Source organism: Rummeliibacillus sp. GQ308 (assembly GCF_059759115.1).
Window position 1 is genome coordinate 57355 of the sequence record NZ_JCAXDQ010000004.1, and the last position, 115343, is coordinate 172697.

Annotated in this window: 109 protein-coding genes, 1 pseudogene and 3 riboswitches (2 of these 113 only partly in view); of the genes and pseudogenes, 33 read left to right on the forward strand and 77 right to left on the reverse strand. The window is 37.0% G+C overall.

Features of this window, described 5'->3' with window-relative positions:
• The 10 genes from gltX to AC6CHJ_RS13825 all read right to left on the reverse strand — a co-directional run.
• On the reverse strand, positions 1-1074 hold the 5' portion of the coding sequence (gene gltX / locus AC6CHJ_RS13780) for a glutamate--tRNA ligase (RefSeq protein ID WP_147197428.1). Its footprint begins 384 nt before the window's first position; the window shows 1074 of its 1458 coding nt (coding positions 1-1074); the start codon lies at positions 1072-1074; the stop codon falls past the left edge of the window.
• A gap of 77 nt (positions 1075-1151) precedes the next feature.
• Positions 1152-1628 (reverse strand): 2-C-methyl-D-erythritol 2,4-cyclodiphosphate synthase, encoded by a 477-nt coding sequence (gene ispF, locus AC6CHJ_RS13785; RefSeq protein WP_066790974.1) that lies wholly within the window; start codon positions 1626-1628, stop codon positions 1152-1154.
• Position 1629: 1 nt separating this feature from the next.
• Positions 1630-2316 (reverse strand): 2-C-methyl-D-erythritol 4-phosphate cytidylyltransferase, encoded by a 687-nt coding sequence (gene ispD / locus AC6CHJ_RS13790; RefSeq protein ID WP_498289011.1) that lies wholly within the window; start codon positions 2314-2316, stop codon positions 1630-1632.
• Positions 2317-2390: 74 nt separating this feature from the next.
• The gene (locus tag AC6CHJ_RS13795) at positions 2391-3506 is read right to left on the reverse strand and encodes a PIN/TRAM domain-containing protein (protein WP_147197432.1); all 1116 of its coding nucleotides are present in this window, start codon (positions 3504-3506) and stop codon (positions 2391-2393) included.
• Between the two features lie 312 nt (positions 3507-3818).
• A complete protein-coding gene (radA, locus tag AC6CHJ_RS13800; RefSeq protein WP_498289013.1) occupies positions 3819-5195 on the reverse strand; it encodes a DNA repair protein RadA in 1377 nt (458 codons plus the stop codon).
• Positions 5196-5312: 117 nt separating this feature from the next.
• The gene (locus tag AC6CHJ_RS13805; protein ID WP_147197436.1) at positions 5313-7751 is read right to left on the reverse strand and encodes an ATP-dependent Clp protease ATP-binding subunit; all 2439 of its coding nucleotides are present in this window, start codon (positions 7749-7751) and stop codon (positions 5313-5315) included.
• Between the two features lie 27 nt (positions 7752-7778).
• Positions 7779-8849 (reverse strand): protein-arginine kinase McsB, encoded by a 1071-nt coding sequence (gene mcsB / locus AC6CHJ_RS13810; protein ID WP_147197438.1) that lies wholly within the window; start codon positions 8847-8849, stop codon positions 7779-7781.
• Positions 8839-9405 carry a UvrB/UvrC motif-containing protein gene (locus AC6CHJ_RS13815; RefSeq protein ID WP_066790986.1) on the reverse strand — a complete coding sequence of 189 codons (567 nt, stop codon included), beginning with the start codon at positions 9403-9405 and terminating at the stop codon, positions 8839-8841. Before AC6CHJ_RS13815 ends, mcsB begins: the two co-directional genes overlap by 11 nt.
• A complete protein-coding gene (locus AC6CHJ_RS13820; RefSeq protein ID WP_066790988.1) occupies positions 9395-9889 on the reverse strand; it encodes a CtsR family transcriptional regulator in 495 nt (164 codons plus the stop codon). Before AC6CHJ_RS13820 ends, AC6CHJ_RS13815 begins: the two co-directional genes overlap by 11 nt.
• A gap of 168 nt (positions 9890-10057) precedes the next feature.
• Positions 10058-10375: a magnetosome magnetite crystal formation protein family gene (locus AC6CHJ_RS13825; protein ID WP_249775055.1), complete on the reverse strand. Its 318-nt coding sequence runs from the start codon at positions 10373-10375 to the stop codon at positions 10058-10060.
• 174 nt (positions 10376-10549) lie between these two features.
• On the opposite strand from AC6CHJ_RS13825, the gene corA reads away from it, so the two are divergent.
• Positions 10550-11509 (forward strand): magnesium/cobalt transporter CorA, encoded by a 960-nt coding sequence (gene corA, locus AC6CHJ_RS13830; RefSeq protein WP_066790992.1) that lies wholly within the window; start codon positions 10550-10552, stop codon positions 11507-11509.
• 89 nt (positions 11510-11598) lie between these two features.
• Here corA and AC6CHJ_RS13835 read toward each other — a convergent pair whose 3' ends face one another.
• The 22 genes from AC6CHJ_RS13835 to ldmS form a co-directional block, all read right to left on the reverse strand.
• Positions 11599-11790, reverse strand: a complete 192-nt coding sequence (locus tag AC6CHJ_RS13835; RefSeq protein WP_066790995.1) for a hypothetical protein — start codon at positions 11788-11790, stop codon at positions 11599-11601.
• 135 nt (positions 11791-11925) lie between these two features.
• Positions 11926-12417 carry an acyl-CoA thioesterase gene (locus AC6CHJ_RS13840; protein WP_249775056.1) on the reverse strand — a complete coding sequence of 164 codons (492 nt, stop codon included), beginning with the start codon at positions 12415-12417 and terminating at the stop codon, positions 11926-11928.
• Between the two features lie 98 nt (positions 12418-12515).
• Positions 12516-13943 (reverse strand): aldehyde dehydrogenase family protein, encoded by a 1428-nt coding sequence (locus tag AC6CHJ_RS13845; protein ID WP_498289016.1) that lies wholly within the window; start codon positions 13941-13943, stop codon positions 12516-12518.
• Positions 13944-14106: 163 nt separating this feature from the next.
• The gene (locus AC6CHJ_RS13850; RefSeq protein WP_392997157.1) at positions 14107-14436 is read right to left on the reverse strand and encodes a DUF779 domain-containing protein; all 330 of its coding nucleotides are present in this window, start codon (positions 14434-14436) and stop codon (positions 14107-14109) included.
• 18 nt (positions 14437-14454) lie between these two features.
• Positions 14455-15972 (reverse strand): acetaldehyde dehydrogenase ExaC, encoded by a 1518-nt coding sequence (gene exaC, locus AC6CHJ_RS13855; protein ID WP_498289018.1) that lies wholly within the window; start codon positions 15970-15972, stop codon positions 14455-14457.
• A 228-nt stretch (positions 15973-16200) separates the two neighbouring features.
• Positions 16201-20511, reverse strand: a complete 4311-nt coding sequence (locus tag AC6CHJ_RS13860) for a metallophosphoesterase (protein WP_498289019.1) — start codon at positions 20509-20511, stop codon at positions 16201-16203.
• 200 nt (positions 20512-20711) lie between these two features.
• Positions 20712-21419 (reverse strand): ABC transporter ATP-binding protein, encoded by a 708-nt coding sequence (locus AC6CHJ_RS13865; protein WP_392997162.1) that lies wholly within the window; start codon positions 21417-21419, stop codon positions 20712-20714.
• Positions 21420-22196 (reverse strand): ABC transporter ATP-binding protein, encoded by a 777-nt coding sequence (locus tag AC6CHJ_RS13870; RefSeq protein ID WP_066791006.1) that lies wholly within the window; start codon positions 22194-22196, stop codon positions 21420-21422.
• The gene (locus tag AC6CHJ_RS13875) at positions 22189-23136 is read right to left on the reverse strand and encodes a branched-chain amino acid ABC transporter permease (protein ID WP_147197451.1); all 948 of its coding nucleotides are present in this window, start codon (positions 23134-23136) and stop codon (positions 22189-22191) included. Before AC6CHJ_RS13875 ends, AC6CHJ_RS13870 begins: the two co-directional genes overlap by 8 nt.
• Before the next feature lie 12 nt (positions 23137-23148).
• The gene (locus tag AC6CHJ_RS13880; RefSeq protein WP_249775061.1) at positions 23149-24024 is read right to left on the reverse strand and encodes a branched-chain amino acid ABC transporter permease; all 876 of its coding nucleotides are present in this window, start codon (positions 24022-24024) and stop codon (positions 23149-23151) included.
• A 75-nt stretch (positions 24025-24099) separates the two neighbouring features.
• A complete protein-coding gene (locus AC6CHJ_RS13885) occupies positions 24100-25305 on the reverse strand; it encodes an ABC transporter substrate-binding protein (RefSeq protein ID WP_498289021.1) in 1206 nt (401 codons plus the stop codon).
• Positions 25306-25613: 308 nt separating this feature from the next.
• Positions 25614-26369: an SDR family NAD(P)-dependent oxidoreductase gene (locus AC6CHJ_RS13890; RefSeq protein ID WP_147197457.1), complete on the reverse strand. Its 756-nt coding sequence runs from the start codon at positions 26367-26369 to the stop codon at positions 25614-25616.
• Positions 26370-26462: 93 nt separating this feature from the next.
• Positions 26463-27662, reverse strand: a complete 1200-nt coding sequence (locus AC6CHJ_RS13895) for an MFS transporter (RefSeq protein ID WP_147197459.1) — start codon at positions 27660-27662, stop codon at positions 26463-26465.
• On the reverse strand, positions 27659-28096 hold the full coding sequence (locus AC6CHJ_RS13900; protein ID WP_249775064.1) for a MarR family winged helix-turn-helix transcriptional regulator: 438 nt from the start codon (positions 28094-28096) through the stop codon (positions 27659-27661). The genes AC6CHJ_RS13895 and AC6CHJ_RS13900 overlap by 4 nt, the downstream gene beginning before the upstream one ends.
• Positions 28097-28278: 182 nt before the next feature.
• Positions 28279-29559, reverse strand: coding sequence for a cation:dicarboxylate symporter family transporter (locus tag AC6CHJ_RS13905; RefSeq protein WP_066791026.1), 1281 nt, complete (start codon positions 29557-29559; stop codon positions 28279-28281).
• A 151-nt stretch (positions 29560-29710) separates the two neighbouring features.
• Positions 29711-30616 carry a response regulator gene (locus tag AC6CHJ_RS13910; protein ID WP_066791028.1) on the reverse strand — a complete coding sequence of 302 codons (906 nt, stop codon included), beginning with the start codon at positions 30614-30616 and terminating at the stop codon, positions 29711-29713.
• Positions 30613-31839: an ATP-binding protein gene (locus AC6CHJ_RS13915; RefSeq protein WP_498289023.1), complete on the reverse strand. Its 1227-nt coding sequence runs from the start codon at positions 31837-31839 to the stop codon at positions 30613-30615. Before AC6CHJ_RS13915 ends, AC6CHJ_RS13910 begins: the two co-directional genes overlap by 4 nt.
• 254 nt (positions 31840-32093) lie before the next feature.
• Positions 32094-32822, reverse strand: a complete 729-nt coding sequence (locus tag AC6CHJ_RS13920; RefSeq protein WP_498289024.1) for an amino acid ABC transporter ATP-binding protein — start codon at positions 32820-32822, stop codon at positions 32094-32096.
• A gap of 20 nt (positions 32823-32842) precedes the next feature.
• On the reverse strand, positions 32843-33589 hold the full coding sequence (locus tag AC6CHJ_RS13925) for an amino acid ABC transporter permease (protein WP_498289025.1): 747 nt from the start codon (positions 33587-33589) through the stop codon (positions 32843-32845).
• 163 nt (positions 33590-33752) lie between these two features.
• The gene (locus AC6CHJ_RS13930) at positions 33753-34604 is read right to left on the reverse strand and encodes a transporter substrate-binding domain-containing protein (protein ID WP_498289027.1); all 852 of its coding nucleotides are present in this window, start codon (positions 34602-34604) and stop codon (positions 33753-33755) included.
• 103 nt (positions 34605-34707) lie between these two features.
• A riboswitch (Lysine riboswitch) is annotated at positions 34708-34894 on the reverse strand.
• A gap of 96 nt (positions 34895-34990) precedes the next feature.
• A complete protein-coding gene (locus AC6CHJ_RS13935) occupies positions 34991-36445 on the reverse strand; it encodes a hypothetical protein (RefSeq protein ID WP_147197468.1) in 1455 nt (484 codons plus the stop codon).
• 191 nt (positions 36446-36636) lie between these two features.
• Positions 36637-37830: an L-aspartate--L-methionine ligase LdmS gene (ldmS, locus tag AC6CHJ_RS13940; RefSeq protein ID WP_221298012.1), complete on the reverse strand. Its 1194-nt coding sequence runs from the start codon at positions 37828-37830 to the stop codon at positions 36637-36639.
• Positions 37831-38117: 287 nt separating this feature from the next.
• Here ldmS and guaC point away from each other — a divergent pair, with 287 nt between their 5' ends.
• The 5 genes from guaC to AC6CHJ_RS13965 all read left to right on the forward strand — a co-directional run bounded on the left by guaC (position 38118) and on the right by AC6CHJ_RS13965 (position 44939).
• A complete protein-coding gene (gene guaC, locus AC6CHJ_RS13945) occupies positions 38118-39101 on the forward strand; it encodes a GMP reductase (RefSeq protein WP_066791038.1) in 984 nt (327 codons plus the stop codon).
• A gap of 405 nt (positions 39102-39506) precedes the next feature.
• On the forward strand, positions 39507-41468 hold the full coding sequence (locus AC6CHJ_RS13950; protein WP_498289028.1) for a methyl-accepting chemotaxis protein: 1962 nt from the start codon (positions 39507-39509) through the stop codon (positions 41466-41468).
• Between the two features lie 109 nt (positions 41469-41577).
• The gene (locus AC6CHJ_RS13955) at positions 41578-42642 is read left to right on the forward strand and encodes a YybI family spore inner coat protein (protein ID WP_498289029.1); all 1065 of its coding nucleotides are present in this window, start codon (positions 41578-41580) and stop codon (positions 42640-42642) included.
• A 279-nt stretch (positions 42643-42921) separates the two neighbouring features.
• Positions 42922-43683, forward strand: coding sequence for a peptidoglycan editing factor PgeF (pgeF, locus tag AC6CHJ_RS13960; protein WP_249775073.1), 762 nt, complete (start codon positions 42922-42924; stop codon positions 43681-43683).
• A gap of 62 nt (positions 43684-43745) precedes the next feature.
• Positions 43746-44939, forward strand: coding sequence for a M14 family metallopeptidase (locus AC6CHJ_RS13965; protein WP_392996991.1), 1194 nt, complete (start codon positions 43746-43748; stop codon positions 44937-44939).
• A 49-nt stretch (positions 44940-44988) separates the two neighbouring features.
• On the opposite strand, the gene AC6CHJ_RS13970 is transcribed toward AC6CHJ_RS13965, so the two are convergent.
• Together AC6CHJ_RS13970 and AC6CHJ_RS13975 are read right to left on the reverse strand one after the other, a co-directional pair.
• The gene (locus tag AC6CHJ_RS13970; RefSeq protein WP_147197478.1) at positions 44989-46005 is read right to left on the reverse strand and encodes an aromatic ring-hydroxylating dioxygenase subunit alpha; all 1017 of its coding nucleotides are present in this window, start codon (positions 46003-46005) and stop codon (positions 44989-44991) included.
• Positions 46006-46019: 14 nt separating this feature from the next.
• Entirely contained in the window at positions 46020-47390 is a 1371-nt protein-coding gene (locus AC6CHJ_RS13975) for a nucleobase:cation symporter-2 family protein (protein ID WP_066791052.1), read from the reverse strand.
• A gap of 145 nt (positions 47391-47535) precedes the next feature.
• A riboswitch (purine riboswitch) is annotated at positions 47536-47637 on the reverse strand.
• A gap of 207 nt (positions 47638-47844) precedes the next feature.
• Here AC6CHJ_RS13975 and guaD point away from each other — a divergent pair.
• Positions 47845-49206, forward strand: a complete 1362-nt coding sequence (guaD, locus tag AC6CHJ_RS13980; protein WP_392996995.1) for a guanine deaminase — start codon at positions 47845-47847, stop codon at positions 49204-49206.
• A 46-nt stretch (positions 49207-49252) separates the two neighbouring features.
• Here guaD and AC6CHJ_RS13985 read toward each other — a convergent pair whose 3' ends face one another.
• The gene (locus AC6CHJ_RS13985) at positions 49253-50512 is read right to left on the reverse strand and encodes an MFS transporter (protein WP_249775076.1); all 1260 of its coding nucleotides are present in this window, start codon (positions 50510-50512) and stop codon (positions 49253-49255) included.
• A gap of 496 nt (positions 50513-51008) precedes the next feature.
• Here AC6CHJ_RS13985 and AC6CHJ_RS13990 point away from each other — a divergent pair, with 496 nt between their 5' ends.
• Entirely contained in the window at positions 51009-51398 is a 390-nt protein-coding gene (locus AC6CHJ_RS13990) for a thiol-disulfide oxidoreductase DCC family protein (protein WP_147197486.1), read from the forward strand.
• Between the two features lie 63 nt (positions 51399-51461).
• Here the strand turns inward: AC6CHJ_RS13990 and AC6CHJ_RS13995 are convergent, their stop codons facing one another.
• The gene (locus AC6CHJ_RS13995) at positions 51462-52799 is read right to left on the reverse strand and encodes a DUF3238 domain-containing protein (RefSeq protein WP_147197488.1); all 1338 of its coding nucleotides are present in this window, start codon (positions 52797-52799) and stop codon (positions 51462-51464) included.
• 217 nt (positions 52800-53016) lie between these two features.
• Here AC6CHJ_RS13995 and AC6CHJ_RS14000 point away from each other — a divergent pair, with 217 nt between their 5' ends.
• The 3 genes from AC6CHJ_RS14000 to AC6CHJ_RS14010 all read left to right on the forward strand — a co-directional run bounded on the left by AC6CHJ_RS14000 (position 53017) and on the right by AC6CHJ_RS14010 (position 56481).
• Positions 53017-54273, forward strand: coding sequence for an EF-hand domain-containing protein (locus AC6CHJ_RS14000; RefSeq protein WP_498289031.1), 1257 nt, complete (start codon positions 53017-53019; stop codon positions 54271-54273).
• A 149-nt stretch (positions 54274-54422) separates the two neighbouring features.
• The gene (locus AC6CHJ_RS14005; RefSeq protein ID WP_498289033.1) at positions 54423-55100 is read left to right on the forward strand and encodes a response regulator transcription factor; all 678 of its coding nucleotides are present in this window, start codon (positions 54423-54425) and stop codon (positions 55098-55100) included.
• The gene (locus AC6CHJ_RS14010) at positions 55087-56481 is read left to right on the forward strand and encodes a sensor histidine kinase (RefSeq protein ID WP_498289035.1); all 1395 of its coding nucleotides are present in this window, start codon (positions 55087-55089) and stop codon (positions 56479-56481) included. The genes AC6CHJ_RS14005 and AC6CHJ_RS14010 overlap by 14 nt, the downstream gene beginning before the upstream one ends.
• A 54-nt stretch (positions 56482-56535) precedes the next feature.
• Here the strand turns inward: AC6CHJ_RS14010 and AC6CHJ_RS14015 are convergent, their stop codons facing one another.
• Entirely contained in the window at positions 56536-57261 is a 726-nt protein-coding gene (locus AC6CHJ_RS14015; protein ID WP_147197500.1) for a 3-ketoacyl-ACP reductase, read from the reverse strand.
• 144 nt (positions 57262-57405) lie between these two features.
• On the opposite strand from AC6CHJ_RS14015, the gene AC6CHJ_RS14020 reads away from it, so the two are divergent.
• From AC6CHJ_RS14020 to AC6CHJ_RS14045, 6 genes are all read left to right on the forward strand, one after another.
• Entirely contained in the window at positions 57406-57984 is a 579-nt protein-coding gene (locus tag AC6CHJ_RS14020; protein ID WP_147197502.1) for a hypothetical protein, read from the forward strand.
• A 212-nt stretch (positions 57985-58196) separates the two neighbouring features.
• Complete coding sequence (locus AC6CHJ_RS14025; RefSeq protein ID WP_147197505.1) at positions 58197-58844, forward strand: GntR family transcriptional regulator; 648 nt, start codon at positions 58197-58199, stop codon at positions 58842-58844.
• 389 nt (positions 58845-59233) lie between these two features.
• A complete protein-coding gene (locus AC6CHJ_RS14030) occupies positions 59234-60352 on the forward strand; it encodes a M20 metallopeptidase family protein (protein WP_498289037.1) in 1119 nt (372 codons plus the stop codon).
• A 103-nt stretch (positions 60353-60455) separates the two neighbouring features.
• Positions 60456-60725, forward strand: a complete 270-nt coding sequence (locus tag AC6CHJ_RS14035; protein ID WP_498289038.1) for a hypothetical protein — start codon at positions 60456-60458, stop codon at positions 60723-60725.
• A 1-nt stretch (position 60726) separates the two neighbouring features.
• Complete coding sequence (locus tag AC6CHJ_RS14040; RefSeq protein WP_498289039.1) at positions 60727-61074, forward strand: M20/M25/M40 family metallo-hydrolase; 348 nt, start codon at positions 60727-60729, stop codon at positions 61072-61074.
• A 162-nt stretch (positions 61075-61236) separates the two neighbouring features.
• On the forward strand, positions 61237-61986 hold the full coding sequence (locus AC6CHJ_RS14045) for a hypothetical protein (protein ID WP_498289041.1): 750 nt from the start codon (positions 61237-61239) through the stop codon (positions 61984-61986).
• 28 nt (positions 61987-62014) lie between these two features.
• Here the strand turns inward: AC6CHJ_RS14045 and AC6CHJ_RS14050 are convergent, their stop codons facing one another.
• The 8 genes from AC6CHJ_RS14050 to AC6CHJ_RS14085 all read right to left on the reverse strand — a co-directional run bounded on the left by AC6CHJ_RS14050 (position 62015) and on the right by AC6CHJ_RS14085 (position 68919).
• Positions 62015-62554 (reverse strand): DUF2812 domain-containing protein, encoded by a 540-nt coding sequence (locus AC6CHJ_RS14050; protein ID WP_498289043.1) that lies wholly within the window; start codon positions 62552-62554, stop codon positions 62015-62017.
• On the reverse strand, positions 62551-62871 hold the full coding sequence (locus tag AC6CHJ_RS14055; protein WP_249775087.1) for a PadR family transcriptional regulator: 321 nt from the start codon (positions 62869-62871) through the stop codon (positions 62551-62553). Before AC6CHJ_RS14055 ends, AC6CHJ_RS14050 begins: the two co-directional genes overlap by 4 nt.
• A 136-nt stretch (positions 62872-63007) precedes the next feature.
• Positions 63008-63931 (reverse strand): AEC family transporter, encoded by a 924-nt coding sequence (locus tag AC6CHJ_RS14060; protein ID WP_147197519.1) that lies wholly within the window; start codon positions 63929-63931, stop codon positions 63008-63010.
• A gap of 111 nt (positions 63932-64042) precedes the next feature.
• Positions 64043-65335 carry a CitMHS family transporter gene (locus AC6CHJ_RS14065; RefSeq protein WP_498289045.1) on the reverse strand — a complete coding sequence of 431 codons (1293 nt, stop codon included), beginning with the start codon at positions 65333-65335 and terminating at the stop codon, positions 64043-64045.
• Positions 65336-65489: 154 nt separating this feature from the next.
• The gene (locus AC6CHJ_RS14070; protein WP_498289047.1) at positions 65490-66173 is read right to left on the reverse strand and encodes a response regulator; all 684 of its coding nucleotides are present in this window, start codon (positions 66171-66173) and stop codon (positions 65490-65492) included.
• Positions 66174-66185: 12 nt separating this feature from the next.
• Positions 66186-67778, reverse strand: a complete 1593-nt coding sequence (locus AC6CHJ_RS14075; RefSeq protein WP_498289048.1) for an ATP-binding protein — start codon at positions 67776-67778, stop codon at positions 66186-66188.
• 51 nt (positions 67779-67829) lie between these two features.
• Positions 67830-68285 carry an 8-oxo-dGTP diphosphatase gene (locus AC6CHJ_RS14080; RefSeq protein ID WP_498289050.1) on the reverse strand — a complete coding sequence of 152 codons (456 nt, stop codon included), beginning with the start codon at positions 68283-68285 and terminating at the stop codon, positions 67830-67832.
• Between the two features lie 181 nt (positions 68286-68466).
• The gene (locus AC6CHJ_RS14085) at positions 68467-68919 is read right to left on the reverse strand and encodes a MarR family winged helix-turn-helix transcriptional regulator (protein WP_498289051.1); all 453 of its coding nucleotides are present in this window, start codon (positions 68917-68919) and stop codon (positions 68467-68469) included.
• Between the two features lie 260 nt (positions 68920-69179).
• Between AC6CHJ_RS14085 and AC6CHJ_RS14090 the strand changes: the two genes are divergently transcribed.
• A complete protein-coding gene (locus AC6CHJ_RS14090) occupies positions 69180-69599 on the forward strand; it encodes an organic hydroperoxide resistance protein (protein WP_066791091.1) in 420 nt (139 codons plus the stop codon).
• A gap of 66 nt (positions 69600-69665) precedes the next feature.
• Here the strand turns inward: AC6CHJ_RS14090 and AC6CHJ_RS14095 are convergent, their stop codons facing one another.
• The 4 genes from AC6CHJ_RS14095 to AC6CHJ_RS14110 are packed head-to-tail and all read right to left on the reverse strand — an operon-like array spanning position 69666 to position 72423.
• Complete coding sequence (locus tag AC6CHJ_RS14095) at positions 69666-70163, reverse strand: methylated-DNA--[protein]-cysteine S-methyltransferase (RefSeq protein WP_498289052.1); 498 nt, start codon at positions 70161-70163, stop codon at positions 69666-69668.
• On the reverse strand, positions 70147-71067 hold the full coding sequence (locus AC6CHJ_RS14100; protein WP_498289053.1) for a DNA-3-methyladenine glycosylase family protein: 921 nt from the start codon (positions 71065-71067) through the stop codon (positions 70147-70149). The genes AC6CHJ_RS14095 and AC6CHJ_RS14100 overlap by 17 nt, the downstream gene beginning before the upstream one ends.
• A complete protein-coding gene (locus AC6CHJ_RS14105) occupies positions 71051-71626 on the reverse strand; it encodes a bifunctional transcriptional activator/DNA repair enzyme AdaA (protein WP_498289055.1) in 576 nt (191 codons plus the stop codon). The genes AC6CHJ_RS14100 and AC6CHJ_RS14105 overlap by 17 nt, the downstream gene beginning before the upstream one ends.
• Before the next feature lie 20 nt (positions 71627-71646).
• Positions 71647-72423, reverse strand: coding sequence for an isocitrate lyase/PEP mutase family protein (locus AC6CHJ_RS14110; RefSeq protein WP_498289056.1), 777 nt, complete (start codon positions 72421-72423; stop codon positions 71647-71649).
• A 286-nt stretch (positions 72424-72709) separates the two neighbouring features.
• Here AC6CHJ_RS14110 and AC6CHJ_RS14115 point away from each other — a divergent pair, with 286 nt between their 5' ends.
• The 6 genes from AC6CHJ_RS14115 (at position 72710) to AC6CHJ_RS14140 (ending at position 76671) form a co-directional block, all read left to right on the forward strand.
• Positions 72710-73180: a staygreen family protein gene (locus tag AC6CHJ_RS14115; protein ID WP_498289058.1), complete on the forward strand. Its 471-nt coding sequence runs from the start codon at positions 72710-72712 to the stop codon at positions 73178-73180.
• Positions 73181-73559: 379 nt separating this feature from the next.
• Entirely contained in the window at positions 73560-74099 is a 540-nt protein-coding gene (locus tag AC6CHJ_RS14120) for a PadR family transcriptional regulator (RefSeq protein ID WP_249775094.1), read from the forward strand.
• Positions 74100-74109: 10 nt separating this feature from the next.
• Positions 74110-74580: a DUF4188 domain-containing protein gene (locus tag AC6CHJ_RS14125; protein ID WP_498289059.1), complete on the forward strand. Its 471-nt coding sequence runs from the start codon at positions 74110-74112 to the stop codon at positions 74578-74580.
• Between the two features lie 242 nt (positions 74581-74822).
• Entirely contained in the window at positions 74823-75014 is a 192-nt protein-coding gene (locus tag AC6CHJ_RS14130; RefSeq protein ID WP_173668490.1) for a PLD nuclease N-terminal domain-containing protein, read from the forward strand.
• Positions 75011-75895: an ABC transporter ATP-binding protein gene (locus AC6CHJ_RS14135; protein WP_498289060.1), complete on the forward strand. Its 885-nt coding sequence runs from the start codon at positions 75011-75013 to the stop codon at positions 75893-75895. Before AC6CHJ_RS14130 ends, AC6CHJ_RS14135 begins: the two co-directional genes overlap by 4 nt.
• A complete protein-coding gene (locus AC6CHJ_RS14140; protein ID WP_498289061.1) occupies positions 75892-76671 on the forward strand; it encodes an ABC transporter permease in 780 nt (259 codons plus the stop codon). The genes AC6CHJ_RS14135 and AC6CHJ_RS14140 overlap by 4 nt, the downstream gene beginning before the upstream one ends.
• Positions 76672-76772: 101 nt before the next feature.
• Here AC6CHJ_RS14140 and AC6CHJ_RS14145 read toward each other — a convergent pair whose 3' ends face one another.
• From AC6CHJ_RS14145 to yeiL, 6 genes and pseudogenes are all read right to left on the reverse strand, one after another.
• On the reverse strand, positions 76773-77465 hold the full coding sequence (locus AC6CHJ_RS14145) for a response regulator transcription factor (RefSeq protein WP_147197540.1): 693 nt from the start codon (positions 77463-77465) through the stop codon (positions 76773-76775).
• Positions 77466-77483: 18 nt separating this feature from the next.
• The gene (locus AC6CHJ_RS14150) at positions 77484-78935 is read right to left on the reverse strand and encodes a sensor histidine kinase (protein ID WP_498289062.1); all 1452 of its coding nucleotides are present in this window, start codon (positions 78933-78935) and stop codon (positions 77484-77486) included.
• A gap of 63 nt (positions 78936-78998) precedes the next feature.
• A complete protein-coding gene (locus AC6CHJ_RS14155) occupies positions 78999-79964 on the reverse strand; it encodes a DUF4822 domain-containing protein (RefSeq protein ID WP_498289063.1) in 966 nt (321 codons plus the stop codon).
• A gap of 208 nt (positions 79965-80172) precedes the next feature.
• On the reverse strand, positions 80173-81153 hold the full coding sequence (locus AC6CHJ_RS14160; protein WP_498289064.1) for a sensor domain-containing diguanylate cyclase: 981 nt from the start codon (positions 81151-81153) through the stop codon (positions 80173-80175).
• A gap of 20 nt (positions 81154-81173) precedes the next feature.
• Positions 81174-81974 (reverse strand): annotated as a pseudogene (locus AC6CHJ_RS14165) (alpha/beta fold hydrolase).
• Positions 81975-82135: 161 nt separating this feature from the next.
• On the reverse strand, positions 82136-82807 hold the full coding sequence (yeiL, locus tag AC6CHJ_RS14170; RefSeq protein ID WP_498289066.1) for a transcriptional regulator YeiL: 672 nt from the start codon (positions 82805-82807) through the stop codon (positions 82136-82138).
• Between the two features lie 81 nt (positions 82808-82888).
• Here yeiL and AC6CHJ_RS14175 point away from each other — a divergent pair, with 81 nt between their 5' ends.
• A complete protein-coding gene (locus tag AC6CHJ_RS14175) occupies positions 82889-84055 on the forward strand; it encodes an MFS transporter (protein WP_498289067.1) in 1167 nt (388 codons plus the stop codon).
• 96 nt (positions 84056-84151) lie between these two features.
• On the opposite strand, the gene AC6CHJ_RS14180 is transcribed toward AC6CHJ_RS14175, so the two are convergent.
• The 3 genes from AC6CHJ_RS14180 to AC6CHJ_RS14190 all read right to left on the reverse strand — a co-directional run bounded on the left by AC6CHJ_RS14180 (position 84152) and on the right by AC6CHJ_RS14190 (position 86772).
• A complete protein-coding gene (locus tag AC6CHJ_RS14180) occupies positions 84152-84985 on the reverse strand; it encodes a hypothetical protein (protein WP_498289069.1) in 834 nt (277 codons plus the stop codon).
• Positions 84986-85183: 198 nt separating this feature from the next.
• A complete protein-coding gene (locus AC6CHJ_RS14185) occupies positions 85184-86350 on the reverse strand; it encodes an MFS transporter (RefSeq protein ID WP_498289071.1) in 1167 nt (388 codons plus the stop codon).
• Between the two features lie 110 nt (positions 86351-86460).
• Positions 86461-86772 (reverse strand): ArsR/SmtB family transcription factor, encoded by a 312-nt coding sequence (locus AC6CHJ_RS14190; protein ID WP_251648124.1) that lies wholly within the window; start codon positions 86770-86772, stop codon positions 86461-86463.
• A 242-nt stretch (positions 86773-87014) separates the two neighbouring features.
• On the opposite strand from AC6CHJ_RS14190, the gene AC6CHJ_RS14195 reads away from it, so the two are divergent.
• Positions 87015-89810: a bifunctional diguanylate cyclase/phosphodiesterase gene (locus AC6CHJ_RS14195; RefSeq protein WP_498289074.1), complete on the forward strand. Its 2796-nt coding sequence runs from the start codon at positions 87015-87017 to the stop codon at positions 89808-89810.
• An 18-nt stretch (positions 89811-89828) separates the two neighbouring features.
• The gene (locus AC6CHJ_RS14200) at positions 89829-91472 is read left to right on the forward strand and encodes a thiamine pyrophosphate-binding protein (protein WP_184117589.1); all 1644 of its coding nucleotides are present in this window, start codon (positions 89829-89831) and stop codon (positions 91470-91472) included.
• Positions 91473-91566: 94 nt separating this feature from the next.
• On the opposite strand, the gene AC6CHJ_RS14205 is transcribed toward AC6CHJ_RS14200, so the two are convergent.
• The 6 genes from AC6CHJ_RS14205 to AC6CHJ_RS14230 form a co-directional block, all read right to left on the reverse strand.
• Positions 91567-92172, reverse strand: coding sequence for a hypothetical protein (locus AC6CHJ_RS14205; RefSeq protein ID WP_498289075.1), 606 nt, complete (start codon positions 92170-92172; stop codon positions 91567-91569).
• Positions 92173-92303: 131 nt separating this feature from the next.
• Positions 92304-92759 (reverse strand): hypothetical protein, encoded by a 456-nt coding sequence (locus AC6CHJ_RS14210; protein WP_147197564.1) that lies wholly within the window; start codon positions 92757-92759, stop codon positions 92304-92306.
• Positions 92760-92882: 123 nt separating this feature from the next.
• Complete coding sequence (locus AC6CHJ_RS14215; protein WP_249775110.1) at positions 92883-93518, reverse strand: hypothetical protein; 636 nt, start codon at positions 93516-93518, stop codon at positions 92883-92885.
• Entirely contained in the window at positions 93518-94597 is a 1080-nt protein-coding gene (locus AC6CHJ_RS14220) for an ankyrin repeat domain-containing protein (protein WP_498289077.1), read from the reverse strand. Before AC6CHJ_RS14220 ends, AC6CHJ_RS14215 begins: the two co-directional genes overlap by 1 nt.
• Positions 94598-94832: 235 nt before the next feature.
• Positions 94833-95018, reverse strand: a complete 186-nt coding sequence (locus tag AC6CHJ_RS14225; protein WP_147197569.1) for a hypothetical protein — start codon at positions 95016-95018, stop codon at positions 94833-94835.
• Positions 95019-95140: 122 nt separating this feature from the next.
• Positions 95141-96709 (reverse strand): sensor domain-containing diguanylate cyclase, encoded by a 1569-nt coding sequence (locus AC6CHJ_RS14230; protein WP_498289079.1) that lies wholly within the window; start codon positions 96707-96709, stop codon positions 95141-95143.
• 204 nt (positions 96710-96913) lie between these two features.
• Positions 96914-97015: riboswitch (purine riboswitch) on the forward strand.
• 166 nt (positions 97016-97181) lie between these two features.
• On the opposite strand from AC6CHJ_RS14230, the gene AC6CHJ_RS14235 reads away from it, so the two are divergent.
• The 5 genes from AC6CHJ_RS14235 to rluF all read left to right on the forward strand — a co-directional run bounded on the left by AC6CHJ_RS14235 (position 97182) and on the right by rluF (position 101633).
• On the forward strand, positions 97182-98033 hold the full coding sequence (locus AC6CHJ_RS14235) for a DUF3100 domain-containing protein (protein ID WP_392997048.1): 852 nt from the start codon (positions 97182-97184) through the stop codon (positions 98031-98033).
• 1 nt (position 98034) lies between these two features.
• The gene (locus AC6CHJ_RS14240; protein ID WP_066791133.1) at positions 98035-98493 is read left to right on the forward strand and encodes a hypothetical protein; all 459 of its coding nucleotides are present in this window, start codon (positions 98035-98037) and stop codon (positions 98491-98493) included.
• Positions 98494-98556: 63 nt separating this feature from the next.
• Positions 98557-99906, forward strand: a complete 1350-nt coding sequence (locus AC6CHJ_RS14245; RefSeq protein WP_392997050.1) for an amidohydrolase family protein — start codon at positions 98557-98559, stop codon at positions 99904-99906.
• A gap of 43 nt (positions 99907-99949) precedes the next feature.
• Complete coding sequence (locus AC6CHJ_RS14250; RefSeq protein WP_147197577.1) at positions 99950-100723, forward strand: sulfite exporter TauE/SafE family protein; 774 nt, start codon at positions 99950-99952, stop codon at positions 100721-100723.
• A gap of 202 nt (positions 100724-100925) precedes the next feature.
• On the forward strand, positions 100926-101633 hold the full coding sequence (gene rluF / locus AC6CHJ_RS14255; RefSeq protein WP_066791138.1) for a 23S rRNA pseudouridine(2604) synthase RluF: 708 nt from the start codon (positions 100926-100928) through the stop codon (positions 101631-101633).
• A 157-nt stretch (positions 101634-101790) separates the two neighbouring features.
• Here rluF and AC6CHJ_RS14260 read toward each other — a convergent pair whose 3' ends face one another.
• From AC6CHJ_RS14260 to yycF, 10 genes are all read right to left on the reverse strand, one after another.
• Positions 101791-102180 carry a MerR family transcriptional regulator gene (locus tag AC6CHJ_RS14260; protein WP_498289081.1) on the reverse strand — a complete coding sequence of 130 codons (390 nt, stop codon included), beginning with the start codon at positions 102178-102180 and terminating at the stop codon, positions 101791-101793.
• A gap of 12 nt (positions 102181-102192) precedes the next feature.
• Positions 102193-102510 carry a hypothetical protein gene (locus AC6CHJ_RS14265; RefSeq protein WP_498289083.1) on the reverse strand — a complete coding sequence of 106 codons (318 nt, stop codon included), beginning with the start codon at positions 102508-102510 and terminating at the stop codon, positions 102193-102195.
• Positions 102511-102629: 119 nt separating this feature from the next.
• On the reverse strand, positions 102630-103109 hold the full coding sequence (gene rlmH / locus AC6CHJ_RS14270; RefSeq protein WP_147197588.1) for a 23S rRNA (pseudouridine(1915)-N(3))-methyltransferase RlmH: 480 nt from the start codon (positions 103107-103109) through the stop codon (positions 102630-102632).
• A gap of 90 nt (positions 103110-103199) precedes the next feature.
• The gene (locus tag AC6CHJ_RS14275) at positions 103200-103364 is read right to left on the reverse strand and encodes a CxxH/CxxC protein (protein WP_147197590.1); all 165 of its coding nucleotides are present in this window, start codon (positions 103362-103364) and stop codon (positions 103200-103202) included.
• Between the two features lie 172 nt (positions 103365-103536).
• Positions 103537-104811, reverse strand: a complete 1275-nt coding sequence (locus AC6CHJ_RS14280; RefSeq protein ID WP_066791147.1) for a S1C family serine protease — start codon at positions 104809-104811, stop codon at positions 103537-103539.
• A 219-nt stretch (positions 104812-105030) separates the two neighbouring features.
• The gene (locus AC6CHJ_RS14285) at positions 105031-105819 is read right to left on the reverse strand and encodes an MBL fold metallo-hydrolase (protein WP_147197592.1); all 789 of its coding nucleotides are present in this window, start codon (positions 105817-105819) and stop codon (positions 105031-105033) included.
• A gap of 12 nt (positions 105820-105831) precedes the next feature.
• Positions 105832-106662, reverse strand: coding sequence for a two-component system regulatory protein YycI (locus AC6CHJ_RS14290; protein WP_147197594.1), 831 nt, complete (start codon positions 106660-106662; stop codon positions 105832-105834).
• The gene (locus AC6CHJ_RS14295; protein ID WP_249775117.1) at positions 106649-107995 is read right to left on the reverse strand and encodes a YycH family regulatory protein; all 1347 of its coding nucleotides are present in this window, start codon (positions 107993-107995) and stop codon (positions 106649-106651) included. Before AC6CHJ_RS14295 ends, AC6CHJ_RS14290 begins: the two co-directional genes overlap by 14 nt.
• Positions 107986-109818, reverse strand: a complete 1833-nt coding sequence (gene walK, locus AC6CHJ_RS14300) for a cell wall metabolism sensor histidine kinase WalK (RefSeq protein WP_066791154.1) — start codon at positions 109816-109818, stop codon at positions 107986-107988. The genes AC6CHJ_RS14295 and walK overlap by 10 nt, the downstream gene beginning before the upstream one ends.
• Positions 109819-109824: 6 nt before the next feature.
• Positions 109825-110535, reverse strand: coding sequence for a response regulator YycF (gene yycF / locus AC6CHJ_RS14305; RefSeq protein WP_066791156.1), 711 nt, complete (start codon positions 110533-110535; stop codon positions 109825-109827).
• Positions 110536-111028: 493 nt separating this feature from the next.
• On the opposite strand from yycF, the gene AC6CHJ_RS14310 reads away from it, so the two are divergent.
• Positions 111029-111949 (forward strand): YitT family protein, encoded by a 921-nt coding sequence (locus AC6CHJ_RS14310; protein ID WP_147197605.1) that lies wholly within the window; start codon positions 111029-111031, stop codon positions 111947-111949.
• 61 nt (positions 111950-112010) lie between these two features.
• Here the strand turns inward: AC6CHJ_RS14310 and AC6CHJ_RS14315 are convergent, their stop codons facing one another.
• The 3 genes from AC6CHJ_RS14315 to rplI all read right to left on the reverse strand — a co-directional run.
• Positions 112011-113300, reverse strand: coding sequence for an adenylosuccinate synthase (locus tag AC6CHJ_RS14315; RefSeq protein WP_147197607.1), 1290 nt, complete (start codon positions 113298-113300; stop codon positions 112011-112013).
• A gap of 286 nt (positions 113301-113586) precedes the next feature.
• Positions 113587-114942: a replicative DNA helicase gene (gene dnaB, locus AC6CHJ_RS14320; protein ID WP_066791160.1), complete on the reverse strand. Its 1356-nt coding sequence runs from the start codon at positions 114940-114942 to the stop codon at positions 113587-113589.
• 12 nt (positions 114943-114954) lie between these two features.
• Positions 114955-115343 carry the 3' portion of a 50S ribosomal protein L9 gene (gene rplI / locus AC6CHJ_RS14325; RefSeq protein WP_066791164.1) on the reverse strand. Its footprint extends 61 nt past the window's final position, so the window shows 389 of its 450 coding nt (coding positions 62-450); the start codon falls outside the window, past its right edge; its stop codon occupies positions 114955-114957.

Sequence of the window (115343 nt, forward strand, 5' to 3'; positions counted from 1 at the left end):
CTCGGATAAGTTTTCAGGAAGAAGTCCTTCTTTTTGTAAGAATGGAAGGGTTAAAGCAACTACTTCTTCGCTATTCAACTTCTTCATGTATTGGTTATTCATCCATTTTAGTTTTTGTTTATCGAACATGGATGGTGATTTAGATAGACGTTTTTCATCGAACTTTTCGATAAGCTCTTCTTTTGTGAAGATCTCTTCTTCACCCTCTGGAGACCACCCTAAAAGAGCAAAGAAATTGAACATCGCTTCTGGCAGGTAGCCAAGATCTCTATATTGTTTCACAAACTGGATAATGGATTCATCACGCTTAGAAAGTTTTTTATGGTTTTCATTTACGATCAGCGTCATATGACCATAGTGAGGTGGTTCAAAACCAAATGCATTAAATATCATTAATTGCTTTGGTGTATTTGATAAATGCTCTTCCCCTCTAAATACATGTGTAATATCCATCATATGATCATCAAGAACTACTGCATAATTATATGTTGGGATGCCATTTGCTTTTACGATAACCCAATCGCCGATATCTTTTGATTCAAAAGAAATTTCTCCGCGAACTAAATCATCGAATTTATATACAACGTTTTCCGGCACTTTAAAACGGATTGTATAAGGTTCGCCCGCTTCTTCTTTTGCAGCTACTTCCTCTTTTGATAGATGTCTGCATTTTCCGTTATACATAGGAGCCGCAACGCCGCGCTCTTGCTGAGCTTCACGGTCTGCTTCTAATTCTTCTGAAGTACAGAAGCATTTATAAGCCATGCCCATATCAATTAGCTTATTTGCGTATTCTGTATAAATTTCTAAACGTTCCATTTGACGATATGGCGCATATGGACCACCAATATCAATTGATTCGTCGTACTCAATACCAAGCCATTTTAGGTTGTCTAATTGAGATGCTTCGCCACCCTCGATATTGCGGGCCACATCCGTATCTTCAATGCGGACAATAAAGTCTCCGTCGTGGTGTTTTGCATACAAAAAGTTAAATAAAGCTGTACGTGCGCCGCCAATATGTAAATGTCCAGTAGGGCTCGGTGCATAACGTACTCGAACTTTGTTAGTCATGTCTAAATCCTCCTATTAATCGTTCAAAAATTCAACTTTACCCATTTTACCACTGCTAGTATGAAAATTAAAGGAAGTCACTTTTTTATAAGCAAAATAGTTGCCATACTGGCAATTCCTTCTTCACGCCCTGTAAAGCCTAATTTTTCTGTTGTTGTAGCTTTGACATTTACTTGAGAAGGCTCTGCATGCAAAAGTTCCGCAATTCGATTTCTCATTTGCTCAATATAAGGCGCAAGTTTTGGCCGTTGCGCCATAATAGTGCAATCAACATTTCCTAAAGTATAACCCTTCGATTCTACAATCTCCCAAATGTATGAAAGCAATTTTGCAGAATCTGCATCCTTGAATGCTGGGTCAGTATCGGGGAAATGATGACCGATATCGCCTTCCCCAATCGCTCCTAATGCCGCATCCGTTACGGTATGCAATAATACATCCGCATCAGAGTGACCGATTAAGCCTTTACTATGAGGGATTGTAATACCGCCAATAATTAATGGGCGTCCTTCTTCAAATGCATGTACGTCAAAACCTTGTCCTATTCTAAACATGTTATCCTCCTATACGTTGACTTAAAATAGCTTCGCCAAATATTAAGTCCTCTTTAGTAGTTATTTTAACGTTTTCATAGCTACTTTCAACTATATATACAGATTGTCCTAAACGTTCAACGAGCATCGCTTCATCTGTTCCTAAAAAATTGTCTACTTCTGCTTGCTGTTCTGCCTGTTTTAAAAGTGTGAAATCGAAAGCTTGCGGTGTTTGAATCATCCATAAACTTGAACGATCAACAGTTCCTTTAATCTTTCCGTTCTCTACTACTTTCATTGTATCTTTTGCTCTTACGCCTGCAATGGCAGCACCTTTTTTCTCGGCCACTTCTACTAATTCATGGATAATAGGAGTGGTGATAAATGGTCTTGCCGCATCATGTACCAAAACAATCTGGCCTTCCTCTATCTGCTTCACGCAGGCTACAACACTATGTTGTCTTTCTTCCCCGCCATTCGGCATGGCCTTCACTTTTGTAATATGGTATTTTTCTAAAAGTGTTTGAATATAGAGTCTTTCATCAGGCTTTACTGCTAACCAAATTCCTCTGCATGCTTCATCCTGTTGGAAAACCTCTAGCGTATGGATCAAAATGGGCTTATTTCGCAGCTCCAAAAATAATTTGTTTTGTCCAGCAGCCATCCTTTTTCCGCTTCCAGCCGCTGGTAATATTACATCATACTGCATCACATTCACTCTTTCTTAATAGAAAAGGACAAGGTAAATTACCCTGCCTCTCTACATTTTATTACGAAAAGTGCCTAGCCTGCACTTTTGCCATTGTTTTTTGGCTTAGCAAAAATCATACGCCCTGCTGATGTTTGCAGCACGCTTGTCACGGTAACAACAATTGCTTGGCCGATATATGATTTTCCTTCTTCAACCACAATCATTGTCCCGTCATCTAAATATGCAACACCTTGATTATGCTCTTTACCGTCTTTAATCACCAGCACATTCATTTCTTCCCCAGGAATGACCACTGGTTTGACTGCATTTGCTAAATCATTAATATTTAACACTTTCACATTATGAAGATCGCACACTTTATTTAAATTAAAGTCATTCGTTAGTATCTGGCCGCCCATTTTTTTCGCCAAACGGACTAATTTTAAATCAACCTCTTGCACATCCTCAAAGTCCACCTCAGTGATTAAAACTTGTGTAGCTCTTTCATCTTGCAATTTTTTCAAGATATCAAGCCCACGACGCCCTCTCGTCCTTTTCAATGTGTCAGATGAGTCTGCTATATGTTGAAGCTCAGTTAATACGAATTGAGGTACAACGAATGTTCCCTCGATAAAGCCTGTTTCTGAGATATCAGCAATCCGGCCATCAATGATGACACTAGTATCTAAAAGCTTATACTTTGCATCGTCGAGTTCTACATCTTCTCCCATTGCCTTTTTCTTTGAAGCATTCGTTGATTGAGCTTTCCCTGCTGTAAATACATGAATCAGCTCATCTCTCTTTTTAAAACCGACCTGGAATCCGAGATAGCCGAGAACAATGGACAATAGGACAGATAAGATAGGCACAATCGTAGTGATTAAAGGAATTTTGATGTTATCAATAGAAAAGCCAATTAGGTAAGCAAGTATCAACCCAATAATTAAACCTAATGTCCCGAACAACAAATCTCCTACCGGTGCTTTTAATAATTTATCTTCCATCCACCGAATAAATTTTACAAAGTAATCTGAAACCCAAAATGAGAAAGCAAATAACAAGATGGCTCCTACAGCCACTGATGTATACGGATTATTCAACCACGGGTTATCTGATAGATGAATGATTTGGTATAATAGCGGTAAGACAAATAAACCCACAGTCCCTCCAATAAAAAGAAACGCAATTTGGATTATTCCCTTTAACATTCAGGCACCTCCTTTTTTTATTTTAATTATACATAGTTTACCTTTGATGCGTCTTGTGAAACCTCTTTCTTACACCCTATGACAAAGATGGACTAATCTTGACACAGAACATGAAAAAGCATTCATTTAGCAAGTGCAACGAGGTGAAGCGGAATAGCTGCGAAGGTTTTCTAACATGATGTGAAACTCTTAATATGCTGTTATTCAGGAGCTCACTTCTCAGCTAATTAACCTTTATAGTGCCTTCTATTCCGACTCCTTATAATTCCCCCGATAAATATATAAATAACCATGCATTACACAAAAAACATCTTATGCCTTATCAAAACTTAATTTTAGTGCTTGATTAACTGTATCTACCCCGACTACTTCAATGGTATCTGGATACTCAAAGCCACCCAAGTTGGATGCTGGGACAATCGCGCGTTTGAACCCTAGTTTGGCTGCTTCCTGGATTCTTTGTTCAATCCGTGACACTCTTCGCACTTCACCTGTTAATCCTACTTCTCCGATATAACAATCCATTGGTTTAGCAGCTGTATCTCTAAAGCTTGAAACAATGCTTACAAGAACCGCTAAATCAATAGCAGGCTCATCTAGCTTTACCCCGCCTGCTACCTTTATATAAGCATCTTGTGCCTGTAAAAGCATGCCCATCCTTTTTTCTAATACTGCCATCAATAAGGATATTCGGTTTTGGTCTACACCTGTTGCCATTCGCTTTGGATAATTAAAACTTGAAGGCGTCACGAGAGCTTGTACTTCGACTAAGATAGGGCGAGTCCCTTCCATAGAGGCCACAACAGTGGAGCCCGGGGCACCCTGTGAACGTTCTTGCAGAAACAATTCTGAAGGGTTTAATACTTCCTTCAAACCATTTTGGAGCATTTCAAAAATAGCAATTTCATTAGTAGAACCAAATCTATTTTTTTGGCTCCGTAGAATGCGATAAGTGTGGTGGCGTTCTCCTTCAAAGTAAAGGACCGAATCCACCATATGTTCAAGTATCCTTGGCCCTGCGATTTGGCCTTCCTTCGTCACATGTCCAACTAAGAAAATTGCAATGTTCTTCGTTTTCGCGATACGCATAAATTCAGCAGTACATTCTCTAACCTGTGAGACACTTCCCGGTGCGCTTGTTACATTCGGGTGGTACACTGTTTGAATGGAGTCCACAATAACAAACTTGGGGTTCACTTCTTCAATCGTTTGATTTAGAAATTCAAGATTCGTTTCTGAATAAATGTAAAGCTCTTCGGATTTTACGCCTAGTCTTTCAGCTCTTAGCTTCGTTTGGCGAATAGATTCTTCTCCGGAAATATAGAGGACACGATGCCCTTTATTCGAAAGAATCGCTGAAACTTGCAGCAAAAGCGTGGATTTCCCAATCCCCGGATCCCCGCCAATTAGGACAAGTGAGCCTGGGACAATTCCACCTCCTAGGACGCGATTCAATTCATTTAGTTCCGTTTCGATCCTTGGTGCATCTTCTGTTTCAACTGCAATTAATGGCGTAGCTTTTTGCGTTACAGACGAGGAATGCTGAAAAGCCCCTCTTGGCCCCTTGGATACTACTTCTACTTCTTCCACCATTGTATTCCAATCACCGCAACCAGGACATCTACCTAGCCATTTTGGCGATTCATATCCACATGCATTACAAAAAAACTTTGTCTTCTTTTTGGCCATTTTATATCTCCTGCCATTTTTAGTCTTACTCTTATTATAAAACAAGGCGTCCCAAATTTCGCATTTGGAACGCCTCACTGTTGCGTATTATTTTTCAATACGTTGACATAAAGTTCACTATTTTGTTGCTAATTCTTTGACATTCACGACAAATTCTCCATCTTTCACATCAAATTCAACGCGTTGTCCAGTTAAGACAGTGCCTTTTAAGATTTCTTCTGATAGGCGGTCTTCTATATTTTTTTGGATAGCTCTGCGCAATGGGCGGGCACCGTATTGCGGATCGTATCCTTCTTCTGCAATTTTGTCGATTGCTTCCGTTGTAAGATCGAGCGTAATATCTTGTTCATGCAGGCGTTTTGTTAATTGTTTTACCATTAGGTTTACAATTTTGCGCAAATCTTCTTTTTCTAATGAGTGGAAGACAATCATTTCGTCGATACGGTTTAAGAACTCTGGACGGAATGCTTTTTTCAATTCTTCCATCATGACACTTTTTGCATTTTCTTGGCTTTGTGATGCACTTTGAGCACCAAAACCAAGTGATTTGCGGTATTTTAATGCCTCTGCACCTACATTGGATGTCATAATAACCACCGTATTACGGAAGTCCACTACACGGCCTTTGGAATCCGTTAAACGGCCATCGTCCAACACTTGTAATAAGATATTGAAAACATCCGGGTGAGCTTTCTCAATTTCATCAAGCAAAATAACAGAATATGGTTTGCGGCGTACTTTCTCTGTCAGCTGACCACCTTCCTCAAAACCGACATATCCTGGAGGCGATCCAACAAGTCGAGAAGTCGAATGTTTTTCCATGTATTCGGACATATCCACACGGATCATGGCATCTTCATCACCGAACATTACTTCAGCTAAAGCCCGGGCAAGTTCTGTTTTACCAACACCTGTTGGGCCTAAGAAAATAAAGGAACCGATTGGACGTTTTGGATCTTTTAATCCTGCACGAGCACGGCGAATCGCTCTTGAAATAGCTTCAACTGCTTCGCTTTGGCCTACTACTCGTTTATGCAACTCATCCTCTAAGTTCAACAGCTTCTCTGATTCAGCTTGCGCCAGTTTAGAGACCGGGACACCCGTCCACATGGACACAACTTCCGCAATATCATTCACCGTTACCTTAGATTCTGATTTACCTTGCGCTTCTTTCCATTCTTTTTTCGTGCTGTTCAATTTATCTTTAAGCTTTTGTTCAGAATCACGTAAGGACGCAGCTTTTTCAAATTCTTGAGATTGGACTGCAGCCATTTTTTCAGAATGAAGTGAGTCTAGCTCTTGTTCTAATTCTTTTAAATCTGGTGGTGTTGTAAATGAACGCAACCTAACTTTAGATCCTGCTTCATCGATTAAGTCAATTGCTTTGTCAGGCAAGAAACGGTCTGAAATGTAACGGTCTGACATTTTAGCAGCCGCTTCAATAGCTTCATCTGTAATTTTGACACGGTGATGAGCTTCATAACGGTCGCGCAGCCCATTAATAATTTGAATAGCTTCCTCTACTGATGGTTCATCGACTTGTATTGGTTGGAAGCGACGTTCAAGTGCTGCATCTTTTTCAATGTACTTGCGGTATTCATCTAATGTTGTAGCACCAATACATTGTAATTCTCCTCGAGCAAGTGATGGTTTCAAGATATTTGAAGCATCAATTGCTCCTTCTGCTCCACCAGCACCGATCAATGTGTGCAACTCATCGATAAATAGGATCACGTTTCCTGCTTGGCGAATTTCATCCATTACCTTTTTCAAACGGTCTTCAAATTCACCACGATATTTTGTACCTGCTACGACTGTTCCCATATCAAGCGTCATAACACGTTTATCGCGCAATGTTTCAGGCACTTCATTGTTCACGATTTGTTGTGCAAGACCTTCTGCAATAGCTGTTTTACCGACACCTGGCTCCCCGATTAATACAGGGTTGTTTTTAGTACGGCGAGACAGCACTTCAATTACGCGTGTAATTTCTTTGCTGCGTCCAATCACAGGATCCAAGCTGCCTTCTCGTGCTATTTGAGTAAGGTCTCTTGCTAAGCCATCGAGCGTAGGTGTATTAGCTGTCGGCGCACTATTATTGCTTGCTTGTGGATGATCATTACTTCCAAGCAGTTGTAGTACTTGCTGACGGGCTTTGTTTAGACTGACACCCGCATTATTTAACACACGAGCTGCTACACCTTCGCCTTCTCGAATTAACGCAAGCAATAAATGTTCTGTACCAATGTATGAATGGCCCAGTTTGCGAGATTCATCGACTGATAATTCAATGACCTTTTTAGCACGTGGTGTATAGTGTACAATTGGGCCTACATTTTTAGTGCCGACACCAACCAATTCTTCAATACCTTCTTCAATCATTTCTGTACTCACGTTGATTGCTTCAAGCGCTTTTGCCGCTATGCCGCCTCCTTCACGTATGAGGCCAAGCAAAATATGTTCTGTGCCAATGGCTTCGTGTTTCATACGAATTGCCTCTTCCTGTGCTAATTGCAGAACTTTTTGAGCGCGCTGTGTAAATCGATTGTACATCATGAAGATCCTCTCCTTTTTACTGTTATATTATTTAACCGTCGTATTGTTTAATTTTTCTCGAATAATTGTTGCTCGAAATACATCTCTTTCGTTCGCCTGGAGCGTTGTACCAGCAAGCTGCTGCAAGAAACCAGGCTGCATAATCAACATACATTCATTCAAAACTCTATCCGGATATGTTGGAATTAATCCCAAATCTATACCCAACCGGACATTTGATAAACAATTAGCCGCTTCTTCACTAGATAAAATCCTTGCATATTTCAACACACCTAATGATCGATTTAAACGATCTGAAACAGCAATGGATGCGTGTTCTAGCAAAGCTCTACGGGCACCGATTTCTTTTTGAATAATTTGCTCGGCTACACTTTGTAGATCCAAAATAATATCTTCTTCTGGCTTGCCAAGGGTGATTTGGTTAGAAATTTGATAATAATTCCCGAGAGCTTCGGTACCTTCTCCGTATATTCCTCTTACAACCATCCCTAAACGAGCCATTGTATTCATCAGCGTTCCCATTTGGTTAGTCGCAGTGAGAGCAGGTAAATGCATCATCACTGATGCTCGAAGTCCTGTACCTGTGTTTGTTGGACAGCTTGTAAGGTAGCCAAATGAATCATCGAAAGCATATGATAGCTTTCTTTCTAAAAGCCGGTCCACTTCATCAGCCAACTGATAAGCTTTATCCAATTGCAGGCCTGGTTGTAAGCTTTGTATGCGGATATGGTCTTCTTCATTTACCATGATGCTAATTGTTTCATCATCCGACACTAAGATAGAGCCTGTTTTTGTTTTATTTGCTAATTGCGGGCTAATCAAATGCTTCTCTACCAAAACCTGACGCTTAAGAGAGGGCATATCATGGAGTGAGAAATAAGAGAATGGCATATCAAATTTCTGATCTCCATCAATCAATGCATTCGATACCATTTTGTCAATTTGCAATGCTTCATCTTCTGAGAATGCCCGAGGAAACCGAAATCCATTGATATTTCTTGCCAAGCGAATTCTTGTACTCATGACAATATCGCCGAATGTACTATCCCCTCTCATCCATATAGGAGGTTTACTTTGCAGAAAGTGGTCAATGTTCATCTCTTTTCTCACCTCCTCCATTCAATTTGTTTTCAAGCAATTTAACCTCATCACGAATTTCCGCGGCGTCTTCAAAACGTTCCTCTTCCACTGCTGTTTTCATATCTTGTCGCAGCGCTTCAATTTGGCGTTTTGTCTGATAGCTCTCATTAATGGATCCAGGAACCTTGCCTATATGTTCTGTAGCGCCATTATGAAGCCGTTTTAATACCTGTGGCAAAAAATCTTTAAACGTCTCATAACATGTTGGACAATTGAATTTCCCTTCTTCGAGAAATTGTCTATATGTCATGCCGCATTGTGGACAGCTTTCATTTTGCACTTTACTTTGTGGCTTCTTGATAGGCACATCCTGTACTGACCAGCTTGGCGTACCGAATAAATTTGAAAATAGTTTTTGCATGGCATTGGAACTATCACCAGGTTCAAGATTCACGTGAAAGTGATCTAGCTGCTTATTGCATACATCACAAAAGTGCCTTGTTATCTTATTGCCGTTTTTCATCTGTGTGACTGTAATTGTAGCAGGCCGCTGTTTACAATTTTCACATATCATCTTTAACACCTCTTTGCATTTGCTGGTCGTATTTCACCGCTAGTAACATCGCCCTCATAATGCGCGCTCGTAGTTCATCGCGTAAAGGTAAATGGAGGGACAATACTGAACGGTCTAGTGCCGCTATCATCATCCTTGCTTCTCTTTGCGTTATTACATCTTCATCAATTAACCGAAAAATAAAGTCCTGTGCAGACGACTGTGTGATAGAATCACCAATTTGATGCATAATCTCTTCAATCAACTCGGTCCCTGAGCTTGCTCTAACACGTAAAATCCGTATATAGCCACCCCCGCCTCGCTTACTTTCAACGATATACCCTCGCTCGGCTGTAAACCTTGTATTGATGACATAATTGATTTGGGAAGGTACACATTGAAATTTGTCTGCAATTTCACTTCGTTTGATTTCAATATGACCTTTACCACCTAATTCAATAATCTCTTTTAAATACCCTTCAATAATGTCTGAGATATTCCGCATTTTTATTCCACCTCACTCGCTTCACTGACTTTGACTAACTTTGACTTTATTATATGTGCCATCAAAAAATGATGCAAATATTTTGCTTAACCTGGAAAATCGTTATTCATTCTCCTAATATACACAAAAAACATACTGCTATATGCAGTATGTTCATAAGTTTTTGGATTAAATCCACTTTCTAACAATAGGATATTCCCAATGGCTTCCCTGAAGTGCTTTGACGATACCGATAATCGGGATAATAACGCCCATGATACCGACAATAACAATTAGAGGAATGCCAATAATCGCAAGGAATATCGTTAAGGTAAGGATGCCTCCAACTGTAACGAGCAGCCACATAACGAATTGGAACAGCAGCGCTTGGATTGATAAACGTTTTATTTCTTCATCTCTAATAAACACAAAAATAAGAATCGGGACTAAACATGGGGCAAAAAAGGCGCTCGCATGCAAAATAACTTTTAACCCTTTATTCTCCATCTTGTTATTCACTCACTTTCAATATCTATTTTTACTTAACTTAATTTACGTATTACATTAAATATAGTTTCACTTTTTTATACCTCCCTTATATGAGGAATTTCTCCTTTCTGGCATTGTTTACATATTTGTGAGAGGATAAATATACGAATATTGTTGAAATGAGGGTTTGAGATGATTCGGACGCTTGGTATCACTAATGATCAACAACTCTTAGCTGATTTTTCGCTCGAAGAGATTAAAACCGGCAAGTTTATATGGTATTGGGTCGATTTTGAATCGCCTACCACAGAAGAAAATAGATTACTTAGCAGCTTTTTTCATTTTCACCCCTTAGCCATCGAGGATTGTTTAATGAGACTACAACGGCCTAAACTGGATTATTACGAGGGGTACCATTTTCTTGTTGCTCATAAAATAAATAAAGAAACATTTGAAGGGGAAGAGGTCAATTTATTTGTAGCTCCAGACTTTATTGTCACCTATCATCACTCACCTGCCCCCGAGTTTGCCATCGTGAGAGAACGAATTGAAGAAATGCCAGCTTCCTGGGAGCGCGGATCCCTGTATATTGCCTATCAAGTACTTGATAAAATTGTTGATGGTTACTTTCCGTTAGTATATGACATCGAAGATCATTTAAATGAAATAGATGATGAAATCGGTTTTAAGAGTACGACAAAATCAATGAAATATGTATTTGATCTAAGGAGCGATTTGCTTCATATTCGTCGCATCGTTTTGCCAATGCGCGATTTACTTTATCGAATTTTAAATTCCTATCGCTTCCGCTTGAATGACCAGGAACGGGCTTACTTTATGGATATACACGACCATTTGATTAAGCTGACAGAAATGGTGGAATCGAATCGGGAACTGACAGCAGACATGCGAGATAGCCATATGTCGATAAACTCGAGCCGGATGAATGGCATTATGATGATTTTGACTATTATTTCTTCCATATTCATACCGCTGACATTTATTGCGGGTGTCTATGGAATGAATTTTAAAAATATGCCTGAGCTCAATTGGCATTATGGTTACTTTATTATCTTATTCATTATGTTTGGCATTGCCTTTTCGATGGCCATCTGGTTTAAGTTAAAGGGATGGTTTGACTATAGACCGTAAAAACGAAAATAGAATAGCTGCAAAGTTCTCTATACTTTGCAAGCTATTCCATTTAAAGTTGGTTTCTATTAATCTCATTAATATGGGAATTATTTAGGAGTATCTTTTAAACCAAAAAGGACAAAAGACAGGAGATAAGTGACGATGGTGGCACCGATTGTAATATAGATTCTGTGGCTCATTGGCACTTCTGTATAGTTAGCATTTAGAAGCATTAACGATGAGACCGCTACTACCATGGCTAGTGGCAGTGCATATTTCATTCCTCTTTTTGTATCCATGCTGCGTACATCCTATTCTTGTGATTTTTTCTTTATTGTAGCATGTTCTATCTAGTCCGAATAGATACAGAAACGATAATAGGCGGTTGCTGTTATAAGTTACAGCAACCGCCTATTTGTATAGTATACCGATTATTATAAGGTAAAGAACTTGCTTGGCATTTCGCGCTTTTCTTTACGAATCTTCCGGCGTATCGAACCTGATTCGAATAATTTCTTTTCTTGCTCTGTTTCTGGGTAAACGGGTGCTACTTCCTGAGGTGCACCATTGGTATCTACTGCTACCATAGTAACGAAAGATTCTGTCGTTAGTTTTTTTACACCTGTGTCGATATTAGTAGAATGCACCACGATATATAACTCCATCGATGTGCGTCCAGTAGAACTAACAATCGCCTCTAGTTCTAGGACTTCTCCTGAACGAACTGGCGAATAAAAGTCCACTGAGTCGAAAGATGCTGTTACTGTTTGCATTTTTGCATGCTTCATGGACGTAATCGCTGCGATCTCATCAATATACGCCAACACCTTCCCACCAAAAATCGTGCTCATATGGTTGGTATCGGGCGGTAAAACCAATCTTGTTTGTATTGTTCTTGAACTGCCCATTGGCACTGCTTCTAGCATCGTATACACTCCTCACGTATCTTTTAACACATAATTTTAAAGGGAAGCCCTTGTTCAACAAGTCTTTTCTCTGTACTAGATCGGCTTCTCCAAACATACTACAGTTTAGTCTTAATCGTAATAAACTTCAAATCAGTCATTTCGTTCACTGCATATTTAATGCCTTCGCGTCCATATCCACTATTCTTCACTCCACCATATGGCATGTTATCTATACGGAATGTTGGTACATCATTAATGATGACTGCACCGGCTTCTAATTCCTCTGCTGCTCTCATGGCATCTTCTAAATTATTTGTAAAGATCCCTGCATTTAAACCTAAATCTGATTGGTTTACTAAATTAATCGCTTCATCGAATGTGTCATATGGAACAATGGAAACAATCGGAGCAAATGTTTCCTGGCATGCTACCTTCATATCAGGCTGAACATTAGCCATGACAGTTGGTGTTAAGGTACGCTCTGTGAAAGTTCCGCCTGTAGCAACGGTTGCACCTTGCTCTTTCGCCTCTTCAATCCATTGCATAATGCGTGTAACTTCTTTTGGATTAATCATAGCACTTACATCTGTTTTTTCGTCCAAAGGATTGCCTACTACCAATTTTTCCGTAGCTGCAACAAAGGCATTTAAAAATTGGTCATAAATTGATTGATGGACATAAATACGCTGTAGTGAAATACATACTTGTCCTGCGTAACCAAATGCGCCACTTACACAGCGATCTATAACTTTATCGATTGGCACACTTGGTTCTACAATCAATCCTGCATTAGAACCCAATTCAAGCGTTACCTTTCGCAATCCTACTTTTTCTTTAATCTTCAATCCAACAGAACTGCTGCCTGTAAACGTAACCTTTTTGACGAGCGGATGTGTAACAAGCGTATCGCTTAACTCGCTTCCACTTCCAGTAACGATTTGAAGCATCCCATCAGGTAAACCTGCATCTTTAAAGATTCCAGCCATTACAAGGCTGCTTAAAGGTGTTTGTCCAGCAGGCTTTAAAACAACTGCGTTACCCACAGCAAATGCAGGGCCTAATTTATGTGCTACTAAGTTAAAAGGAAAATTAAATGGCGTAATGGCTGATATAACACCTAAAGGTACGCGTTTTGTCCAACCAATCCGATCTTTTCCACCCGGCGCAGCATCCATCGGAAGCGTTTCACCACTTAATCCTTTAGCTGCCTCGGCTGCAAATTGGTACGTTGTAATGGTACGATCAATTTCAGTAAGGGCAGCTGTGATAGGCTTTCCTGCTTCTCTCGCTGCTATTTCAGCTAGATCTTGCTTGCGCTCTTTCATTAACTCTGCCACTCGATATAAAATTTCAGCTCTTTCATATGCTGTTGATGATTTAAATTGAAGAAAGGCTTGATGTGCACCTTCAATGCTTCGTTCTACATCATTCACGGTGGCTTTCGCTATATTTGAAATATGCTCTCCATTATAAGGAGCGGTTAATTCATAGCTTTCAGCTGTGCTAACCCACTCTCCATTAATCCATAATTTTGTTTCCTTCACAGATGACACCTCCGTTAAAGTTATACCCCTCTTATTCCATACTAACATGATTACTTTTTCATATCCTAAATAGATGCCTAGCATTTCCCAAACAGAAAAAACTCCAGCTATCTTAGCCTGGAGTTTTGTGCTGATATTAAATTGTACACTTTTCTCGTTAATCCTATTCATAAACTCTTGATTCAATCACGAAATGTTCTTTTTCAATACTATCCAGTGAAAACGAAGCGCCTCTGCCAGGCTTCACATCTAAGATCAGTTGGGTATGCTTCATATACTCATAGTGGCTTTTGTGTATATAAAATGGCACATCGCCAACTATACCAAGAAGTAGATCCTGTTCACCTACTCGAAAATCCTCTTCTTTATAGCACATAGGTGCAGAGCCATCACAGCACCCACTAGATTGAAAAATTAAAATCGGACCATGCAACGATTTCATATAATCGATAAACTCAAGAGCTTTATCTGTCGCTTGTATACATTCTGCCATCTAGGATCCACGACTATTCTAGAAGAAACCTTGTGGCTTACGATTATAGCTGACAAGTAAATTCTTCGTTTGTTGATAATGTTCTAACATCATTGCGTGGTTTTCACGACCAATGCCTGATTGCTTATAACCGCCAAACGCTGCGCCCGCTGGATATTGGTGATACGTATTTGTCCATACACGACCAGCTTCAATAGCGCGTCCTGCACGATAAGCGATATCACCTGAACGGGACCATACACCTGCACCTAAACCATATACGGTGTCATTTGCAATTTCGATGGCTTCATCAAAGTCTTTAAACGAAGTGACGCCAAGGACTGGGCCAAATATTTCCTCCTGGAAAATACGCATTTTATTATGGCCTTTGAATACAGTTGGTTTTATATAATAACCATCCTCAAAACCATCTATCTGATTGTGCTCACCACCGATTAAGCACTCTGCGCCTTCCTCTTTGCCTAATTTTAAGTATGATAGAATTTTTTGCTGTTGCTCGTTTGATGCCTGTGCCCCCATCATTACTTCTGTATCAAGCGGATTGCCAATCTTAATTGATTCAATTCTCGCCATAGCTCGTTCAATGAATTGATCATAAATAGATTCTTGCACTAATGCACGGGAAGGGCATGTACAAACCTCTCCAGAGTTGAAAGCAAACATTACAAAACCTTCAATTGCTTTATCTAAAAAATCATCATCATGTTCCATAACATCTTCAAAGAAGATATTTGGCGATTTACCACCAAGTTCAAGGGTAACAGGAATAATGTTTTCGGTTGCATATTGCATTACTTGGCGACCTACCGCAGTAGAACCCGTGAAAGCAATTTTAGCAATGCGAGGGTTTGTAGCAAGTGGTTTGCCTACTTCTACGCCATAACCGTTAACTACATTCACCACACCAGCAGGAAGTAGATCTTGAATTAATTCCATTAGCACCATAATAGATGCAGGCGTTTGTTCTGCTGGTTTTAATACAACACAGTTACCCGCAGCAAGCGCAGGAGCCAATTTCCAGACAGCCATTAATATTGGGAAGTTCCAAGGAATGATTTGACCAACGACGCCAAGTGGTTCTTGGAAATGATAGGCTACAGTATCATTGTCTAGTTGAGTCGTACGGCCTTCTTGTGCACGAATAGCACTGGCGAAATAACGGAAATGGTCTGCAGCCAGCGGAATATCCGCATTCAATGTTTCACGGACAGCTTTACCGTTATCCCAAGTTTCTGCTACAGCCAATAGCTCTATATTATCTTCAATTCTATCAGCAATTTTATTTAAAATACGGGCACGTTCAGCAGTAGAAGTCTTGCCCCATTCGCTTTTTGCACTATGCGCTGCATCTAAAGCTAGTTCAATATCATCTGCAGTGGAACGAGCTACTTTTGTGAATACTTGTCCATCCACTGGTGATATATTGTCGAAGTATTGGCCTTTAACAGGCTCTACCCATTCGCCCCCGATAAAGTTATCATATTGATCTTTAAATTGAACGACAGCACCTTCAGCATTTGGTTTTGCATAAATCATGTCCGATCTCCCCCTTATGTTTGAGCGAATACTACTATCCTATTAAATAGATAGCGTTTTCATATATTATGATGACTGAAACTATCTTAATATTCAAGTTTTTCAAACTATATTTGTAAAATATTCTCGATTAAGATAGAGCCAACATTTCATATATATGGTCTAGATATAAAAATATACATATAAAAAGAAGACAAATACAACACGTGTATATGTCTTCTTGATCAGTTACTTCGATGGCCTAGTAACGGTTGAGAACTCACTGTATATTTTGTGGCCTTTGACCGTTTGATATGCCCTAATTTTATAATCTAAATTTTTACCGTTCTTTATGTTTTTACTAGCAGCACTCACTTTAGAACCTTTGATTGCCATCAGTTTTTTATAGTTTGATCCTTTGCGTGGTGCTTTATAAATTTCGTAGCCAAGAGCTCCGCTTACAGGCTTCCATGAGAAAAGAAGCTTGTCCTTCGATACTTCCTTGGCCTTCAGATTTGTAGGCTTTGCCAATATAGGACTTCCTGATTTTATGTCTGTGTAAGAACTATACAATTTTGTATTTTCCACATTCTTGTAAGCACGCATTTTATAGAAATACGTATTCCCCAGAGAAACTTTTTTATCTATATATGTTGTTACTTTACTGTTTGTTAGGGTAGCTATTTTCTCATATTTGCCTGATTTCTCTTCAGCACGATAAATGATATAGCCATCTGCATCTGTCGTTCCCTTCCAACTTACATTAAGTTGATTATAGGTTTTGCCAGATACAGAAAGCTTAGCAGGTTTTTGAGGATTCTTTATAAACTTCGCATACACTACTGTCTTAGTTTTCAACATCGTATCAAAATCAAATTCATGTTTATATGATTTATCCGTATACCATCCTGCAAAAGTATAGCCTGCTTTTTTAGGTAATTTTAATGCTTCATCATCTCGAATCGTTTGTTGAGATAAAACAGTGCCATTCGCATCTTTAATAGATACTGCGTAATCTTTTAATCCATCGCCCGTTTCAACCGTTTTGAAAGTCCAGATTGGAGAGCGGACTTTTCCTTGGTAATCATCTGTTACATCTGCATACCAGTAGTATTGTGTATTGTTCTCGAGTTCCTTCCATACTACTTTAGCAGCTTCATTGTTTTTTACATTTTGAGTTACGCCAATTTTAGTATTCGTATAGACATTTACATTAAACGAATCAGTTGCTACAACTTTCTCTTTTGGCGTTAAATCTGTTTCAATAACAAATTCATCTTTACCTGGATATTCATCTGTATTATAAAAATTATATTTATTTAAATACGGAGAATAGGTTTTCACATAAATTTTATTCTCAATAGGATTCACTTGCAGAATGCGCATGAACCCTTGTCCGCCTTCAGGGCCACTGGAATAATCAGTTAGCATTTGATAAACTTTACGATCCGGGGTGCCATCACCATTGTCATCAATTTCATCTACTTTTGTTTCACTGCCAAAAAAATGGCCCGACAAGACAAGAATGACATTCGGATTTTTTTCTACTACTTTTTCAAAGAGAGTATTTCCCAGGAAACTTCTATCTCCTGACGGCTGAAGATACTCATGGAAATTGAGTATAGCTTTACGATCTGGATATTTCTGTAGTATTTTATTCATCCACTCTATACTCTCTTCATCAATTCCCCAACCCATATAAAGCATAAGGAAGTCATTACCTTGTTCGCTGATTAAATCATAATGGCCACGGTTATTTTCATATGACTCACCGTAATAATCTTTGTTGATAAACCGTTTCTCACCAAAATATTTATAGAATGTATTGTAGTTAAAATCAATATGGTTAACATCATGGTTGCCTGCTAACACGCCATACGGAACATTTGCATCATCCAATGTTTTCATTGCTGCATCGGCATTGACCCATTGATTTTTCGTTGATTGCTTATCAATTATGTCTCCTGTGTGGAATACATATTTAATCTTCATTCCATCTTGCTGATTCACAATCCACTTTGTCATTTCTTTATAAATTTGCGGATAGCTTTTCGCATAATATTGGGTATCCGTCATCCAAACAAAGGAATAATTAAATTGATTAGTCTGGGCTATTTCATCTTGAACTAATACTTGCACTTTATGGTCACGGGCAAATGCAGTTCCTTTAATGACAGCATTCAGCTTAAAGTTTTTATTATCGTTGGCAATTTTCCATTCTTGCACCTGCCATTTTTGTTTGTCAAAATTCCACACATAGAGTGATACTCTTCGACCAATAACAGATTTACCCTCCCAGTTTATTTCAACCTCGTCTTTTGTAAGGTCCACTTTGTTATCCAAAGATACTTCAAAGCGGTGGTACGGATATTTGTCCGTTCCTGTTGTCGTTACGTATTTTTTGTCTGAGGTAGCTATCGAATCCACATCTTCTATAGGCTGTTCCCCATTTGATACGAGATCCTTCGGTGGTTCATTATCTGTCTTATTTTCATATGCTCTTATATGTGAAGCTTGATTCGCAGTATATTGATACGCTTTTTTAAATGAAACATGTAAATCGTCTCCTGTTGGGTCACCAACAGTAACCTTCAACTTTGGTGCTACTGGAACATCGATAGATTTTTCATAGGGTATCATTAACTGAGGCAGATATGGCTGTTCTTCCACTACATTAAACGTTGTGGTTTTCACTGAGCGATTTCCAGCTTGGTCGGTTGCTTCAATCCGTAAAGTATGGCTGCCTGGTGTTAACGCTGCTGAAGAAGTATTAAACGGCAAAGCAATCTCATTGTCATCTAGCTTTGCCACTACGTTTTGCACACCTGCATAGTCATCCTTTAATTCAGCGTTAATGGTGAATTTACCTTTATATAGCTTATTTTTTTGGATAGAAGGAACAATCACTGGAGCCGTATTATCAACAAAGACAGTGGATTTCACTGTTTTCTTCCCGCTCTTTGCCATAATGGTATGTGTTCCCTCTTTTGCACTCTTTGTATTCCATTTAAAGGAGCTTGCTGAAAACTGTTCGTCCGGTACAGCAAAGCTTATTTTTAGAATGGGCTTTAACCCTTTGCTATCGCCAACTTTCCATTCTTTTTCCGGATCTGCATATTTAGGATCATAAAGAACTGTTCCGTCACTTAATATTAACCGCATATTTTTGACAACAAAGTCATCACGGTTTTCTTTTGAATTTTCATCAAAAGGCGATACCTTTGTTCCCGACCGAATCGCAAAAGCTCGCTTCTTCCCTTTTGTAAAGTACTTGGGATCCACGGGAACAATAAGCGTTTTATAAGAGGTGATTTTATCATGAAATATTTGCAGAACATCGTTACCAATCGTCACACCATTTTCAAAATAACGATCAATCTTATTGACATCCATGACTAGGTACGCCTTGCTTTCCAGAGCTTCCGTTGTTTTTCCTGTTACATTCTCTTGGTCAATCAACAATGAAGTGTTTGAATTTTTTTCTGTATTAAAGGCTTTTACCAATACACTTTTTGAAAGGATGGTGTCATCTTGGATATTGATTGATAATCCTTGAGGTACTCTTTCCTGCATTACCTCTACTCTTTTCTTCTCGCTCTCTATGGTATTTGTTCCATCAGATACGCTTAAGTAATACTCTACATATTCCTTTCCAATCAGGTCTGTAGAGGGAATTGTATATTTATAGAGGCTACTGCCGCTCTTTTTAGTAAGGTCAATGGCTTTAAATGACTCTTCATCATTGGTCTTGTAGTACAAGCGAGCTGTTTTAATTGAAATATTATCATATAGGTTAAAAGAGAATAACAAATCATTTTGTTCGACGTTCACCTCAGGTGTAGAAACGTCTTGGATTTCTGGCTTTTGTTCATCTTGTGGAATAACCACCTTTTCAGATGGTATTTGCTCTGACGTAACAGAGCCAGGCGTGGCATCATAGGTTCTACTACTATACTTTTTCAACATGTTGTCATTTGGTGTTTCTGAATATGTATAGAGTATTCCCTTGTCTGCTACAGCATCTATTACGCCGGGTACTTCATTATAGTAGGCAATAGCCATATCTTCCCCTGTGTTTGTTGCAAGTGCAAGACCCTGAACACCATTAACTTCCAAAGGTTTCGTAGCAGTTACCTTGACGATTGTTTCATTTTCAATAAGATTCACATTGTAATAACGGTTAAAGTCTGCCACAGTTTTCGTATTATCTTGTACGATCCAGTAGACAATTGAACCTCCTGTTGGGATTGTGATGTCCTCAGTTTCAGGAGTCAAAACGTCATCTTCCTTTTTCGAATTTTCAAGATAGCGGTAGCGGAGCTTATAATCTTTTAAGGAAATATTCTTATCGGCATTATTGTAAATCTCCACAAATTGATAAGCATTTGTTCCATCCGATTCAGCATTTTTAGGAACTACCTCTGTCATTAACAATGAAGGTGCATTAATTATTGAAGTGTCATTTTCAGCTGCATGGGCTGTCGTTACATGTAAGTTTGCTATACTTGCTGAAAGAAAAAGTATGGAGGCAAGGAACATAGCTAACTTCTTTTTCATCATTTTGTCTAACCCCTTTGTAATTTTTGGATATAAAAAATAATTTTCCCATAACTATTATAACAATACACCCATATTTATCTACTAGTATCAGGAAAAAGATGAGTCTTTTTAACAATAAAAATTAAAAAAACCGCACAATCTACATTAATAGATTGCGCAGCCTATAAAAATTTATCCCATATGATGAGGTCAATCAGATACTATAATCCACCTAAGTAAGCAGCTTTTACTTGTTCTGCCTCTTGTAAATCTTTTGCTAGTCCAGATAATACTACGTGACCCGTTTCTATCACATATGCACGGTCTGCTATTGATAAAGCCATATGTGCATTTTGTTCGACTAACAAAATGGTCGTTCCCTCTTTCCGTATTTCTTCAATGGTATGAAAAATTGTTTTTACCATTAAGGGAGCTAATCCCATGGATGGTTCATCTAATAGAAGTAGTTTTGGACGTGCCATAATTGCTCGCCCCATCGCTAGCATTTGCTGCTCTCCACCTGATAGTGTCCCGGATAGCTGTTTTCGCCTCTCCAATAAGATTGGGAAGATTTTAAAGATCCGTTCTTTATCTTCTGCTACGGCTTTATGATCCTTACGTAAATAAGCACCCAAATCCAAATTTTCTTCCACTGACATGTTTGAAAAAACTCGCCTACCTTCAGGTACGTGAGATATTCCAGCTTTCACGATAGATTGAGCCGCTTTACCAGCAATTGTTTTACCTTGGAACTCAATGGTTCCTTGCTTTGGTTTTAAAAGGCCAGAGACCGTTTTTAAGAGTGTACTTTTCCCGGCGCCATTTGCGCCGATTAATGTCACAATCTCTCCTTCATTAACCTCTAAGGAGACGCCTTTCAATGCTTGGATATTCCCATAGAATACATTAATCTCATTAATTGTTAGCATCTACTCCGTAACCTCCTCGCCAAGATACGCTTCAATGACTTTCTTGTTGTTTCTTATTTCTTCCGGTTTGCCCTCAGCTATTAGTTGGCCATGATCCAGTACATAGATGCGCTCACAAATCCCCATCACCAATCCCATATCATGCTCGATCAGCAAAATGGTTAGGTCAAACTTTTCCCGTATAAGAGCAATTAAGCCCATTAAATCTTGCGTTTCCTGTGGGTTCATACCTGCAGCTGGTTCATCTAAAAGCAAAAGCTTAGGTTTAGCTGCTAGTGCACGGGCGATTTCTAACCGCCTTTGCATACCATACGGCAAGTTTTTAGCCAATTCATTCATGTAGGGATCGAGCCCAAAAATCTTTAAAAATTCTATAGATTCTTGTTCCATTTTTGTTTCACCCGAAAAATAACTTGGCAAACGAAAAATGGAACTGATGACAGAATGGTGTGCCAAAGAGTGATTGGCTACTTTTACATTGTCTAATACCGATAAATCCTTGAAGAGTCGAATATTTTGAAACGTCCTGCTGACACCGCTTTTTGTTACTTGGTGAGGCGACATATTATTTGTTTTCTTTCCATTAAAAATAATGGTGCCTTCAGTAGGTTTATAAACACCTGTCAGCATATTGAAACTTGTTGTTTTCCCAGCGCCATTCGGTCCGATTAACCCAATTAATTCGCCTGCATGCATTTCCATATTTAATCCGGATACTGCTTTTAAACCACCAAACTGAATACCTACATTTTCTACTTTCAAAAGAAGGTCACTCATTGACTTTTCCTCCTTTTGCTTTTTTGTTGAATTTAAAGAAGTCCGTTATTTCTTTAGTTCCCATTAAGCCAGATGGTCGATATAACATAACAATAATGAGGACTAAGCTATAAATAATCATTCGTGTTTCAGGGAAGTCTTGTAAGTATAGAGAAATAACTGTCAATAAAATAGCGGCAATGACAGCACCAGATAAACTTCCCAGCCCACCCAAAACAACATAAATTAAAATATCAAAAGATTTTAAAAACCCAAATTGTGATGGTTGTATGATGAAGAAGTTGTGTGCAAATAGCCCACCTGCAAGTCCAGCAAAGAATGAACCGATTGCAAATGCCAATACCTTGTAATACGTCGTATTAATCCCCATTGCATCTGCTGCAATTTCATCTTCTCGTACGGCGATACATGCTCTACCATGTCTTGAATTCGTAAAGTTTGCAATTACAATAATAGTAATTAGGACGCCGAAAAATGCGTATGTCCAAGTCGTCAAATAATCAACCTGCATCCCTGCAGCGCCGCCGACATAATCAATATTCAAGAAAATAATTCGTATAATCTCAGCAAATCCTAGTGTGGCAATCGCCAAATAGTCTCCCTTTAAGCGCAATGTCGGTATCCCAACAATAAGTCCTGCTACTGCTGCAACAATGGCACCAATGATTAAAGCAACAGGGAATGGAAAGCCTAGGTTGGTAGTAAAAATAGCTGAAATATAAGCCCCAACAGCTAAGAATCCCGCATGTCCAATCGAAAATTGGCCAGTAATGCCAATGACTAAATGTAAACTCACAGCTAGTATGATATTAATAGCAATGGTAATAAATAGATTGGAATAATACATATCAAGTTGGCCATTGACAATCAATAGCTCAACAATGGCATAGACCACAAGCGCCACTGCAATGTAAATCCAAAAGATTTTAGACTTTTTCATATGCACGCTCACCTACACTTTCTCTCGGGTGTTCTTGCCAAAAATACCCGATGGCCTAAAGATTAATATGAGAATTAGAATAATAAACGCTGCCGCATCCCGCCAAGAAGAGAAACCGAGCGCACTAACAATTGTTTCGACTACGCCAAGCACCATTCCGCCAGCCACTGCTCCTGGAATAATTCCTATTCCTCCTAATACAGCTGCAACGAATGCTTTAACTCCTGGAATAATCCCCATTAATGGATCAATCTTTGTATAATACACACCGAATATGACTCCTGCCGCACCAGCTAAGGCTGACCCTATCGCAAACGTTACGGAAATTGTATTATCTACATTAATCCCCATCAACCGCGCTGCCTCTACATCATGAGATACTGCACGCATAGCCTTGCCAATCTTTGTTTTATGTACGATAAATTGAAGGATTAGCATTAGTACGATAGATACTGATAGAATCATGATTGACTGCATACTAATTTGTGCACCTAAAAATTGAAATGTTTTAGAAGAAACGACATTAGGATATGCCTCCGGCTGTGCCCCTCTAAAGAAAATGGTTGTATATTCAATTAATAGCGACACGCCAATCGCTGTGATCAATGCAGCAATACGCGTAGCATTCCGCAAACGCTTATACGCTACCCGCTCGATGAACACGCCCAATAAAGCGCAGACCACCATCGCTAGAAGGAGAGCCGGGAAGAAACCCAAATCCCATCTTGATATTGCAAAAAAACCTATAAATGCGCCAATCATAAACACATCACCGTGCGCAAAGTTAATTAATTTGATAATGCCGTAAACCATTGTATAACCTAGTGCAATCAAGGCGTAAATACTGCCGAGTGAAATTCCGTTGATTAATTGTTGCAGCCATTCCATATACAGTTCACTCCTTTTAAAAAACAATAGAAAAACTAGAAAAGGGAGGTCTATGCCCTCCCTTTAAATAACAGCTTAAGGATTGACCTTAGAGTTAAACACTTGTTTGCCATCTTTGAATTCAAGTACTGTAGCTGATTTCACTGGGTGGTGATTCTCATCCACAGAGAATGTGCCTGTTACGAGAGACAAATCTTTTGTTTCCGCCAAAGCATCTTTCACTTTTTCCCCATCTGTAGAACCAGCTCTTTCAATTGCATCCTTCAGCCAATACACCGTATCGTAGCCCAACGCATTGAATGCATCCGGTGCTTGGTCTTTGTTAGCACCTTTAAAGGCCTCTACAAATTTTTGAATTTTTTCATCTGGATCTTCTGATGAATAGTGATTGGTAAAGAATGTGTTATTAAGCGAATCTCCTCCAGCAAGTTCGACCATTTTTGGCGAATCCCATCCATCTCCGCCCATCAAAGGTACGGTAATACCTGCTTCTCTTGCTTGTTTGACAATCAAGCCTACCTCCTCGTAATAACCTGGAATATAGATAAAGTCAGGTTTCTTGGATTTTAGGCGTGTAAGCGTTGATTTGAAATCCGTATCTTTCGCAACATATGATTCTTCCGCTACTACTTTTCCACCATTTTCTTCTATTGTTTCTTTGAAAGATTTCGCTAAGCCTTTTGCATAATCACTGGCACTATCTGAGAAGATAGCGACGTTCTTTGTTTTTAGAGTGTTCAGGGCAAAGTTTGCTGCAATCCTTCCTTGGAATGGATCAATAAAGCATGTACGGAATGCATATTCATTTACTGAATTATCACTGTTAACAGTTACTGTCGGAGAAGTAGCTGATGGCCCAATCACCGGCATTTTATTTTTATTTGCTATTTGCACAGCTGCTACAGTATTGCCTGAAGTAGCTGAACCAATTTGCGCTACAACCTTTTCTTGCGTTGCGAGCTTGATAGCAGCAGCCGTTGCTTCCGCTGCGTCTGATTTATTGTCAGTTTCGACAGGGACAATCTTCTTGCCGTCAATACCCCCGTTATCATTGATTTCTTTAATAGCAAGTCTTGCTCCTTTTGCAATACCCGAACCGTAAGAGGCCACATTGCCCGACAACTCTAGATTTAGACCAATTTTCACTTCTTTACTGCTGTTACCTTTGCTGCCTGACGTAGTGGATTGGTCTTTGCTACCGCAACCTGCCAATAGCCCTACAACTAATGAAGAAGCCAAAAATACCGAAGCATACTTTTTTAATTTACTGTTAGCGACCATCTAAAGCCCTCCTTTGATTACTATATTCCAAATATTTTGAAAATTTTATTTAGAAGATATTTAGGAATATAGTCTTTCTATCTAGCAATACTTAATACTTATCATATTGTAATGTATTCCTTTCTATTCGTCTACATAATTTTTTATAAATTATAAATATTTAAAATAGTCAAAAATGAATTATATTAATCAATCCATTTTGTTCTATATTATGGTTCCAGCGCTTCTAGTATACCTTTATAAAGAAATGAAAAAATCAAGAAGGAATACCCCTTCTTGATTCATTGATAAATGCTATAGTGAGAAAATTAATGAAGCATAATAGAACCGCCATCAACCATAAAGGTTTGGCCAGTCATATATTGAGAATCCTCTGAAGCTAAGAATACAGCTACACGGCCGATATCTTCTTCCACATCGCCAAAACGGCCCAATGGAATTTTACTTCTTACTGCTTCATAGTATTCTGGTTGGGCTTTTGCCCATGCTTGTACACCAGGTGAGTTGGCAATTGGGCTGATAATGTTTACATTAATGCCAAAGCGGCCCCATTCATTTGCAGCAACACGAGAAATACCACGAATTGCTTCTTTTGCAGCAGCATATGAGCCTTGTGTTTCATGACCATTAATACCTGCGCCTGAAGCAAAGTTAATCACATTGCCTTTTGTTTCTTTTAAATAAGGAAGCGCTGCTTGCATTAAATAAAATGTTGGGTAGAACCCTGTATTGAATGACAAATCTAAATCTTCTTGTGTTATGTCTTCAATAGTAACTTGCTTAGAAGCATGTGCATTGTTTACTAATACATTCAATTTTCCGTATTTCTCAACAACTGTTTTTATGATATTTGGAAGATTTTCACGATCCATTAAGTTCGCTTGCATGAACATAGACTTTGGTGAGATTGCTTGCAATTCTTTTTCCATTGCTTTGCCTGTCTCTTCATTTAAGTCAACAATCACTACGATTGCTCCCTCTTTTGCCATCGCTTTCGCCATGCCGCTGCCAATACCTCCAGCTCCTCCTGTAATAATAGCAACTTTTTCATCTAATTTACCCAAAAGTAACAACTCCTTTCCTTCAATACACACTATTTTAGCACTAAAACATTTAACGTTAAAATAATATCTATATCTATACTGGTTTTTTATGCATTAAACCGGTTTATTCTCCATTAAAAGATGATCTTTTCGGCCATGGAGCAAGAAGTATAGAGCTAATGTGATAAAAATAAATATCCCTAAAGAGATATATAGTTTTCCGTAGCCGATAAGCGGGATAATAAAACCAAGTAAATATGGCCCGATACCTAAGCCGCCGTCCATTGCGATAAAGAACGTAGAAGTCGCAAGACCCATACGATGAGAAGGTGTTACTTTTACGGCGATAGCTTGTGCTGAAGATGATAAATTACCGTAACCTATCCCAATAATAGCGCCTGCAGCTAAAAGAACAAAATTGCTATGCGCAGTACTTAGTAATAGCAAACCTAAGCCAAAAAGAACAAAGCAAGGATACATGACAAAGTTAGCACCCTTCGTATCCATTAACCGTCCACTGAATGGGCGTGTAATTAAAATTGCAATTGCATACACAACAAAGAAAAAGCTAGAAGCTTCTACTAAGTTACGATCTTTTGCAAAGAAGTTGATGAATGATAAGATGCCTGCATAACCTAATGACATACAAACAGTAATAATAGCAATCGGAATTGCTTTTGGCTCAATATATTGAGAAATAGAGAAACCTTTTGATTCCGCTTTTGCTTCAGGAATCAATTCCATAGGTGGAACTTTTGTTGTAAGGCCTATTATTAAACTAATAACACCTAATAGTACACAAACCGCAAAAATCATATTGTAAGAAGTATGTTGGCTCATTAGAATTCCGATAAATGGCCCAATCGCTGTTCCTAATGTTGTACTCATACTGTAATAGCCAATGCCTTCCCCTTTACGAGAAATCGGCAGTACTTGCGCAACAATGGTACCAGTTGCTGTAGAAGCAATCCCTACGGCAAATCCATTTACAAAACGAGATAAAAGGAGCACTGTGATGCCCGCGTGGATAAAATACAAACATAATGTAGCAATAAATAGAACAAGACCTACAATCAGAACATGTTTACGGTCAAAATGGTCGATAACCCTCCCCGTCCCAAGTCTTCCAATCAATGTACCGATAATATAAATCCCTGTTACTAAGCCCGCTTGGCTAGTAGTTGCATGATAATCTTTCACTGCAAATGAGGCAATAGTTACCATTAATAAGTAGAAAATTAATAAAATAAAAAAGTTAATTAAGGACATGACAATAAAATCTTTTGTCCAAAGCTTTTCTTTAGCGTGACTCATTTATTTTCCTCCGATCTGGTAGATAAATTTCTTTTGATTTTTTGCAAAGTATGAATAAATGCAAGTTGCTCTTCTTCTCCCACATCTAAGAGCAGTTGTTGTTCAAAAGCATCCACTGTGGAGCGGATTTCATTGAATATTTCCATACCTTTATCTGTCACCACTAACCGTTTTTCTCGTTTGTCTTGCCCTTGGATGGTGTCGACATAACCCATTTCGATTAAACTCTTCATAGTTCTTGCGATATTCGGCTTTTCAACACCCATAATACGTGCAATTTCTACGGACGTAGCAAATTCGGTCATGACTAAATAATATAAAACGGACCATTGAGTTCGATGCAGCCCATGCTTAGAAAGCTGCTCATTTAACTGTGTTTCAAATGGTCGGTAGGTTAAGATTAGCTCATGAAAAAGTGTGCGATATTTTTTCATATACCCTCCATATAGTTAACAATGATAACTAAAACAACTTTTTCATTGTATCAGAATATAATTTTAAAATCAAGTAGCCTTGTAGGATTAAAGGTTTACCCTATTTCTGCTTTCATGTCATAGTTTCTTTCTAAGCAAAATAAAAAAGGCTACAGCCATTATGATGGCTGTAGCCTAAGTTTTTACACTAAATTACTATTTTTTTCATTTTCAAAATAGTTATCATATTTTTCTTTATCCAAACGACCTTCTGATTTAGCCATAACAAGTGATGCTAAAGAGTTACCTGTTACGTTTACAGCTGTACGTGCCATATCAAGGATACGGTCAATACCAAGGATAAATGCTAAACCTTCTAAAGGAATACCTACAGCTCCAAGAGTTGAAAGCAATACAACGAAGGATACGCCTGGAACACCTGCAATACCTTTTGATGTTACCATCAATGTTAATACCAATGTAATTTGTTGACCGAGACTTAAGTCAATTCCATACATTTGTGCGATAAACAAAGCAGCGATTGCTTGGTATAACGTAGAGCCGTCCAAGTTAAATGAATAGCCTGTTGGTATAACAAAGGATACGATATCCTTTGGCACACCTGCTTTTTCCATTTTCATCATAATCCGCGGTAAAACTGTCTCGGAACTAGATGTAGAGTAAGCAAGTAAAAGTTCGTCTTTTAAAATGCGAATCAATTTAAATACACTTAGACCGAAGATTTTTGCCACAATGCCCAAGACGACCACAACAAAAAGAATCATGGCTGCATACACAAGAATAGCCAACTTGCCCAGTGGAACCAACGATTTAATACCGAATGTTGATACTGTAACAGAGATTAAAGCAAATACACCAATTGGCGCAAATTTCATGATTGTATTTGTTACCCAGAACATAGCATCTGCCACTCCTGAGAAGAAGGACAATACTGGTTTCCCTTTTTCTCCGATTGCAGCAACGCCTAGTCCAAATAATACTGAGAAGAAAATAATAGCAAGCATATTCCCTTCAGACATCGCTTGTATTACATTCGTAGGTACGATATGGACGATTGTATCAGCAAATCCGCCACCAGATTTAACACTTTCACTTGTCTCTACATAAGAGGAAATATCCCCTTTTGTTAAATGATCCATGTTAACGCCAGTACCAGGATGGAAGAAATCGGCTACAAAAATACCAATTATGATGGCGAATGTAGTAATTACTTCGAAGTAAACAATTGTTTTGATCCCTAATTTACCTAGCTTTTTCAAGTCACCTTGTCCAGCTACCCCTAAGATCAATGTAGAGATGATAATCGGTACGACAATCATCTTAATCATGTTCATAAAGATAGTGCCGACTGGTTGAAGATATTTGGGTACGTTTTCATTTCCGTAAAAAACAGCACCTACTATAATACCAAGAATTAGCCCGATTAAAATTTGCCAAGCCAATCCGATTTTTATTCGTTTCATTCAAGTCACCCCTTTTAAAAATTACAACTTTTTTGTGAATTATTTTTATTGTACCTAAGACATATAAAATCCGACACCATCCGACATTTTTTATGAAATAAAAATTCAAAAATATTTATTCAACTTAAAATTTTTAAAGAGAATTATAACATCATGCATCATAACGTGGCGGGTGTTTGAATTTTTCTTCTGCATCTACATACAGCACTTGAAGAAATTTTTTCACATTTACTTTCATCTTCTTTGGCGTTAGAGCCTTCTGTTGTATGCCGTTCATTAAACCTCGTATTTCGGCAAATTCGAAATAACGAGGTGCATAATACTCAAATTCCGGATTCGTATAGTCTACTACCCCTAAAGTTGCTAAATTATTCATAGCAATCACTAGCGTACGCCGAATTCTTTGCTCAATTGCTTTACTTTCCTTAATAATTTCAGAGCTGCTTAATTTTTTTCGGCATGCCAATTCTTCATATAAGTCTTTTAATGGAGGAATTTGCCTTGGTTTATCTTCTCTCGATACTAAGAATTCAATGATGGCTACAATATCATCGCTACCTGCTTCACCAACGATTCCCATATCATTTAATATGGAGAAAACCACATCCTTGATCGTTCGATGTGACTCTTCTCGTGTTTCTGCCTCGAAATTTAAGAGTGATTTACGGATGGTCAATAGGGATTTCTTTAATAAAAAACGCTCTGACGTTTTTTTAAGGATACTTTGCACTTCAATTTTGTTGATTGGTTTATGAATAAAAAATTCAATGTCCTTTTCATATGCATGGCCCACCATTTCTTTATTCTCTACCTGAGATATCATAATAAAATATCCTTTAAAACCTTGTTTGCGCAATTGTTCAATTGTTTCAATACCATCTAAATTAGGCATCAGTAAATCAATCAGCACAAAATCTGGATCACTGGATAAAATCGACTCTATAGCACTAATACCACTATCTGCTTCACCGACAATGACCCCCATATCTCCTTCCAAAATAATTTGCTTTAGCATACGGCGGCTCGCCGCATCGTCATCGACTATAAAGTATCTCATCTTTGCTCAACCCTCTTTTCTATGTTTTTCTTTGGAATCCTTATATGAAAGGCTGTGCCGTCTGCTTGATCTTCGAGCCTAATTTCTCCTTCAAGCATGTTGATTATTTCTTTTACATGTGAAAGGCCAATACCAGTAGCCGCAACGCCTTGTTGATTGTATTTTGTTGTAAAACCCGGTTCAAAGATAATATCCATATCTTCTTCTTTAATGCCAGTCCCATTATCTTGCACTTTAAAATGAATCATATTCCCTTCTGCCCATATAGACACACTTATCATGCCAGAGTCCTCGATTGCTTCCACAGCATTTGCAACTAAGTTATTAAGAATGGCTAGAATAGGATTTTGCTGGGATAGGATAAAATCGACCGTCTGAGTAGTTTTGAGTTCCACTCTTTTATTTAACATGCTGCTATATTTAAAATTTGCCTTTTCTACAAATTCTACAATATTCGATAAATAGTACTCCTCATTTGTTTTCACTAGAGATATGTCTGACAGACCTGAAAAGATTCTTTGTGCATCCTTTTTCACCTCATGGATTTCCTGGGAAATATGGAGCGCACGTACACTAAGGTTTGATTGATTATCAGCTTTCAATGTTCGATAAAAGTCATAACTATCAGCCATAATTTGTTCGATATGATTCATCATTTTTTGCAAATAGAGCGTTTCTACGTATAAGCCAGAGTCGAGTGATAGTTGTTCACCTACTCGTTTTTTCTCTTCCATCGCAATGATTGAACTAAAAATACCCACAACAAAAAAGCTTCTTAAAAAAGCAACCATCACAATTAAGAGCAGATCAGAAATACCTATATTGGTAACTGACATAAGGTATCTCAGCATATGCTCCGCAGTGTTCGCCACAATTTCAATCCCTGTAGCGATTAAACCTAATTTAAATGGTGAATCAATAAATTTCTCCAGCTTTATGAATTGAAATAGGAGAACATACAAGAAGTAATAAAAAAACGCAGGAAGATGTTCTTGAAAACTATTGTCCCACGTGCCACTGTAAAATATAACTGAAATAATGAGACGAAAAAGAACTACGGTTATCCCCGTTATAATACCTGTTTTTAAAACGGACTTTGGTTTCCGAGCTAACAGAAGCACTAAGAAAGTTATACTGCCTACCCCAAAGCGAAACGGTTCACCTTGAAAGGGAGAGAGTTTAATTTCGCTACTGACAGCTGTTAAAATAGCGATCAATAGCATCCATATCGTTTCCGACTTCAACCAATTTTTTTGACTAATGCCTATGGAGATTCCCCTCCAATCAGATAATATATTCTCTTTATATTGCCATGATTGCACTAGAATGAAAAAATACGGGGAAACTTATAAGTCATATAAACAACAAAAGACGATATACACGCTACTAAGGGCGTGGATATCGTCTAACTGTTAGCTCATTTGATCAATGAGCTTTTATGATTTCGAGAAACCATTTAATGGTTCCCTGTATTTTGTTATGCTCTTTGCAAAAATGCCCTTGTACGCTCATTCTTAGGTTGATTAAATACCTCTTCTGGCTTGCCATCTTCTACAATAACACCTTGATCCATAAAGACAATACGATCGGAAACTTCCCTTGCAAATTCCATTTCATGTGTCACTATAATCATTGTTAAACCTAGATTCGCCAGCTCTTTCATCACTTTCAAGACTTCCCCTACCATCTCAGGGTCTAAGGCAGATGTCGGTTCGTCAAACAGTAGCGCATCAGGCTGCATAGAGAGGGCTCTGGCAATGGCTACACGTTGTTTTTGGCCGCCTGAAAGCTGATGGGGACGAGCATTTTTGTAACGATCCATCCCGACAACCTTTAAATATTTCATTGCCACTTCCTTCGCTTCTTCCTTTGGCCGCTTTAACACTTTTATTGGTCCAACCATACAATTGCTTAATACATCACAGTTATTAAATAGATTAAATTGCTGGAATACCATGCCGAGGTGAGTACGGTATGTATTTAAATTATGCCCTTGGTCCAGTATATCCTGTCCTTTATATAAAATCTTTCCGCCAGTGGGTGATTCAAGCAAGTTAATACAGCGCAGCAGTGTTGATTTTCCTGAGCCCGAAGAGCCAATCACACAAACTACTTCACCCTCCTTAACAGAAAAGTTAATATCTCTTAATACCTCATGTGATCCAAAGGATTTATTGAGATGCATGATATCGATAATATTTTCCATAGAATCCCCCTTCTCTGTTATTAAGATGCCTTCTGTCCATTCAGCATTTCTTGGTTATCTATCAGTTGGTATGTTGCATTACCGGCAAGTTTTCTTTCGAAATATCTTAATATTTGCGTCACTATAATATTCATAATCATATAGAGGATACAGGCGACAAAGAATGACTCAAAGTAGCGGAAGTTATTGCCTGCTATCGTCTTCGTTTGGAAGAATAATTCGGTAACACCGATGACATTTAACACTGATGTATCTTTAATATTCATAATGTATTGATTGCTTGTAGCTGGCAAAATATTGCGCATTACCTGTGGCAAAACGACATGAACCATCGTTTGCCAATGATTCATACCAATCGCGCGTGCTGCTTCAAATTGTCCATTGTCGATGCTAATAATGCCGCCTCGTACGATTTCTGCCATGTAAGCCCCTGTATTGACAGAAACAATGAACATTGCCGCAAATGTACGGTTCATATCAATGTGAAATATCAGGTCAGAACCAAAGTAAACAACCATCGCTTGCACAATCATTGGGGTTCCGCGGAAAAATTCCACATATACCGATAAAATGATGCTTACGCATTTTAAAAATACTCTTTTAATTCTACTTTTGCTTTTCGGGATTGTATGAATAATACCGATGATTAAGCCAATTAAGGCGCCAAAAATTGTACCAACTGTCGCAATGAGCAACGTCATCCATGCGCCTCTTAAAAACATTGGCCAATTATTGACGATAATCTCTATAAACCATTCTAAACTCATCTATTTTCCTCCTCCAAACAGCGCCTTAACAGATGCTTATGTCTCTCGTATAACAAGCTTTAATCATTGCCATATCCTTTTGGCGTGAATGTTACATGTTAAAGCGCAATTGATGCAAAGCTAGTGAAAGCTGAAGAGGACTTTCACTAAGTTAACTTTTGCATTATTTGGCTGCTGGTTGTTGTTTAATGGCATCATCCATCATTTTTGTACGCTCTTCTTCTGAGATGCCTTTTAGTATTTCATTGATTTTCTTTGTTAATTTGCTATCTTTCGGAATACCCACTGCTGTTTGTGTATCTTCTGCCGCTGTTTTAAATCCTTTGCCTTCGCTAAATTCAACCATTTTAAATTGATCATTGGCAGAAGTTGCCGATACTGCTTCTGGTTTCTCTGAAACATATGCATCCATCTTGCCTGCTTGTAAAGCCACACGCATAGCGGAGAAATTATCCGTTGCTGTTTGTTTTTTTACGCCTGGAATTTGATCAATAACTGTGTAGTGGAATGTATTTAATTGAGCTGTTACTCTTGCCCCTTTAAAATCTTCAATTGAAGTGGCATTTTCATATTTACTTCCTTTTTTAACGACCATTACTAGATGAGATGTGTAGTAATTGTCAGAGAAGTCGATTGTCTTTTTGCGTTCTTCAGTAGGAGACATTCCTGCAATAATTGCATCTATCTTACCTGAAGCTAAAGCTGGCACTAAACCGTCCCATTCCATTTTAGAAATGACAAGTTTTTTCCCTAAGCCATCTGCAATTTTTTTGGCAATTTGAACATCATACCCACCTGCATACTCAGCGTTCCCTTGAATGGCAACCGCACCATTAGAATCGTCACCTTGCGTCCAGTTAAATGGCGGATAACCTGCTTCCATGCCGATTGTAAATGTGTCGCTTCCTTTGCTGCCTGAAGACTTTGCATCACCTGATTCTTTAGAACTACACCCTGTTAGAATTAACACAGCAATTAGTAAAATACTTGATAACAGTGTTCCTATTTTTTTCATATTGATCTCTCCCTTTTTTCTAAATAAAAAAGACTAGAATTATAGACCCGAGTTGAACTCAGGGCTACGTAATTCTAGTCCTAAATCCTCTACTTATATCCCAATTTGAGATAGCACAACTCAATAAACCATAGAAATTTATTGAGACAGTCCTGCAGTTATTCACTGCAGACCCAGCATGCAACAATGAGAAACTTGTTACACACTTCGGCAATATTTCCTTCTTCTTAGACTCATCGCTTTCTCTAACTCCACTAAGAACTAATAAATACTGCGCCTCTACCTCACCGTATAAGTGAGGCTATATTTAGTTATGTTTTAAACAGTCTACAATAGGGATGGAATGTATGTCAATAATATTTCAACAATTTAAAAGATTCTATCCATCAATCTTCCTCATATTCTTCTTCTGCATAATAGACTTCCCCGCTCATAGCATTAATAGCCATGATTTCTTTTCCAACTGGAAATTCGGCTTCATAAGTCAAATCGTATATTATTAGGTCTTCATCTTCTTCATCATTGACCTCAGTTCGTGCAAGATGCATTTCCAGCTGTTCTTTAAATTTAGCGTCGGCTTCCTCTAAAGTCAGGACTGGTACAATGTCAAGGGTATTTAACTTCCCTTCGTTTGGCAACAGCAGCGAACATTCACGAATAATCCCCGTATATTTCCCTACATTGATATGAATGGTGTAATCACTTAATAGGACACCCTTATGCTGTCTTATAAATGAAAATGTTGTATATGGCTCAAAGTCAAAGTCTGCGTCAAACTCATCCTCTTCTTCTAACTCCAACTCTTCAAAGAATTGTCGTTCCTCTTCTGACAAGTCTTCTTCTGTTATTATGCCATATGACGAATACTCCATTTCCCCTTGCTGTACTTCTAACAGGTACTTTTCATGGACATCCCCCACAATCGCCTCTAGGAACATTTTTGCTTTATTAGCTAATGTAGCTTCTGGCAGTTCTTCTTTCTGCTCTTCCCACTCTACCAGCGATTCGTATTCCATAAACATAGAATCTATGTTTTCAATTTTAATAACAGGTTCTTCTTCATCGATGTTTTTCGAACTGCCTGTATACCAAAAACGATTCGCCCCGTCCTCAATCAATTGCATATCATCAGTTACACCAAGCAATGTCTTTACGCTCTCGGTTACTGTAACGGGCTCAAAGGAATTCGCATTTTGCTCCCCATATTCCATAAAATCTTCTTCGTATTGGAGACTACCGTCTACATGTACTCTAAAAGTCCCACTTTTTGGTTTGTAGAGAAGCTGTAATTCCCCATTCAAGTCTGTAATCGCAAGTTCGACAAGCGGTTGTTCAAAAAGAATTTCCTTAGCATCTTCAGCAGAAATCTGAATATCTGGATAGGCTAACTGATAATATGACTGATTAAAAGTAGCCGACAGGATAAAACCTTGTTTATTTATTTCTAACGTCACACCTGAATTAGGCAAGAATAGATTTAGTGCAACATCTTTTGCTTCAAACGTTAACAAGTATGATTCACCATTCCATTCAGAAATACTGCGGAAAGTAAGATCCTTTTGATAGAATTCATCTATAAAATCTTCCGCAATTCCCATTAAATCCTCTTGGGTTAATTCTTCATACTCATCAAGTGACACATCATTGTGTTCCAGGATGTCTTCCATTTCAATTAAAAGTGATGCTAATTTTCCGTCTTCTGTTACTTCAATTTGCCCGTAAGGCAGCTCTCTATTTAAGTCAACAATTTCTCCAACTGTTGGATCGTCCTCATCGTACTGAATAGCAATGACTGGACGTCCAATCATATAATCGCGTAATATAAATTCCCAGCTCTTCATTGGTTTTCTCCCCATATTCATTTAATTTTCTATATCTACTTATCAATTGGTTATTATTGTTCATCTATAATAAAAGTGCTCTTTCTACTAAAAGTAGGATCTTCTTTGTTAATTTTACAGTGCTACTACTAAAAAATTCTACCATAAATAATACGTTTGGGCTTAAACAAATCAAAAAAAAGCCAGAGGATTTAATCCTCTGGTCCGTTTTCTAAAACATTTTTTTCCATAAGTTCTTTTTCATACCGTTCAATTTCTTCGATTGAATCTGCATACCAGACTCCGGTAAATCTTGATGGTATTTTCCCCTCGAAATAATCTCCATCATAGTAGGCTAATGGGAATAGTACGCCTTTTTCTACATACTCTTTTATCGCTGTATAGAATGCATCACGTTGATCATTTGATCGGTAAGCTAAAAACTTGTTTACCGGCTTTCCAAGTTGTTCGTGCAGCAATAACATGGATGTAGAACCATTCTGTCTAAAGTTCAAGTCGATAGCTTTTACTTGCCCATTCTTTGTTATTACAAGGTCAAACCCCGCTACACCGATAAACCCTTTTTCTACGCCACAGTCCATAATTTCTCGACCTGCCTGAATGATTTCTTCCGGTACATTTTCTACTAGCACATTACCACTGTACTTTCCGTTGTCATCTGTAATTTGCTTTGATGCACCAATAAATTTTATCCCTAGTTCCTTAGAATAAAGGTATTGGCAGCAATAATTTTCTTCAATATCAAGACACTCTTCAACAATAACCATTTTCGCATCTTCACTTTTAAACTTGTGGATGGCCTCGGCTAGCTGATCGTCAGTGTGACAAATCATCACGCCATAGCCCCCTGATGAAGGCAAGTCTTCACCTTGTTTTAAAATAAGCGGTAGCTTCCATGATTTAAGCTCTTCCTCTAATTGATTTATACAAACAACGTCTCGTTTAGGGACATACTTTTTTGGAATGATAGCATCAATATTGGCCTTACAGTTCAAATAATTAAACATTTCTGCATCCATCCAATAACACTCTCGATTGATTTCATCTTCATCATATAAATAATGGAAAACTATTTTCTTTTTCTCTTGACTCCACTTGTGCAAAATAGCTTCATATTCTTCTTGGTTTCCATATTGATAGGGTTGTTCAGGAATTTCTACCCCTACTATTTCGAACAGTTCTTTGATTTTGTCTGTTTGCGTGGCTTTATGAACCAGCGTTGGCAAATTTGAGATAACTAATTCTCTAGCTGTTAAAAAGTCTAATTGTTCCATATCTTGGGACATCCATGGGTTTTCTTTATATGATGGTCTTGGGCTGTAAACGGCGTCCTCTCCGTAAATTTGCTTCAATGTAAAGGTTGGTTTCACGACTAGCTGATCCATATAATCTTCTCCTTTTCTATAACCATGATATGGCTGTTTTTTTAGTATCTATTGTGTTTCAGTCAGTTGATTGAATCTTCTTTAGGCAATATAGCTGTATAGCTTTCAAAAATCCCTTACAAGGATGCTATTAATTACCCCTTACTCTCTAACAAGAAACTATATTTCAAAAAGATAACTAAAATCTAAAAGACCTTTACAAATAACTAAAAATAATGTAAATTATCAAATGGCGAACGTTTTATAAATAAATAAAAAATAATATTCGACTTTAGGGGTGTTCCTTTATGGATAATGTATTTGATTACGAAGATATTCAGTTGATTCCTGCAAAATGTATTGTGAATAGTCGATCAGAATGTGATACAAGTGTGACACTTGGCGGACATACTTTTAAACTTCCAGTGGTCCCTGCAAATATGCAAACAATTATTGATGAAAAGGTAGCAATCCAGTTAGCTGAAAATGGCTATTTCTATATCATGCATCGTTTTAATCCGGAACAACGCGCAGACTTTATCAAAGATATGCATGCACGCGGTTTAATCGCATCTATCAGCGTTGGTGTTAAATCGGAAGAATATGACTTTATTGAGACATTAGAAAAAGACGGGCTAACACCTGAATTCATTACTATTGATATTGCTCATGGACATTCCAATGCAGTCATTAACATGATCCAGCATATTAAAAAACATCTCCCTCAATCATTTGTCATTGCAGGTAATGTTGGAACACCAGAAGCAGTTAGAGAATTAGAAAATGCTGGTGCAGATGCAACAAAAGTAGGCATTGGACCAGGTAAGGTATGTATTACTAAGATTAAAACTGGCTTTGGCACAGGCGGTTGGCAATTAGCTGCACTTCGCTGGTGTTCTAAAGCTGCTACTAAACCAATTATTGCTGATGGTGGCATTCGCACACACGGTGATATTGCTAAATCTGTACGTTTTGGCGCTTCTATGGTGATGATTGGCTCTCTATTCGCTGGTCATGAAGAATCACCTGGCGAAACAATCGAAATAAACGGCAAACTATATAAAGAATACTTTGGCTCTGCATCTGAATTCCAAAAAGGGGAACGTAAAAATGTAGAAGGCAAAAAATTGCATGTTGAACATAAAGGGCATTTAAAAGACACCCTAATTGAAATGGAACAAGATTTACAGTCATCTATTTCATATGCAGGCGGTACAAAACTAGACGCAATTCGCAATGTTGATTATGTAATTGTAAAAAATTCAATTTTCAACGGAGATAAAACATATTAATTTTCTTTATCAGACAAATAAAAAAGCCCTCTACGTCATGCCATATGCTGATCGTAGAGGTTTTTTTCTACCCATTATTAAAAATATTTACTATTATCCGATAAATATTTTGGAAAACTATCACTATACGATTCTTTATGTGATAAAATTAGCTCGCAATTAAGGTAAAAGACACTCATATGCACTATGTACATAACAGAATAAGGTAAATAAAGGATCTAAAATCCACACGGCTTAGGCTTTTAACCTTTTCTAAAAACATGAGTGAACCCAAAAGTCTTGATAGGAATCAGCACCCTTAAAGTAATTTGGTTAATGAATGCTCAGCGGACTTCCAACGAGTAAAGTAGTCACTAAACTTTCTTGCAGCATATTAAAGTTTTAGTATAAGAGAGGTAAACGCGAGTGAAAAAATTATTTAACTGGAGTCTGCGTTCTAAGTTAATTGGAGCTTTTTCAATTTTCTTGATTATTCCTTCGTTGCTGATGGCTACGATTTCTTACAGTAGCACAAAATCACAAATTAAGCAGGAACAACTGAATAGCGCTAATTCTACTATTAAATTGTTGAATACAAATATAACGAATACTATTCAACCTAAAATCCATGATGCAACTTATTTATCTAAACACATTTCTAAAGGTTTAATCGATTCTTCAAAGGATTCAGAGCTTCGAAAGATATTAAATCAATATATTAACGAACATCCTGAGACAGCAATGGCTTATGTAGGTACAGAAAAAGGCGAAATGATCCGTATGCCTTATGCTACATATCCGAAAGACTATGACCCACGAGAGCGTCCTTGGTACCAAGAAGCAAAGGATAAGTCAGGAGATGTGGCAATTACGGAGCCCTACACTTCAACTTCAACTGGCGAGTACGTGGTAACTATTACAAAAACATTAGCAGACGGATCAGGCGTCATAGGCATTGATATTAAAATCAATGCTTTAAGAGACATTTCAAACCAAGTGAAAATTGGAAAGCTAGGTTTTATTTCTTTATTAAGTGATGGTGGAAAGTATATTGCAGATCCGAAGGCAGATAGTGGATCAGCTCCTAAAGAAACTTATATGAAGGAAGTATTAAATAAAGCAAAAGGTCAGACAGAGACAGAAGAACACAATATCATATACCTCACAAATAATGAAACAGGTTGGAAAGTTGTCGGCACCACATTCAAATCAGAAGCAGATAAAGCGGCAGCATCTACACTTTACTTAGATATTATAGTAGAAATTATATTCTTATTATTAGGTGCATTTGCCATTTGGTATATTGTTCGGTCTATTATAAAGCCAATCAATCGTTTAAAAGAAAGTGCCTCTAAAATGGGGAAAGGCGATTTATCAGAGGAGATTATCATCACTTCTACGGATGAGATTGGACAGCTTTCTAGCTCATTCAATGATATGAAGAATAATCTTGCCACTCTTATTCAAAAAGTAGGATCGAGCACAACGCTTGTCCGCACATCATCAGAAGAATTATCGGCAAGTGCTAGCCAAAATATCGCTGCTTCAGAACAGATTGCCTCTGCCATGCAGCAAGTAACTATCAATACAGAAAATCAGACAACTGGCATTGAGCAAAACGCTACTGCTGTTGAAGAAATCTCTCATGGCATCAGCCATATTACAGAAAGCATTAATGAAGTCGCTGTTTTATCTTCACAAGCGACAGAACAAGCAGAAACAGGCGAAGAATCCATCCAGCATACAGTGAATCAAATGGATTCAATCCATCATTCTGTATCTGCTACGGATATAAAAATAAAGTCACTATATGATCGTACTAAGGAGATTGGTGCAATCTTAGATATCATAGGCGATATTGCTGGTCAAACTAACTTGCTTGCATTAAACGCATCGATTGAAGCCGCACGCGCAGGTGAACATGGCAAGGGCTTTGCTGTAGTGGCAGAAGAGGTACGCAAGCTTGCAGAAAGCTCACAACAGTCTGCATCACAGATCGCAAATCTTATCCACGCGGTACAGCAAGATTCATCAGAAGCTGTAAAAAATATGGCTTCGACTCTAGAAAACGTTCAAGAAGGATTAAGCATTTCCAAACAGACAGCAATGCAATTTGAAGCTATTATTTCAAGCATGCAAGAAATTACACCAAAAATTGAAAATGTCTCGGCTACTACAGAGCAAATTTCTGCCTCTATTCAAGAAGTATCGGCTACTGCTATTACATTAAATGATCATGCAAAAGACAATGCAGCAGCATCTGAAGAGGTAGCTGCTTCAACAGAAGAGACGCTTACTTCAATGGAAGTAATGGAGGAAAACGCAAATCAACTTCTCAATATGTGTGAAGAGTTACAAAACATGATTGGTGAATTTAAAACAAATTAAGAGATACCTCCTTTATAGAACAATCTATAGAGGAGGTTTTTATTCTATCACTTCCTCTTCATATGAATGGGCCATGCTGCATAAAGTGAATTAAAAAGGTGGGATTGATATGAATAATGACTTGCATTTTATACGTTACTTTTTGCCGCCGACAGCTGCTATTTTAGAATTAGAAACAGGTCCTGTTATTTTGCATGCCGATGTAGACGGTGACTCAATTGAAGAGCTGATTAGCGCCTATAGCTATAGGGGCAACACGTTTCTTCTTATGCTAAAGCAAATAAATTTCCAGTGGCAGCCGCTCGTCCACCTCAAAATAGAACAGCACCATATTGCAGGATTATATGCAGTAAAAAAGAAGGAAAGCACTAAAAAGGATTTAGTCATTGAATGGAAAATAAACAATCTTCCTCCTTACTTAGATACACTAACGTGGACGTCTAATGGATTCCAGCGGCAGACAACCCCTTCTCAACAACTCATCATTACGAAAGCTTATGGAGATGTTACGGGAGATGGATTAATAGATACCGTCTACCTCACAGGTGAAAAGCAACCTGATAGCCCGCTTTGGCAGAACCTAGAGCTACAGATTATGAATCACTCGCAAGGCATTCCTGTTAACATATCACTTAATGATATGAAAGGTTATAGCCCAACCATCTTTCTCGGTGACTTTACTGGGGACAAAGCTCAGGATATCCTTGTAACCGTGGATTCTGGTGGGAGCGGTGGTATTATTTTCACGAAAATCTTTTCTTATCAAAATGGAGTATTTAAAGAAATATTCGACGACGAACGCTTTAATAACAAATCAAGTTATAAAGTAACATATGAAGAAGGCTTTAAAGTGCGCGTTACAAGCTCAGCACCGCCCAAACAGTATAAAATCGATCTTACTTATAAAGGAAAATCTTATCTTTCAGAAATATACAAGCCAAATGGCCAATTAAAAGAACCGATTGAAGGTTGGGTGGATCCAATAAGCGGCCTATACCCAATCGATTTTGACCGTGATGGTGTCTATAGTCTCTTGGCATTCCAAAGCATTGCAGGCAGGTATCACGCTGACCGTTTAGGCTATGTTCAAAGTACATTAGAGTGGGATGGTGAACAGTTTGTAGTTGTAAGACAAAATGTCTCTATAGAAGGTCGAGAAGGAAAGCGCCAATAAACTATTAGGACAGGAGAGAAATTTTGCAAAATATCTTGCCAAAACATTCCTCTTTGAAAATCGTCTTACGAAAAAGGCAAAAACAAATGTGTAGGCAAAAAAGAGAGACAATGAAAAAAGGTACTAGAAAAACAGGTATTGAGCCTACACTTCTTCCCGCTCACCAACAGCAAAAATAGTAGACTATGAGGCAGAGTGGCAAACACCACTTTGCTTTTTCTTTTCTTCTCTGCCTATACATTCCGCTGTATTTAAAATATAGTAGAAGCGGGTGATAAAATGAATACAAAAATATACATGAACAACGAAAACTTAATTGCAGGCATTTCATTAAAAGATGAAAGTATGCCCGAAGACGGCAATATGGCACTCCATAGTTGCACTGATCCTTCTTTGATTTTACAAAATCGAAGCTTGTTGGCCGCATCTATCGGTTGCGATCTTAATCAATTTGTTTGTGCCAACCAAACACATAGCCCAAACTTTTATAAAGTCACTCGAGACGATGTGGGTCGTGGAGCAAAAGCAAAAGAAACAGCTATTGAGAACACTGATGCACTATATACATTTGAATCAAATATAGTGCTGTGCACCTTTACTGCTGATTGTGTCCCCGTGATACTTTATGATCATTCTACAGGCCTGGTTGGCGTTATCCACTCTGGCTGGCAAGGGACGATTAAAGAAATTACTCTGAAAATGATTGACTATTTGAAAAAGAATGAAACGTGTGACCCTAAAAATCTGTATATTCATATTGGCACAGCTATTAGCCAAGATAAATTTGAAGTGGATCAAGATGTATATGATCAATTCAAAAATCTGAGCTATGCAGATGAGTATATGTATTTTAATGAAAAAACAAATAAGTATCATATCTCTAACCAGCAAACCGTTAAAAGGCAATGCGAGCTTGCGGGTGTACCAAGCGCTCACATTACCATAGATGAAACATGTACGTATATTAATAATGAAGGCTTTTCATATCGTGAGGATAAAAAAGCAGGTCGCCATCTAACATTTGTGATGAAAAAGCAGTAACTGATTGTACTTCCCTCCCTCTCTGCATATACTCTAAGACCATGCAAAAAGGGAGGACCCATATGTATATATATCCACGATTTGGCCATTCACTTTGGTATTATAGCCAACTATTTGATGTACCTCTTGCTCTTATAATTGATTCCAACCCTCGCCTTGAAACAAATGATTTAGGCGATAATGAAAGATTACAAATACCTGGATTCACTTTAAATCACTATATAGCCAAGCAGGAGGAAACCTTAAAACAAGTTGCTAGGAAATTCACAATTCCCTGTGAAGCTATTCTTTGTGTAAATCTAGACTTACATGAAAATACCTCATTAACTGTGGGCCAAAAAATTGCACTCCCCCAAAAAGTGACTTGGCGAACTATACGCGATAAAGACCACTACGATTCAGCCAAAATGAGGAAGGATCTTCAAGTACTGTTTCAAATTTATCCTTTTCTAAAGCAACAAACAATTGGCTATTCTGTATTAAATGATCCATTAAAAGAAATTCAAATTGGGAAAGGCCCTAAAAAGGTTCACTTCAATGCATCTTTCCATGGCAATGAGTGGATTACCACTGTATTTCTTTTGTCTTTTTTAGACGATTATCTTTTAGCCTTAATGAATAAAACAGATTTGAGAGAGACAAACCCCCTCACTCTTTATATGCAAACAACTCTTTCCATTGTGCCGATGGTCAATCCTGACGGAGTCAATCTGGTATTAAACGGCCCTCCGGATGATCAAGAATGGGGAAAATATCTGCTTGCTTTAAATAATGAATCAACTGATTTTACTGGATGGAAAGCTAATATAAACGGTGTTGATTTAAACGATCAATTCCCCGCCAATTGGGAAATTGAAAAATCCAGAGCCCCTCAACTGCCAGGTCCCCGAGACTATGGTGGTGAACTTCCGCTAACAGAACCCGAATCTATTGCTATCGCTGTGTTGACTAAACAGCGAGACTTTGATCGTGTACTGGCATTCCACACACAAGGTGAGGAAATCTATTGGGGTTATCATCATTGTGAACCCAAAGAATCAAAAACCATCGTGAAAGAACTCTGTAAAGTCAGCGGGTACAAGGCTGTCAGAAATGTAAATAGCGATGCGGGCTATAAAGATTGGTATATACAAGAATGGCGAAGGCCTGGTTTTACTGTGGAACTTGGCTATGGTACAAACCCGCTACCTATTGAACAATTCAGCTATATTTATAAAAGGGCAATGGGTATTTGCTTAGCAGCTTTATATATGTAGATAAAAGAAGTCAGCTATCGCCTCCACGGCGTATAACTGACTTCTTCCCTTAATGTAAAACCTTTTTTCTATTGTTTCGTTTTTCATCGATGAGGGCAATCGTCCCGTTCTCTACACCAAGCTCTTGTAGCCATCTGCGATAAGCAATAGTTAAGGCATCTGATTTAAGATGCATTTCCGCTTGTAAATCTAATGGTAGGAGTTCAGGCTTTTGGCTTTCTACGATATCCAAATCCTGAGCAAAGATTAAATCTTGAAATTCTACAAAAGATGCATCTGGTTGATCTAAATCATAGTTTCTTGTTAAAAGCATAAAGGCTTTAGTTTTTTCATGATCTTCTTGATTTACACAAACGAGAATCGTTAATTCGTCCTCTGATTCTTTTGATGTTTTTGTAAACCGTGCAGTAGTTGGATTTAAAATCTCATAAACATAGTCAGTATAACCGCCCTTTGAACGTCCATCAGGATTAGGTTGATATACTGGTATTTTACTCGTAATAAATCGATTGTCTTCAAAAGAAACGGTATAATTATCAACTTCAGCATGGTCTTCGTCTCCAAGCATGCCGCCATGAACGAACATAAGGTGAGACACATCTAAGAAGTTTTCAATAATTCGAGGCGCGTTTGCATTTACATCATATGGCCCGCAGATGACTGTCTTATATTCCTCACGACTATAATCAAGGTAAGGAATCATCGGAGCAGGCTCTTCACCTAAGCATACCCATATCAAACCATACTGTTCTTGGCAATGGTACACTGTAGCCTTAGCCTTGCTAGGAATTGCCTTCCCGCATGGTAACGCAGGAATTTTTGTACAATCGCCATGGCTGTTATATTCCCATGCGTGATAAGGACAAACAATATTCCCATCTTTTACTTTTCCAAGAGACAGCGCTGCCCCGCGGTGAATGCATAAATCTTTAAATGCATGCACTCCTTCTTCGTTACGGAAGACAACGACGCGTTCACCTAGTACAAAAACCTGCTTTGGCGCATCTTCCACTTCATTTGCAATACATACAGGATGCCATTCATTCCATAGATAATCTTGACGCATCTTCAATTCCCCCACTAATTTAAATTTGTCTGTACCTCGTTTGATTCCTTATGATCTTCTATACTTTCCGGCAAGATTAAATTTAATAACAATGCAGTAACTGCACCAACAGCAGTGCCTGATGCAACAAAATATGTCGCTAGGTCTGGTAGCTGAGCCAATATATCTGCTGGCATTAATACTGCAAACAAAGCAGCCATAATAGAAACACCTATTACTAACATATTTCTTTCTGTAAACGGCACTTCTTTTATCACTTTAAATCCATTCATCATAATTACTACACAAAGAATGGCAAAAATACTATTGACTACAACAGATGGAATGCATGCAATACAGTTCATTAATTTTGGCATCATCCCAAGCACGATTAAGATGGCACCACCTACTAGGATCGGTTTTCGGCTTTTAATGCCTGTAATCGCAATAATGCCGGCATTCGAAGAATAACCAGTGACAGGAGTACCTCCGAGGAAGGAGCCCAAAAAACATCCCAATCCTTCGCCCAATGCCCCACCGTTTAGTCGCTTGTCATCTAGCTTGTCACCCGTAATATTGCTAACTGTAAACCAAGTACCGGTTGTTTCAATCATGACGATCAAATAGATGGCCAACATAATAAGGATGGCGTTGATATTAAACGTGGGCATTCCGAATGCAAAGAGAGTTGGCAACTGAAACCACGACGCTTTCTCTACAGAAGAAAAGTCAATCAATCCATAAAAGGATGCAACAAGAGAGCCGCTGGCAAGCGCTAAAATAACGGAAATTACTTTGATAAAGCGAAGTTTTGTTTTTGACTTTTCGCCAATATACATACAGAAAATTAGAACAGCAGCTGTTACAATCGCTACAATCATATTTGAGCTTAAACTGCCCTGCGCAGTATAAATCGAATGAATGGCACTAGGCATTAACGAAATACCGACAATAACAATAACCGTGCCAGCTACTAAAGGAGGAATAAACCTTCTTACTGCCTTACTGAACAGCTGCAGCGGATAACCTAGCAAGCCTATCAGCAAAGCACCAGGTATTAAACTTCCAATCATTGTACCGATTCCCGAGGTTGTCCCAATGGCAGCAAGCGCGCTGATCGGAACGAATGAGGGCCCTTGCATGACAGGAAGCTTCATTGCAAGCCCTGCTTGAATTAATGTCGCCAGTCCACATGCAATAAATGTCATTTGAATTAATAGCGCACTATCATTTACTGAAAAAGAAAGCATGCCAGCTAGGATCATCGGCGGAATAAAAAGGTCCATTGCCATTACTTGTTGTAAGCCGAGAAGAAGCATTTGAGCAGCAGCGCCTCCCCTTTTCCGGTCCACAATTACTCTTTTTGTTCTCCCTGTTTCTAATTCTCTCGTTATACTTCCCATCATCAATCCTCCTGTAATAAATCAACACATATAATTCATCAAAATAAAAAACTCGGATTACATACCTCTACCTTCGTAGAAAGCCATGTAATCCGAGTTCAAAAAAATGAGAATTCGAAAGAGAAGATAAACGTCCCTATAGACGATTTATCTTTTCAAAGCTTTCCATAGCCAGTTTATTTACGGTAAACAGGTAGAAACTTGTGAGCCATATTCTCACGATTATATGAAAAACAACTTATATAATTTTATGGGCTAAGTATAGCACTCACCCTATGAATTGCAAGTATATTTTTTAATAAGTTTTTAGTCAGCAATGTCTTAAAATAACTCAAACCTGCACCATATAAGGACTTAACCTATCAAAACAAACTTTCGCTTTTTTCTAATAGTATTTAACTAACTAATCATTTATAATCAAAATATAAACAAAAAGACGAATTTTATGGAGGTATATATGGATAAATATACGTATATTTTCAAAGGAACTGCTTTTACAAGTGAAACAAATAAAAAAGTAGCCATCTTAAAAGACCATCTCTTCTGCATTAATGAAAACGGCTTGATTGAGGATATTTTCAATTCTACACACGATGAGTATTCTAGGTTGATAGATGCCTATCAAGATAATGACAATTTCCACACATTAGCGGCAGGGCAATATATCTTACCTGGTTTTGTTGACCTGCATGTTCACGCACCGCAATGGGCACAATCAGGAACAGCCCTTGATTTACCTCTATATGATTGGCTCCATACGTATACTTTCCCACTCGAAGCAAAGTTTGCTGATCTAGAATTTGCAGAGCTTGTTTATGATGATTTAGTTACAACATTGCTTAAGAACGGAACAACAACAGCTCTTTACTTCGCTACTATCCATAAAGAAGCAAGCTTATTACTCGCGACAATATGTGCAAAAAAGGGACAACGCGGATTAGTAGGTAAAGTAGTGATGGACGATCCAACACAAAATCCCGATTTTTACCGAGATCAAGATGCCAAAACGGCATTAGCTGATACAGAAGAATTTATTCTTGAAGTCAATCATCTTTCAAAGGAAACCAAGCAAGGCGTGTACCCTGTGGTGACCCCTCGATTTATCCCAAGCTGTACAGATGAAGTACTGACAGAATTGGGAAAATTAGCCGAAAAATATGATACCTATATCCAATCGCATTGCAGTGAAAGTGATTGGGCACACAATTATGTACAAGAACGTTTTTCAAAACATGATGCCTTTGCACTCAATGATTTTGGATTACTAAAAGATAAATCAGTGATGGCACATTGTAATTTCTTAGACGATGAAGACGCCTCACTATTCGCAAAAACAGGAACGGCCATTAGCCACTGTCCCTTATCCAATGCCTATTTTGCCAATAGCGTATTGCCTGTAGCACATCTGCAAGAAAAAGGAGTGGATATTGGCTTAGGAACAGATATCTCTGCTGGCGCTACGCCAAGCATATATGCCAATGCCATTCAATCAATTATTTCATCACGGATGCTAGAAGATGGTGTAAACCCTTCTATACCAGCCAGTGAGCGGGGCGTACCTCATTCTCGCTTAACCATCGATGAAGCCTTTTATCTAGCAACAGCCGGCGGAGGCGAAAGCTTAAGTTTACCTATTGGGAAAATCGAAAAAAATTACTCGTGGGATATTCAAATTATTGATACTACTATGTCATCTGCAAGAATACCCATCTTTTTACCAGATGAGCAACTATATGATATTTTTCAAAAAATTATGTATCATACACGCCCAGAACATATCCAAGAGGTGTGGGTACAGGGAGATAAAGTTCAATTTTAATCAACAAAAAGCACAGACCATTTACGCTGGTCTGTGCTCTATTGACTTATTTCCAAAAGCCATCTTGCTCTAATTTCTTTTTACCTTTAAATGCAAACAAGATTGCAATGATATTGATAACTAACATCGCTAGTAAAGCGTATAAAACAACTGTGTAGCTTCCTGTAAAATCATACACATAGCCATATACAGGAAGAGCGACAATAGAAGAGATTGCTAGTCCTAAAGAGGCTGTTGAATAAATTTGGCTATACTCTTTATTACCAAATAGACTTGCTGTCAGCGCAGGCCCTAATGTACCGATTGATGATGAAATCACGCCAAATAACCCTACAGCTAAAGTAATGATCCCAGCATTTGACTCTGTAAATACAAGCAAGCAAATAGATATTAAACCAACAGCCATTGCAAGAAGTGCTGTATTTTTTGAACCTATACGGTCAGTCAAGAAGCCTATGATTAATGATCCAATTAATACACCGATCATTAAGGTCCCCATAATGTTACCTGCAAACGAAACACTGAATCCTTTATTCATCAAGTATGTTGGAATATGCATAGAAAAACTTGCAATAGACGTTACAAGGAAGAAGAAAATAAGCAATGCATAAAAAGCAGAAGATTTTTTTGCTATTGCAAATGTAACACCTTTTTCTTCAGTATTGATTGCTGACCCATTATCAGTTGCAGCTGCTTCATCCATCCCATATGGAAGAAGACCCTTCGCTTGTGGAGATTTTTTAATCAAAAGCAAGACAACTGGTATAATGATCACCATTGCTGCAATACCAACAATAACATAAGATGATCTCCATCCATGGCTAGAAATCAATTTACCAACGATTGGTTGAGAAATAGCCCCTAATAAACCACCAGCAGCACCTAAAATACCAAGAGCCAAGCCACTGTTCTTTTTAAACCATTGATTGATCAGCACTGGTCCTGCAATAACTGTGATAAAAACGCCCCCAACAGCTAATGGAATGGCCATAATATACCATCCCCATACAGAACTCATAAAACTAAATAGAACATAAGATCCCGCTTGTAAAATAATGCCTACAATTAAAACTGAGCGAATATCATATTTCGCCAAAATTTTTCCGCCTATTGGTAGGAAGATCAACGTCACAATAGCAGAGACACTGAAATACAAGCTTAAGCTACCTAAGCCTACACCAAGATCTTTAGTAATCGGCGTTAAAAATAAGCTTGCAGAGTTACTCAAACTTCCTTTACCGATACCAACAATGATACAAAGCGCTAGCAAGGTCCACCACGCGTAATGTATTTTTTTCTTTTCCATAATTCGTTACTTCCTTTCTGCTTTCGTATTTATTACCAACAATAAGCAATTCAAAGTAACAATTGATAAGTGTATGTAGAAACCGATAATTTTATTGAAATAACTAAAATTTGTATGTTCTAAATTTTAGTTATCTAAATATTAGGAGACTAAATATTTACCGCTACTTCACCTAATAGAAAAGTAAATAGCGGTTTATGGACACTCAATTATTCTTTTTTCATGCTTGGCTTTTCAAAAAAATTACTTAGAATTCTAAATAAATCACCAGTAAACAATAGCAGACTTAATCTAAAAGCGCAATACCTTTCTTTTAAATTTTGTGATAAAATATTGTTTTTTTAAGTAATTATCCGTCCAATTAATTACAATAATGTTATATAGAGCGATTAATTTAATGTGCGAATATATTCTCACACAACGTATAATTTACATATAATAAAGGTTTTTCTTTTCCTATAAACGGTTAAAGTATTAAAAACAGGAGGGATCCATTATGCATCCAGTTGTACTTTTTGATGGCGAATGTAATTTTTGCGATTCAAGTGTACAGTTCATTATCAAACATGACCCTAAAGGACGTTTTTATTTTTCTTCATTACAGGGGGACACGGGAGAGAAAATGCGGGAGAAATATCAGATACCTTCTTCCATTGACAGCATCGTACTCATAGAGGATGACAAAGTTTACTATAAATCAACAGCAGCACTCAGAATATGCAAGGGCCTCTCAGGCTTTTGGAAGATATTTTATTTCTTTGTTGCCGTACCACTACCATTGCGAAATGCTGTATATGACATCATTGCGAAAAACCGCTATAAATGGTTTGGCAAAAAGGAAAGCTGTATGCTTCCATCGCCAAATATCCGAAAAAGATTCATATAAAAAAAGAGCGAAAAGAAAGCCTTTTCGCTCTTTTTTTCTTTTTATACTGGTAGATCTTATACCTCAAACTTCTGTAAAAGTGGTATAACGCCATAAATGATTTGCCGTTTGCGGAGCCATCATTTCAAGGCCCTTATTATCCGTTTGATGTACTGTGTGCCATTCTTTTTCATCATGTTCTTTCATATACACTTCATGGCATGGTGCTTGGTCATGGCTACCTATAAAATCTACTGTCCCATTGCGATAAAATGTCCCAAACAATCTATAATTAATGGCAGGAGAAGCTACAAGCGGATTACCTACTTCATGATACAGCTCAAACCGTACGAAATCCTCGTTCTTGATGACTTCTTGCATTTCTATTCCTTCATCAGAGGCCCGCTCTTCCTTTAAAAAATGCTTATCCTCATCATATGCCTTGGTAATGCCGGCTGTTTTCTTCAGCACTGTTGCTTCTTCAGCTTCTGCATCATAGGTAATTTCTGTCCGAGTACGATAGCTATTTGCTTCCGGATCGTAATGACGATTGTCTCCTTTAAAAAAACGTTCAGAGGAGGCTATATTTGGGTTTCCGATCCACTCTTCCTTTAAAAATGTGGTGTAGCGCACCAACCAATTTTTATCCTTTTTCTCTTGCCTGTTTGCTTCGGGTCTTAAAAGAAGATGTTCTGCTGGTCCTATCTTTTTTCTCAGCGTAAATTCTTCTTTTGCTGTTTGTTCTTTCGAGGTATCATTTTTTGCTATTCCTAATACACCAGCTATTGCAGAATTGGTCTTGCTGCTTCCTTGTTCTGACAAGAGAAGCGGCCTTTTCGCCTTGATTTGGTAATTAAATTCTTTACTTGTGCTTGGTATTTTTTCTTTAAAGTTGCATGTTTTTGTTTTACCAATCAATTGTTGATCTCGATATATAAAGTATTCCTCAATTCCATCAATAGCTTCCCATTTAAACTGAATGTCTTCTTCTGAAATAACAGTTGTGATAACTAAATCCTTCAAAATATTATTCTCTGATTTTTGATCAACAGCTGTAGCCGTTTGAACACCGTACTTTTTAGAAATCCCCTTTTCTTCCTCAGTAAATTCCACATAATACTGATATAACGTACCTGGAACCAAACCTTTGTCAGTGTATTCACTTTTATCACCTTTATAAAGCAACTTTCCATCTCTATAGATTGTATAAAGCCCTTGTGCTTCCTTAAGTAAAAAAGTAATTGAATCCTTGGAATGTCGAATAGTGCCGAAAGCAAATCCGTCATCTTTCTGCGGAGCTTTTTCTATTTTTTTTAAGATAATTTTTTCAGCGGTTCGAGCGATTACAAAAGTCCCCAGAAGAATACCTGCTGTCTTGATTGGATTTCTTTTCACTTTTTCCAGCAACGATGAAGATAGCATTTGATCACCTCAGTATTTTTTTATGCTATACCCTTTTTTTGGTTTTTGCTATCAACATTTTGCTTAGGTGTTAAAAACAGTTGATCAAAAGAAGAAAAACAAACCAAATAAAAAAACAAAAAATATTTTAAAATGGTCCCATTTTTCACCGTCTTTTCACTATTGAAGGATAAGGTATAGAGGCAACAAAAAATAAATGATATTTGGAGGAACACTTATGAACAAAAAGAAACTAGTTGGATATGTAATGTCAGGTGCCCTGTCAGTTGGAGTATTAAGTGGAATTGGCTCTAACGTATATGCAAAGACGATGTCAAATTCCTCTGATAGTAGTAATACGACTCAAGAACAAATACAAAAGATTAAAGCAGAACTAAAAAGCAAATTGGCGAAACTCGGCGTGTCATTACCAGAACCTAATTTTAAAAACTCTATGTTAGCTAATTTAGATGACGCCACTAAAAAGAAGGCTCAAGCTATTCTAGATAAAGAAAAAAACGGTTCTCTTTCTCACGAAGAAGCTCAAAAACAGCTTAAAGCTTTAGGCATAAACTTCCCTGAACATCCTGGTAAAGGTAAGTTTGAAGCTCCTTTGGATAATTTAGATGCTGCTACTAAAAAGAAAGCTCTTGCTATTCTAGATAAAGAAAAAGATGGCTCCCTTTCTCACGAAGAAGCTCAAAAACAGCTTAAAGCTTTAGGCATAAACTTCCCTGAACATCCTGGTAAAGGTAAGTTTGAATCTCTTTTGGATAATTTGGATGCCGCTACTAAAAAGAAAGCTCTTGCTATTCTAGATAAAGAAAAAGATGGCTCCCTTTCTCACGAAGAGGCTCAAAAGCAGCTTAAAGCTTTTGGCGTAAACTTCCCTGAACATCCTGGTAAAGGCAAGTTTGAAGCTTCTTTGGATAATTTAGATGCTGCTACTAAGAAGAAGGCTCAAGCTATTCTAGATAAAGAAAAAAACGGTTCTCTTTCTCACGAAGAAGCTCAAAAACAGCTTAAAGCTTTAGGCGTTAACTTCCCTGAACATCCTGGTAAAGGTAAGTTTGAAGCTCCTCTAGACAACTTAGATGCTGCTACTAAGAAGAAGGCTCAAGCTATTCTAGATAAAGAAAAAAACGGTTCTCTTTCTCACGAAGAGGCTCAAAAACAGCTTAAAGCTTTAGGCGTAAACTTCCCTGAACATCCTGGTAAAGGTAAGTTCGAAGCTCCTCTAGACAACTTAGATGCTGCTACTAAAAAGAAAGCTCTTGCTATTCTAGATAAAGAAAAAGATGGCTCCCTTTCTCACGAAGAGGCTCAAAAGCAGCTTAAAGCTTTAGGTGTCAATTTTCCTGATCACCCGAAAAAAAGAGGAAATAAAGAATTAGAAAAGAGCTTGGATAAGTTAGATGAAAAGACGAAACAAAAAGCACAAAAACTAATTGATCAAGCCCAAGAAGAAATACAAAAGCTTGATTCAAAACGCTAATTATCACATTCCGAAGATATTTGAGGGCTCGTACCACTACAACTTAGTTGTGGTGGTACGAGTTTTTTTAAAGAATTCTTTTCTACCGTAAAAGAAAGAAGTACTATAAGAAAAAAGACATTACACTATGGAAATGGGGTGTGCCAGATTTGAATATTCTTTTAGCTGAAGATGATTTGCAGCTTGGCGAATTAACTAGCTTTATGTTGAAAAAGAAAGGTGGCTATAAAGTAGATTGGGTCAAGGAAGGCGAAGATGCTTACGTATATGCCACCACCTCCTATTATGATCTCATTATTTTAGATTGGATGATGCCCAATGGGGATGGAATTTCGATTTGCCAAAAGCTAAGAAGTGATGGATATACCGGTGCAATTTTAATGCTTACAGCTAAGGATACAGTCAAAGATCGAATTAATGGTTTGGATGCCGGGGCTGATGATTACCTTATAAAGCCGTTTGAAATTGATGAACTTTTAGCACGTTTAAGGGCACTTTCTCGGCGCATTTTTGCCCCACTTATAGAAGATAAAATATGGATACAGGACCTTCTGTTGAATCGAACAAACCAGACGATCGTTAAAGGTAAAAAAAATATACAACTAAGCCCGAGAGAATTTCAACTACTTGATTTACTAGTTCAAAATAAAGGGCAGGTGCTAACACGAGATATCATATTAGAACGTGTATGGGGTTTTGATGCAGAGGTTTCGATGAAAACGATAGATGCAACTGTAAAATTGCTACGAAAAAAATTAGAAATGGTTGATCAATATGATTTGCTTAAGAGCATAAGAGGAGTTGGCTATACACTTGAAAATTGCTAAACTACCATTCTCCCGCTTATTCCGTAAAAGAAATATATTTGAACAGACTCAATTTCGTTTAACTGCATTATACAGTGGATTGCTTATGCTCTTCCTCCTTCTCTTTACAGCTGTTGTCTACTTTTTGTTGTATACAACCATTTTTAAGAATCAAGAACGTAATCTCCAAGGAAGCTTGAATCATGAAGCTAGAAATATCGAATCCTATCTTCAATCACACAACAATAAAGGGCAGTTGCGCTTTAAATATCAAGATTCTCTTATGAATGATGCAGATCAATTTTTTTATTACATTATGGATAATTCAGGAGAGTTAGTACTAGGTAATGAAGTCATACCTAGTATGCGTGATAACTTACTTAAAACTCTTACTAAAAAACAAGAGAATCAAGAAAATATGTACCAAGAAACAGTTCAGGCAGAGTTTCCAAAAAGGGGTCAGTTTACCGATAATAAAGATGCCTTTCAACCAATCAAAACAACAAACAACATCCGCTTACTCATTGCTAAACACTCTATTAACTACCATGGTGAAACGATCGGCACCTTATATATTGGCAAAGATATCTCAGTTGTACACCAGATATTCAAATGGCTCTTAATCATATTATTAGGATTAGTTCTACTCTTTTCAGTGATTGCCCTTATTATTAGCCACTATATGTCGAAAAAAGCTATGATTCCAATAACGTATGCCTTTTCAAGACAACAAGAGTTCACTGCAGATGCTTCGCATGAGTTGCGTACGCCCTTAAGTGTGATGCTATCATCTATCAACGCTTTAGAATTAGTTATAGATTTAGAAGAAGAGTCCTACGAAAAAAAGATTATTTTAGGAATGAAGAAAGAAGTAAAAAGAATGACTGGATTGGTGAGTGATTTACTAACACTGGCACGTTCGGGCAGTGATGCTATTGAACTTAAAAAAGAAACATTTGATCTTCAACCTATTGTCGAAGAAGTCATAAACTCTGTTTGTCCACTTGCGGAAGCTAAGGAAGTCAACCTTCATTATGACACGCCTAATCAATTAATCCTTACAGGAGATCCCCAAAGATTAACCCAACTTCTTTATATTTTATTGGATAATGCGATTAAGTATAATCGAAGTGGTGGAGAGACAAGTCTTTCCCTCTCCATAAGTGATAAAGAGCTGTGTATGACAGTGAAAGATACAGGCATAGGGATTGATCCAGCTAATTATAACCGGATTTTTGAGCGCTTCTATCGCGCAGACCAGGCTCGCTCTCGTGAACTCGGTGGTTATGGCCTCGGCCTCTCCATTGCCAAGTGGATTGTGCAGTCTCATGACGGCACAATTCAAGTGAAAAGTGAACTAGATAAAGGAAGCAAGTTTATTGTTCGTCTACCTATTCAGTAGGTTAATATAATAATAAAGGAGTTGATGATAAAAAAATCACCAACTCCTTTTTCATTAAAATGGATTTGTTGCAATAAAGCTAGCTGTTTTAATGTACATGCGTGAATTTAATTTCAATTGACTTACAATGAATTCAGCAAGATCTTCAGCCTGAATAAATTTAGATTCGTCATTGTCTTTAATCAAGCTTAGATCAAGCGCCAAATCTGTCGCTACTGTACTTGGGGTTAAAGCAGATACACGAATATTATTACGGCGTACTTCTTGTGCAAGCGATTCTGTGAAACCAATCACAGCAAATTTGGATGCACTATATGCACTTGATGTTGCTGCGCCGCCCAAGCCGCTTGTAGAAGAAATATTGATAATGTCTCCGCCATTTTTCTCAATTAATTGTGGCAATACAGCACGAGTTACATAATATGTGCCCATTAAATTAGTATCAATGATGCGTTTCCATTCTTCTGGATCCATTTCTAGAACACTCGCGAATGTTGCAACACCTGCACTGTTAATCAAAATGTCTGCTTGTCCTAATTGATTTGTCAAAGCTTCAACAGCCTCTTCAACCTGCTGTTTATTGGCTACATCAGCAACTGCATAAGCTGCTTTTACACCTATGCTTTCAATTTCTTTTACTACTTCTTTTAAAGTCTCTTCTGTTCTGGCAAGCAATCCTACATTTACGCCTTCCTTAGCTAAAGCGATAGCTGTTGCTTTGCCGATGCCGCGAGCACCACCCGTAATAAATGCTATTTTGCCTTTTAATGATTGTGTCATCATACCAGCTCCTTGTTACAATATTTTTTAAGTATACTATGTCCTAAAGATTCTGGCTAAAAGGATGCTTATGTTTAGTTTTAAGACTATTAAATAACCATAATATGGACGTTTATAAAAACGTTCCTTTGGCAATGGTTACTTATGTTTGGACTAAAAGATCTTTTGTCTCTTGTCATCTCAGCCTTTATTATCTTGCCTGTAGTCTTGTTAATTAGAGAATCCGGATATCTTATTGTCAGCTGGTTATTTGGGGTTATAAATCCAAGAGTAACCATTGGTACTGGTCCCCGGATCTTTAAAATTGGCATGATTGATATTCGTAAATATTATCATTTGTATAGCTGGTTTTCCTATGATGGGATCAAACGGAAGAGCAACTTTGCATATGTCTGCATCTATGCAGGCCCTATTATAGCCAATCTAACTGTAGCTTTTTTGATTAATTTTTCTGTAGCACATGGATGGGGAGAGGAGTATAAGACTTTTTTAGATCGATTTGTTTTTTACGCTATTTATTATGTAATGTTCGATATCATTCCAATGATCACCACTAACTCTAAGCCCAATAATGGAATGATTATCTATGAAATGCTCCGCTATGGGAAACGGGTTGACTTTAATAATGAAGCATTTCTTCCATCTACTTCAGAAGTAGAAAAGGAATACCAAGAGTATATAGAACAATTAGAGGAAAGAAAAAAGGAAAGAATAGAAAAATAGTATAACTATATCTCTTTAGTTTAGTAAGGTGTACCTCATGGAAAGAGGTACACCTTTTAAATTGTGACGACTACTGACTACAAAGAACATTTTAGAAAATACCAGCTCTTCCAGTTAGATAGAGTTCGTTTTATAATGAATAGAACGACAGTCAGATACTTTGTATATATTTTAAATTAATGTTAACCAAATAAATAACGGAGGTATTTTAAATGAGTCAATACTTGTTATTGAAAGACCATGTTTATAATTATATTGTAGAACAAATTAACAATAACGAACTTCTTAGCGGCAGCAAAGTCAATGAGAGTGCAATTAGCGAAAGTTTAAATGTGAGCAGAACACCTGTTAGAGAGGCTTTAATTCAACTATCCTCAGATGGATTGTTAGAATATGTTCCAAGAAAAGGTTTTGTGATAAAGGGACTAACAAAGGAAGAAGCAAAAGAAACCTTCTTGATTATCGGAACGCTCGATGGACTAGCCGCATCTCTTACAGCACCATTACTTAATGAGAAACATCTAAAAGAAATGGAGTTTTATGTGCAAAGCATTGATCTGGCAATTAATACGGAAAACTTCAACATGTATCATAAAATGCAAGAAGAATTTCACAACGTATACCTTTCCATTTGTCCAAACAAAAGTATTGTCGGCCTGCTTCACCAATTAGAAAAGAAATTCTTAAAAAACATGTACAATCTAGAGAATGTTGAATTCACAAAGGAAAAGCTTAGACAGACAAATAATGAACACAAAAAGATGATCGAATTATTCAGAGCCGGAGATATCGACGTATTAGAAAAACACATGAGAGATGTTCATTGGAATTCAGATAAGATTGATATTATTCCCTTATAGGATTGCGGGTATTTATTCAACTCTTCTATTATTCGCTATCTCTTGAAGTGACCCCCACTTCCTCCGCCGAAGTGGGAAGCTGCGTGTAATATAGATGATTAGATAAAGATAATCTATATATGCCCTGTAAATGTTTTATAAACGTACAGATTTCCTTCTTCATTACCATCCTTTCTATTCACTTTCACCTTTCCGTTGTTTCAAAAATAAATCTATCCTAAATTTTAAAAATCACCCTATTATGCAATTCTCATTCTGTTAATACATTTCTTATATTTAATTTCCTCATTCGAAGGGACCAACAGTAGTTGGACTTTTCGAATTATTTTTTATTGAAAAACATAAAATATAATGTACAATATACAATATACTTTATAGGAGGTTTGCAAATGAATATACAAAACTATGAAGCCGCAAAGAAATTAAGGCATGAATTGCACCAGCATCCTGAACTATCCAATGAAGAGCATTGGACAAAGCAACATTTAATCCAATTCTTGAAAGCGCATACAAATAACCTTGAGATTATTGATAAAGGAAGTTGGTTTTATGCTGCTTTCCATGCTGGAGAAGATAAACAGAATATTGCCTTTAGAGCTGACTTTGACGCTTTACCTATGGACGAAGTCATTGATGTTCCATGGGCTTCGAAGTTTCCAGGAAAAGCGCATAAATGCGGACATGATGGACATTCTGCTACGTTGGCGGGATTTGCCCTTGAAATTGATCAGAAAGGAGCTGAGAATAATATATATTTTCTCTTCCAACCTGCTGAAGAAACGGGCGATGGTGCCATTCAATGCGTTGATTTTATTGTAGAAAATAATATTGATGAGATTTTTGCCTACCATAATATGAGTGGCCTTCCCTATCATTCGGTCAATATCATAGACGGTACTATGCTTTGTGCTTCCAAAGGTATGTCCATATATTTTAAAGGGTTGCCAGCGCATGCTAGTCAACCGGAAGAAGGAACCAATCCTTCTATTGCAATCGCCAATATCGTAAGAGAAATTCCGACATTCATTTCACCCCAAAAGAACGATGGCTTAATTTTATGTACAGTTGTTCAAGTTGATATCGGTGAAAAAGCATTTGGGATTGCTGCCTCCAAAGGGGTCATTCGGTTAACAATACGCGCTTTATATGAAAAAGAATTAGACCAGCTTCAACAAAATCTCGTGAACTTCGCTGAAGAACAGGCCAAAGAATATGGATTGGAAGTAGCTTTCGAGTATAATGATGAGTTTCCAGAAACCGCTAATCATAATGAGAGCGCAGAAAAAATACGAACTGCAGCCAAAGCAAAAGGGATGAAATTAATTGAATTAGAAGAAGCATTCCGTGGATCCGAAGATTTCGGCCATTTTACAAAGCTTACAAAAGGCTCGTATTGCTTTATCGGTAATGGTGAGGATTATCCTCAAGTTCATACACATGAATATGATTTCCGAGATGAACTAATAGAAACAGGAGTAGAACTATTTATGGGTATAGCTCATGGTTAAAATCAAACGGCGACGCCTAATGGGGATTAGGGCTGATAGCATTTGATCTACAAGCTAGTATGCTTTTTCTGAAAAGCTACCTAGGGAATTGCGAGGACACTGTATGTTTAAAAAAGGGGAAAAAAAGGGGTTTAGCTTTCCACATGTTTATATTATGTTTTTGCTCGTCATGTTGCTAGTAGTCATCCTTTCATGGATTGTACCAAGCGGCGAGTATGAACTTGCTGTAGATCCAAAAACCGGTATTACCAAACTCAATACGGATATATTTCATTATATCCAAAATAAAAATCCTATTTCATTTATGGATTTCTTTACAGCATTACATAATGGAGTTGTACAGTCGGCGGATATCATAGTAACGAATTCCTGAAATGATTGATTATGTTGTAAAAGCATGGCGCGGAGAATATTCAATAACAGATTTCCATACGCCAACAACTTATAATAACCCTAAATTTGTTGACGAAATAACTCCCCTACTTCAAGAAGTAATGGGCGATGAAAATATTGTGGACAATGGCGTTATGAGTGGTTCGGAAGATTTTTCTTACATTTCTCAGGAGGTCCCTTCTGCTTTTGTTGTGTTAGGTACAGGAGAAGAAGGAGCCCCACCTGTTCACAATCCACGTATGTTCCAAAATGAAGATATTTTTAAATATGGAGCAGCTTTACACGCGAATGTTGCCATGGGTTGGTTACACTCGCAATCTGAAAATTAAAGCTTAAAGCCCAATCCTTCTGAGTTCTTAGTGGGGTTGGGTTTTCATTCTGTTTCACGTGAAACATTGCTTTTGCTAGTTCCTGCTACTGGAATGTATTATACAAAATGACTATGATGAAATTATTCCTACTCCATTTCTCTCGAAAGGATGTATAAAGCGATGCTAAACGAAATTAAATTGGAGCATTACCTGCCATATATCAATAGCTTGCCTGAATCTAATATAATCACTCCAGATGACGTATTGAATAGCAACTTTCTCATTGAAAAAGACAACAATATTGAAATGTACTATGCCCCCCACAATGAGTACATTAATCGAGATGCCAAAGTAGTTATAGTAGGCATTACTCCTGGGTGGACACAGATGAAGGCTGCCCTACTACAAGCCAAAATTTGTTTACACGAAGGTGCTTCAACCCACCAAATTTTAGAACAATCAAAAAGAGCAGCCGGTTTTGCGGGTACAATGAGGGAAAATTTAATTGAGATGCTTGATGAATGTGAAATGAATAAAGCATTTGGGCTTTCGTCAACTCGGCAATTATTCGAGAAACATTTTAGCCTTCTACATACCACTTCTGTGATTAAGTACCCTGTCTTTGTGAAGAAAAAGAATTATACAGGGCATACGCCAAAAATTGGCCGTTCTCGCCTATTAACCGAATATGCATATCATATATTTCTTCAAGAGCTAAAAGAAATCAAACAAGACTATCTTCTCATTCCCTTAGGTAAAGCTGTAACAGAAGTCATCTCCGACTTAGCGAAACAAGGAGAGATCCCTATGGAAAGATGTCTTTTTGGATTCCCTCATCCTTCTGGAGCTAATGGCCACCGAAGAAAACAATTTACTCAAAACAAGCATCAACTACAAACGATTGTTAAGAAATTCTCTCAACACATATAGAAAGGATATTACAATCTCAGAATAAATCTTACTCAAAAAATTGCTGTTCTTCTTGTAATCCCTTTTTTCTCTTCATTATTTTCACAATCGGAACTGCTATAAGTAATGCAACAGCTATGTTTATTACGCCAATAGAGGCATTAGCTATCTCTATACTTGAATTATCAGTATAAATGTTCACATTCATTATACCCAGGGATAAATTCACGAAAAAGAGTACTAGAAAAATGTTTAAAATACGCTTATAATAATCAATTTTTGATTTTGTATCTGTATATATTTCAAAGGGTCCCTCTGCTGCCGCCTTTTTCATGTAGATCCAGCCGCCAGACTCGTGAACGATGGTAATTCCGCTGTCCTTCAGAAATTCAAAGTACTCCTTCTTTTCCAGGACAGACATCCCAGTAATAAATTCATTACGATAAATACTGTCACCTGGCTCTCCCTTTGTAAAAGTAAATCGACCCAAGAAAAACTTTTCCAGATGCCAACCATTTTGCGCCATTTCATTAATCCACTTTTCTTCTTTCTCAAAATCTAAATAAAAGCGAAACTTTACCTTCTTCATTGCTGTCTCTCCTCCTTTGTAATGAGTAACCCATTGTGATGCAACTCATCAAGTCGTTTTATTTCAGCTTCAATCAACAACTTTCCAGCTTCCGTAATTACATATTCTTTTTTCCGTCCATCATCATCTAAAGGAACAATCCATTTTCGCTTCACCAATGTCTTTATTGCTCCATAAATCGTGCCTGGACCAAGCTCTACACGTCCATTGCTAAGTTCCGAAACAAATTGCATAATCCCATATCCATGTCTTGGTTCATACAGAGCTAAAAGGATATAATAAACCCCTTCTGTTAAAGGCGCATTCTCTTCCATCATTACACCACCTATCGCCAATCGTTATATCGACTGTTGATATAAACTATATCAGCAGTCGATATAACTGTCAATCTTTTCAAGATACAAAAAGGGAAACCGTTATTTCGGTTTCCCTTCCATTTAACACTGATTATTATTAAAACAAAATCGTAGATAAATAAATAACAGTTGTCACAGTGACCATGCTAAAAATGGTCGACATTAAAACAACTTGTGCCGCATACTCAGGATGGTTATCATATTCCAAAGCAAAAAGTGCGCTATTTCTTGAGGTTGGGAAGGAACTTGCGATGAACAAAGCCTGCGCCGTCACCCCATCCAATTTCAAAATAAAAATAATCAGCAATGCTACTGCAGGAGATAAAATTAGTCGTCCCACTAAACTCATAAGTAAAGACAGCGAAAACTGCTTAAGTTGAAGAAATGCACTTTGAGCGCCCAATGTAATTAGAGCTACAGCAAGGAAAGCATTAGAAGAATTTTTAATAGGTTCCCACAAAAAAGAAGGAATCTTTATATGTAAAGTATGAAGAAGCAAGCCTAGCAAGAAGGCATAAATCACTGGGTTTTTTAAAAAGCCGTTCAGTGCTTTCCCCTTGGTTTTATCTATTGAAACTGAGTTAAACAACCCATAGGTATAGGTAAGCAAATTCTGATAAATCATCACAACAATTTGAATAGATGCCCCTAATGGATTGTGTTGAAACACAAGCTGGCTGACTGGCAAACCGAAATTCCCAGAGTTAACTAAAACCACACTATTTTTAAATACAGAGGATACTCCTCTATCGAATTTTGCAACTTTCGCAATGCCTCCGCTTAAGAGGATTAAGATTATACTTTGTATAATTAAAAACCCCAGAATGTGCAATAATGTTTCGCCGCCAATTTTATTTTCATAAATATTAGTGAAACTGACTGCAGGCATTAGTAAATAGGTATTCAATTTAGATAGAGTGTTCATATCAAATAAAAACTTACGATGGAGATAACCCCCGAGCCCAATTAAGATAAATATGGGCAGTATGACGTTTACTAAAATCTCAAAAAATATAGCCATAAATACCTCCTCAAATTAAATATAAGGCGTCGGTTAAAGAACGGTAAATATAATATCCATTTAAACATGAAATTCCAAAAACTCAATATAGAGAGTTTTTGGAATCAATCGTTAGATAGGGATAATGGAGAAAATAAGGGCTACTAAAATCATTACAGCTGTAGCCCCACATGCCCATTTCAAGAAGGTACGTTGTAGACTACCAAAATCTTCGCCAACCATTCCTACTAATAAGTACGTGGATGGCACAAGAGGACTTAATAAGTGTACCGGCAACCCTAATAATGACGCCCGGCCAATCATAGCTGGATCAATTCCATAACCGCTTGCTGCTTTGGCGAGTAACGGTAATACCCCGTAGTAAAAGGCATCATTGGACATAAAGAATGTAAAGGGTGCACTAATGATGGCAGTAATTATGGCAAAGTGTGACCCCAAGGCATCTGGAATATACGTAATAACCACATTAGCCATAGCATCAACCATCTTTGTTCCGGAAAGTATTCCTGTGAATACGCCAGCTGCAAATACCATGGAAACTACGGACAATGCATTATCTGCGTAGTGCATGACTCTTTCTTTTTGTTCTTTTAAATTAGGATAATTCATTGTAATAGCAATAGCAAAACCAATCATAAACAAGACAGTAGTTGGCAAAACTTCACGAATCAATGCTACTAACAGGATGATTGTCAGTAAGTAGTTGATCAGTATAAGTTTCGGTCTCTTTAGACTTTCATCAGCCGTCGTTGCTGCTGCCATCGCTTCTGTACCATAGTTAATTTCTAATACACCCGTTCTTTTACGTTCCTTTTTACCAAGGGTGTAAGCCATAAACAAAACAAACAATACTCCGCCAATCATACTTGGGATGACTGGTGTGAAGATATCCCCCATCTCCAAATTCAATGCCGTCATCGCTCTGGCTGTAGGACCTCCCCACGGAAGAAGATTCATTACACCAGAAGCTGAAACTGCAATCCCCGCAAGTACTAATGGTTTCATTCCAATACGTTTGTAAAGTGGTAGCATTGCTGAAATAGTAATCATATATGTGGTAGTTCCATCTCCATCAAGTGAGATTAACAAGGCAAGTACAGCTGTACCAATTGCGATTTTTACAGGATCACCTTTAACAACCTTTAAAATTGTATTAATAATAGGATCGAATACCCCTGCATCAATCATAATGCCAAAAAAGAGAATAGCAAATAAAATCATAATCCCAGTAGGTGCCACACTCTTGATTCCCTCTAATGCCATAGGACCCATATCTTTGCCGAATCCCCCAAATAAGGCAAAAACAATTGGAACCACTATCAGAGCAATCATTGCAGATAAGCGTCTGGTCATAATGAGCACCATGAATGTTATAATCATTAAAAATCCTAATGTTGCAAGCATTATTCTTCACCCCTTTTATAAGTAAATTAATAATATATAATTTTCTGTTTACTGAAAACGTTTTCAAATTAAAGTTATTATTGTACATAATGCTACATTTTGTTCATATTGTTCATGAAGCACAAAAAAAGAAGGCTATATTTAATAGCCCTCTTTAAACAGGATAATATTTTCTTTCCGGTCTTCCAACGATACCATATACAACCTCAGCTTTGGCTTCATTTATCGATGAAAGATACTCCAAATATCGGCGCGCAGTAATTCGTGAAGCTCCAATTTCTTTTGCTACTTCCTCTGCTGAAAGTCCCATTCGCTTTGTAAGAAGAACAGCCTGGACCTTCTCTAAGGTTATTTCATCTATTCCCTTTGGAAGTCCTGAATTTTTCTTCATCTTTTGATCGAAACTTTTGCCAAAAAGAAGATCTACATACGTTTGGTTTATCTCCTGATTTGACATAAGTATGGAATGTCTTTTTATATATTCTGAGATAACTTCATCAAAGCGTTCCCTATTCACTGGTTTAATTAAATAATGGATTACTCCGTAATTTAGTGCCGTTTCAATAAATACTTTATCAGTAGCAGCCGTAATCATAATAATATCTACCTTAGGGAAGTCCTTTCGGATAAGGGGCAGTAAATCCGTGCCCATCATATCGGGAAAAAATACATCTAAAATTAATAAATCCGGCTGCTTTAACTTAATTAATTCAAGGGTTTGTTCACCGTTTAACGCCTTTCCAACTACATCTATTTCATCAAATGTTGATAAGTATTTTTCATGTATATCTGCAATTCGGAAATCATCTTCTGCAATAACTGCTTTTATTCTGTTCATGTTTTCTCCCCTTTATAAATATTTAGGAAGATAGACGGTAAATATCGTTCCGGTTTCTAGCGTACTTTGAACCTCAATCATGCCATTCATCTCTGTAACAGCCTTTTCTGCATTTGAAAGTCCATATCCTCTTGCTTCCATCCTATCTGAATCTTTCGTAGTGAATCCTTTTTGGAAAAGATATGTTAAATTTTCTTCTTTAATTCCTTTTCCATTGTCAGCAATTTCAAAGATAATATCACTTCCAATGTCAGTAGTGAAGAATTTTACAGTTGGAATGTCAGAATCTAACACAGCTTCAAAAGCATTTTCAATTAAATTACCTAGGATAATAATTAAATTTGACAGTTTTATATGAGAAGGAAGAGAGTCTAAATAGCTATCTTGGGCTATATCAAACGCAATCTTCTTTTCCGATGCCTTTCCTAGTTTGCCTAGGAGGATAGCCTGAACTTTTGTATCTTTTATTTGTTTAAAGACAATAGAATTTTGAGTCTGAAGCATCTGTGTTTCTTGATGGAGCATATCAATCGCTTCTTTGCACTCTCCTAGCTCTAGCAATCCCATCAATACGTATAATTTATTAGTAAATTCGTGGGTTTGTGCACGTAGGTCCTCTGAATAACTCTTTACTTCAGATATTGTGTTGACCATTTGTTCAATTTCCGTTTTATCTCGGAAAGAGGCCACTACTCCAATATTCCCCTTTTTATTATAAAGAGGTGTACAATTCACAATGATTGTTTTTTCCTTCCACACTATTTCTTTATCTATTTGAGGTGTTCCTGTTCTGATCACTTCATATAGATATTCAGAAGGAAAAAGGTCATCTACCTTAAAGTCGATGACAGATCCTTGAATGTTCAAGAGGTTTTTAGCAGTTTGATTCATCGTGATAATGAACCCCTCCTGGTCAATGGCCAGAATCCCTTCTTTCACAGCATGTAATATGGCCTCCTGCTCTCTATAAAGCCGAGCGATTTCATATGGTTCTAGACCCATGGTATCCTTGCGAATGTTACGACCGAGTAATGAACTGCCAATCAAGGATATAATTAACGCAATGAGAGAGACATATAGAACTTTAATAATGTTTTTCTTTGCCTGCTCATGAACATCTTCAAGTAAAAAACCTACTGATACAATTCCAATAATTTCTCCTTTTTTATTGTAAATGGGCGATTTCCCTCTAATAGAAGGGCCGAGCGATCCTTTTGATTTTGATACATAGTATTTCCCACCCTGAAGAGCTTTTTCGTTATCTCCGCCCTTCATTTTTTTACCAATCATTGCTTGTAGAGGGTGAGAGTATCTGACCCCATTCTTATCTCCCACAACAATAAATTCAGCACCTGTTTCTTTACGGATTTTTTCTGCAATGGGTTGTATTTCATTGGATGGATTTTTTGTTTGTAAAGCAGTAATAATATTCGGCATAAAAGAGACTGTTTTAGATAACTCTAAGGCCATCCTTCCTTTATTATCCTCTATCTGTTTACTTTCCATATAGCTATAAAACACAGTTAACAGCAAAATTAACAACAGCCCTAAGGCAAAAACGAGGCCAAATATTTTCGTCTGTAAAGATATTCTTTTGAAGTTCAATAAGGGTTTCTCCTTTGTTTGAATATACCTATCTTTCAATAAGTGTTATATTCACTGCCACTTTACTTGTCTTGATTCCTGTTCATTCCAAACCCCAAATCCTTCTGAATACTTTTTCTCTAAAAACATCGGTAACCTTTCTTTCATTCCTTCAGCAAAATTCAGTTTTGGTAACTCCTCCGTATCTACCCAAAAAATACGGCCTTCATCTGTTCTATCTAGCAAAGTTCCGCTAAAATCCTCTGTTCTATAATTAAAAACAAAATACTTTTCGCCTGTTTCATCGTTATACAAATATATAATTCCACAGGCTTCTAAATTAGAGATGGTTAACCCTGTTTCCTCTTTTATTTCTCTAATCGTTGAATCAATTAAACTTTCGCCGTCCTGAACCTTTCCACCTAGAAAAGAAATACCCTTCCAAGACTTAATCCGATCAAGAACTAAAACTTTATTATTTTCTTTATCATAAATCATACACATATTGGTTAATGTTGTCCTAGTCACAAAATAGTCCCCCAGCTTCCCACTTTTATCAATTATCGCCTATGTACTACTTTATCTCATAAATTTCTTTTATATATTAACATAAGCCTAAATAGACAATTCAAACAAATAGCACCTCTACATGATTAGAGGTGCTGGCATTTTTCTTCCTATAGCGTGGTTGAATTCATCTTTACTTTTATTATTTCCTAAGTGATTCATTTTGTTGCTTTAATTTCTTTTGAAGAAGGTTTAATTGATTCATCAATTCTTCATACTCTTCAAATTCAATATTACATGGTTTAACATCAGCCGATATTTTCTCGATAATGGCTTGTTTTTCTTTGAGAGCTTTTGGTTGCAGGTATATAGAGACTTTTCGTTCGTCTACTGTTGAACGCTCTCTTCTTACCCAATCATTCGCTTCCATCCTTTTAATCATTGGCGTTAAAGTACCTGTACCTAAATTTAACCGATTGCCCAATTCCTTTGCCGTAAGACCATCTTTTTCCCATAGCACTAATAAGGCTAAGTATTGAGGATAGGTAAGGCCAAATGGCTGAAGCACCTTTGCATATAATTTGTTAAATTGGCTGCTCGCTTCATAGATTGAAAAACAAAGTTGGTTTTCTAGAGTAAAAAAATCATCCAACATGCTCATTCCTTTATATACAATAATATTATTTTTTCTCTTCCCATTCCTATATAACAAAAACTTATACTTTTCTATTATGTACCTTATCAGGAGATACTAAAAATTTAAACGTCTGCGATTAAGTTTAGGCGCTTTATTTGAGGGTATCAAGGTAAAATACAAATTTTAATCAAAAAAGATGTAATTGTTGACTCCTTCATTTAAATCTTATAAGATTTAATCGTACACGATTTAAATTTAAACAAAAGGTGGGAATGTAAATGACAGTTTTATACACAGCAAGCGCAACAGCAGTAGGCGGTAGATTAGGAAGAGTAGTTTCATCAGACAATGTATTAGACCTAGATTTAAAGACACCAAAAGAGCTAGGTGGACCAGGCGGTTATGGTACAAATCCTGAACAATTATTTGCGGCTGGTTACTCAGCTTGCTTTGATTCAGCATTAAACCTTGTCATCAAAACACAAAGAGTAAAAGAGGTAACATCAACGGCAGTCACAGCAAATGTTTCCATTTTCAAAGGTGAAAACAATGGATTTAAACTTGCAGTGGAATTAGAGGCTGAAGTTGAGGGTGTCGATAAAGAAACAGCTCAAAAACTTGTAGAGGCAGCTCATCAAGTTTGTCCTTATTCTAATGCTACAAGAGGCAATATTGAGGTAACTCTTAAAGTAGTTTAATGGTATTGGTTTTGGAAGGGTTTCTTTAACAGAAGGAACCCTTCTTTCTATTAATCAAATATCTCTTTATTCATTATTTCCCTGTTCTTCAAAATAAGTGTGCTCATGCTGAAGCAGCCATTCTTTTCTCCATTGCCCTCCTGCATAACCAGTTAATTTCCCATTAGAACCGATCACTCTGTGACAAGGAAGGACAATACTTAACCTATTTTTACCATTTGCGTTTCCTACAGCGCGAGTAGCTTTTTCATTCCCTATGGATATGGCAATATCCTTGTAGGATCTTTTTTCTGCATAGGGAATTTCTTTTAGCGCCTCCCATACTGTCCTTTGAAAGCCAGTTCCTTCTAATGCATAGGGAAAAGAAAAATTCCGACGATATCCTTTAAAATACTCATCTAACTGGGTGTAGCAAGCTTTTACAACAGATGGTGTTTCCTCTAATAAAAATTTTTCTGTGATATCCTCTTCAGAAAATAAAATGGAATAGATCGCTTCATTCGTGCCAATTATTTCAATTAATCCAATTGGTGATTTGTAATACATTTTATAAGTCTTCATCATACAAGGACCTCCAAAGATAAAAGGTAGCATACGCCTTCCACCCTTTCCAATGTTCTGCAAATGCTTCTATCTCTTCTATAGATGGCTTTTTCTCAAGCCCTAACTGTTTCTTTAGCGCATTGTGAAGGCCGACATCTGCAATGGGAAAGGCGTCGGCATAGTGTAGACATCTCATTAATACATAATCTGCCGTCCATGGACCAATACCTCTTATCTTCATTAAGGACTTGCGTATTTGCTGAAAATCTTTTTTCCCTTGAAGTAACCTCACTTTATTCAAGTCGCCATTTACCATTGCTTTAGCAATATCAATAATATATTCTGCCTTCCTCTGCGTAAATTGAAGTTCTCTTAAATCATCGATGTGGAGGGATGCTATTTTTTCAAATGTGGGGAATAACCAAAATGTATCTCCTTCAAAGTTCAAGCTTTCACCGTATTTTTCAGTAAAACGTTTTTTTAATGTGTATGCAAATGTTAAATTAATTTGCTGCCCCATAATTGCCCATACGAGCGCTTCAAACAAATCTGGAATACATACAATCCGCAAACCATAATATTTATGGACAAGTGTCTGTAAGACTTGATCTTGAGCAGCCAACTGATAAAATCCCTTTAATTCCTGGTCAAAATCGAACCATTCCCATATATAAGCTGCTACTTTTTGTCGTAAATCAATTGATGGAGGGCTTATAGGGAATTTAACATTTAAGGAACAATTGCCCCATCCAATTCTACATAAAATGAAAGAATGATCCACCTTTATTAATTTATATAAAAATCCTTCTTTAATCTGGTGAGTTTCTTCTAATTTAGATCTACCCAAATAGAGTAAACACTCTTCAAAATTAAATTCATGTGGAGGATAAATTTCCAAATATATCTCTTTATCCTTCCAATTCATTTACACAACCCTTTCGAAATTCACTTGGAGAACAATTTTTCAAACTTCGAAACACCTTATAAAAATTAGAGGGGCTCTGAAATCCTACTTCATAACAGATCTCTAAATTTGTCATAGAGGTATGACTTAATAGGTGGGCTGCTTTATCTATTCGAATTTTTTCTAGATACATACGTGGTGTCTCAGAGGTCTCCTGTTTAAATGTGCGTTCTAAATAAAATGGACTTACACCAATTTCATTTGCAATATCCTTTAGTATCAACGATTGTTTATAATTGTTAACTAGGAATGTAATTACATTTCTCACAAGTTCAATATGTGGGGAGTGCTCAACTTCTGGCTGACATCTTTTGCAAGGACGATAACCAGCCATTACAGCTTCATTCATTTCACTATAGAATTCAACATTTATTTTTTTAGGTTTTCTTGATCTACAGGAAGGACGACAGTAGATTTTCGTTGTCTTGACTGCGGTAAAAAACAGCCCATCATATTTCCGATCACAGGCGATGATTTTCTCCCACATCTCTTCAAAAGAAAGATTGATATTAGTTTCCATGTACACACTTTCCTTTCATATTAGAGCTTCGTCTCATACAAACAGAATGTATCCCTATGCTCTAATAATTCGCCCGCCTTCTTTTCCAAATATGCGATTACTATATCAGATAGAGCATTTCCAAAACTAAAACGTCTGACTCCTAATTCTTTAAGATGATTATAATTGGTTACGCCAGGTAAAGATAATATATTTACAGGTGCACTAACACTCATTGTAAGCTCTTTAATATCCATATCTTCTTTTATCCCATGTACAAAGATTCCGCTAGCCCCACTTTCCAAGTATGCCCTTGCTCGTTCCATTGTTTCAGGTAAAGGGTTTTCCTTTTGAAGGTAAGTATCCGTTCTTGCATTGATAAAAAAATCCTTAAACCCCCTATGATCCAACTCTAATCTTATTTTTTCCAACAAGCTAGCATGTTGGGAAATACTTTTTAATCCATGAGTTTTTTTCTTGGAATCCTCGATATTGATACCTGCTACGCCGACTTCCGCCGTCCTTAACACATTCTCAATTATCATGTTCGTATCTTCACTATATCCTGCCTCAATATCAGCTGAAACAGGAATATTTACATTCTCTGCAATTGTTTTTATAACTGTTAAATGCCGATCAAAATCAATTAGTTCTCCATCCGCAAATCCCAGTGAGTTGGCTATCCCCCAACTAGTTGTACCAATAGCTTTGAATCCTGCCTTCTCAAGAGTTAAAGCAGACAACAGATCCCAAGCGTTACCAAGAAATAAAGGTTCCTCTGTATGATGTAGCTCATTGAATGTTTGAATTGTATTCATCTTATTCTCCTCCAAGTAACTTTTGTTGAACCTATTCTAACAAGAGGTCGAACCACATTTCGTCCTCATTCTTGCTCTTATGGTCAGGAGATTCATTAAAAAGAGAATTCCAACGTGCATTCCACTTAAACACCCTTCATCTGGAGTCGGTTCTTTTTATAAAGTAAAGTATGATATATCAAAATGATATATATCTTTTTGTTAGGATGATTACATTGAAAAATTACAATCATACAACCTATGCCATATTAACAAGTAAAGAAAAAAAGCATAAGATGATAAAAAAGTGGAGTTGATTGCTCTGACCAATTTCTCTCCTGAAAAATTATCAGTAGAATACAGAGATGGGATAACACCTGTGCAGCCTGTAATTCCAAGACACTATACGCTAACTCATTCAGATTTAACTGGAGATCTATTTTTAACCATTGGTAATCATTATGCATGGGATAAGGTCACCTCTATGCGAGATGAAGTATTGGGTGAATGGAAAGAAAATAGTAGTTTCTTATACTATTGTGTGTATGTTTATATTGACCAAGAGCCATTTAATCAACTTATCTCAGCGAAACGCTATGAAGTATTTAGACGTGAATTGCCCCTTGCATTAACCGCTATTCGTTATGGCGACAATCTTCTTTTTCAGAACTACCCCCTACTTGATCAAGCAACCATAGTGGTTAACTTTGTGTCAGCCTATCCCCCATTTGCCAGACAAGAAAATTGGGGGATGTTTCATAATTATTCCGTAAAATAAATCACTAGGCTGCTGAGTAATTAAATTAAGAAATTCCTTTCTCCTAACCATTAATTATTCAGTAGTCTTTGAATTAAATGACTGATAGCTTTATATAATTCTTTTTCAGTTAGAGTCTAACCCTGCCCTTACAGCATCCTAAGAAAGTGCTCCATTCGTTTACACAAGGGAAAATTTGCAAAAATATACGAGAGGCACTCTCTCGCTGTTACGGCATGTTTTTTCAGATTTTTTGGTCCCCAAAGCTAGTAAGATCTTTAAAGTTCCTAAAAATACATACATGTTCTCTACAAAGACACTTCATATGGAGTGGATTCTTTTCATAAAGTAAAGTATCATATATCAAAATGATATATATCTTTTAGTTAGGATGGTCACATTGAAAAATTACAATCATACAACCTATTCCATTCTTGGAATTTTAACTACAGAATGCCGTACTGGCTATGCTATTAAGCAGCTAATTGACGAGAGTTTAAACCACTTTTGGAAAATTAGTTATGGCCAAATCTATCCGACATTAAAGATGATTGTCCAAGATGGATTAGCAGAAGTCCATACGTCGACTCAAAAAGGCAAGCCTGATCGTAATGAATATTTCCTTACGCCAAAAGGAAGGGATGCTTTAAAAACTTGGTTGGAAGAGCCGGTTGAACAAATTCCGGTTGAACGAAATGAGATTTTACTTAAACTGTTTTTTGGAAGTTATCAATCAAAAGAATCTACTATTTCCCTAATCGAAGAGTATAAGCAAAAATTAGAGGCTCGTTATGAAACATATAAAAATATTGAACATACCATTTCTACCTACAACAATGATGCTTCTCAATATTGGCTGTTTACATTAGATTACGGAAAAAGGATAACAATGGCCGCCATTGAGTGGTGCACCTCCACTCTCAATCAAATATCAGTTTAGGGGGAATAAAATGGCTAAGAAAATTTATACAGGGCGTTATACAACGGAAAATGACGAGGATATTGTTGTTTTTATTATTGGCATGAGGGTCAACAAGCGATTAGCCTTTCACAAATGGCTTCCTGTATTTAATGCTATGCCTGGTATGGTTAAAGAGCTGTATGTGAACAAAGAAGAATTAGGCTTTCTTTCAATGGAAACTTATTTTGGCCTTAGTACGACAATTATGATTCAGTATTGGCGTTCTATTGAAGATTTACTTTCTTATTCAAAAAACGACCTACACTTAAAGGCATGGAAAAATTTCAATAAAAAAATAGGTAACAATGATGCAGTAGGTATTTACCATGAAACATATAAAGTAAGTAGCGGAAACTATGAATCGATTTATGGGAATATGCCTCTTTATGGATTGGGGAAAGCTTTAAAACATATTTCTATTACTGAAAGCATTCACTCCGCTCGTAAACGGCTCAAATAAGCTTTACTTTCTCTTTTGTTTTATAATTTAATAAAAGGAATTCTACATGTTACATTCTCCTACTTATCAAACTGATTTAAGAAATACACCGCTTCAAATTTTCTATTATTATTCAAACTAGAAGAACAATATGTAAAGTCAGCAAAAGTCCCAAAAAAGGAATTTTTAATGGATTCGAATGATACTTTGATTTAGTGGATCTATAATTAATTCCTAATTTAAAAAGTAGAGGTGAATTTATAGTGATAGATATTAATTGGGCGTTAGTCGCCCCACTCCTTGTTATTCAGTTTATATTATTTATTGTTGCATTAATTGATTTGATACGCATTCATGCAACGAACGGTCCAAAATGGGTTTGGGCTATTGTCATCATATTCCTCAATACGATTGGACCAATCTGTTACTTTATTTTTGGGAGAAAAACTTCATGATTAGAATTGAACATCTTACGAAGGTTTTTGGTGGAGAAAAAGTAGTAGATGATTTGTCTTTTGTTCTTGAAGCAGGGACTTCCACTGCATTAATCGGTCCAAATGGAGCTGGAAAAACGACTACTTTATCCATGCTCACGGGCTTACTAAAACCAACCAATGGGTCTATTAGAATGAATGATACCCAAGATATCCGAAAAGAAATTGGCTTTTTGCCTCAATACCCTAACTTTTATCCTTGGTTAACGGCATTAGAGTTTACCGAGATGACTGGAAAGCTAAACGGTGTACCATCCAGGGATGCAAAAAAACAGGCAGAAAGAGTGTTGGATTTCGTTGGATTAACGAACGATAGATCAAAGAAAACGTCCACATTTTCAGGTGGTATGAAACAACGGCTTGGTATTGCTCAAGCCATCGTCCACAAACCAAAGCTCCTCATATTAGACGAACCTGTATCCGCTCTTGATCCGGTTGGGAGACGAGAAGTTATAAATCTATTAAAACAATTGCAGCAACATTCAACGATTTTGTATTCTACTCACATCTTAAATGATGCAGAGGAAATGACAGACCAGCTGCTCTTCTTAAAAAAGGGGCAATTAGTAGAGCAAGGTTCCTTGAAGGATATACGTACGAAATTTGATTCATTACGTTATAAGATTCAATTTACAAGTAAAGAAGAGGCATCACTCTTTGCCACACAATCACAGCTACCAACCACAGTAGAGGAATCTTATGCTTTTATAGAAATAAAAGATGGCTTTCCAACGATGCAAGAGCTCATGTCCCAACTTATTGTTCTGCCATTTTCTATATTAAAAGTGGAACGAGTGACGATGACATTAGAGGAAATTTTTATGAAGGTGGTTGGACAATGAAGACTTTCATTATACTACTTCAAAAAGAATTTCGTGAAAGCTGGAGAAGCTTCAAGTTCTTGTGGATGCCGCTACTATTTATTTTGCTAGGAATTACAGATCCATTAACAAATTATTATATGGAAGACATTTTAAATGCTGTCGGCAATATGCCCGATGGATTCTCTCTTTCACTACCAGACGTTTTACCAATTGATATTCTGATGGCTTCTACTGGTCAATTCCAATCGATAGGCCTTATCGTGTTTGTCATTACAATAGCAGGGATGATTAACCGTGAAAGACAAAACGGTACAGCAACCCTTATATACGTGAGACCTATTTCCTTTTTTGCTTTATTTATGAGTAAATGGGTTGTAGGAAGCATACTAGGCATTCTAAGTGTTAGCTTAGGCTATGCTGGCAGTATGTACTATACAGCTATTTTATATGGATCAGTTGATACTATGTCCTTTATTCAAATGGTTCTGTCCTATTGTGTATGGATTGTATTTGCCACAGCTGTTGCGCTAATGTTTAGCGCTATATTTAAGACAGCGTTCGCAACGACCTTCACCATTATTGTCATCCCATTTGGTGTCATGATTGATTCATTGATTGGCCAATACTGGCATTTCTCACCATGGAAATTAGCAAATTACAGCGTACAGTTACTATCTGATACGCATAATGAATATTATATAAAAACCTTGCTGTTAACCATTATTCTATTAATTTTAGCTATAATAATCGGTATCCTATTTACGCGAAAAAATGCCGGAACAACGAAAATTTAACTTGTGAAAATGAAAAGTATTTCACATTATTATCTGATAATAAAAAACTGCCTCTCATACTTAGTGGGCAGTTTTTTATTTTCTTGAATACAACAATATTTTCAACTATTAAAGCGATATCCGCTGCCCCAAATTGTCTCGATCGGCAGCTCGGATAATTTCGCTTTTTTCAATTTATCTCGTATTCGTCCCACATGGACAACAACTGTAAAAACATCTCCATCTAAATCGTCCATATACCATAATTGACGGAAAAGCTGTTCCTTTGTCCAAACGCGATTTGGATGGTCCATAAAGAACGCGAGCAAATCAAATTCCTTCGTTGTAAAAATAACTTCCTGATCTAACACGAATACTTTCCGTGCAGCTTTATCAACTATAATATTTTTCATCTCTAAATAATCCTGTGTTTGTCCAGTACCTGTCAACTGCTTATAACGTTTACTATGAGCTTGTACACGCGCGACAAACTCGCTCGGGCTGAATGGTTTCGTTATATAATCATCAGCGCCTAAACCAAGCCCCCTGATCTTATCAATATCTTCCTTTTTTGCAGACACAATTATAAGTGGTATATCTTTCTTTTCACGAATACGTCGACAAATTTCAAAACCATTCATAGAGGGGAGCATCAAATCAACGACAACTAAATCAAAAGGCTCGTTTAATGCTCGATTCATCCCCTCAAAACCGTCTGTCACGATATCTGCTTGTATTTGATTAATTTCTAAATAATCTCTCTGTAATTCTGCAATACTGATATCATCCTCGATGATTAATATACGAGTTGGCACGAGTCATTGACACTTCCTTTAAGCCTTTTTCAAGATTATTGCCACTGTTGTACCATAATCTAGCTTGCTTTGAATTTTTACACGGCCATTGTGCTTGGCAACGATCTGCTTTACAATGGCAAGCCCCAGACCACTTCCGCCTGTCGTTGAGGTACGTGCTTCTTCACCACGATAAAAATGATCAAATACATATGGGAGCTTGGATTCCGGAATTCCTTGCCCGTTATCCCTTACTTTAATTTCAACTAGATCATCCACGACTATTACTTCTAAAATTATATATAATAGTTCATTTTGCTTTTTAAATTTCATACTATTTTCTATTAAATTAATAATGGCCCGATTCATCTGCATTCGATCAATATAAACATACACATCCTCCTCTACGTTCAACTCTAAATGAACTTCTTGATTATATAGCTGGAATTCCTCCACGATATGTGTAAGGAACTTTGTAAGCTGTATATGCTCAAAGTAGAAGTGAATGGCCTCTGCATCAAACTTTGAATAAAGGAAAAGTTCTTCAATTAATCTATTCAATGCAATTGATTTAGAATGGATGGTCCTCAAATACTTTTCTCGCTTTTCAGGTGTTTCGGCAACACCCTCCTGTAAACCTTCAACATAACCAATAATGGTGGTAATCGGTGTTTTTAAATCATGAGAAATACTGGCTATTAGGTCTTTACGATTTTTTTCAAGATTACGCTGCTCCTGGATAGAATCTAAAAGTGCTAACCGCATACTCTCAAAGTTGGAGGTCAGTTCATGTACCTCCTTTGCTGTCTTTGGAGGTAATGCTGGTGCCTCAATCATTAAATCTCCTTCTCGAATTTCAGACATGGTCCGTCCTAAATTTTCTAGTGGCTTAATAATTGTCTTATTTAAAAACTGATTTAAAAAGAGCATTGCCGTGATAGCTACAAGAAAGATGAAGAGAATAATAATAATTCCCCATTTTGTCAGGAAATCTAAAAAGCTATTTTCTTTCTTTAACACTAAAACGCTGCCCTTCGACTTATCGCTATAAAAAAAATCATACTTAATATAACGGTAGAGTCCACCTGCATTATCTATTGTGCCCTTTGTCTCAATATTATTCTTATCAAAAGACGGGAAATGTACAACAAGAGACCTTTCTACTAGTCCCCTTGAATAATATACTATTTCCTTTTCATGCCGGATGACAACGCCAAGTGACTTCAGCTCAATCTGTTGCAATCTTTTTTGGATATCCTGCTCTAAAAGATTGTCTGGATCCATCTTAGCAATATTCCGTAGTTCTACATAAGCAAGCCCCTCATCCGGACTCAAAGAACGCTGCTTCGTAAAAGTCTGGTACAATGTTTTAGGTGTGGGAATAGATCCTGTTGTGACATAAAAGACAATGCATAGAATAGAGAGAATTGTGACACTCGCAATCACAATACCGCCAATATATGAAGTTAAAAATCTATTTTTTATTGTCATTATCCATCTCCTTTCCTCAATTTATAAAGGAGATTCCTCCCTTTTTCAAGGAAGGAGCTATAGTTAAAAACTAAATGATGGGTTTAAATCTCCCTTATATGGCTCATGCTCCACAAAGATGGTGATATCTTTGCCATTTGCATCTTTACCTACACGCTTATAAGTAAACTTGCCATCGTTTAATTCAGTAAGTTCTAAGGCAGCACCGTATTTATTATCGCCTATTGATACATGCGCACGGATTTTATTATGGTTAATGACATCAAAGTAACCGTAGTCTCCACGACTTTCTCCTGTTTCTTTATTAAAGAATTCATATTTGTCCGTGTCCTCTTCAAACTTTGCCACACTTAAAAAGTTCGTATTATACTTTGAGACATCATTTCCATCCTCATCAAGCACCTTAGTTCCTTGCCATAACGTTTCACCAAGAATTTTATCCCCATCTATACGAGTATTAATATCTCCAGTAGAAGTAGTTAGCTTTTGATCTGCTTTAGAGAACGCTAAATCATTTTTATCATATGGTATATGCTCTACAAATACTTCTATATCATTACCTTTCGTATCTTTGCCCATACGTTTGTACGTGAAAATCTTCTGATCTAATTCAGTTATTTCAACAACGGCTTGATATTTCATCGTATCTGAAATTAAAATGCGTTTCTGGCCATCATTTGTGACAAAGAATGTACCCTCGTCGCCTCGTGTTTTGCCTGTTTTCGCATCAAAAAACTCGTAACGTCCTTTCTCTGCATCGTATTTTGCTAAACCAATAAAACCCGAATTCTCCTTAGTTAAGTCATTTTTATCTTTATCATAAACACGAGTACCTTGCCAATTTGTACTACTTAATATGTTCGCCATTTCTTGCCCCTTTGAAAGTGGCTGTTCAGCGTTTTTGGCTTCCGCCTGCTCATTTTGTACTGCTGATTTGTTGGTCTCATTTTTAGTTGTATCATTGCATGCTGCTAATAATGTGACTGAGCTAAGAATAGCAAGTGTAGTGAATTTGAATTTGTTATTCATAAAGTATTCTCTCCCTTATCGTTTTCTTATACTCAGTATGGACATCAGTTCTAAACTGTATATATCGCAAATATAAACAAAATATAAATTCGTAAAAAACGCACAATGCTTTATATAGGTACGTTTTTTAGAATAATAAAAAGGTATATGAAAAATTCCATATACCTTTAATAATTGGTGTTATGTCTCACCTAATGTTTTTACCACATTAAGATAAATCCCTATAATGAGTCGCTCGGTTTCGCCCCATTTTCTTAGAAGAATAGAGAGCTTGGTCTGCATTTTCTATGATTGATTCTTCTGTATCCTTATTAGTAAAGGTGGCTGCTCCAATACTGATTGTTAAACTCCCAACCTCTTTCCACTCCGCTTGTGCAACCTTTTGATTCATATTCCGAGATATACTTATCGCTTCTTCTACATCCGTATTTGGCAGAATGATTGTAAATTCTTCACCGCCAAAACGAGCAGGACTATCTGCAGTTCTCACCTGGCTTTTTAGGATATTTGCTAGTTTTATAAGTACCATGTCACCTATATGGTGTCCATACGTATCATTCACCTTTTTAAAATGATCAATATCAATAATAAGTAGGGAGAATACTTTTTGTTCTTTGTGGTAACAGTCAATCTGCTCCTCCAGTTTTTGCTGAAAGAATCTTCTGTTAGGAATGCCTGTAAGCTTATCTGTATTTGATATTTCAACTAATCCTGAATTAATCTCCATTAATTCAATCTGTTTCTTTTCTATTTCACGATAAATTTGTTCTAGTTTTGCAAAAGCTTCGTTCTTTTCTATATAGGCCTCTTCCATTTGCTTTTTAGTCTTACGTAATTCTAGTTCATAATCAATCTGCTTTTTCATTTGAACGAAGATACAGTCAATCATTTCAACACTATCTTGTTCCACATGTCTTGCATTCATTAAATAAGGAATAGATTCGCCGTTTTGATTTCTAAGATTGATGAATAATTCTTCTACATATCCATGTAAATTAATATTTGGGTAAAAATAAGAATGAAAGATTAACTTATTCCCCGTCGATAAGAGCGATTCAAAGTGCTCCCCTATTAAATTTTCTTGCTTGAACCCCATCCATTCAAGAAAGGTATTATTAACCTCTGTTATATAACCATTACGGTCAATCGATATAAACCCACAAGGTGCTTCTCTTAATCTTTCATTCATAATTAATCCCCTCTGATAAATTAATTCTCTAGATACTCCATAATCATCTTAGTTGTTTCTAACGGTTGACTAATATGTGGGTAATGACCTTTTGCATCTATAATTTTAAGCGTACTATTTGGCAAATGTTGATTTAAATATTCGCCTACTTCTTTTGGTACAATGCTATCCTCAGAGCATTGAATAATTAATGTAGGTACATCTAATAAGTCTAAGCTAGAACGGTAATCTGAATAGAATGTAACCTCTGCAAACTCCCTCGCTACACGTGAATTCGTTGAAACAAAGCTACTTTCCAGTTCTTTAGTTAGCTCTGAATCATTCGACTGATCCATAGCTAAAGGAGCCATATAGCTTGCCCAGCCAGCAAAATTCATTTCCATCATCGCAAGTATTTCATTAATATCACTTCGTTCAAATCCACCAATATATCCGTCTGAATCATTTAAATAACAAGGAGAAGGCGCAATCATAATCAGTTTATCGAAGTAATCTGGTCGCTCAATTGCAGCCAGCATGCCAATCATTGAACTAATTGAATGTCCAATAAATAATACATGTTGAAGATTCATTTCTTCAATGATGTCTAGAACATCCTGTTTATATCCATGGAGCGTGCTATATTTTTCTGATTAATAAGCAGTGATATCCGAGTTTCCTGATCCTACATAATCAAATAAAACAATTCGATAACGATCAGCCAGGTTTGGAGTTACATATTGCCACATGCTCTGGTCACAACCAAATCCGTGTGCAAGAATAATCGTTTGCTCTCCCTGCCCTATAACCTTCACATTATTTCGATTCATCACATTATGCATAACAAGCGCTTCCTTTCTACTTTTCCTATTTTCATTTTAACGAGTACACTTTAAATATCTAGTGAAATTTCCCATTTAACCTCTATTTAACCATTGTACTGGATAATTCAATTAATAAAAATACAGTCCAAGCAATTTACTGGGACTGTATGAAATGTTTATTACATATTTTTTAACATACCTGCAAGATTATATAAAGATTGAGGCCTGGTAATTTGGTAGTTTCCTCCACGCTTTTGTAAATAGCCTTTATCACAGAATTGTGTTAATACATGCAATAAGTGACGATAGGATACACCTAAATAATCACAAACTGTTATGTGCCTCTCTTTATATATCCCTTCATCAGCTGTTTGTAAAATGAAATCTGCTAGTCTATTTTCAAGCGGAAAAGCCAGGCTCTGTGAATACCTCGTTGCCATAATAGTTGCCTTAATACTTAAAAACTTGGTTAATTCACGTAGAAACTTTGCGTCTTCTAACAATTGGGTACCACAATGTTGAATGGGAATAGCAAAACAAATGGTCTTAGTTAAGGCCTGAATCCCTTTTGTATAGTACACCTCGTTTAATAATTCCATTTCTCCAATATAATCATGAGTGTTGATAAAATTAATTAAGGATACTTTCCCATTTTGATGTGTTACATAAATTTTGCCCTTTCCTTCAATAACATAAAACAGAAAATTGGATCTCGTTCCTTCTTGTATTATCCATTCACCTCGTTCATACTGGTGTACCTCAATAAACTCCTCCACTGGAAAGGAAAACAAATGTGCAATTGAGTACTTCCTCATATATTGTTGTTTTTTCTCATCCTTGTAAGTTTCCATCTTGCACCTCAAAAATATGAGATATCTCATATTATTCTCTCTTCACTCCATGATACCATGCAAACAATGGAGGGAAATAAAATGAACACACATCACACACATCGCTGGATGAGCATGCAATATTTTAGTTTTTTCATGACATGGGGGATTTTTCTGCCCTATTGGACTGGATGGTTGATTCATGCCAAAGGAATGACCATCCCTCAAGCTAGTTTGATTATGAGTGTGGGTCTAGTTGCCAGAGGCCTTTCTACACTATTTGCATTTCCTTATTTGTCAGAGAAATATAGTAGTAAAACCTTATTAAATGGAGCAGGGATTGGAACACTGATTGCCATACTGTTTTATATTCCATCCAGCTCCTTTACAAGCTTACTTATAGTTACATTAATATTTCACTTCTTTTATCCAGCTTTGATGCCTACCTTGGATAGCGCTGCTGGCGTGCTTATACAAAGTAATCAGTTAAAAGATTATGGAAAGAGCCGTCAGTGGGGATCTATTGCCTTTATCTTGGCTGGCATGCTTTTATCTGTCTTTACAGGATCACTTGGAGATAAAGTTATTTTATGGGGATTTTTACTTGGTGCTGTGGTATTGATATGTCTTGGTTTCACACGTGCTCCCGCAATTCTATCTGTAAAGCCAACGGTAGATCCAATGCAAAAGGGTGGAATGCTAAAATTATTCCGTATTAAGTACTTTAGTTTAGTACTAATTATCGTCATCTTACTGCAAGCAGCACATGCATCCTATTACAGTTATGGTTATCTCTTTTTACAAGAAATACATGCACCCAAGTTTTTAATAGGTACTATTATTAATATCTCCGTTATAGCAGAAGTCATCTTTTTTTCCATAGCTGATCGAAAGTTTCATACATTCTCAGTGGGTTCGTTATTAGCTATAGCAGCGGTGGGTTCTACCATTCGTTGGGTATTCGTATTTGTCTTTCCAAATGTAATCGTTTTTAGTATTGCACAGGCTCTGCATGCTTTTTCATTTGCTATGGCGCATTATGCGTTTATGAAATACCAAATAAAAAACATTTCACCTACAATGATTTCGAAAGCTCAAGGCATTTATTCAGCTTTAGCCCTTAGTTGGAGTACTGCTGTATTTACTGTATTTGGCGGTTATTTATACGAAATTGAGCCAAGATATGCCTTTCTTGGCATGATTGTTTGTACTATCCCTGCTATGATACTCGCGCTTTTATATCGAAAACTGGAAATAAATAATTCATAAGAAAAAATAAGCAATGGAGATAATCCAATGCTTATTTTCCTTCTCAAATCCGCTTAAAGATCTCGATTTAGTTAGATGCTATTTAATGGTTGTTATTTATTCTTTAAGCAATTTAAACTTCTCATAACTTTGTTTAAATTCTTTTTCAGTTACAGCATGAAATCGCAGTTGTTCACCGGTTATCCAAAATAAAAGGTCTAAGCCAGTTGCATCCTTAAGAAAATGCCCACCCAGTTTTGTAGATCTTCCGTTTACGGTAGGAAAGAACTCAACCATTTTTCCGTCTGTTATCCCATTCATCACATAACGGGTTTCCTTATAGGGTTTATTAGAGTCACCATTAGCATTCATAACAAGAAGTGACCCAGACAATTCTCCTCCAGATAGTACCTCATCAACTTTTAGAAAGAGCTGATATGTTCCATGTTCCTCAGCATAAAGATAGCCATAATTTCGTTTCAGTGCAACTGTAAATTGTTTCCAACGCGTCTTTTCCACATATTCCGTATTATATTCCCTATTTGCCTCTACAGATGTAGCAAGCTCCTCTTGGCTAACACCCCTGTATAAATGGCTACTCTTTTCGCCTCTTTTTTGTACCAGCAGATTAAGTTTAGAAGGCTTTATATCAAACACCAGAACATTCCCATATTTATTCACCTTCAATTCAAACCCTTCTTCGGTTTCCTTTCCGGTGACTGAGAATGTTTCTTTTTCTTTGATTTTCTGTTGATGATATTCACCTTTCACTTTTCCATTTCGACTAGTCAGTTCAAACCAAGAAAGGACATCGTTATCATCGTATACAAACGCATCAAATTGATTAAGTAATACCTGTCGCTCCTTAATCTCTAAAGCAAACCACCAAAGTGCTAGCCCAACAAGCAGTAATATTAACGCTACAATTCCCCAATTTTTGAACTTCCTCATTTTGCCCTCCCCTAGATTAGCCTTAGCCTGCAAAACAAGATCAGTCTATCTTATGTAAGACTTCAAGATTATTTGTTAGAAGTCCTGCAAAGCAAGTTGTTCTTATCTTTCATTTTTAAGGATTTACACTCTATTTAGTAATAGATAAATGTTCAATTTATGAGTAAATGATTTGTACATAGCCTGGCTCTTAGCTTCTTATTCTGCTGGCAAATTAATTCTGAAGTACTTTATTTTTATTGTTATCAATAATAAAGAAAGAAGCGTGAATAGGAAGCCACTCCAAATCAGCTGGTGAATTCCTAATTTAGAAATAAACCAGCCTCCAATAGTCGTTCCTAAAGTAATTCCAAGGTTTGAAAACGAGACGAATAAACTGTTTCCAAATTCCGGTGATTCCTTTGCTTCATTCATTAACCAAGCTTGGCTTACAATTAATCCACCAGAATGAATGATCCCCCAAATAAATATCATAAAAATCATGGGAACTAAATAAGAGCCTAAATAATATAGCAATATATAAATAATTAAATATGCACCTAGGAATGATACGATGGTATTCACAATACTTCTTTGTAAAAATACTCCAAATAAATGATTGCCAACAACCATAATTAGCCCAAATATGAGTAACATGATACTGATTAGAGAACCATTCATGTTTGATACTCTTGCAAGGTATTCAGCAAAGTAACTATAAACTGAAAACATGGCTGCAAAAATAAATACAACTGCTATTATGTTTAACCACAATCCAGGCTTACGTAATATACCTATCTGTTTTCCAAAGGACATTTTTTCTGTAACTGGCATAGAAGGAAGCAAAGTAGCTATTCCTATAAAAGCAAGAGCGTTTACAATTGCTCCAAACAAAAAAGCAACTTCTAATGAAAACTGTTCTGCAAGATAAGATGTTAATGGTACACCAAAAGCAAAACCAACGGTAATTCCCATGAAAACCTTTGTGATGGCTTGTCCACTTTTTTCAGGTGGGACAAGAGAAGCAGCAGTAACAAGTGCTATCGAAAAGAAGAGGGGGTGAAGCGCTGCAGGTAGAATACGAAAAATGAGCATAATTTCAAACTGGGTTGTAAAAGCATAAATAACATTAGAAATAACGAACATAAATATGGCTGTCAGTAAAAGTAACTTACGGTTAATTCCAGAGACTATTACTATAAGAAATGGCCCAGAGATTGCAACAACTAGCGCAAATATACTTACTAATAAGCCCGCCTGTGAAGTGGAAATTGCAAATTTTTTCGCTATTTGTGGTAACACCCCGACAATACTCATTTCTGTTGTAATGATTCCAAATACACCTAATGCCAATGTAATGATAAGCAGAGGGCTTATTTTCTTCATGAATACCAAACTCCATTCTTATATTAATTTAAACATTTATAAAATTCATTTATCTATATATCTGAAAAAGTAGATATATTAGCTTAAAAAAAAGAAACCCTCCCCTCTTTTTATAATTTAGTTTGAACGTAATCGGCAAATTCTTTGATTGTTTTTTCATTCCGACGATAATACGTCCACTTCCCAATTCGTTCGGATTCTAATAATCCTGCCTTTTTCATTGTTAATAAATAACTAGAAATAACTGATTGGGCCATTCCGGTTTTTAATTGGATCTCTCCTACACATACGCCAACTTGAAAACTAATCCCCTGTTGTAAATAAGGCTCTTCATCAAAATAAATTTCTGGGTTTTTTAACCACAATAAAATTTGTTGTCTTGTCTCATTTGATAATGCTTTATAAATTAGTAAAGGTTCCATACCACCATTATATCTATTTTTATAGATTTGTAAATAAGTTGCGTAAGAAAAAAGACCTCAACCAATAGCTCAAACATTCTAAGTTATTTTGACTTAAGTTTATATATTTAGTTTTATGCAAATCGTTTCTCTAAATATTTACAGCTTCTTTTTACTAAAAGTGGTTCAAAGTTTTATTTTCTTAAATTACTATAAGGTATAATCTTAAGTACTATATCTTTCTAAAAAGGAATGGATAATACATGAGTAAAGAACAAACAAGATACTCACGTCTTGCTAATATAACTAAAGTTATCAATATGAAGCTTGAATTACGCGAAGTATTGGAACAAGTAACAATTGCAATATCAGAGGAAATAGTCCGATGTAATTCTGTCGGTATATACTTACCTCAAGAAGATGGATCGTTTAGAGGCTTTGTAGGAAAACCGGAATATCTAAATGGATGGACCTTAGATATGCATGTCATTGATACGGATTACGATTTACTCGCAAAAGAAGTCATTGAAACCAAGAAAGCCATATACATTCCTGATACATCAAAGGATAATCGTCCTGACCCACGGGCTGTTGCAGGATTTCAAATCAAGTCTTTATTAGGTCTGCCCATTTCTTTTGAAGATGAGCTATTCGGACTGGTCTTTTTATTCGATTATGGCATACCGATGAATCTAACGGATGAAGAAATACAAACAGTCGAGGCATATGTCAATATGGCTGCTGTTGCCATACAAAACGCGAATAATCTAACGTATAAAGAACGACTTATTAAAGAAAAGCAGCTTTTGCTTGATGCGATACGAGATTTATCGATGTGTTCTTCTATGCAAGAAAGTCTTGATAAATGCTTTTTCTATTTAGCCCAAGTTTTAGATACGTATAATACAGGGGTTCACTTATTAGATCCAATAGCTGAGAAAAAAATTAAACCTGCCAAGTTAAGCAATAGGAGTGACTGGTCTGAATCAGAATGGCTCAAAACACATAATAAATTTCAAATGGATCAAAGTAATGACCTAGTAATGCAAGAAGTCTTTGAAACAAGAAAAGCTATACTCATTCCAGATGTATTTAAAGATAATCGACCAAATCACGAAGTTTGTCGTAATTTTGGCATTAAAGGTCTTCTCATGTTTCCTTTAATCTCAATGGGCGAGATTTTAGGACAAATCTCAATTGTAAATCTCGGCGAAGAGAAAGTCTCTTATTCGGAAAATAAAATACAGTTAGCTCAATCTATTATAGATGCGACAGCCGCCACGTTATCAAATCTTTTATATATGGAAAAGCAAGAGGTCATTATTGAAGAAAGAACATCTGAAGTAACAGATAAAAATCAAGAACTTGAAAGAGTTATAGCAGAATTACAGCAACTTAGTCGGGAAAAGGAGTTGATTCTCAACTCTGCTGGCGAAGGTATCTTTGGATTAGACCTTGACCGAAATATTACCTTTTGTAATCCAGCAGGTGCACACATGTTAGGTTATAAAACAGAGGACGAATTAATTGGAAAAACAGTAAATGTTATCTTTAACAATACGGAAATAAGCCGATTAAATAGTGTGGCATCTAATTTAGAGGAAAACCCAAAATACGGATTAAAAGAAGGCGAATTTTATAGAAAAGATCATTCGAGTCTTCCCGTTGAGTATGTCATCTCTCAAATAGAAGAGAGGGGTAAAATTGTTGGAGAAGTTGTCACGTTTAAAGATATTACAGAACGAAAACAATTAGAAGAAGAGATTACCTACCATGCATATTATGATAGCTTAACAGATTTACCCAATAGAGTTCTCTTAAATGATAGATTAACGCAAGGAATTATCCATTCAAAAGAGAATGGAGAAAAATTAGCCGTATTGTACTTAGATTTGGATCGTTTTAAATATGTGAATGACTCACTTGGCCATAGCTTTGGAGATCGTTTACTTCGAGATGTTGCCAATCGTTTACGCCATTGTGTTCCGCACACAGCAACATTATCTCGTCAAGGTGGTGACGAATTTGCCATTTGTTTACCCCATATCCACAGTAAAGATGATGTCTTAAAAGTGGTTGATGATATTATCTCGACTTTTACAAAGCCTTTTAATTTGCTAGACAATGAAATATTTATTAAAGCGAGCATCGGTATTAGTTTATTTCCTGATAACGGGGATACAACAGAAACATTAATTAAAAATGCAGATACGGCCATGTACAAATCAAAAGAGACAACAGGCAGTGGTTATCATTTCTTTAGTGAAAGCATGGATGTAAGAACTTTTGAAAACATTAAGTTAGAAAATGCTTTATACAAAGCTTTAGAAAAAGATGAGCTTGTTCTCCTCTATCAACCTCAAATCAACTATAAAACGAATCAGTTAGAGGGAGTAGAAGCCTTAGTAAGATGGAATCATCCAGAACACGGTATGATTCCGCCAGAAAAATTTATTCCTATTGCTGAAGAAACAGGTCTGATTGTGCCCATCGGTGAATGGGTTCTTACTGAAGCTTGTAAGCAGATCAAGGCATGGCATAATCAAGGTTTCCAATTAAAAAGTGTGTCTGTCAATCTATCTGTTCTTCAGTTCGAGCAAAATAATTTATTCTCTATTGTCAAAAATGTATTAGAAAAAGTTAAGCTATCACCTGAGTATTTGCATCTAGAGCTCACAGAGAATCTTATTGTTAAAAATACAGAGTTAACTTTAAAAACAATGAAACAATTAAATGGATTAGGTATTAACTTAGCCATTGATGACTTCGGCACTGGTTACTCTTCTTTAGGTTACTTAAAAAAATTGCCAATTTCTACATTAAAAATCGATAAAACCTTCGTGCAAGAAATGACAGAAGACGAGGCTGCGATTACCAATACAATCATCACACTAGCTCACAATTTAAATCTTGAAGTCATTGCTGAAGGTGTCGAGACATTAGAACAAGTAGAATTTTTATCTTCTCAAAATTGTTATTTGATGCAAGGTTATTTTTTCAGTAAGCCATTAACAGCTGATCATCTATTGAAAAAATACTTTCCATATAAATCTATTTAGTCTATAAGGAGAATGAATATGAAAACAGCTCGACTTGTACTTGAATATTTAAAAGAGACCGGAGTAAAGTATATTTTTGGCATTCCAGCAGGTTCAGTTAATGCTTTTTTTGACGAACTTAATGAAGTACCAGAGATTACGCCAATTGTAACAAAACATGAGGGTGCAGCTTCATATATGGCTGCAGCATATGCAAAATATACGAATGAGTTAGCTGTAAGTATTGGTTGCAGTGGCCCTGGTGCAACAAATCTCGTGACAGGTGCTGCAAATGCAATGCGTGAACACTTACCGGTTTTATTTATTACTGGATCTGTTCCATTAAATACAATGGGGTTAAATTCTTCTCAAGAGCTGGATGCTGCGCCTATCTTTGCACCAGTTACAAAATACAGTGTATTAGTTAAAGACTCAAAAGATATTTTAAAAGAAATTGTGAAAGCATGCGAAATTGCGTTAAGTGATGTTCCGGGACCCGTTCATGTAGCGATTCCACTTGATCTACAGCATGAAGAGGCGGTTAACACTCATATACCGACTCCTGCCAAGAGAAAAGCTATGGTTCCAGATCTCAGCGTAATCAAAAATGTAGCTCAGGAATTATTAACTAGAAAAACGGGCTATATTTTCATCGGACAAGGCTCCCGTTACTCTACAGATCAAATCATTGAGTTAGCAGAAATGCTTAATTGGCCAATTCTAACAACTCCGGTGGCAAAAGGATTCATCCCAGAAAACCACCCTCTTCTAAAAGGTATTTTCGGCTTTGCTGGTCATGAAGAGCCTTCCTCTTTAATCAATGAAGGAAATGGAGAGGTATTATTAATTGTTGGATCAAGCTTAGGTGAAACAGCTACAAATAATTATAATGTGAATCTTACGAAAAACCGTTTTACTATCCAAATGGACTTTGACCAATCTGTATTTAATCGAAAATATCCGATTAACTTACCTGTTCTAGGTGATATCAACTTAAGCCTATCATATTTAATTGAGGAATTAAGAGCTGCTGGTCTTACAAGAAACACTGCTGATTTGGTTGTTCCAAATAAAGTAGGCTTTGAGGAAATGACAGAGGAATATAATACAATCAATGTACTTCTAAGCCTACAAAAATATTTACCAGCTTCCACTAGATATACAATTGATATTGGTGAGTTTATGTCTTATGTCATCCACCATATGAAGGTTCTGGATTATTCAACATTTGATATTAATGTACATTTTGGTGCTATGGGAAGCGGTATTGGTACTGCGATTGGTTCACAATTAGCAAATCCAGATCGCCCTACTGTATGCATTACAGGAGATGGTTGCTTCTTCATGCATGGTATGGAAATTTTGACTGCCAAAGAATACAATTTACCAATCCTATTTGTTGTAATGAATAATGCTCGTCTAGGCATGGTATATCATGGACATTCAATGCAATTTAAACGTACACACCCATCATTTGAGCAAGAAGCAATCAATATTAGCGCTCTTGCTACAGCCATGAATATCCCAGCTTATAGAGTAGATGACATGCAGGATCTTAACGAAGACTTACTGAATAACTTCAAGAATTTAAAGGGACCTGCTGTTTTAGAAATAGCTTTAGTCGATAATAATACTCCTCCAGTGGGCGATCGAGTGAAGTTTTTATCTTCTTTCGGAAAATAATATTCTAGAATAGTTTTCAAGAAAAATCAAAAAGCCATATAATATGGGAAGTTTCCCTTTTATATGGCTTTTTGAATTATTAAACTAAAATATCTTATAAAGTTGCGAAGGACTCTGTTACTACCTTACCAATGGCTTGCATGGTTTTCCCTTTAAAACTATCAGGAACCGCTTCACCTGTAGGATTACTATAATAATAACTACCGATTTCCTCATTATATGTATAACCTAGTTGTAATAATAATTGCTGTAGGTCTTCAGGAAGTGCCGCTGATCCTGTCTGTTCTATAAAGTAAGTGGTAGGATAAATTTTCACATCAATATCACCTATCCCAGTATGGACGACAAATAAGTCTTTTTCATGGTGAACAATCCATTGATCTTTAGAGTATAAGGATATCTTTGCGCCTTCTAAGGCTGAGATTCCTTCTAAATTAACTCCAAAAATTTTATTGATTAGCTGGCGAATAACCGGTCCTGTTTGTTTCTCATCAGACTGCTGTAGATACAAATCGATCACTTCTCTAGAAGACAATTTGCCAGGAGCAGATGTAGATCCTTCTATAGCATTATCTTTTAGTATTGGTGCCTTATCTAAATTTATTCCAAATGCTGAATCAACAGCCTCACAAATCACAGTACCACTAATTTTACCCTCGTAGGCATCAAGATACTTATCCATCATTTCAGATTTCGACATGTGCTTTCCCCCTTTTATATCACTCTAATTTAATAATAGCGAAAAAACTGAATATAACAAATATTAATATTTCATCTAAGCATTTAACATTAGTTTCATTTATAACTTCACAATAATTGACGGGGCTTTTTCTATATAGTCACAGAGGAATCTGTTAGTTCAAAATACCATTCTAGGAAGCAGTTAAAGCTTTTCCATTGCGGTTTCAAATTACCAGCAAAAAAATCCTCCATCTGCTGTCCCAATCCCAAGCCTAATACTTCATCTGTGCTCTTATTATAAAAAAAGCCGAACTCCCCTTCAAAGTTATCCAAAGGAATGTATTCTTCAGGCAGGTTTAAAACGCTATGAGTTCTCCCCATACCTAACATATAATCAGAAGAATTAATCATAAACCAACAAATCTGATAGATTTCACGGCGTCTATTGAAGAAAGTTGGTCCATCCTCTGCATGCAGATAAAACGATGCAAAATCTGACTCTAAATCGATGCCTAGCTTAACTAATGCACATTCATACTCGTCTGTAATATCTTCAAACCACCAGTTCTTGCTTTTGCAATAATTGATTACTTTTTCCGATAGCATCTAGACTTCTCCTTCGATATAAAATAAACTACATCCATTATATTCCTGAGTATACCACAACTCATTTTCTTGTGATTAGCTACAGAATATTAAACTTACTTTCATCATCAACCCTTCGTTGTATTAAGAGAATTGCCAAAAGCCTGCTACTGGATGTTGAATCTCAGTGAGCCCTATGTTGGCGAAAATATATAGGGAACCAAAACCAAATGGGTAATTGTCCTCTGGATGAAGCAACGTTTCAGGGTAACCTTCTTCATCTACTTGAAAGAAAAAAGAAAGTGATTCTTCCTTTAGTTTGGTAAAGTAATAGTCTTCCTCTTGAATAAGTCTTGGGTTCCCACCTAGTTTAATTAAAAAGGGTGACTCCTTAGACTTTTTGTCATCGGTGATTTCTCCATCTGAAATTACATGTTTTATAAGTCCTGGATTAGTAAAGAGATCTTTGACGCTTTCCTTTGAAATTGGATGCTCAAGCACCTTTATTGAACAACTCGGATAAATGTTGTTGTCCAAATATACCTCATAGTCCTCTGGAATGAAGATTGAAATCATGCTCTCAGATTGGAATGGATGAATAATGCTTAAATAAAAATAATAGCTTTGATTAGTTTGATGGATAAGGTTTGCTTGCTCATCAAAGAAATCAGGTGCATTCCCGCCTATCCAACCAGTACCATGTTCATTCGAAGAACATGGTACTGCATAATAAAGAATACAGTCTGTTCTCTCCACTAAAATATTCGTATAGTTCTTCATTACACCTCTCCCTCAAGAAACTTAATGAGGTATATTTCAGGCTGTGCAAGGAAATCTGTAAAACTGCATAGGTCCGCATAGTTCTGATGCTCTTCGTCATAACAGCCTATCTGACCTCTGTTATTTGGATTCCAAACTAGCTGCAAATCAGAATAATTATCTATTTCAGCTGATAGGCGCAACATCTCTTGTTTGCCAAGTTTCATTTCAAACGTATCGGTCAATGCGAAAAAATCGATATAGCCAATGTCAAATTCATTTTGCGCCAATTCAAGACGGGGCTTGTCTCCTGTAAGAAAGATTACCAGTTCATCTGGTAATTTATATTTTTTCAGTTCATGCTTTTTATTTTCTAAATTATGCATTTCAGTCGGCTCTAGTGACTTTAAATAACCAGCTAAGTCACTATGCTTATTACTAACGGCAATCGTGTAAGGCCTCTCACCGTTCTTTTCTGCTAAAGTCACGTCCGCCCCGTGTTCAATCAAAAATTTAACCATAGTCGTATTCCCCATACGTACAGCAACCGTTAACGGAGTCGCTTGATAAGGATAGACTTTATCCGGTTTATTATAATTGATGTCCACCCCTTGATTGAGCAAATAATTGAGTGTCTTCATGTCATGGTCTGAAACGGCTTCTCTCAATACAGCACCGCCATAAAGCTTTATATTTAATCCCAGTTCATGTATAAGCGGAATATTACTTTTATTGCCATAGTAGGCCTGTGAATAAGCGTCAGATCCTATTTGATTAAGCATATCTAACTTGGCTCCTTGTCCAGCAATATACCTAACGATGTCTTCCTTACAATAGCGGACGGCTTTTAAAAATGCAGGATTATGCTTTGCATTTAGATTGGCCCCATGCTCTACCAGCAGCTTTACCACCTCAAATTTCTGTGATACAAGCGCCAGATCCAATGGGCTTAATGTAATACGCTTATTAAGTACGATGCCCTGCTCAGTATCCCAGCCTTCTGTTATTAATGCTTGTAAAGCAGGAATATCTCCTTGATAAATGAACATGGCGATTTCCGGCAGTTCTTTAAACCTCCCAATATCTTTCAAAACAATCATCCCAAACACCTCTCTATCTCTATAATAAGCTACTTACTAATAAAATAGGTACCTCGGTCCTGATGTTCTACTTTCAGCTTTATGAATGCTTAATGAACTGACAGAGAAGTCGTATATTATAATATGAATGATTTCTCTAAGCCCTGTCAGAAGCAAAAGATTATAAAACTAGAACCGTATATAATTATATACGGTTCATCTTTTAGTGTTTTAATTAGGAACACCCATATATTTTTTATAAACGCTCTAAATCCTGATACTCTTTGATATAAGGACCATCCTCTGCTACATATGAATGGTACAATGCCTTTACTGCAAAATTTTTCTCTAATCCCATTTCTGATTTTAGCCTTTTTAATTCATCATGTAACACTCGATGTTCATTGATAAGCTTTAACATAGTTGTTTTATTATACTTCATTACATCCGTCCTTTTTTATAACTCATATTATTATTATTTTGAAATAACAAAATTCATGGTAAGCATGTGTAGCGATGATCCTCTTGTAGCTGGTATTGTTCTAGTCTTTTATACAAAGTATATTATACATTTCTTTCCTCTGTATAAACGTACACTTGGTTACGTCCTTCTTGTTTGGCCGAATATAATGCTTTATCCGCTTTATTCAGAAGCTGATATAGTGTCTCCTCTTTCTCTTTCGTCGCTTCAGCTACTCCAAGACTTAGAGTAACAGAAATAATTCCATCATTTGTGATGAGTGGGTTTGTTTCTACATGGCTGCGTATCTGATTAGCTAATACTTCGGCTTCTAACACCGTATATCCCTTCAATGCAAGAACAAACTCCTCGCCGCCATATCGGGCAAAGAGTTCCCCTTTGTTCAACTGAGCTCGACAAATATTTACTACATGCTGAAGCAACTGATCACCAACAAAATGCCCGTACGTATCATTAACTCTTTTAAAATAATCAATATCCATCAAAATCACCGAGAAGGCCAATGAAGTATTCTTTAACTCTGAAAACTCTTGATTACACTTCTGAAAAAATGCACGTCGGTTATAAATTTGTGTAAGTTCATCATAAAAAGCTTGATATTCCAGTTGGACCTGCAATCTTTTTAGATCTGTAATATCAGTAAATATAATTAACAGACCTTTATTAGTATTAGCATGCTGTAGTGGTGACATACGAACTTGATAAGTATTCTCTGAATGATTTGCTGCTCTAAGCTGTAGTTCTTGGTTAAATGCAGTCTTCTTCAAATCAAAAGGGAATGCACTTCCTGACAATTCAACCCAAACTTTAGCAAAGTCCATTCCAAACATTGACTTATGCAATTTTGGAAACATGCTCTGACATGCTTGGTTAAACTCGATTAATCGGTTAGATTCATCTAATACGATAACACCATCATTAATACTATTAAATATCACATCTTTAGCAACAGGCATAATCGTAAACATACGTGATGAGCTAATAGACCATAAATATAAGAGTGAGGAAAGCCATAAAACCATTGGTACAGGGTCAATTCCTGGAGGAGTCACCCCTATTAAATATATAAAAGCTGTGATTATAGGCACTAATTGACCGCACATTAATGCGATTAATTGCAAACGGTAAGCCCTAGCTGTTTCTTTCCAACGAGAGAGTACTAAAAGAAAGGCCACAAACATGCTGGCAAATGTGAAAACGCCTTGGATCATATACCATATACCTAATTCCAAATGTACATAAGGAGCGCCCAAAGCTGGATCAATTTCAAACACTCTATAATACAGGTGATGGAAATTATTCGTGGCAACCAGGATCAAGCTAATAAAAGGTATAAGAAGAAGCGCTACACAACCTTTTTTAGTAATCTTCATCCCTAAATACTGCATGATAAATAGTAACCCTAAAGGCGGTGAAAATGGCATCCCTATATATTGAACGATAGTCCAAAATTGTACTTGTTCAAGATTTGTAGACAATAACCCAAATGCGGAAGCAATACAATAAACAGATGTAAACGCAGTATAAAGAATAAATAGATTGGCGATTTTCGTATAATTAAATCGCTTAACGAAAACGTATATGCATAAATACAAATTTAGCACGCTTGATGTACAAACTAGAGTTATATTAGCTGTCAAATCCGAATTCACGGTTATGTACCTCTTTAAAAATGTTTTTATTTTAATTTAGCACAATAACAGATATACATATACTTATTGTTGTTATGACTATGTACATTTCAATCAAAAAAAATGTCTTCTTATGTCGAAAAACTTCCTAAAAAAATTTGACATTCTAAAAAAAATGATATAAATTGTTAAATACACGAACAAATATTAACTATATACAATTCAATATTCGTCTTTTTGATTCTTCGTATAAACTTGGAAATAAGGTCCAAAAGTCTCTACCAAACTACCGTAAATAGTTTGACTATGAGGAATGACAGAAAACGGCACGTTATCAGCACTGTTCAAACCATTCATTATTCAGGCTATTTCTCGTTTTTTGTTTTTTCTGTATGTCAAACTCTAGTTATTTTAACTAGAGTTTTTCTTTTTTCACTCATATTTATACGAAACTATTCTAAAAAGAGAAAATCAACTGGAGAGGAAAAAGAGAATGAAAACCAAAGAACAATATCAATCAATAGGAAAAATAATCAAGGAGAATTATCGTTTATACCTGGCTGCTCTAGTCATCGTTCTCGTTGCTGAATTAATTGGGTTAAAAAAGCTTCAAATAGGGTCTGCTTTAATTATCATATATCCAATGCTTTTTGCGATTGTGATAAGTGTCTTACTTGGACCTGATATTTTTCGATTTTTTAAAGAAAAGGAATCAAAAAATGCCTCATCACTTGTTCTCGTGGCCATTACTCCTTTTATGGCAAAAGTAGGTGTACTAGCCGGTGCGAATCTTCCAAAACTAGTTGATGTAGGTCCCGGATTAGCTTTCCAAGAGCTTGGACATGTTGGAACAATTTTTCTAGCCTTACCAGTCGCATTATTATTAGGGATTAAGAAAGAAGCCATCGGTGCTACAAGCTCTACATGCCGTGATAAGGATTATGGACTGATTTGTCATCTATACGGAGCCAATTCACCAGAAGCAAGGGGCGCCCTGTCTATTTACATCATCGGTTTTTTAATCGGTACAATTTATATCGGTTTTTTGGCAAGTTTGGTAGCATCCATGAACATTTTCCATCCCTTAGCACTAGCTATGGCCAGTGGTGTCGGGAGTGGTGTAATGATGGCGGCTGCATCTAGCACACTGGCAACCATCTATCCGGAATATGCTGATCAGATTGTAATGCTAGCAGGCGCAAGTGATATGTTGGCTGCAATTGTTGGAATTTACTTCACTTTATTCATTTCACTTCCTCTTACAAGGAAAATGTATTACTGGCTTGAACCAAGAATCAGCCCAAAACATACACGAGAAACAAAAAATATGAAGGTTGGTAGTTAATATGACAATGAATATGCGCGATTGGACTATTTCTCTTTTATTCACTTCTGTTATTACAACCCTTGTGGCTAACCTAATTGGAAATCATATGTCCATTGCAGAATCCATTCCAGGTGTAATGATTTTATCAGCTATAGCTTTCATTGGGATATTTTTAGGAAAATTAATTCCTTTAAGAATACCAGCCATTGTTTATGTAATTCTTACAGGATTACTTGTTGCAAGTCCTATTTCCCCCATCTCCCAGCCAATCATTGATTACACAGCCAAAATATCCTTTATGGCTCCAATAACAATTGTTGGGACCCTTGCTGGAATTGGTCTTAATTTTAAATCCTTTATCAGCCAAAGTTGGAAAATGGTCATCGTAGCGATCTTAGTTTTTACCGGTACATTTCTTATACAAGCCATTTTTGCTCAAGTGTTCTTAAACTTAACTGATACGTTAGATTCATTCTAAATACAAATGAGGTAGGAAGGCGACTGCCATCCTGTTTCCTAAAGCCATTTAAGGAGAATTGTTATGGAAAATAGAGAGTATAATGCTGATTTAATGATTACAAACTGTTCTATATTAACCCCAGATTTAAACGTACTAAATAACCAATGTCTTGTTATAAAAAACAATACCATCATAGATATTGGTGATAATATTCTCTTATCAAAATCCTACAAATCAAAAGAAGTGCTATGTGGAAATGGAAAATTACTGATGCCCGGCTTAATTGATGCCCATACCCATTCATGTCAGCAGCTTCTACGTGGAAGAATTGCAGATGAATACCCTATGATCTGGACACGCATAATGGTTCCATTTGAAAGTAACCTGCAAGAAAAAGATGTATACATAAGCTCTCAGTTAAGCTGCCTTGAAATGATCAAGTCGGGAACAACAGCCTTTATTGATGCAGGTGGAAGACATATGTATAAGGTAGCAGAATCTATTTTGGAATCTGGTCTACGAGGGGCTATTACATGTTCCACTATGGATACCGGCAAGGATATTCCTGATATAATGAAATCTAGTATAGAGAAAAATATTAGTGAAAACCGGCAATTATATAACCAATTTCATGGAACAGGTGACGGAAGATTAGATGTATGGTTTTCACTGAGATCTATTATTACTTGTACACCTGATTTAATTCAGGAAGTTTTTGCAGCCGCAAAGGAATGTTCCACAGGTGTACAATCTCATATGAATGAATATCCAAATGAAATTAGCTATTGCTTGGAAAACTTTAAAATGCGCCCGTTTGAATATCTTGAGTCTATAGGTGTCTTGGATCAAAATTTCCTAGGTGCACATAGTATTCTACTTTCTGAAAATGAAATGGATATTATTAAAACTTATAATAGTAAGGTCGTTCATTGTCCCATTAGTAATTCAGGCAAGGGAATTCCTAAGACGCCTAGCCTACTGCAAAAGGGTATAAGTGTTGGTTTTGGAACAGATGGAGCTGGTCACTCTGGATTGAGTTTATTTGACCAGATGAAAGTGTTTAAATCATTAATGCGAGCCTTTTTGGGAGTTCCTATTTTTGATCCAGTTGTCATGCCTTCAAAGAACATCTTAGAAATGGCGACATTAGGTGGCGCTAAAGCCATGTTACGAGAGCATCATCTAGGGACATTAGAGGTTGGTAAAAAAGCGGACATGATTTTAATTAACATTGACCAGCCGCATATTTCTCCGACACATAACTTGCTAAATACCCTAATCGAATCTGTTAACAGTAATGATATAACCGATTGTATTGTCGATGGCAAAATATTAATGAAAAACAGGGAAGTACTTACATTGGATGAAGAAAAAATAAAATATGAAAGTAAGCTTGCAATGAAGGAACTTTCTATTCGAGCAAACATATAACCCTACTCTAATTCATGGGTTAGGAATAATTGAGGTCTGATAAATGTTTACAAATTTATTTCTTTTTAGTATTGTCGCATGTTCCAATTTAATTATTGGCATTTTATTAGGGATGTCCGGAATTGCAGGATTTCTTCTCCCTCTAATATACGTAGGCTTTTTAGATATACCTGTGCATGATTCTCTTGCACTAAGTTTCTTATCCTTTGCTGTTTCGGGTATAATTGGTGCCTATTCTTATTGGAAATCAAAAAACATGGATTTAAAACTAGCGCTGTTTTTAAGCCTCGGCAGTCTTCCAGGTGCGTTTTTGGGAGTTCAAATCAATGTACTCATTTCTGATTTCCTAGCAAAGCTTCTTCTCTATATCTTTATCCTGCTAGCTGGGCTATCTATGCTTAAGAAAAACAAGGATGATACTAAAGTAAATCGATCAATACTATTGAATCATTCATCAATCATTATCCTTCTTGGTTTTCTAACAGCAACCATTTGCGCATTAACAGGGGCAGGTGGTCCCATTTTATTAGTACCGTTACTAGTTAGCCTCGGAATCAATATTCGGGTGGCAGTAGGGGTAAGTCTTTTAAATTCTGTGTTTATCGCTATTCCCTCCATATTCGGCTACTTTGCCCATGCCAATATGAAAACCATCCCAATGTTAATTATCGCTAGTTTAATTGGAACCATTATAGGGATTATTACAGGTACTCGTCTTGCTAATAAGGTCCCTATCAACCGTTTAAAAATAATGATTGCACTCATAACTATCCTATCTTCTGTTTATATGCTAGTTATGCTAAAGGTGGGGGCCTGACCCCCACTTTTTTTATAGATGGACCCTCTAAGCCCTACAAAGAGTACCTTTCTCTACTTTCCTTATAACCTATGATGGCGATATATATTTCAATTGCCATGAACTTTTATCCCTTATATCTGAATAATAGTATGTGATTCAGCCTTAAAATAAAGTATAGTTAGTATTTAATAAAACAATCCCTGATTAAGGATGTGCCAACATGCGTATTAATAAATATATAAGTGAAGCTGGAAAAGCATCTAGACGAGGTGCAGATAAATTAATTACTGATGGAAGAGTTACGATCAATGGTAAACGTGCAACTATAGGTAGCCAAGTTGAAGCTGGGGATGACGTCCAAGTAGATGGAAATCCAATCTTTGTAGCAAGGAATAATGTCTATATTGCCTTAAATAAACCTGTAGGCATTACGAGTACAACCGAAAAAGGTGTAAAAGGGAATATTGTTGATTTGGTCAACCACCCATTAAGAATATTTAATATTGGACGCTTGGATAAAGATTCCGAGGGCTTAATTCTTCTTACGAACGACGGCGACATTGTTAACGAAATTCTGCGTTCTGAAAATAAGCATGAAAAGGAGTATATCGTTTCTGTAGACAAGCCAATTACTCCTGAATTCTTGAAGAAGATGTCAGAGGGAGTCAAAATATTAGGTACCAAAACACTTCCTTGTGAAGTCGTTCAATTATCAAAATTTGATTTTCAAATCATTTTGACACAGGGACTAAATCGTCAAATCCGCCGCATGTGTGCTGAATTAGGATACGAAGTGTACCGATTACAAAGAACCCGAATCATGAATATTCATTTAGGTAACCTCCCACCTGGACAATGGAGAGATTTATCTAAGAAAGAGCGAACTCAATTATTTAGAGAATTAAACTATGAACCAAAAGAATGGTAAAAAGTATGAAATATTAAATATAGAGTAGAGTTATCATTGAAATAATGCCTAGCTAAAGGGACAATCTCATTAGAATTAAATCCTTAGTGCCTACTTTCAAAGAAAGAAGCACTAAGGATGATATGCTTAAAGGACATCTATATAAAAGTTAAAAACTCTAACCCTCATTTCTTTCTAATAGTTGTTCAATTTTATAATCTGCGTTTAGTAATACACGTTTTATTTGTTTAATGTTATTTTCCGTTTGTACCATTTGTGTATATTTATTTTGAAATATCTCTTTTATTTGAAGGATATTTTGAATTTCTTCTTGTGTTAATTTTTTATTATGATCCGTATTTTTCGACCAATCAAAAAGCATCTTAACTTCCAATAGTGAAAATCCCGTTTGTTTTAGTTTAATAATGGTTTCAATTAGAATGACGTCATTATTGTTATATTCACGATATTTGTTTATAATTTCTGGCTGTAATAAACCTATTTTTTCATAGTATCGAATAGTATCTTTACTAATACCGGTACGCTCTGCAAATTCTCCAATTTTCACCACTACCACCTACTATTTTATAAATTTATAAACCATTAGAATAATTATACTATGGAAAATAAAACGACTGATATGATGGCTGTACTTAATGCGGCCATTTGTTACTATCCCTTGTATAATCGTCAATATGTGTAGAAAAACAAATGAGAGAATTAGTAATAGAAACAGCAAGTCTTTACTTGGTATAAATAAGGTTAAAATAATTCCTGTTGATACAATAATGAATAATAAGGCTCGTACATGATATCCTTCTTCTTTCCATTGTTGGATGCCTGCTACTGCCATTAAAAAAGCATATAATCCACTCAATATATACGTCACACTAGCCATTTACATCACTCCATTCTTTTAATATATACACTTTAAAAGATGGAGTTAACTCCATGTCAATAAATAAAGAACAGCCTACTTTAATTCGTAGCCTGTTCTATGCAATTCAAAAACCGTACTTACTTGTGATAGGGTTCGCCCTTCATAATCCGAAAACTTCGATACACTTGCTCCACTAATACTAGCTTCATTAGTTGATGTGGCAAGGTCATTTTTCCAAAGGAAAGTTTTTCGTTGGCTCTATGTAACACATCATCATGAAGGCCGAGCGAACCACCAATGACGAAAGCAATTTTGCTTTGGCCATATGTCATGAGACTTTCAATATCTTTTGAGAGTTCCTCGGAGCTGCGCATCTTACCATTGATAGCAAGGGCGATGACATAATGATCAGGGGTTAGTTTAGCGAGAATCCTTTCTCCTTCCTTCTTTTTAACGATTTCCATTTCAGCATCACTCAATTGTTCAGGCGCTTTTTCATCAGGAACTTCGATAATTTCCATTTTTGTATAACCATTTAAGCGTTTGACATACTCCTCAATGCCCATTTTTAAATACTTTTCCTTCAATTTACCGACACTAATAATTGTTATACCCACAAGTTATCCACCTACCTTTTTTATTTACAAACAACTTATCCCCAAAAGTTATACACATATCCACAATTCATTTCAATATATTGTGGGCGTTCATTTGTTCGCCACAATATATGTTGCACGCTCTTCACAGTACTCGCACTTTGTGGATAACTTTTCTTCCTCACTGATATTTTCCATTAACGGTATCTTTTTTTCAGTTGCAACAAACATGTCTAAAGCATGTCCTATATGGGTTTCACAGCTATATATTGTCAAAATATTTATTCCTTTCTTGCTTTTAGATTTCCACAGAGTTATGCACAATTTACCTTTTTTTATCCACAACTCATTGTATCAAACAAAAAGCGAGCTGGAAAGAAGGGGATTTTCTTTCCTTGCTCGCTTGTTTATAATTTAATTTTTTTCCATTACTTATCCACAAACTAAATTATTGTTTTAGTTTTGAGCTGTCTTCTAATGTTAATGTTTTTTGAACCAACTTGCCATCACGATACACTTTCAATTTGATGTGATCTCCAACATGTTTCTTGTTGTAAAGAATCTTACGGAGGTCGATAGAATTGTCTACTTTCTCTCCATCCATTTCGACTATGACATCATATTTTTGAATACCTGCTTTTTCAGCTGAAGAATTTTTTACAACTTGGCTAACAACGATACCAGCTGTTACTTCAGGAGGCAATTTTAATGTTTGGCTTTGGTGGTAAGCTGGTACATCTGTTAAATCGATTAGTGATACGCCCATTGAAGGTCTTACTACTTTCCCCGTTTGTTGCAATTCGTCTATTACAGGAATAGCTGAATTGATTGGTATGGCAAAACCTAATCCTTCTACAGCAGATTCAGAAATCTTCATTGAGTTAATACCAATGACTTGACCTGCCAAATTGATTAATGCACCGCCACTATTCCCTGGGTTGATTGCTGCATCTGTTTGCAATACTTCTTCTTGCCAATCCTCCGTACCGTCTTCATTTAAATCAACCGGCACAGTACGATCAGTTCCTGAGATAACGCCAGTTGTAACAGAACCATAGAAGTCTAATCCTAGAGGGTTACCAATAGCAATTGCGGTTTCACCTTGTTTTAATTTATCAGAGTCACCAAAAGTAGCCACCGTTTTTACCTTTTTACTTGAGATAGAAATAACCGCTAAATCTGTCCATATATCTGTACCGACTAGCTTAGCTTGTTCTTTAGAGCCGTCTGAAAATGTAACTTCTAACGTTTTAGCTCCTTCAACAACATGGTTATTGGTGACGATATATGCTTTGTTACCTACTTTTTTATAAATGACACCAGAACCACTACCAACTGGCTCACTAGAATCCTGATCGTTTTTGCCATTACCTCCAGTGATGCCGCCACCATCTTGGAATGGTAAGTCGCCCCATAAGTCAGTTTGCGTTTGTTGAATATTTGTAATGCCCACGACTGCATCCTTTGTCTTCGCAACAGCATCTGTTACATTCGTTGAAACCTCTGTAGACACCTGTGGAGTTGATGTTTTATTGGCTGTGGAACTGCCGCTGCTCGATACTCTCGCACTATTATTATTCGGCAGGTAATCCACCATGGACGGCAATAAGAGCCATACAAGAAGTGCTCCTACAATGACACCGATAATTCCGCTCAAAAAATAGCCTGCCTTGCTGCCATCTTTTCTACGTGTTTTTGTTTCATCTTGATCGTAATATCCCATATATTTCACCCTTTCTTCAATTATCTGCTTCATTAGTAATACAATATCTGACCAACATTAAAATAAGATGAAAACAAGTTTAAAATCACCTCAAAGTTTTCCTAATCTTAACTTCCCCATTTCGGCATAAAAAAATCCCCTTTTATTAAACTGACTCTAATCTCGTTCGTTATCAATATAACGAACAGAGCCCTTTCATAAAGGGGGATTTCTATATATTTAGACTGTGACCAGTTCTGTTGGTTCATTCGCATCCGTATCATACAATTGGACGAATTCACCAGGCATAATGCCACATGATTGCAATGTTTGAGAAACGCTCATGCGTGCTAAATCTTTCATATTATTGTCTTTACTTAAGTGTGATAAATAGATGCGCGTTGGCTTCTGATCTATAACTTCACTCATTGCAACAGCTGCATCCTCATTGCTAACGTGCCCTAAGTCGCTCAAAATTCGGCGTTTGACTGACCAAGGATAACGTCCCATCTGCAGCATGCCAACATCATGGTTGCTTTCAAAAACAAATGAATCAGCACTTCTTATAATGCCTTTCATCCGATCGCTAACATAGCCTGTATCTGTGATGACCACTAGCTTTCTTTGACCATCATGGAAGCAATAAAACATAGGATCACTTGCATCATGTGAAACAGCGAAGGACTCAACATTTAATGAGCCAAAGGTTTTGACCGTTTCCATATCAAATTGAAAACGAAGGTCTGTTGGAATTGTTCCGACTAGCCCATCCATTGCCTTCCATGTTTTTTCATTTGCAAATACAGGTATTTGATATTTTCTCGCCAGCACTCCCACACCTTTAATATGGTCAGAATGCTCATGTGTAACCAATATCCCGTTTAAACTTTTTATATCACGGCCTACTTTTTCAAAAAGCTGTTCCATCTTTTTGCCAGTCAACCCAGCATCGACGATTAATGAATGTTCGCCGCTCTCTACAAAGATGGAGTTGCCAGTACTGCCACTAGCTAACACACTAAACTGCATGGCTAAAACTCCTTACTGTTGCTGTAATTCCCTTTCTTTGGCGTTATGTTCAATATCTACGATTGTCCCATCTGCGTTTACAAAGTAATCCACTTCATTCTTAATCCCTTTTTTATCCTTTGGCAACTCTACATGTATATACCATGTTGGTGCCAGTACTTGGATTTGCGTTAAAGGTACAAGTGTTGAATAGCCAAGCTCTATTTTTGTAATAGTAGAGTTCGGCATTAAATAGCCTTTGTTTAGAATAGCCTTAATAGCTTTTTCTGGTTCAATCAACGTTCCTTTTTCGCCAAAACTTTTCAGTGAATCAAACATCCTCTGTTCATAGTTTGTGATTTCATTTGCGTCATTCCAATGTACTTTTACAGCTGCATTCTGATTGTAATAAATCGTTCGATTATCTGAAACTTGGAAGAATGTTGCTACTTTGTTTAACTTGTCTATCTTCCAAAGCCTATACGATCTTCCTTTATAAACATTCTTCTCAACAAATTGCGTTATATTATTAGCTGATAAACTTGTCAAAGGCATCGGCTTGGTAATCTTTGATACAATTTCTGTGTCATTATTACCGATATGGAGCTTTTGATTTTTCAATTGGGCAAGCTCCAACATATTAAATTTTTTAATTTTGCCTGAAATATAGGAGACGTTAATCGTTGCAGCAGGCTTATTTTTAATCGTTATGTTTTCATCTTTTAAACGTGTAGAAAAATCTGTATCGCCAATAACAGGAACACTTTGCGCTTCATTATAACGATTTACGTACATATAATACAAAAATATATTTAAAATAGAAAATACAATGATAAAGATGGTTTTGGCTTTATTCCAATCCAACTTGCTCACCTCCTGCACTCGGTACTAGAGGTAGAGACTTCCACTTGCCATTGATAAAGTAAAACCAAGTAGGCTTCAGTATAAAGACATTCGGACGTTCATTCGTAGATAAATAATAACCCGGCCTTATTTCTTCCACATCATTTATATCGACACCATCTTGTTTGCTTATTTCCTCAATGGCTCTTTCGCCACTCTCTATCATAACGGTTTCGTTTTCAGGGACAGAGACAAGCTTGTAATAAGGACGTATATAACGAGCAATCCGGGTTTCTCCCCATACAGTCTCAATCGCTGTAGAGGTGACAGATGCGTCAGTATATACCATATAGTCTTTCACATATAGCTGATACATAATTTTGTTGTTTGAAGTATCAACATCTTCATAGCGGAAATCGCCTGTCCATCCACCATGTTCATTAATAAAATTGAATGTATTCAAGATAAGGCTAGATTTATTTGTCTTTTCTAAGTTGTCTACAGCATTGGCATCAACATAATCCAATGTTTTTTTACTTGTATTAACCGTCATCATGGAAACGCCATCCGTATAATTCTCTTTAAAGTTTGTATCATCAATACTGCTTTTAACTCTTTTAGGCATTGTAAATAATGCATTTTTAAACTTATCAATAGAGGAAGAAGAGCTTAAATACGTATACTGCATAACCTTCTCCTCTTGTGCAGGTAAATACAGTGTATTTCCTCTTTCCCTTGCGTACGCAATATAACGTTCAAGAGAATGAGATTTGTCTATAATATGTTTATAAAAGTCATCTTGGCTATCTACATGTACCTTTGCTTTGTAAAGCTGACCATTAGCAGTATTGGCGAAGAAAACAATAAGTTCATCTGAGTCGTCTATGCGCTCCCAATCTAAAATCATTTTATTAAATGAAAGATTTTTAGGCTGCTCATCGACGGACGGCAAAATATTTTGGAAGATGGCATAGGGCACCTCAGCAGGGAAAAATAGCGTGAAGTTATCTGCATCTCTCATTAATTGATTCACCTTATAGGCATTCGCATTTTTGCTTACTAAAGTCATATTAGAGATACGCCAACGATGCATTCGATTCAGCATGTTTTTCATTTCTTCATACCGATCTGTGCCGCGCCACGTATCCTTCTCGTGGAAGACCATCCGATATGGTTTAACGACATCAGCCAGCTGTTGTTTCTTTTCAAAAGAAACATTCAGCGGCGGTTTTTGCTTTTCAAGTGGGTCATAGTCTGGTTTGTATGTCCAAATGGAAAACGTCAATGTAATGCTTAAAAAGACTAAGACGAAGAGTAAAAGTGATTTAATCTGCTCGATATATTTCAATCCCACTCACCTGCCTCATCCTCTTCATATGGCAATGTGAAGAAAATGGTTGTACCTACTCCCTCTTCACTTTCTGCCCATATTTTCCCGCCATGCGCTACAATCATTTCCCGAGAAATAGCAAGACCAAGCCCTGTTCCACCCATAGATCGTGCCCGTGCCCGATCTACACGATAAAAACGGTCAAAAATACGGTCAACATTATCTTTCGGAATACCCATTCCATCATCTGAAATCATGACGGTTAAAATACCGTCATTTGCTTTCATGCCAAAGCGGATATTGCCGCCATCCGGCGAATATTTCAATGCATTGGAGATAATATTATCAATAACTTGAGTAATCTTATCTGTATCGATTTCTACATAGTATGAAACAGAAGGCAATAATCGTATAAATTCAACGTTCTTCGATTTTGCCATTTCAAAACGGTCAATAATGCTGTTGAAGAATCGATTAAAGTCCACAATATCAGCATTGATTTCATATTCTCTGCTATCCATATGGGAAAGCTGTAATAAGTCTGTTACCAGACGAATCATTCGCTCCGTCTCAGTTTGTGTGACATGTAAAAAGTGCGGGGCAATCTCTTTATTTTGCCAAGCCCCTTCTGTCAATGCTTCTAAGTAACTGCGCATCGTTGTAAGTGGCGTACGCAATTCATGAGATACATTAGACACAAACTCGCGCCGTTCCATATCAATCTTTTCTTGTTCTGTAATATCATGCAGTACTGTAATCAAACCGTTCACAAAGCCAGTTTCCTTCTGTATTACAGAGAAATTAGCACGCCAAATATAAGGACGCTCTGAGGAACTAAAATCAAGGTTGATTGCATCCTTCATGTGGATTAAATCCTCAAATGTATGTTGTTTCTCCAAACCTAATACAGAAACCAATGGTCTTCCCATTAGCTCATTATGGCCGCTATTTAACAGTTTTTCAGCTGGTGAATTGATTAATATAATTTTCCCCTTCCGATCAGTCGCAATAACGCCATCCGTCATATTCGTAAGGATGGAGGCAAGCTTTCTTCTCTCACCTTCAGTAGTTGACTGCGCTTCTTGAAGACGATTGGTCAGATGGTTGAAGGCAATAGCTAATTGACCTATTTCATCGTTGCCATAAACTTTAACCTTCCTTGAGAAATTCCCTCTGGCCATTGCTTGCGCTTGTCTTCGCATATCGGAAATTGGTTTTGTAATAGTTCTGGCAATAAAAATGCCAAGCACAATTGTTATGGCTAAAGCTAATGCTGTACCGGCTGCAAGGATTTGATTAATATCATTCATTTGCTCAAAAATCCGTTCAATGTTTGCCTTTACATAAACGGTTCCAATTTCTTTGCCATTAGCCTTTCCATTTGACATGATGGGAGTGGCCACTACCCAAATTCTTTTGCGTGTCTTTTCATCTAATGCAATTTTGGCATAGCGCGTTTGTGTTGTAATAGATTGCCTTACAAGTGAATCCATTTCTCGTTGCCCGACAATAGACTGATTGCTCTTATCAGAAGAAGCAAGGATTCGGTAACGCGGATCTATGACTCTAATTTCTTTAATATCATCGGAGGATAAATCTACAATACTTTTTAAGCTTTGTTCAAGCGTTGGATCACTATCCGTTCGTTCTTTTAACAATTCTTCTTTAACGCTAAAGTTAACAAGCGTCAAACGATCAGTAACTGAAGTTTCAAAGCTCTTCTTTAGGTTTTGTTCCAATTCCTTTGCAAAATAAAGCCCTATAATTTGCATTGCAATAAGGATGAGTAATACATAAATCAGTACTAGTTTAACTTGGACTGATTTAAAAAAACGGACCTTTTGCATGTTCTTTTACTCCTGTTCAGGATTTCTTAAATAATAGCCAACGCCTCGGCGAGTGACAATCCATGCTGGATGACTCGGGTTATCTTCAATTTTTTCACGAAGTCGACGAATGGTCACATCTACTGTGCGGACGTCTCCAAAGTAATCATAGCCCCAAACAGTTTGTAGTAAGTGCTCGCGCGTCATAACTTGTCCGATATGCTTAGCCAAGTAATGAAGTAATTCAAACTCACGGTGTGTTAATTCAATTGCTTCATCTCTTTTTAATACAAGGTATGCATCTGGCTGAATGACAAGCGATCCTACTACGATATCATTGTTCTCTTCAACTGCTTCTTCAGCTACTGCCACAGTTTGGTGTCTACGCATATTTGCTTTCACCCTTGCAATCAATTCTCGTGTGCTAAAAGGTTTAGTCACATAATCATCAGCGCCAAGCTCTAAACCTAGCACCTTATCAATCTCTGAATCTTTCGCTGTCAGCATAATGATTGGCAAGTCATATTTTTTTCGTACTTCACGGCATACTTCCATACCATCTCTTTTTGGCAACATAATATCTAAAAGCATTAAATCAGGTTTAATTTCCTCTACCTTTTTTAATGCTTCATCTCCATCATATGCACAGACAACTTTATAGCCTTCCTTAATTAAATTAAATTGCAGTATATCTGCGATTGGCTTTTCATCGTCCACTACTAAAATCGTCTTATCCAATATATATTCCCCTTCCTTACTCCGGTCTTTTTCTATTCTATCAATACTCTACCATTCTTAAGTTTGCGTTGCATCTTTAAAAACCCCCTTCGACATTTCCTGGGGAATAATTTCGCTATGAATCGACACATCGACTATATGTCCTATTTAATTTTACCATACTTCAGCTATTTTCATTGAGATTTAGAACGGTCATAAGGGCTTATTTTATCCCCTACATTTCTCCTATAATATGCATTTCTTTTTAAAAGTTTTAACAAAGCCATGCTTTTCACTTCTTAAAAACCGAATTTTCCGATATTATAGAGATATAGGGTGACACTTTGCTAAAAGGATGATAATTCATCTCATTTGGTTATTAGTGGAACTAATTGGGCTTTACGGATGAATAGGTCTATGGCTTAAAATTGTGATTAGCTTATTCTTCGCCAAGGATCTTTCTATTTGTAAGTCTGGTTAAACTATTATTCTACAAAAAGATTGGAGAGATTTTATGAGTGATGCAAACCGACAGAAACAGCAGCCGGTTTTGCCAAAGGGCATAGAAGTAAATAAACTGAAGAAAACACAGTCTAAAAAGAGGCTGGCACAAAGAACTATTATGGTCATCGTTGGTGCATGCATAACTGCTATTGCCCTTAGCCTATTCCTCGTTCCCAACAACATTTTAGACGGAGGCATTGTCGGCGTTTCTATAATTATTTCCCATTTAACTCATCTGCCACTAGGCGTATTTATTTTCCTCCTTAATATCCCTTTTATTTTCCTCGGTTATAAGCAAATTGGGAAAACATTCGCCTTATCAACTGCACTCGGTATTACTACTTTATCTGTCGCAACACTTCTCTTGGAACATGTAAAACCCGTTACCCAAGATTTGCTGTTATCCACTGTTTTCGGAGGAATCATCCTTGGTATCGGAGTTGGCCTTGTCATTCGATCAGGCGGTTCACTTGATGGTACAGAGGTATTAGCTATACTTTTTAATAAAAAACTCCCATTCTCCGTAGGCGAAATCATCATGTTTTTTAACCTCATTATCTTCACAGTAGCTGGATTTGTATTCACATGGGAACAAGCAATGTATTCAGGGCTAGCTTACTTTATTGCTTACAAAATGATTGATATTACCATTCAGGGTCTCGACGAATCGAAGGCGGTTTATATTATCAGTGATGAATACGATGAAATCGGGCAAGCAATTATTGACCGTTTGGGCCGTGGCGTTACCTATCTAAATGGTGAGGGTGCTTATACGGGAGACACGAAGAAAGTGATCTTCACAGTGATCACGCGTTTAGAAGAATCAAAGCTCACAACGATTGTTAGCGAACTTGACGAACATGCCTTTCTTGCCATTGGCAATATTGCTGAAGTGCGTGGAGGACGTTTTAAGAAGAAGGATATCCATTAATAAAAGGCAATCCCTCGAAAAGAGGGGATTGCCTTTTGACTTTTATATGATGGGGTTAGAATTACGCGTCCCACACATTAAGCAGCACATTAGTTTGATCACGATCTGGTCCCACTGAGAATGTTGCAATGCGGATACCAGTTAGCTCACTTACACGTTTTACATAGTTTCTTGCGTTCTCAGGCAACTCATCTAGCGTTTTGCATCCTGTGACATCCTCTGTCCATCCAGGAAGCTCTTCGTAGATTGGTTTGCAGCCTTCAATTGCGTGAAGAGTTGCAGGGTATTCTGTAATAATTTCACCATTATATTCATACGCTGTACAGATCTTTACAGTTTCAAGACCAGTTAACACATCGATTGAGTTTAATGCTAAATCTGTAATACCTGATACGCGGCGAGAATGGCGGACAACTACGGAGTCAAACCAGCCTACTCGGCGTGGACGGCCTGTTGTTGTACCATATTCTCGTCCAACTTCACGAATTTGTTGGCCAATTTCATCAAATAATTCAGTTGGGAACGGTCCATCTCCTACGCGTGAAGTATAAGCTTTACTTACACCGATCACACGGTTTACTTGTGATGGGCCTACGCCAGCACCTGTTGCAACGCCACCAGCAACTGGATTGGATGAAGTGACATATGGATATGTGCCATGGTCTACATCCAGCATAACGCCTTGCGCACCCTCAAATAGTACCTTATTGCCCTCTTCTAGCACATCGCTAAGAATCTTAGATGTATCTGTTACATACTGAGCAATTTCTTGACCATATTGGTAAAATGCTTCAAAAATATCTTCAAATTTCAAAGGTTCTACACCATAGTATTTTTCAAAAAGACGGTTTTTCATTTCTAAGTTTGTACGTAGCTTTTCTTCGAATACTTTTTTATCTAGTAGATCTGCGATACGGATACCAATTCGCTGTACCTTATCAATATAACATGGGCCAATTCCTTTGCAGGTTGTTCCAATTTTTTGGTCACCGCGGGCTTCCTCATCTACTTTATCTTGGTAAATATGATACGGCAGAATAACGTGAGCTCGATTTGAGATGCGTAAATTCTCTGTGCTTACGCCTCTTTCTTGTAGTCCTTTTAATTCTTCAACAAGTGATTTGGGGTTGATTACCATACCATTCCCCATAATGGACATTTTTTCTTTATAAAAAATGCCTGAAGGGATTAAATGCAATTTATACGTTTCCCCTTCAAATTGGATTGTATGGCCTGCATTATCACCACCAGAATAGCGGGCGATGGCTTCAGCTTCTTTCGATAAGAAGTCGGTAATTTTCCCTTTTCCTTCGTCTCCCCATTGTGTTCCTACTACTACAACTGATGTCATAATCAGCACCTCCGTCAGGCACATTCATTGCACCCTGATTCAAACAGACTTATTGTAACAACGAAAATAGGCCAAGTCAATACAAGATGGCTAAAATATACGAACATGTAATAGAAGTCAGACAACAATGTTCGTTTTTTTAATAGTAAAGTTATAGACTTTGGGTAATATTACCTCAATAGAGTGTTAGTTCCGTTTTGCATAGAATTCCTTCCTTTTCTTGCTCCAAGATTAACTGCCCATTCTGGCAATAAAAAAAAGAGCATTAAATGTAATGCTCTCACAACTAAAAGCCAGCAGGTACGTCTGCTGTCCAATCTACGCTAACAAATTTATTGTATTCTTTTTTAAATGCCAACTTCACCGTATCTGTCGGGCCATTACGCTGTTTGGCAACAATAATTTCAATTGTATTGGCGTCTTCTGTCTCTTTATCATAATAATCTTCACGGTATAGGAATGCTACGATATCAGCATCCTGCTCAATACTTCCAGACTCCCGTAAGTCACTCATCATTGGACGTTTATCTTGTCGCTGTTCAACACCACGAGATAATTGGGATAGCGCAATAACAGGCACTTCCAACTCACGTGCCAATGCTTTTAGTGAACGAGATATTTCTGATACTTCTTGCTGTCTATTTTGACCTGCTCCACCGCTGCCTTGAATCAATTGTAAGTAGTCGATCAAAATCATGCCAAGTCCTTGTTCTTGTTTAAGCCGACGACATTTGGCACGTATTTCACTTACACGTACACCAGCTGCATCATCGATATAGATGCCTGCTCTGGATAATGTACCTGTCGCCATCGTAAGCTTTCGCCAGTCTTCTGAATTGAGAGCGCCTGTCCGTAAGACTTGTGCGTCGATATTACCCTCAGCACACAGCATACGCATGACAAGCTGTTCAGCACCCATTTCCAAAGAGAAAATAGCAACATTCTCCTCTGTTAAGGTACCAACAGCTTGTGCCACATTCAGCGCAAAGGCGGTTTTCCCTACTGAAGGACGCGCAGCAACGATGATTAAATCTCCTCGCTGGAATCCTGCTGTTAGACGGTCTAAATCACGGAAACCTGTTGGGATTCCCGTGATATCACCTTGGCGATTTTGAAGTTTCTCCACATTGGCATATGTCTCAACAAGCACGTCTTTGACATGTTTGAAGTCACCGGCATTCTTTCGATTGGCTACTTCCATTACTTTGCTCTCTGCTTCAGCAAGAAGTGCGTCTACTTCATCTTCACGCGTATAGCCATCTTCGACTATTTTTGTTGCCACACGTATTAAACGGCGAAGCAACGCCTTTTCTGAAACGATATGAGCGTAGTAGCTGACATTAGCTGCTGTTGGGACAGCATTCGCAATTTCCGTAATATAAGAAATACCGCCAATATCCTCAAGCTCATTATGCGAAGATAACTCTTCCGTTACCGTAATAACATCAATCGCTTTTCCTTGGTCGCTTAAGCGCAACATTGTTTGGAAAATCATTTGGTGTGCCGTACGATAAAAATCTTCTGGTAACAGTACTTCTGAAGCGGTAATCAAAGCTTGCGGCTCAAGAAAAATAGCGCCAATTACGGATTGTTCAGCTTCTTGATTGTGCGGTGGAATACGGTCCAATTGTGGATCGTTCATACTGTCTCTCCCTTATTCTTGTTCTGCAACATGTACTTTCAATGCAGCAGATACTTCATGATGAAGCTTAACAGGAACTTTCGTTACGCCTAATGTACGAATCGCATCTTTCATTTCCATTTTTCTTTTATCAATTTTGATGCCAAAGTCTTTTTGTAGCTGTTCTACAATTTGTTTAGACGTAATAGAACCAAATAATCGGCCATCTTTTCCTGGTTTAGCTGTTAATTCAACTGTTAAGCCCTCTAATTTTTCCTTTAATGCTTTTGCGTCTTCTAATTCTTGGGCTGCATCAAGGGCAGCACGTTTATTTTGTGCATTCAATTGAGCTAGTGCAGCTGGAGTTGCTTCAACAGCACTTTTTTGCTTCAAAAGTACGTTACGTGCATAACCATCTGACA

What these genes read in the sequence shown, in the direction of transcription:
- AC6CHJ_RS13990 (WP_147197486.1), top strand. Translation starts at nt 51,009, where the DNA reads ATGCATCCAGTTGTACTTTTTGATGGCGAATGTAATTTTTGCGATTCA.
- AC6CHJ_RS14220 (WP_498289077.1), bottom strand. Translation starts at nt 94,597, where the DNA reads ATGATTGTTTTGAAAGATATTGGGAGGTTTAAAGAACTGCCGGAAATC.
- AC6CHJ_RS14095 (WP_498289052.1), bottom strand. Translation starts at nt 70,163, where the DNA reads ATGATGAAGACTTATAAAATGTATTACAAATCACCAATTGGATTAATT.
- ispD (WP_498289011.1), bottom strand. Translation starts at nt 2,316, where the DNA reads ATGCAGTATGATGTAATATTACCAGCGGCTGGAAGCGGAAAAAGGATG.
- radA (WP_498289013.1), bottom strand. Translation starts at nt 5,195, where the DNA reads ATGGCCAAAAAGAAGACAAAGTTTTTTTGTAATGCATGTGGATATGAA.
- AC6CHJ_RS13880 (WP_249775061.1), bottom strand. Translation starts at nt 24,024, where the DNA reads ATGGAATGGCTGCAACAATTAATCAACGGAATTTCACTCGGCAGTATT.
- AC6CHJ_RS14125 (WP_498289059.1), top strand. Translation starts at nt 74,110, where the DNA reads ATGGCTAAGAAAATTTATACAGGGCGTTATACAACGGAAAATGACGAG.
- AC6CHJ_RS13955 (WP_498289029.1), top strand. Translation starts at nt 41,578, where the DNA reads ATGAATAATGACTTGCATTTTATACGTTACTTTTTGCCGCCGACAGCT.
- AC6CHJ_RS14160 (WP_498289064.1), bottom strand. Translation starts at nt 81,153, where the DNA reads ATGAATGAAAGATTAAGAGAAGCACCTTGTGGGTTTATATCGATTGAC.
- AC6CHJ_RS14245 (WP_392997050.1), top strand. Translation starts at nt 98,557, where the DNA reads ATGGAAAATAGAGAGTATAATGCTGATTTAATGATTACAAACTGTTCT.
- AC6CHJ_RS14315 (WP_147197607.1), bottom strand. Translation starts at nt 113,300, where the DNA reads ATGACATCAGTTGTAGTAGTAGGAACACAATGGGGAGACGAAGGAAAA.
- AC6CHJ_RS14210 (WP_147197564.1), bottom strand. Translation starts at nt 92,759, where the DNA reads ATGCTATCGGAAAAAGTAATCAATTATTGCAAAAGCAAGAACTGGTGG.
- AC6CHJ_RS14050 (WP_498289043.1), bottom strand. Translation starts at nt 62,554, where the DNA reads ATGAAGAAGGTAAAGTTTCGCTTTTATTTAGATTTTGAGAAAGAAGAA.
- AC6CHJ_RS14155 (WP_498289063.1), bottom strand. Translation starts at nt 79,964, where the DNA reads ATGAATAACAAATTCAAATTCACTACACTTGCTATTCTTAGCTCAGTC.
- AC6CHJ_RS14015 (WP_147197500.1), bottom strand. Translation starts at nt 57,261, where the DNA reads ATGACACAATCATTAAAAGGCAAAATAGCATTTATTACGGGTGGTGCT.
- AC6CHJ_RS14175 (WP_498289067.1), top strand. Translation starts at nt 82,889, where the DNA reads ATGAACACACATCACACACATCGCTGGATGAGCATGCAATATTTTAGT.
- AC6CHJ_RS13925 (WP_498289025.1), bottom strand. Translation starts at nt 33,589, where the DNA reads ATGAGTTTAGAATGGTTTATAGAGATTATCGTCAATAATTGGCCAATG.
- dnaB (WP_066791160.1), bottom strand. Translation starts at nt 114,942, where the DNA reads ATGAACGATCCACAATTGGACCGTATTCCACCGCACAATCAAGAAGCT.
- pgeF (WP_249775073.1), top strand. Translation starts at nt 42,922, where the DNA reads ATGAATACAAAAATATACATGAACAACGAAAACTTAATTGCAGGCATT.
- AC6CHJ_RS14180 (WP_498289069.1), bottom strand. Translation starts at nt 84,985, where the DNA reads ATGAGGAAGTTCAAAAATTGGGGAATTGTAGCGTTAATATTACTGCTT.
- AC6CHJ_RS13895 (WP_147197459.1), bottom strand. Translation starts at nt 27,662, where the DNA reads ATGAGTCACGCTAAAGAAAAGCTTTGGACAAAAGATTTTATTGTCATG.
- AC6CHJ_RS13930 (WP_498289027.1), bottom strand. Translation starts at nt 34,604, where the DNA reads ATGAAAAAAATAGGAACACTGTTATCAAGTATTTTACTAATTGCTGTG.
- AC6CHJ_RS13935 (WP_147197468.1), bottom strand. Translation starts at nt 36,445, where the DNA reads ATGAAGAGCTGGGAATTTATATTACGCGATTATATGATTGGACGTCCA.
- AC6CHJ_RS14225 (WP_147197569.1), bottom strand. Translation starts at nt 95,018, where the DNA reads ATGAAGTATAATAAAACAACTATGTTAAAGCTTATCAATGAACATCGA.
- AC6CHJ_RS14090 (WP_066791091.1), top strand. Translation starts at nt 69,180, where the DNA reads ATGACAGTTTTATACACAGCAAGCGCAACAGCAGTAGGCGGTAGATTA.
- AC6CHJ_RS13825 (WP_249775055.1), bottom strand. Translation starts at nt 10,375, where the DNA reads ATGGAGAATAAAGGGTTAAAAGTTATTTTGCATGCGAGCGCCTTTTTT.
- AC6CHJ_RS14265 (WP_498289083.1), bottom strand. Translation starts at nt 102,510, where the DNA reads ATGGCTAGTGTGACGTATATATTGAGTGGATTATATGCTTTTTTAATG.
- AC6CHJ_RS13975 (WP_066791052.1), bottom strand. Translation starts at nt 47,390, where the DNA reads ATGATGGGAAGTATAACGAGAGAATTAGAAACAGGGAGAACAAAAAGA.
- AC6CHJ_RS13905 (WP_066791026.1), bottom strand. Translation starts at nt 29,559, where the DNA reads ATGAAACGAATAAAAATCGGATTGGCTTGGCAAATTTTAATCGGGCTA.
- AC6CHJ_RS14310 (WP_147197605.1), top strand. Translation starts at nt 111,029, where the DNA reads ATGAGTGATGCAAACCGACAGAAACAGCAGCCGGTTTTGCCAAAGGGC.
- AC6CHJ_RS14110 (WP_498289056.1), bottom strand. Translation starts at nt 72,423, where the DNA reads ATGAATACAATTCAAACATTCAATGAGCTACATCATACAGAGGAACCT.
- AC6CHJ_RS13915 (WP_498289023.1), bottom strand. Translation starts at nt 31,839, where the DNA reads ATGCTATTGATCGCTATTTTAACAGCTGTCAGTAGCGAAATTAAACTC.
- exaC (WP_498289018.1), bottom strand. Translation starts at nt 15,972, where the DNA reads ATGATTTATGCAAAACCAAATGCTGAAGGTGCTGTCGTTCAATTTAAA.
- AC6CHJ_RS14085 (WP_498289051.1), bottom strand. Translation starts at nt 68,919, where the DNA reads ATGTTGGATGATTTTTTTACTCTAGAAAACCAACTTTGTTTTTCAATC.
- AC6CHJ_RS13805 (WP_147197436.1), bottom strand. Translation starts at nt 7,751, where the DNA reads ATGATGTACAATCGATTTACACAGCGCGCTCAAAAAGTTCTGCAATTA.
- corA (WP_066790992.1), top strand. Translation starts at nt 10,550, where the DNA reads ATGATTCGGACGCTTGGTATCACTAATGATCAACAACTCTTAGCTGAT.
- AC6CHJ_RS14285 (WP_147197592.1), bottom strand. Translation starts at nt 105,819, where the DNA reads ATGCAGTTTAGTGTGTTAGCTAGTGGCAGTACTGGCAACTCCATCTTT.
- mcsB (WP_147197438.1), bottom strand. Translation starts at nt 8,849, where the DNA reads ATGAACATTGACCACTTTCTGCAAAGTAAACCTCCTATATGGATGAGA.
- AC6CHJ_RS13995 (WP_147197488.1), bottom strand. Translation starts at nt 52,799, where the DNA reads ATGCTATCTTCATCGTTGCTGGAAAAAGTGAAAAGAAATCCAATCAAG.
- AC6CHJ_RS14200 (WP_184117589.1), top strand. Translation starts at nt 89,829, where the DNA reads ATGAAAACAGCTCGACTTGTACTTGAATATTTAAAAGAGACCGGAGTA.
- yeiL (WP_498289066.1), bottom strand. Translation starts at nt 82,807, where the DNA reads ATGGAAACTTACAAGGATGAGAAAAAACAACAATATATGAGGAAGTAC.
- AC6CHJ_RS14000 (WP_498289031.1), top strand. Translation starts at nt 53,017, where the DNA reads ATGAACAAAAAGAAACTAGTTGGATATGTAATGTCAGGTGCCCTGTCA.
- AC6CHJ_RS13910 (WP_066791028.1), bottom strand. Translation starts at nt 30,616, where the DNA reads ATGAGATACTTTATAGTCGATGACGATGCGGCGAGCCGCCGTATGCTA.
- AC6CHJ_RS14040 (WP_498289039.1), top strand. Translation starts at nt 60,727, where the DNA reads ATGATTGATTATGTTGTAAAAGCATGGCGCGGAGAATATTCAATAACA.
- ispF (WP_066790974.1), bottom strand. Translation starts at nt 1,628, where the DNA reads ATGTTTAGAATAGGACAAGGTTTTGACGTACATGCATTTGAAGAAGGA.
- AC6CHJ_RS13965 (WP_392996991.1), top strand. Translation starts at nt 43,746, where the DNA reads ATGTATATATATCCACGATTTGGCCATTCACTTTGGTATTATAGCCAA.
- AC6CHJ_RS14055 (WP_249775087.1), bottom strand. Translation starts at nt 62,871, where the DNA reads ATGATGGAAGAGAATGCGCCTTTAACAGAAGGGGTTTATTATATCCTT.
- AC6CHJ_RS13920 (WP_498289024.1), bottom strand. Translation starts at nt 32,822, where the DNA reads ATGGAAAATATTATCGATATCATGCATCTCAATAAATCCTTTGGATCA.
- AC6CHJ_RS13875 (WP_147197451.1), bottom strand. Translation starts at nt 23,136, where the DNA reads ATGAAAAAGTCTAAAATCTTTTGGATTTACATTGCAGTGGCGCTTGTG.
- AC6CHJ_RS14020 (WP_147197502.1), top strand. Translation starts at nt 57,406, where the DNA reads ATGTTTGGACTAAAAGATCTTTTGTCTCTTGTCATCTCAGCCTTTATT.
- AC6CHJ_RS14235 (WP_392997048.1), top strand. Translation starts at nt 97,182, where the DNA reads ATGAAAACCAAAGAACAATATCAATCAATAGGAAAAATAATCAAGGAG.
- AC6CHJ_RS14100 (WP_498289053.1), bottom strand. Translation starts at nt 71,067, where the DNA reads ATGAATTGGAAGGATAAAGAGATATATTTGGAAATTTATCCTCCACAT.
- AC6CHJ_RS14135 (WP_498289060.1), top strand. Translation starts at nt 75,011, where the DNA reads ATGATTAGAATTGAACATCTTACGAAGGTTTTTGGTGGAGAAAAAGTA.
- AC6CHJ_RS14030 (WP_498289037.1), top strand. Translation starts at nt 59,234, where the DNA reads ATGAATATACAAAACTATGAAGCCGCAAAGAAATTAAGGCATGAATTG.
- AC6CHJ_RS13865 (WP_392997162.1), bottom strand. Translation starts at nt 21,419, where the DNA reads ATGCTAACAATTAATGAGATTAATGTATTCTATGGGAATATCCAAGCA.
- AC6CHJ_RS14035 (WP_498289038.1), top strand. Translation starts at nt 60,456, where the DNA reads ATGTTTAAAAAAGGGGAAAAAAAGGGGTTTAGCTTTCCACATGTTTAT.
- walK (WP_066791154.1), bottom strand. Translation starts at nt 109,818, where the DNA reads ATGCAAAAGGTCCGTTTTTTTAAATCAGTCCAAGTTAAACTAGTACTG.
- AC6CHJ_RS13815 (WP_066790986.1), bottom strand. Translation starts at nt 9,405, where the DNA reads ATGATATGTGAAAATTGTAAACAGCGGCCTGCTACAATTACAGTCACA.
- AC6CHJ_RS14045 (WP_498289041.1), top strand. Translation starts at nt 61,237, where the DNA reads ATGCTAAACGAAATTAAATTGGAGCATTACCTGCCATATATCAATAGC.
- AC6CHJ_RS14185 (WP_498289071.1), bottom strand. Translation starts at nt 86,350, where the DNA reads ATGAAGAAAATAAGCCCTCTGCTTATCATTACATTGGCATTAGGTGTA.
- AC6CHJ_RS14240 (WP_066791133.1), top strand. Translation starts at nt 98,035, where the DNA reads ATGACAATGAATATGCGCGATTGGACTATTTCTCTTTTATTCACTTCT.
- AC6CHJ_RS14215 (WP_249775110.1), bottom strand. Translation starts at nt 93,518, where the DNA reads ATGAAGAACTATACGAATATTTTAGTGGAGAGAACAGACTGTATTCTT.
- AC6CHJ_RS14250 (WP_147197577.1), top strand. Translation starts at nt 99,950, where the DNA reads ATGTTTACAAATTTATTTCTTTTTAGTATTGTCGCATGTTCCAATTTA.
- AC6CHJ_RS13795 (WP_147197432.1), bottom strand. Translation starts at nt 3,506, where the DNA reads ATGTTAAAGGGAATAATCCAAATTGCGTTTCTTTTTATTGGAGGGACT.
- AC6CHJ_RS13840 (WP_249775056.1), bottom strand. Translation starts at nt 12,417, where the DNA reads ATGCTAGAAGCAGTGCCAATGGGCAGTTCAAGAACAATACAAACAAGA.
- AC6CHJ_RS13885 (WP_498289021.1), bottom strand. Translation starts at nt 25,305, where the DNA reads ATGGTCGCTAACAGTAAATTAAAAAAGTATGCTTCGGTATTTTTGGCT.
- AC6CHJ_RS14205 (WP_498289075.1), bottom strand. Translation starts at nt 92,172, where the DNA reads ATGTCGAAATCTGAAATGATGGATAAGTATCTTGATGCCTACGAGGGT.
- AC6CHJ_RS13900 (WP_249775064.1), bottom strand. Translation starts at nt 28,096, where the DNA reads ATGAAAAAATATCGCACACTTTTTCATGAGCTAATCTTAACCTACCGA.
- AC6CHJ_RS14150 (WP_498289062.1), bottom strand. Translation starts at nt 78,935, where the DNA reads ATGACAATAAAAAATAGATTTTTAACTTCATATATTGGCGGTATTGTG.
- AC6CHJ_RS13835 (WP_066790995.1), bottom strand. Translation starts at nt 11,790, where the DNA reads ATGGATACAAAAAGAGGAATGAAATATGCACTGCCACTAGCCATGGTA.
- ldmS (WP_221298012.1), bottom strand. Translation starts at nt 37,830, where the DNA reads ATGGATCAGCTAGTCGTGAAACCAACCTTTACATTGAAGCAAATTTAC.
- AC6CHJ_RS13820 (WP_066790988.1), bottom strand. Translation starts at nt 9,889, where the DNA reads ATGCGGAATATCTCAGACATTATTGAAGGGTATTTAAAAGAGATTATT.
- AC6CHJ_RS14105 (WP_498289055.1), bottom strand. Translation starts at nt 71,626, where the DNA reads ATGGAAACTAATATCAATCTTTCTTTTGAAGAGATGTGGGAGAAAATC.
- AC6CHJ_RS14060 (WP_147197519.1), bottom strand. Translation starts at nt 63,931, where the DNA reads ATGGCTATATTTTTTGAGATTTTAGTAAACGTCATACTGCCCATATTT.
- AC6CHJ_RS14070 (WP_498289047.1), bottom strand. Translation starts at nt 66,173, where the DNA reads ATGAACAGAATAAAAGCAGTTATTGCAGAAGATGATTTCCGAATTGCA.
- AC6CHJ_RS14065 (WP_498289045.1), bottom strand. Translation starts at nt 65,335, where the DNA reads ATGCTTGCAACATTAGGATTTTTAATGATTATAACATTCATGGTGCTC.
- AC6CHJ_RS14195 (WP_498289074.1), top strand. Translation starts at nt 87,015, where the DNA reads ATGAGTAAAGAACAAACAAGATACTCACGTCTTGCTAATATAACTAAA.
- AC6CHJ_RS14280 (WP_066791147.1), bottom strand. Translation starts at nt 104,811, where the DNA reads ATGGGATATTACGATCAAGATGAAACAAAAACACGTAGAAAAGATGGC.
- AC6CHJ_RS13850 (WP_392997157.1), bottom strand. Translation starts at nt 14,436, where the DNA reads ATGGCAGAATGTATACAAGCGACAGATAAAGCTCTTGAGTTTATCGAT.
- AC6CHJ_RS13970 (WP_147197478.1), bottom strand. Translation starts at nt 46,005, where the DNA reads ATGCGTCAAGATTATCTATGGAATGAATGGCATCCTGTATGTATTGCA.
- AC6CHJ_RS14190 (WP_251648124.1), bottom strand. Translation starts at nt 86,772, where the DNA reads ATGGAACCTTTACTAATTTATAAAGCATTATCAAATGAGACAAGACAA.
- rluF (WP_066791138.1), top strand. Translation starts at nt 100,926, where the DNA reads ATGCGTATTAATAAATATATAAGTGAAGCTGGAAAAGCATCTAGACGA.
- AC6CHJ_RS13870 (WP_066791006.1), bottom strand. Translation starts at nt 22,196, where the DNA reads ATGAGTGACCTTCTTTTGAAAGTAGAAAATGTAGGTATTCAGTTTGGT.
- AC6CHJ_RS13860 (WP_498289019.1), bottom strand. Translation starts at nt 20,511, where the DNA reads ATGATGAAAAAGAAGTTAGCTATGTTCCTTGCCTCCATACTTTTTCTT.
- AC6CHJ_RS14025 (WP_147197505.1), top strand. Translation starts at nt 58,197, where the DNA reads ATGAGTCAATACTTGTTATTGAAAGACCATGTTTATAATTATATTGTA.
- AC6CHJ_RS13985 (WP_249775076.1), bottom strand. Translation starts at nt 50,512, where the DNA reads ATGGAAAAGAAAAAAATACATTACGCGTGGTGGACCTTGCTAGCGCTT.
- AC6CHJ_RS14140 (WP_498289061.1), top strand. Translation starts at nt 75,892, where the DNA reads ATGAAGACTTTCATTATACTACTTCAAAAAGAATTTCGTGAAAGCTGG.
- guaD (WP_392996995.1), top strand. Translation starts at nt 47,845, where the DNA reads ATGGATAAATATACGTATATTTTCAAAGGAACTGCTTTTACAAGTGAA.
- guaC (WP_066791038.1), top strand. Translation starts at nt 38,118, where the DNA reads ATGGATAATGTATTTGATTACGAAGATATTCAGTTGATTCCTGCAAAA.